The sequence below is a fragment of the Streptomyces sp. NPDC001933 genome (assembly GCF_042890955.1).
Classification (GTDB): domain Bacteria; phylum Actinomycetota; class Actinomycetes; order Streptomycetales; family Streptomycetaceae; genus Streptomyces.
The window spans coordinates 522,926-637,064 of record NZ_JBIASS010000003.1; the positions used below are offsets into that span (position 1 = coordinate 522,926).

Here is a 114,139-nt window from a genome sequence, read left to right on the forward strand (position 1 = left end):
TGGTGGTCGGGGGGGGGGGGGGTGCCCAGGGGGCCCCCAACCCCCCCCCCCCCCCCCCGCCCCCCCCGGGGGGGGGCCCCCGGGGGGGGGGGGGGCCCCCCCCCCCCCCCCCCCGCCCCCGGTCCCGGTCATTCACCCGCTCACTGCCCCTCGGCGACGGCGCCCCACCCGGAAAGTCACGACTTCATGCTTCGATTTCTTCTCCGCCGTGTGACCGGCGCTCTCGTCATTCTGTTGATCATCAGCGCCATCACCTTCTACCTCTTCTACGCGATACCCCGTGACCCCGCCCGCCTGGCCTGCGGCAAGGTCTGCACGCCCGAGCTGATCACGCAGATCAAGCAGAACCTGGGTATCGCCGACCCGATGCCCGTCCAGTACTGGAACTGGCTGTCCGGCATCTTCGTCGGGCGCGACTACGGCAACTACGGCCACTGCCCGGCGCCCTGCCTCGGCTACTCCTTCACCAACCGCCAGCCGGTGTTCGGCACGATCATGGACCGGCTGCCGCTGACCCTCTCGCTCGCGCTCGGCGCGGCCTTCTTCTTCGTCGTCTTCGGTGTCGGCACGGGCATGCTCGCCGCGGTCAAGCAGGGCAAGGCGCTCGACAAGATCGCCAGCTCCGTCTCGCTGCTCGGCTCCTCGCTGCAGATCTACTTCGTCGGCTACATCGCGATGTTCCTCCTGGTGCAGCAGATGGGCCTGCTCGAACAGCCCTCGTACACACCGTTCACCGAGAACCCCGGCAAGTGGGCCGGCGGCCTGCTGCTGCCCTGGCTGGTGCTGTCGATCATCTTCACCGCCAACTACACCCGTATGACCCGCTCCCAGCTGGTGGAACAGCTCAGTGAGGACTACGTCCGCACCGCGCGTGCCAAGGGGCTGTCCCGCCGCTCGGTCTTCTTCCGCTTCGCCTGGCGCGGGGCCATGGGACCGATCGTCACGATCTTCGGCATCGACCTGGGCACCCTGATCGGCGGCGCCATCATCACCGAGGTGACCTTCAGCCTCCAGGGCCTCGGCCGGCTCTCCCTCCACTCCGTCGACACCAGCGACCTGCCCATGCTGCTCGGCGTCACCATCGTCGCGGCGGGCGCGATCGTCTTCGCCAATATCGTCGTGGACGCCGTGTACGGCCTCATCGACCCACGGATCCGGCTCGCCTGACCCCACCCCCGTTCCGGCCCACCTCTTCTCCCGCAACATCCTCCTGGAGCGTCCCCGTGACGAGCACCGATCAGCAGCCACTCCTCTCCGTCAGGGATCTGCACGTCCACTTCTCGACCGAGGACGGCGTCGTCAAGGCCGTCGACGGCCTCTCCTTCGACGTGGAGAAGGGCAAGACCCTGGGCATCGTCGGTGAATCCGGCTCCGGGAAGTCCGTCACCAACCTGACGATCCTGGGCCTGCACAACCCCGACCACACCGAGATCGACGGCGAGATCCTGCTCGACGGACAGGATCTGCTCGCCGCCTCGGAGCGGCAGCTGGAACGGCTGCGCGGCAACAAGATGGCCATGATCTTCCAGGACGCCCTGGCCTCGCTCTCGCCGTACCACACCGTCGGCAAGCAGATCGGCGAGGCGTACCGCAAGCACACCGGGGCCTCCAAGCGCGAAGCCAGGGCGCGGGCCGTGGAGATGCTCACCAAGGTGGGCATCCCGCAGCCCGACATGCGGGTGGACGACTACCCGCACCAGTTCTCCGGCGGCATGCGCCAGCGCGCCATGATCGCCATGGCGCTGGTCTGCGACCCGGAACTGCTGATCGCGGACGAGCCGACCACCGCGCTGGACGTCACCGTGCAGGCCCAGATCATGGACCTGCTGAAGGACCTCCAGCAGGAGACCGGCACCTCGATCGTCTTCATCACCCACGACCTCGGTGTCATCGCCGACATCGCGGACGACGTGCTGGTGATGTACGGCGGGCGCTGCGTGGAGCGCGGCACGAAGAAGGAGGTGCTGCGGGCGCCCCAGCACCCGTACACCTGGGGCCTGCTGGGTTCCATGCCGAGCCTCCAAGGACCGGTCGACGTACCGCTGTCGCCGATCCCCGGCTCCCCGCCGAGCCTCCTCAACCCGCCGACCGGCTGCCGTTTCCACCCCCGGTGCACGTTCACCGAGCAGGTCGGCGGCAAGCGCTGCGCGACCGACCAGCCGCCGCTGGAGCTCACCGCCGGGCGCGGCGCCGCCTGCCACCTCACCGCGGAGCAGCGTGCTGAGTTCTTCGCGGACTTCGCCGGCACCCGGCCCAACTGACGTACGAGAGACGGGACTTTCCCACCAATGAGTAGCAAGAATCCTCTCCTGGACGTCTCCGGACTCACCAAGCACTTCCCGATCAAGGGCGGTTTCCCGATCCGGCGGACGGTGGGTGCGGTCCAGGCCGTCGACGGGCTGGACTTCAGCGTCGCCGAGGGCGAGAGCCTGGGCCTGGTCGGCGAGTCCGGCTGCGGCAAGTCGACCACGGGCCGGCTGATCACCCGGCTGCTTGAGCCGACGGCCGGCCGGATCTCCTACCGCGGGCAGGACATCACCCATGCCTCGCGCAAGCAGCTGGCCCCGGTCCGCTCCGAGATCCAGATGATCTTCCAGGACCCGTACGCCTCGCTGAACCCGCGGCAGACCGTCGGCAAGATCATCACCGCGCCGATGGAGATCAACGGCATCGACCCGGCGGGCGGCCGCGAGGCGCGCGCCCGGGAGCTGCTGGAGATCGTCGGGCTCAACCCGGAGCACTACAACCGCTTCCCGCACGAGTTCTCCGGCGGTCAGCGCCAGCGCATCGGGGTGGCCCGCGCGCTCGCCCTGGAGCCGAAGCTGATCGTGGCCGACGAGCCGGTCTCGGCGCTGGACGTGTCGATCCAGGCCCAGGTGGTGAACCTGCTGCAGGAGCTGCAGAAGGAACTCGGCATCGCGTTCCTGTTCATCGCCCACGACCTGGCCATCGTGCGCCACTTCTCGCAGCGCGTGGCGGTCATGTACCTCGGCCGGATCGTGGAGATCGCCGACCGCGCGGACCTGTACGGCAACCCGCGCCACCCGTACACCAGGGCGCTGCTCTCGGCCGTGCCCGAGGCGACCGCCGACGACGCCCCGTCCCGCGAGCGCATCCTGCTCACCGGCGACGTGCCCTCCCCGGTCAACCCGCCGTCGGGCTGCCGCTTCCGCACGCGCTGCTGGAAGGCGACGGACAAGTGCGCGAGCGAGGCCCCGCCGCTGGTGCGGGTGGAGGGCAGTCGGGAAGGCCATCTGACGGCCTGCCACTACCCCGAGGACACCCAGACCCTCTCGGTCGTCCCGAAGGCCCGTGGCGCCGCGTCCGGGCCGAAGCTCACCAAGGACAAGGCCACCGAAGACCCGAAGGCCGGGGGCTGACACCCCGCCCCGGCCCCGGGGCGCCTCGCCGACAGGGATCCGACCGGTCCCCGGACGCGGGGCTCCCGGCCCCACGGAGCCGAGCACGTGAGCCCATCGACCCGAGCCACCTGCGAGCCCGGTTCCCGGGTACCCGGGAAAGGGCGCCCGGAACCGATCGGTGCCGGGCGCCTTCGTGCTCCCACCGCCGGGCGGGAATCACGCGAACGCGCGGAATCCGCACTTCCTCATAAAGAACCTCAATAGTCCCTCAAGTCACTTATCCCGCACAGAAGTTGACCCATAACGTATGACGCGTACCGCACAACAAGGCCCCAAATCAGGAGGACCTGCGTGAAGCGTGTCATCAGCACCGTCGTCACCGGCGCTCTGCTCGGCGCCGGCGTCGTGGCCGGAACGGCGGCACCCGCCTCGGCGGGCACGAAGTGCGACGACACCCCGATCTACTCCATCGGGGACAAGAAGACCGTCTGGCGCGCCACCCAGGTGCACAGCGACTGGGCGAAGCCCGGCGTGACCATCAGCTACGCCAAGAACAAGACGGGGTCCTGGACCGCCACCGGCACGGCGACCGTCGGCGCCGAGGCGGGTGTCATCTTCGCGAAGGCGTCCACCTCGTTCAGCGTCGCCATCGGCAAGACCTGGTCCAAGTCGGACACCTGGACCTACTCGGCGAAGGTCGAGAAGAAGAAGGGCAAGACCCGCGGCCGCCTGATGATGTACCACGAGGCCAAGGGCTTCAGCGTCACGAAGTCCCACCTGGAGCCGAAGCCCGGCGGTGGCTGCAAGAAGGTCAGGAACTGGAAGAAGCCCAACAACGTCGCCCCGGTCAAGAAGAGCAGCAACCTGTGGGGCATCCAGTACAAGTAGTCGGGGCCGTCGGGCACGTACCGTCATGAACAGCGGAGGATGACGGTGCGCCTGCCGGGCACGACGCGAAAGCGCCCGGAACCGGCGGGTTCCGGGCGCTTTCGCGTCATTTCGGCCGTGCTGCGAAGCAGCTTCGGGCCGTACTACGAAGCCGCGCCGACGATGTCCTTCTCCTCGGCGAAGTGGCAGGCCGACTCGTGTGCCGCGGGGCTGTCCGAGCCCTTGAAGCGCTCGGGAACGGCCAGCAGGGGCAGCTCCGTGGAGCACTTGTCCTGGGCCTTCCAGCACCGGGTACGGAAGCGGCAGCCCGACGGCGGGTTCGCCGGCGACGGGACGTCACCGGTGAGGATGATCCGCTCGCCGCGCTCACGGGCCTCGGGGTCCGGGACCGGGACCGCCGACAGCAGCGCCTGGGTGTAGGGGTGCGTCGGGTGGTCGTAGATCTCGGTGTCCGTGCCGATCTCGGCCATCTTGCCGAGGTACATCACGCCGACCCGGTCGGAGATGTGCCGGACGATCGACAGGTCGTGCGCGATGAAGACATAGGACAGGTTGAACTCGTCCTGGAGCTTCTCCATCAGGTTGATGACCTGTGCCTGCACCGACACGTCGAGCGCGGAGACCGGCTCGTCGCAGATGATGATCTCCGGGTTGAGCGCGAGGCCGCGGGCGATGCCGATGCGCTGGCGCTGGCCGCCGGAGAACTGGTGCGGGTAGCGGTTGATGTACTCCGGGTTGAGGCCGACGACGTCCAGCAGCTCCTGGACCTTGGCCCGCCGGCTGCCCTTCGGGGCCACCTCGGGGTGGATGTCGAAGGGCTCGCCGATGATGTCGCCGACCGTCATGCGCGGGTTCAGCGAGGTGTACGGGTCCTGGAACACCATCTGGATGTTCCGGCGCACGGCCTTCAGCGCGCGGCCGGACAGCCGGGTGATGTCCTGGCCCTTGTAGAAGACCTCGCCGGACGTGGCCGTCTCCAGCGCCATCAGCAGCCGGGCGACCGTGGACTTGCCACAGCCCGACTCGCCGACGATGCCGAGCGTCTCGCCCTGGTAGAGGTCGAAGGAGACCCCGTCCACGGCCTTGACCGCGCCGACCTGGCGCTTGAACAGGATGCCCTGGCTCAGCGGGAAGTGCTTGACCAGATTGCGCACCTGGAGGATCGGCTCACCGCGCTCCACCGGGGCTTCGATGGCCGCGACCGCCGCCGACTCGTCGACGGCGTCGACCGCCTTGACCTCGGTGACGTTCGGGGTGGCGTCCATGGAACCGTCCGTCTTGTCGAGCTCAGCCATGGATCGTCTCCTTCCAGAAGTGGCAGGCGCTGCCGCGTCCGGGCAGTTCGCTGCCGTCCTGCTCGGAGACCGGCACCAGGGCCGGGATCTCCGTGCGGCAGATGTCCTCCGCCTTGGGGCAGCGGGGGTTGAAGGCGCAGCCGGACGGGATCTTGAGCAGGTTGGGCGGCAGGCCCTTGATCGCGTAGAGCTCCTGGCCCTTCTGGTCGAGCCGCGGGATCGAGTCGAGCAGGCCGCGGGTGTACGGGTGCGCGGGCCGCTTGTACAGCTCGTGCACCGGTGCCGTCTCGACGATCCGGCCCGCGTACATGACCGCGATCTTGTCCGCGACGTCGGCGACCACGCCGAGGTCGTGGGTGATCAGGATCAGGCCCATGTTGAACTCCGTCTGGAGCTCCTTGAGCAGGTCCATGACCTGGGCCTGGACCGTCACGTCGAGCGCGGTGGTCGGCTCGTCCGCGATGATCAGGTCCGGCTCCAGCGCCAGTGCCATGGCGATCATGATGCGCTGGCGCATACCGCCGGAGAACTGGTGCGGGTAGTCGTTGACGCGCTGCTTGGCGGCGGGGATCTTGACCCGCTCCATCAGCTCGATGGCCTTGAGCTTGGCCTGCTTCTTGGAGAGTCCCTGGTGGACCCGGAACATCTCGCCGAGCTGGTAGCCGACCGAGAGCACGGGGTTGAGCGAGGAGAGCGCGTCCTGGAAGATCATCGCGATCTTCTGGCCACGGATCTTCCGCCGCTCCTCGTAGCTCATGGTGAGCATGTCCTGGCCGCGGTACAGGATCTGGCCCTGCGGGATCTTGCCGGGCGGCATGTCGAGAATGCCCATGATCGCCTGAGCGGTCACGGACTTGCCGGAACCGGACTCACCGAGCACGGCCAGGGTCTCGCCCGAGTCGACGCTGTAGTTCACACCGTTGACGGCCTTGGCGACACCGTCACGCGTGTGGAACTCCACGTGCAGGTCGCGCACTTCGAGGAGTCGGGCGTCGTCCGGCCCGCCGGAGCGGGGCGCCGGGATGTCTGCTGTCTTGTCCATGATGGTCACGTCGTACGCCCTCCTCAGCGCAGCTTCGGGTCGAGGGCGTCGCGGACCGCGTCGCCGAGCATGATGAACGCGAAGACCGTGAGGCTGAGCATTCCTGCCGGGAACAGCAGCGCATGCGGGTTGTCGCGGATGGCCTGGCTGCCCTCCGCGATGTCGATGCCCCACGAGATCGTCGGGTCCGCGAGCCCGAGCCCGAGGAACGAGAGCGTCGCCTCGGCCGAGATGTACCCGCCGAGCGCGATGGTGGCCACGACGATCGTCGGGGCGAGCGCGTTGGGAAGGACGTGCCGGAAGAGGATCCGCGTGGTGCCGGCGCCGAGTGCGCGCGCCGCCGTCACGTAGTCCGCCTGCTTCGCGGTGATCACCGAGGCACGCATGACACGGCAGATCGAGGTCCAGCCCAGGAAGGCCAGGGCCAGGATCACCACGTACACCTTGCGGTCGGTGAAGGCGTTCAGGACGACCATCGCACCGAGCAGGAACGGGATGCCGAAGAAGATGTCGGTGACGCGGGAGATGATCGAGTCGAGCCAGCCGCCGAAGTAACCGGCGAGCATGCCCAGCAGGCCGCCGACCACGGTGACCGCGGCGGTGACGCCGACGCCGACCATGATCGAGGCGCGGGTGCCGTAGATGACACGCGCGTAGATCGAGCGTCCCTGACCGTCGTAACCGAACCAGTCGGGCTGGAAGAAGTGCCCCAGCTCCGGCTTGGTCAGGAAGTGGTTGGTCAGGTCGCCGTCACGCGGGTCCGCACCGGTGAACAGCCCGGGGAACGCTGCGATGATCAGCAGGAGCAGCAGGAGGATCGAGGAGATCCAGAACATCGGGCGGTGGCGCAGGTCGAACCAGGCGTCGCCCCAGAGGCTGCGCGGCTTGTCCTGGGTCTTGCCCTTGCCGTCCGCGGCCGCGGGAGCGGCAGCCGCGTCCACCGCCGCTTCGGTCTTGGTCTCGGTGACGTCAGGCATACCGGATCCTCGGGTCCAGGACCGCGTACAGCAGGTCGACGAGCAGGTTGATCACAAGGATGACGAGGACGAAGACCGTGACAACGCCGACGATCGTCGAACCCTCGCGCTGCTGCAGCGCCTTGAAGAGCAGGTTTCCGACACCCTGGACGTTGAAGATGCCCTCGGTCACGACCGCGCCGCCGATGAAGCCGCCGACGTCCGTGCCGAGGAAGGTGACGACCGGGATCAGCGAGTTGCGCAGCAGGTGGACACCGACGATGCGACGTCGCGGCAGGCCCTTGGCCATGGCGGTACGCATGTAGTCGGCGCGCAGGTTCTCCGCGAAGGTGGTGCGGGTCAGCCGTGCCACGTACGCCATGGAGAGCATGGCGAGCACGAAGCCCGGCAGGAACAACTGCGCGTAGTCCGTGGAGTCCTGGACGTTCGGTGCCACCCAGCCGAGCTGGTCCGCGAGGACGAAGCGGGCGAGGAAGCCGAGCACGAACACCGGGATCGAGATGACGATCAGGGTGAAGATCAGCACGCCGGTGTCGGCGGCCTTGCCGGCCCGCAGACCCGCCCAGGCGCCGAGCCCGATGCCGACGACGATCTCGATGAGCATCGCCACGGCGGTCAGCCGCAGCGTCACCGGGAACGACTCGGACATCTCGTCGATGACTTCGCGACCACCGAAGGTCTTGCCGAAGTCGCCCTGGAAGAGATTGCCCATGTAGTCGACGTACTGCTTCCACAGGGGCTGGTCGAGTCCGAACTCATGGCGCAGCGACGCGACCTGTGCGGGGTCTGCCGCCTTGTCTCCCCACATCGCCCGGATTGGGTCACCGGGAAGGATGTGGACCATGAGGAAAATAATCAGAGTGGTCCCGATGAATACCGGGATCATCTGGAGCAGTCGCCTTGCGACGTAACGCCCCATCATGCCTCCATGCCGTGAGGGGTCGGCGATGGCCTACTCAGAGTGGTCTCCGCCGCGGGGGTGTGGGGGGGAGAGCCCCGGGGCCTACGCCTACGGGCCGGTTCCGCCGCCCCAGAAGAGGGACGGCGAAACCGGCCTTCGGATCCCGATGGTTACTTCTTGGCCTTCACCTGGACGTCGGTGAAGATCGGGTCACCGTCCTGGCCGTAAGGAATCTTGCCGAAGACGTTGACCGACTGGCCCGAGTTGTTCTTGTAGAACCACAGCGGGATGGCCGGCATGTCGTTCTTCAGGAGCTGCTCGGCGTCCTGGTACATCTTGACGGTCTCGTCGAGCGTCTTCGCCTTGTCGGCCTTCGCCGCGAGCTCGTCGAACTCCTTGTTGGAGTAGCCCGAGGTGTTACCGGCGGCGGTGGTGCCGTACAGGTCGCGCATGAAGTTCGAGTTGACCGGGTAGTCGAGCACCCAGCCACCGCGGTACATGGACTTGACCTGCTTGTTGTCGCGGGCGTTCAGGTCCGCCTGGAAGTCCGGCTTGGAGTCACCGACGCACTCGACGTCGACGGCCTTGCGGATGCTGTTGCAGACCGCGTCGACCCACGGCTTGTGGGACTGGTCGGCGTTGAACTGGATCGAGATCTTGTTGCCCGGGACGCCGCCACCCTCCTTGATGAGCTTCTTCGCCTGGGCCGGGTCGTACTTCGTGACGTCACCGAGGGCGCCGGCCTTGTAGCCGAGCACACCGCGGGCGACGAACGAGTCGGCCGGGGTACGGGTGCCGTGCAGCACGGTCTTGGTGATCGTGTCACGGTCGATGGCCATGGACAGACCCTGGATGACCTTGGGGTTGATGTCCTTGAACTGCTTGGTGTAGAACGCCGGGACGATCGACTGCACCGCGGAGTACTCGGCGTCGATGGCGCGGTCGCCGAGGTCCTGCTTGTAGCTGGTCAGCGAGGTGACCGGGATGGCCTCGATCCAGTCGAGGTTGTTCGACCGCAGGTCCGAGTAGGCGGCGTCGGCGGTGGTGTAGTTCTTGAAGTCGATGCCACCGTTCTTGGCCTTGTTCGGGCCCTGGTAGTCGTCGAACTTCCGGACCTTGATCAGCTTCTTGTGGTCCCACGAGACGAACTTGTAGGGGCCGTTGCCGATCGGCTTCTGGCCGGCGGCGACCGGGTCCTTGAAGAAGGACTCGGGCAGCGGCGCCCAGACGTCGTAGCCGAGCTTGTACGCGAAGTACGAGACCGAGCCGGTCAGGCTGATCGTGAAGGTGTTCTCGTCGACGATCTTCAGACCGGACATCTTGTCGGCCTTCGGAGCACCCTTCGCGGGGTGGACGTCCTCGTAGCCCTTGATGTCCTGGAACCAGCTGGAGTTGGTCTGGTTGTTCTTGACGTTGGCCGACCAGTTCCAGGAGTCCACGTAGGACTTGGAGGTGACCGTGGTGCCGTCGTGGAACTTCCAGCCCGGCTTGAGCTTGACGGTCCACACGGACGAGTCCGCGTTGGGCGTCACGGACTCGGCGTTGATGTACTCGAGCTTGCCGGTGCCGGGCTCGTAGTCGACCAGGCCGGAGAAGATCGTGCGCAGGACACGGCTGCCCTGGCTCTCCTTGGCGTTCGCCGGCTGGAGCGGGTTCTGCGGCTCGCTCAGCTGGGCGGTCAGGATCCCGTTCGGGTCCGCCTTGCCCGAGCTCATGTTGTCGTCGCTACCGCTGTCGCTACCACCACAGGCGGTCGCGGCCAGGGCGATGATGGCCGCTCCCGCGACCCACTTGGCGCTCTTGGCACCACGCATGGGTTTCCTCCTCATGAGTCCACTTTTGACTACAAGAAGGGCACTGGAGTTGATACACCGACACCCCTGACGGTGATCGTTTCAGTGCCCCTAGTGTGCTCGTGAGTCGGCACTCCCCACAGTGCGTGACCCATTGACCCGAGCTCAATGGAGCCAACTATTAAGTACGTCCGGGCTGTAAACCACACTTAAGGGGTCTCGTTTTGACAACATCAAGGAATCGCGAATGACCGAAATCCGGACAAAGGGATCCCAGACAGACACGCTCGAAACGGACCGTTAACGCAGCTTTCGGAGAGCGACGATCGATATGCGGACGGATGGCCGAAGAAAACCACTGGACAACGGCGTGATGGGCCTACCCGGAAGTACCTTTCCGATTCCGGTTGGTTGCTGATGCACACGGATACGCCCGGGAGCCCTGTCGGGCCATCGCACAACGAGGCCCGGCCCCCCGTCAACTGACGGAAGGCCGGGCCCCGTTGTGCCTGCCGGCGCGCCCGGCGCCGGTGTCGGATCAGCGCTTGGCGCGCGACGCGGCGCGGCCGCGCTCCTTCTGGTCGAGGACGACCTTGCGGATACGGACCGTCTCCGGGGTCACCTCGATGCACTCGTCCTCGCGGCAGAACTCCAGGGACTGCTCCAGCGAGAGCTTGCGGGCCGGCACCACGTTCTCCGTGGTGTCGGCGGAAGCCGCACGCATGTTGGTGAGCTTCTTCTCCTTGGTGATGTTCACGTCCATGTCGTCGGCGCGCGAGTTCTCGCCGACGATCATGCCCTCGTAGACCTCGGTGCCGGCCTCGGTGAAGATGACGCCGCGCTCCTGGAGGTTGACCATGGCGAACGGCGTCACGGAGCCCGCGCGGTCGGCGACCAGCGAGCCGTTGTGACGGGTGCGCAGCTCGCCGAACCACGGCTCGTGGCCCTCGAAGATGGAGTGCGCGATGCCCGTGCCGCGGGTCTGCGTCAGGAACTCCGTACGGAAGCCGATGAGGCCGCGGGACGGAACGATCCACTCCATGCGGACCCAGCCCGAACCGTGGTTCGTCATCGTCTCCATGCGGCCCTTGCGGGTCGCCATCAGCTGGGTGATCGCGCCGAGGTGCTCCTCGGGGGAGTCGATCGTCATGCGCTCGATCGGCTCGTGGGTCTTGCCGTCGACCTGCTTGGTGACGACCTCCGGCTTGCCGACCGTGAGCTCGAAGCCCTCACGGCGCATCTGCTCGACGAGGATGGCCAGCGCGAGCTCACCGCGGCCCTGGACCTCCCAGGCGTCGGGGCGCTCGGTGTCCAGGACGCGGAGCGAGACGTTACCGATCAGCTCGCGGTCCAGGCGGTCCTTCACCTGGCGGGCGGTGACCTTGTGGCCCTTGCCGCCCTTGCCGACCAGCGGCGAGGTGTTGGTGCCGATGGTCATCGAGATGGCCGGCTCGTCGACCGTGATCAGCGGCAGCGCGATCGGGTTCTCGGGGTCGGCCAGGGTCTCGCCGATCATGATGTCCGGGATGCCGGCGATGGCGCAGATGTCACCGGGGCCCGCCACCTCGGCCGCCTTGCGGGTGAGCGCCTCGGTCATCAGGAGCTCGGTGATGCGGACGTTGGACATCGTGCCGTCGCGCTTGATCCAGGTGACGGTCTGGCCCTTGCGCAGCTCGCCCTGCTCGACGCGGCAGAGCGCGATACGGCCGAGGAAGTTGTCGGCGTCCAGGTTGGTGACGTGGGCCTGGAGGGGGGCGTCCTCGTCGTACTCCGGGGCCGGGACGTGCGCCAGGATCGTGGAGAAGAACGGCTCCAGGTTGTCGCTGTCCGCCGGGACGGTGCCGTCCTCCGGCTTGGTCAGCGAGGCGACGCCGTCACGGGCGCAGGCGTAGACGATCGGGAACTCGATCTGGTCCTCGTCCGCGTCCAGGTCCAGGAAGAGGTCGTACGTCTCGTCGACGACCTCGGCGATCCGGGAGTCCGGGCGGTCGGTCTTGTTGATGCAGAGGATGACCGGCATCTTCGCGGAGAGCGCCTTGCGCAGCACGAAGCGGGTCTGCGGGAGCGGGCCCTCGGAGGCGTCGACCAGCAGCACCACCGCGTCCACCATCGACAGACCACGCTCGACCTCGCCACCGAAGTCGGCGTGGCCGGGGGTGTCGATGATGTTGATCGTGATCGGGTCCCCGCCGTCCTTGGGGTGATACTTCACCGCCGTGTTCTTGGCGAGGATCGTGATGCCCTTCTCACGCTCCAGGTCGTTCGAGTCCATCATGCGTTCGTCGAGGTTCTCGGCGGCGTGCGCGGCGAAGGCGCCGGCCTGCCTGAGCATGGCGTCGACCAGCGTGGTCTTGCCGTGGTCGACGTGGGCGACGATGGCTACGTTACGGATGTCGTGGCGCGTGGGCATGGGTGGCTTGCGCTTCTCTCGGATCGTGGGATCAGGCGTCTAAGTCGGTCTCAAGTCCTCGTACGCCCGCCGGGCGGACACGCCACGGCTCGTCCAATGGTACGGGGCTGGCGCCGCCGCGGCTTCCCGGGCGAGTTTTACCGGCCCCGGGACGGGCCCGCGCCCGGTCCGCCGGGCAGGTGTGAACGGCGGACGCACCGAGTGGGAACGCGTATGTCCACGAGGGCGAAAGCCCGCGTCCGCCTCGCGTTCGCGCCCGCGCGGCCGGTTCTTCCGGAGGATTTCACCGGGTGTCATGACCACGGCCCTGCGGGCGGAGACGGCGGAGGCGGACGCGGGACTTGCGCGGCTTCGGAGGTGGGGCTCCGAAGCGGAATCTCCGAGAGGCCGGAGTAGGGGCTCCGGGGTGGGGGGTCTCAGAGGTGGGGGGATCGAGCGGCCACCCGGGTCAACGGGTAGCGACGACCTTGCCCGCAGGGCAAGCCCGCGGGCAAGGGATTTGAGCCAGTTCTGAGCTTAGGGTCCTCTTCTGACCTGCTACTTCTTCTTGTTCGCCGGGGCTCCGGCGGCCTGCGGCTTCTTGAAACCGATGTCCTGGTAGCGGGGCGCCCCGAAGCCGAAGGCGCCGACGTTCGCCAGCTTCCTGTCCGTCGCCACCAGCTGCGGACGCTGATAGAGCGGAATCGATCCGGCGGCGGCCCAGATCCGGGCGTCGGCCTGCTTCATCAGGTCCTGGGCGGTGTCTTCGTCCAGCTCCGAGAGCGCCTGGTCGAAGAGCTGGTCGATGTGGTCGGTGCCGACACGGGTGTAGTTCTGCTCGACCAGCAGCGAGCCGTCGGTGGCGGGCACCGGCTTGGCGAAGATCGGGCGGTCGTCGGTGGCCGGGTAGGCGGTCGCGGGCCAGGAGTACAGGGCCAGGTCGTAGGCGCCGGAGGCGACGTGGTCCTTGAAGTAGCTCTCGTCGGGGACCTTGGTGATCTCCGTACGGATGCCGACCGCTTCGAGCATCGCCGAGATCTTGTCCCCGACACTGCGCAGCGGCTCCGACCCGGGACCGGACGGCAGGACGAAGCGCAGGGTCAGCGGCTTGCCGTCCTTGCCGAGCGAACCGCGGCGCTCGTCGGGCATCCGGGCGGGGGCCGCGGTGCCCGCGGGGGCGTACGCGCCGACGGCGCCGCCCGGCCGCTTGTCCTGGGCGGCGACCTTGGAGGGGACGTCCTCGGACGTGCCGGACCCGGAGAGGTGGCCGGCCTGGCGCAGCAGCGCGGAGCTGTGGAACGCGGCGGCGGGGGCGGGCGCGAGTACGTGGGTGGCGCCGCCCGCCGGTTCGCCGTCGCCGGGCTTGTTGTCGTCGCCGCCGATGTGGAGGCCGTCGTCGGCATCGGGCTCGCGCCTGCCTGCGCCGTCGCCCGCCTTGCCGTCCGCGGCGCCCGCCTTCGTCCCCTGCTTTTCCGCGTCCTTCTTCTCCGCGTCCTTCTTCCCGGCCTCCTTCTTCCCCGCCTCGCTGCCCGCCTTGGTGCCGTCCGACTTCTTGACCGCGCCCTCCTGCGTCCAGCCCGCGTCGGCCAGCAGCGCCTGTGCCTCCTCGGTGTCCTGGCCGCCGAGTGCGTCGCTGCTGTCCTTGTACGCGGGCTGCCCGGCCAGCGCCAGGTGGCTGCCGAGCGGCTGCGCGGGCAGGCCGAGCGGCCCCAGCACGGTGTCGACGAGCTCCTGACGGTTCAGCGCGCGGGCCACCGCCCGCCGCACCCGGTCGTCGGCGAGCGGTCCGGACTCGCCGTTCAGCGCGAGCTGGGTGTAGGCGGGCTCCAGCGACTTGCGCACCGCGTAGGCGCGCAGCCCGGCCTGCTCGGTGGCGTGCGCCGCGGCGGCGGCCCGGTTCTTCTCCCTGGCGGCCAAGGCGGCGGCCGCCGCCTTGGCGTCCGAGCCGTGCACGACGGCCCAGGAACGCAGGGCCGCGGCCGGGCCCTCCTGAGCGCCTGGGCCCTGCGCGACAGGCCCCTGTACACCGGGTCCCTGGGCGAGCGGCTTCCCGTCGGCGCCCTTGCCATCGGCCGCCTGCGCGATCCGGTGGGCGGCCGCCGCGTCGATGTCGGCCACGTCGACCTTGCCCGCGACCAGGGCCTCGGTCCGGTTCTGCGGGGCCACGGCCCGGAAGACCAGCGAGTCGAGCCTGGCCGGACTCCCCCACCAGCGCGGGTTGCGGACCAGCGTCACCTCGCCGGTCTTCTTGTCCACACCGCGCAGCCGGAACGGTCCCGCGGTGGCCTTGAGGGTGGTCCGGGCCCCGTCGTTGAAGGCGTCCGGGGAGCCGGTCACGTCCTTCGGGTAGAGCGGGGAGAACAGCGAGCGCCAGTCCGCGTACGGCTTGGCGAAGGTGACCCGTACCTCCAGGTCGTCGGCGCCCCGCTCGATTTTCTCGATGCGTTCGTACCCGGCGTTGCGGGCGGTCCAGAACGCCGTGTCCTTGCCGCTCAGCGCCCGCCACTGGGCGACGAAGTCGGAGGCCCCGATCTCCCGGCCGTCGCTCCACACCGCCTGCTGGTTGAGCCGGTAGAGCACCACCTGCCTGGGCTCGGTCTCGACCACCTTCGCGGAGTCCAGATAGTCCGGGTTCAGCTGCGGCCTGCCCTTGGCGTCGAGCGGGAAGAGCGTCGGCAGCAGCGCGCCGGTGATCCGGGTGGTGGTGCTGTCGGCATCCGCCTGGAAGGCGTTGAGCGTGGTGGGCAGGGCGTCGACGGCCCAGTTGACCGTCCCGCCCTCGGCGACCAGGTTCCGGGCGGCGGCCGCGATGTCCTGGGGGGCCGTCGCACCGCTCGCGCCGCTGTCGCCGGAACTGCAGCCGGCCAGCACGGGGAGCGTCAGCACACCTGTCGTGAGGAGCGCGAGGGAGCGGCGCTTTCGGGCCGCCCCCCTCGGGACGCCGACGTGGGACATGGCTGATACCTCCGGGGCCGGCCCGACCCACCCGTCCGCGGGTGTGCCAGATTGTGCGTTTCTGGTGGCATATGCAGTTGATCACACTGATTACGTCCACCCACTGAAGGCGCCCTCGCGCGGGAGGCGGCGCAGACACGGCGCGAAGGCCCGAAATCTCACCCGTGCGGCGGAGCCCCCGGCCGCCGCTCCGCACGGGGGCCGGCCTGACCCCGGGAGACGAGAAACCGGCCGGCCCCCTGGAAATAGGGGGACCGGCCGGCCGCGGTGATCAGCCGAGCAGCTCGATGATCGCCTCCGTCGTGTCCGTCTCGCCCAGGCGCGGGAAGATCCTCCCGACGCTGTTGCGGTGGGCGTCGGCGTCCATGTCGGTGACCGCGTCCGTGGCGATCGTGACGTTGCAGCCGTGCTCGTGGGCCGCGCGGGCGGTGGATTCGACGCCGATGCCGGTCGCGATGCCGGTGAGGACGGCCTACGACCTGGGTGACGCCGGCCCGGCGAAGCCGGAGGTCGAGGTCGGCGCCGGCCGTCAGTGCCCGGTCAGCCGGTCGATCAGCTCGACGGCCTCGGCCACGGTGCGGCGCTCGGCGCCGTCGAGCTCGGCCGCCACGGCCCTGGCGAGCCAGTCGTGCTTGGCGGCCCGGGCCTCGGCGAGCGTCGCGGCCCCGGACTCCGTGAGCGACATCACCGACTTGCGGCCGTCCGCCGGATCGGGTGCCCGCTCGACGAGCCCCTGACTCTCCAGCGCGCCGAGAGTCAGCCGCATGGACTGCGGACGCACGTACTCCGCGCGGGCCAGCGCGGCCGTGGTGGCCGGCCCGTCGAGGTCCAGCCTGGCGAGCACCGAGCGCTGCGTCGGCGTGAGACGGCCCCCCGAGGACGTACTGCGCAGCCGCCGCAGCAACCGGCCGACCACGGCGGTGAGCTCTGTCGCCAGCTGCTCGGCGTCCGGTTCGGCGGACGGAGCGGCGCGACGCCCGGCAGGGGTGGTTCCAGTCGGTTCCGGCATGCCCTCAACCTAAAAAATGCGCAGGCAACCTTGCAAGGTTACCTGTCATTCTTCTGGACGGTCTTGCCCGCCGCGCAGCCCGCGATCTAGGGTGAATGCGCTTTCAGAAGAGGGTCGGTACATGCAACAGCAGGTGCTTCGGTACGGAACAAGAAGCGGACGGTCGGTCGAGTGAGCGCCCCCACGGTGTACGACGTCGCCGAGCGGTCGGGCGTCTCCATTGCCACGGTCTCGCGGGTCTACCGCACCCCCGATTCGGTACGCGCCCAGACCCGTGAGCGGGTCCTCGAAGCCGCCCGCCAGCTCGGTTACGTACCCAGCGGGAACGCCCGCGGCCTGGCCAGCCGGACCACCGGGGTGCTGGGCCTCTGCTTCCCCGACTACGCCGACCCGGACGCCGAGGCCGACGCGGAGGCGGACAGCGACGCCGACGACGCGGTGATGCTCTACTCCGACCAGATCATCCGCGGCATGGAGCGGGCGGCGCGGCGGCACGGTTACGCGCTGCTGATCGCCGCCTCGCTGGAGGGCGGGCCGGAGAGCCTCGTCGCGAAGGTCGCGGGACGGGTCGACGGTTTCGCCGTGCTGGCGCAGACCGTGCCGACCGAGGACCTCGAAGTGATATCGCGCCGGCTTCCGGTGGTGATGATCGCCGGCCCCCGCGAGATCGACCATCTCGACCACATCGTCGTCGCGAACGCCGACGGCGAGCGCGAACTGGCCCGCCACCTGATCGAGGACCACGGGCTGCGCAGGCTCGCCTTCGTCGGCGGCGAGGTCGGGTCGCCGGACGCCGAGGCGCGGTTCCTCGGTTTCCAGCAGGCGTGCCGCGACGCCGGGCTGCCGGTGCCGGACGCGCCCGATCTGCGGGCCGAGATGATGACGCAGGCCGAGGGCGCGCGGGCCGCGGAGGCGCTGCTGGACCGGGGCGGCGAACGGCCGCAGGGGGTGCTCTTCGCCAACGACCAGATGGCGGTGGGCGCGCTGCGGGCGCTGGAGCGGCGCGGGGTGCGGGTGCCCGAGGACATCGCGGTGACCGGCTTCGACGGGATTCCGCTGAGCCGGATCGTCCGGCCGTCGCTGACGACCGTACGCCAGCCGATCCGTCAACTCGGCGAGCAGGCGGTCGAGTTGCTGGTCCAGCGGCTGGGCGACAGCGGCAGCGAGCCGGTGTCGCTGATGCTCCCGGTGTCACTGATCCACCGCGCCAGCTGCGGCTGCGGCTGACGGGGACCGGCCCGCCCGGGCCGGCCCCCGTACCGGCTATCGGGCCCGGCCCAGCCGCTCCCCGAAGAACCGCTGCCGGGCCGCCCGGAGCTCCGCCACCTCGGCCGCCGTGCCCTCGTACTCGAAGTGCCCCGCGTCCAGCACATGCAGCTCGTGCTCGCCGGCCAGCGCGTTGTGCACGGCGAACTGCCCCGGCGGCGGCACCGAGGGGTCGAAGAGCGCCGCGGCCACCAGGGTGGGCATCTCCAGCCGCGTCGCGGCCGTGGCGGCGTCGAAGTACGGCAGCACCTCGGTGACCTCGGGGTGCTCACGGTGGTGGGCCCGCACCGACTCGCCGCTGCCGATGCACTGCAGGGTGAGCCGCAAGGGGTGGTTGCCGAAGGTCGGCACCGTCAGCTGCGCGGCCCCGAAGCGGTCGTCCCAGGGCAGCGCGAGTGCGCCCAGCCCGCCGCCGAAGCTCTCCCCGAGGTAGCCGAGGCCGGGGCCGCCCTCCTCCGGCGCCAGCTCCGGCACCAGTTCGTGCAGCGCCGACGCCGCGCACCACAGGTCCGCCACGCACTCGCCGATGACATACGTGTCGCGCGAGGCGACGCCGTGCAGCACGTGCGCGCTGGACACGCCCGGGATGCCCGGGTGCACGCCACGCGTCGCCATGCCCCGTACGCACGGCAGGATCGCCGCGGCCCGGGGCAGCGGCAGCGGCACGTCGGGGCCCGACTGGTCCCGGCCGCCGTAGCCGTGCCCGATGACGAATCCGTACTCCGCGGCCCCCTCGGCCGGCAGCGCCACCCAGCCGCCGATCCGCGCCCCGCCCACCGAGGTGAACGTCACACCGTGGATCCGCACCCCGTCCCGCTCCTCCTCCACCGGGCCGAGCTCCGGCTCCGTGCCGACCTTGCGGGCCTCCTGGTAGCGGTCGCGCCAGAAGGCGTCGAAATCGTCCGGAGCGGCGGGAGCGGGGACGCGCAGCAGGTCCTGGAGCGTGTAGCCGTATGCCGGATCGAAGGGGAAGTCATGTTCGAACGAAGCCATGAACACGACCGTAACGGGCCCGGCCCCGGCGGCACAGCCCTTGATCATCATCCGGGCAGCCAAGGGCTGCCCGTAGCGAAATCGGTCACACCACCCCCAATTTCGCAATTGGCATACTTACCGTGCAAGTTGAACATTCAGATGTCCAGCACGTTGCACGAGTGTGACCTAGCACCCTCTTGCGGATTCCGGAACGTCTGCCGCAGAGTGATGTATGCGCTTACAGGCAGCGCATACATCAGGATTGCTCAAGGAGGAGCCCTCCATGCCCCGCACCGCCAGAAACGCCTCGATCGGTATCGCTGTCGCCGGCGCGCTCACGTTCGGCCTGACCGCTTGCGGCAGCTCCGGCGACGACGTCGCCGCGGACAAGAAGCAGACGCTCACCGTCTGGGCCATGGGGGCCGAGGGCGAGAAGCTCGCGGATGTGGCCAAGGTCTACGAGAAGGCCAACCCGAACATCACCGTCAAAGTGACCCCGGTCGGCTGGGACGTCGCCCACCAGAAGCTGGTCTCCGCGGCCGCCGCCGGCACCCTGCCGGACGTGGCGCAGATGGGCGGCAGCTACATGGGCGAGTTCGCCGAGCTCGGTGTGCTGGAGCCGGTCGACACCAAGACCTTCGACGAGAAGGACTTCTTCCCGTCCGGCTGGAAGCAGGGCGAGGTGGACGGCCAGGCGTACGGCGTGCCGTGGTACGTCGACACCCGCGTCCTCTACTACCGCACCGACCTGGCCGAGAAGGCCGGCGTCACCAAGGCTCCGAGCAACTGGAAGGAGATGCAGGACCTCGCCTCGGCCTACCAGGAGAAGGCCGGGACCAAGTGGGGCCTGTCCATCCAGCCCAGCGGCCTGGACACGGTGCAGAACTTCTACTCCTTCCTGTACTCGGCCGGCGGCGAGATCGTCAACGACAAGGGCGAGGCCGTCATCGACAGCCCCGAGGCCGTCAAGGCGCTCAAGGAGTACGGCTCGTACTTCGACAAGGGGCTCTCCAACAAGTCCGTGCAGCCCGGCTACGACGTCGTGAAGGACTTCGGCAACGGTCGCGTCCCGATGTTCTTCGGCGGCCCCTGGCACGTCACCCTGCTGAACGAGGGCCAGCCGCAGATCAAGGGCAAGTGGGCGGTGGCCAACGTGCCCGCCGACAAGACCTCCGCCTCCATGGCCGGCGGCTCCTCCCTGGTGATCTCCAAGGACAGCGAGCACAAGGCCGCCGCCACCGAGTTCATCAAGTACCTGACGGACACCAAGGGCCAGGCCGACTGGTACAAGCGCACCAAGGACCTGCCGGCCAACACCTCCGCGTGGACCTCCGGCGACCTCGCCGACGACGCCGACCTCCAGGTGTTCAAGAAGCAGATGGACACCGCCAAGTCGTCCCCGTCGCTGTCCAACTGGACGGAGATCACCGACAAGGTCGACCAGGCCATCGCCAAGGTCACCCAGGGCAAGGCGTCCGCCGAGGACGCGCTCAAGACGGCCCAGTCCCAAATCGAAGGCCTTCTGAAGTAATCGAAGGCCGGACGAAGTAGGAGTCATGCGCACCATGACCGCAAAGGCCGCGGAGTCGGCCAAGGCGCAGGCCGGGCCGGGGGCCTCCAAGTCCCCGGCCACCGGGCCCGCGGGTCGCCGGGGCCGAGGCAAGTCGATGGGCGTGCAGAACCTGGCCGGCTGGCTGTTCTCCACCCCCTTCCTCATCCTCTTCCTCGTCTTCATGGCGTTCCCGATCCTCGCCACGCTGGCGATGAGCTTCACCGACTTCGGGCTGCGCAATGTCACGCACCCGCTGGACGCGAACTTCATCGGCTTCGAGAACTACGTCAACCTGTTCAGCGACGAGAAGTTCCTCAAGTCGCTGTTCAACACGGCGTACTTCGTGGTGGTCGGCGTCCCGCTGACGATCGGACTCGGACTGGTCGTCGCCGTACTGCTGAACAACGGCATCGACCGGGCGCGGACCTTCTTCCGCGTCGGCTTCTACGCCCCGGTGGTCACCACCATCGTCGCGGTCGCCGTGGTCTGGCGGTTCGTGCTCGACCCGAGCGACGGGCTCGTCGCGGGGCTCTTCTCCGAAGTGGGCCTCACCTCGCCCGACTTCCTGGGCTCCGAGACGCTCGCCATGCCGTCGATGATCGCGATGGCGGTCTGGCGCAACCTCGGCACGGTCATGGTGCTCTTCATCGCCGGTCTGCAGGCCATCCCCACCGAGGTGCGGGAGGCGGCGCGGCTGGACGGCGCCGGTGCCTGGCAGGAGTTCAGGGGCATCACCGTGCCGCTGCTGCGGCCCACGCTGCTCTACGCCACGGTGATCACGACCATCGGTTACCTCAACGTCTTCGAGGAGCCGTTCGTGATGACCCAGGGCGGTCCCTCGGACTCCACGCTCACCGTCTCGCTGAACATGTACCGCGAGGGCTTCAACTTCTTCCACATGGGCTATGCGAGCGCCATGGCGTATGTCCTCTTCGTGGTGATCATGGGCATCACGGTGCTCCAGCTCCGACTGCTGAAGGACAACACGAAATGAGCGCCACCAGTGCACCGGGCGCCGTCTCGACGGCGCCGTCCAAGCAGCCCGGCGACACACCGCCGTCCAGGGTGAAGAAGGCCCGCAACCCGAAGCGCGTCCTCATCTACGTCCTGCTGTCGGTCGGCCTGCTGATCATGTCGGCGCCGTTCCTGTGGATGGCCCTCTCGGCCTTCAAGACGCCGCAGGAACTGACGGCCAGCCCGCCCGTGTGGATCCCGACCGAGTGGACCCTGGAGAACTTCCGGGAGCTGCTCGACAAGCTGGATCTGCCGCTGTACTTCATGAACTCGGTGATCGTGGCGGTGCTGGTCACCGTCTCGAACCTGGTGTTCTGCTCGATGCTCGGGTACGCCCTGGCCAAGCTGAACTTCGCCGGCCGCAACAAGATCTTCGGTCTGGTTCTCGGCGCCCTGATGGTGCCCGGCAACCTGATGCTGCTGCCGCTGTTCGTGCTGATGAGCAAGTTGCATCTGATCGACTCGTACGCCGGTCTGGTGCTGCCGTTCGCCGCCGGGGCCTTCGGGGTCTTCCTGATGCGGCAGTTCATGCAGTCGATCCCGGACGAGCTGCTGGAAGCGGCCCGGATGGACGGCGCCGGTGAGTGGTACATCTTCTGGCGCATCGTGATGCCGCTGGTGAAGCCCGCACTGGCGACGCTCTCGATCTTCACGTTCCTGGGCTCCTGGAACAACTTCGTCTGGCCGCTCATCGCGACCAACGACCCCGACAAGTACACCCTGCCGGTCGCCCTGGCCACCTTCGCCACCGACCCCAACAAGGCGGGCGGCTCCAACGGCATGCTGATGGCCGGCTCCCTGCTGGTCGTCCTGCCCGTCTTGATCCTGTTCATCGCGCTCCAGCGGCACTTCACCCAGGGCATCGCCACCGCCGGCATGAAGTAGGGCCGGTCCCGGCAGCCCCACCGAAACGTACGAGGCCACGGCCCCACACTCCGTCGGCCACACCCCTTCATCACCAGAGAGACAGTTTGCGATGACGCACACCCAGGTCCCGTTCCCCGAAAACTTCCTGTGGGGCGCCTCCACGGCCGCCCACCAGATCGAGGGCAACAACACCAACAGCGACTGGTGGGTCAAGGAGCACGCCGCGGGCACCCACATCCAGGAGCCCAGCCTGGACGCCTGCGACAGCTACCACCGCTGGCACGAGGACATGGACGTGCTGGCCGGTCTGGGCTTCACCGACTACCGGTTCTCCATCGAGTGGGCGCGCATCGAGCCGGCCGAGGGCCGGTTCTCCCGGGCCGAACTCGCCCACTACCGCCGCATGGTCGAGGGCGCCATCGAGCGCGGCCTGCGCCCCATGATCACCCTGCACCACTTCACCGTGCCGCAGTGGTTCGAGGCGCGCGGCGGCTGGACCGCCGAGGGTGCGACCGAGCTCTTCGCGCGTTACGTCGCGGCCTGCGCGCCGGTGATCGCCGAGGGCGTCAGCCACGTCTGCACCATCAACGAGCCGAACATGATCGCCGTCATGGCCGGCCAGGCCAAGCGGGGCGACAACAGCTTTCCGCCGGCCGGGCTGCCGACCCCCGACGACGAGACCACCGAGGCCGTCATCGCCGCGCACCACGCGGCCGTCAAAGAGGTCCGGGCGATCAACCCGGACATCCAGGTCGGCTGGACCATCGCCAACCAGGTCTACCAGGCCCTGCCCGGCGCCGAGGAGGTCACCGCGGCCTACCGTCACCCCCGCGAGGACGTCTTCATCGAGGCCGCCCGCGGCGACGACTGGATCGGTGTGCAGTCCTACACCCGGACCAAGATCGGCACCGACGGCCCGATACCCACCGCCGAGGGCGTCGAGCGCACCCTCACGCAGTGGGAGTACTACCCCTCTGCCGTCGGCTACGCGCTGCGCCACACCGCCGAGGTCCTGGGCAACGGCATCCCGCTGATCGTCACCGAGAACGGCATCGCCACCGACGACGACAGCCGCCGCGTCGACTACTACACCGGCGCCCTGAACGAGGTCGCCTCCGCGATCCAGGACGGCCTGAACATCCAGGGCTACCTGGCCTGGAGCGCGCTCGACAACTACGAGTGGGGCTCCTACAAGCCCACCTTCGGCCTGATCGGCTGGGACCCGGAGACCTTCGAGCGGCTGCCCAAGCCGTCCGCCGTCTGGCTGGGCGAGATGGGCCGCACCCGCGCCCTGCCGCGCATCGCCGACTGACGTCGGCCACCCGAGCCGACCGGCCTCGGCTCTCCCGAGCCGACCGATGTCGGCTCCCCCCGACCGGGAGCCACCTGACGGCTCCCGCCCGTACGGGAACCGGCGGCACCTGACGGACGCCGGTTCCCGTACAGCAGGGCCTTTCGGGCCCTGTGCCCGCGTACGGCGCCGCTCGTGTCCTGCCCTGCTCACGAGCGGCGGCGCACGCCGGTGCCGTACGAGGCACGGCGCCCCGCGCCTGCAATCACGACCGACGAACGAAATCCGTCCACCGCCCACAGTCGGTGGCTCTTCTTCGAAGGATTCTGATGAATCGTCGTACGTTTCTCACCGCAGCGGGAACAGGGGCCGCCGCCCTGTCGCTGGGAACCGTGGCCGCGCCCCCGGCGGGCGCCGCCGACCGGCCCGTGCGCGGCTCGCACGCACCGCTGCTGCTGCGCTGGTTCCGCGACACGTACCGGTCGATCGAGGCCATGACGACCGACTTCGGTCTCGCCGTCGACAAGATCGATGTCAGCAAGCCCGGCGCCCCCGTCCAGTCGCGTCAGACCTCCCCCACCAACATCGGCTGCGGCCTCTGGTCGACGGTGGCCGCCGCCGGGCTCGGGGTGATCGACGACGACACGATGCGCCGACGGCTGGAGCACACCGTGCGGGCCGTCGAGAAGCTGGAGCGCCACCACGGCTTCTGGCTCAACTGGTACGACGCGCACGACGGTTCGGTCCTCACCGAGTGGCCCGGCACCGGTGACCCGGTCCGCCCGTTCCTCTCCTCCGTCGACAACGCCTGGCTGGTCACCGGACTGCGCATCGCCGCCGACGCCGCGCCCGCGCTGCGCCCCCGTATCGCCCGCATCCTGGCGACCGCCGACTGGTCGTACTACTACACGCCGTACGACCCGGCCGACCCGGTAGCCGGCCCCGGCCAGCTGCGCGGCGGGTTCTGGACCGACACCGAGGAGCCCACCGGACACCACTACGGCGCGCTCAACACCGAGCCCCGGATGGCAAGTTACCTGGGCATCGCGGACGGCTCGCTGCCCGCCGACCACTACTGGCACCTGCTGCGCACGATGCTGCCCGAGCACGGGCAGGAGCAGTACCCGCAGGGCAGTTACGTCGCCATGGACGGAGTACGGGTCTGGCAGGGGCACTACACACATCGCGGCCGGAAGATCGTGCCCACCTGGGGCGGGTCGATGTTCGAGGCACTGATGGTGCCGCTGTTCGTGCCGGAGGCGGAGTGGTCGCCGAGGTCCTGGGGCCTCAACCACCGCCGCTACGTCCGCAGCCAGATCGAGCACGGGACGGAGGAGGCGGGGTACGGGTACTGGGGCTTCTCCCCCGCCAACATCCCCGAGGGCGGCTACCAGGAGTACGGCGTCGACGCGATCGGCATGCAGATCGACGGCTACGCCTCCAACACCGACCGTACGTACACCAAGGACGGCGAACCGCTGCCGCCCGCCTCGGCGTTCACCAACGGTGTGGTCACCCCGCACGCCTCCTTCCTCGCGCTGCCGTACGCGCCGGACGAGGCGATCGCCAACCTGCGCGCACTCGACCGCGACTTCGGCGCGTACCACGCCGGGTACGGCTTCCGGGACTCCGTCAACGTCGGCACCGGCCGGGTCAGCGACTACCTCCTCGCGCTCGACCAAGGCATGATCGCCGCGGCGCTGGCCCAGGCGATCCGCCCCGGCCTGCTGCAACGGCCGTTCCGCACCGGCGGGTTCCAGTCCAAGGTGCGGCCGCTGCTCGCCAAGGAGCGGTTCTCCATCTGAGCCGTCCTGGCCGTCCTGGCCATCCGAAACGTGGCGGCGTACCGGTCCGGGGCGGAGAGCTCGGGGCCCGGCCCCGGCCCGGTATGCCGTCGCTCAGCTCGGATCCGCTCGGTTCCTGACCGCTCGGTTCCTGACCGCGCGGCTCCGGTCCGTGCCGTTCGCGGTCCGCTCAGTTCCAGCCCGCACGGTACGCCGACCAGTCGCCCTCCCGCGCGGCGAAGTCGACGTAGAGCGCGACCCCGAACCGTTCGCGGCCGCGGTCGGTGCGCCCCAGGCCCAGCCTGGTGCCCCGGACCGCGGCCGCGACCGTCTCGGCCGACTCGTGGTGTCCGAGGTCGTCCTCGTGGAAGAACGGCAGTCCCATCAGCAGATCGGTGTCCTTCGGCGTCACTTCGAGGGCGAGCGCCGTCTGCTGGGCGACATAGCCGCCGAACAGCCCCTCCAGGGGCATCCAGGTGTCGTACGACATGACGGCGATCTGGTCGACCCGGCGCGCGACCTGGCCGAAGAACTTCTGCGACCACCACTTCTGGCTGCCGCCGCTGACCACGCCGATCACCCGGTGCGCCGAGGGCAGCGGGTCGATCTGGTGGGCGGCGACCGACAGCTGTGCCTTGCGCGGCCTCGTGAGCGCGCGCAGGTCGTCCAGGAGCGAGAGGTAGTGGCGGTCGCCGGAGTGCAGCGGCTCCAGGTCGAAGTGGACGCCGTCGAACCCGGCGTCCAGGATCTGCCGGGCCGAGGCGACCACGGCGGTACGGGACTCGGCCCGCTCCAGGCGCAGCCCGTCGGGCCCCTCGGTGGCCAGCACGTCGCCGAGCCATGCCTGGACCCGGATGCCGGGCAGGGTGCGGTGCACGGTGTCGATCAGCCACCGGGCCCGGGGGTAGCGGTCGGCGGGCAGGGTGCCGTCGTGCTCCAGCGGCCCGGCGTGGACGTACAGGTCCTTGATCCCCGTCCCCTCGATCCGGTCGGCGAACGCGGCGAGGTCGGCGTCGTCCTTGCGCCCGTCGACCCAGGCGTGGCCGAGCCAGATGGCGTCGCGGCCCCGGGTGCGGGTGTCGTCGCCCGGGTCGCCGGAGTAGTTGAGCCGCAGGGCGATGCCCGCGGTGAGGACCGGCACCACGATCGCCAGGACCACCCCCAGCGCGATCCTTCTGGGCCAGGTCCAGCGGAACCGGGCCGCCCGTTCGCGTATCCGCCCGGCCCCGCGTCTGATCCCCGTGAGCACGTCCGTATCCCCCTGTGTGTCGGTGTGCCGTCGCTGTAGTAGGGCATCATGACGCACCGCCCGGACACCGATGGCGGGCCCGGTCGCCGGGTCGCGGGTGACAGAGAGTGGACATAGCCTCACAAATGTGACGCCGCCCGTGAGCCGTACCCGGACCTCCATACCGGGCCGGGCCCTGCTCACCGCGCTGATGGCGGTGTGCTGGCCGGCCCTTCCCGCAGTACCGGCTTTTTCCGCAGTACCGGCCCTTCCCTCAGCTCCGACAGCCCGCGCCGACGATCCCGTCACGCTGTCCCAGGACGGTCAGATCACCGACAAGGTGGGGGCGCTCGGGGACCGCAGGGACCAGGTGCGGGCCGCACTCGACCGGCTGTACGCGGACCGCCGCGTACAGCTCTTCGTCGTGTACGTACGGGACTTCTCCGGGCGGTCCCCGCAGAGCTGGGCCGATGCCACGGCCGACCGCAACGGCCTCGGCCGCGAGGACGTCCTGCTCGCCGTCGCCACCCACGACCGGCAGTACGCGTACACCGTCGAACAGGGCTCCCGCCTCACCGACGCCCAGCTCCAGGACGTGGCGAGCACCGCGATCGAGCCCGCGCTCAGGGAGCACGACTGGGCCGGCGCGGCGATCGGCGCGGCAAACGGGTACTCCGCCGTACTGGCCGGAAAGCCCGTGCCCACCCCGGCCATCACCCCCGGCGCCGCCGACCCCGGAACCGGTGAATCCGGCGGGACCAGCACCGCTGACCTGATCCTCCCGGTGGTCGTCGTCGGCGGGGCGGCGGCGCTGGCCGCCTACGCGTACACCCGGCGCAGGCGGCGCACCACGACCCGCACCACGCCCGGCGCGAAGGGCTGGGGCCCCGCCTCCGCCGGACCGGACGGGTCGCCGCAGCCGCCGGAGCCGCTGCCTGAGCTGGACGCTCGCGCGAAGGAGGCGCTGGTGGACACCGACGACGCGGTCCGCACCAGCGAGGAGGAACTGGGGTTCGCCACCGCCCAGTTCGGCGAGGAGGCGGCGGCCCCGTTCACGGAGGCCGTCGGCCACGCGAAGGGCGAGCTGATGGCGGCGTTCCGGCTGCGTCAGCGCCTGGACGACGCCATTCCCGAGGACGAGGCGACCAGGCGCCGGATGCTGGACGAGATCATCGGCCGCTGCGCGGACGCGGGCGCCCGGCTGGACGCCGTGTCCGAGGACTTCGACCGGCTGCGCGCCCTGGAACGCGACGCCCCGCAGGCCCTGGCCACGGCCGAGACCGCGTTCCGGGCGCTCGCCGGACGGGTCGCCGCGGCCGAGGCCACCCTGAACACGATGCGCGAGGAGTACGCGGAGTCGGCCTTCGCCGCCGTCGCCGGCGACATCGAGCAGGCCAAGGACCGGCTCGTCTTCGCCACGTCGAGCCTCAACCGGGGCCGGCAGTCGGTGGACAGCACCAACAACTCCGCGGCGGCGGTGTACATCCGGGCCACCGAGGGCGCCGTCGACCAGGCGACCACCCTCGTCGACGCGGTGGAGCGGCGGAGCCGGGAACTCGCGGAGGCGGCGGGGCGGCTGCCCGCCGCCCTCACCGAGACGGAGACCGATCTGGCCGATGCGGGCGGGCTGCTCGAAGGTGCCGGGGACGGTGCGCCGACCGCCGATCTGCGGGGCCGGATCGCCCGCGCGAAGTCGGTGCTCGGCGATGTGCGGGCCCGGATGCTGGCCGGGCCGTACGACCCGATCGACGCGCTGCGCAGGGTGGAGGAGGCGGACGCGGCGCTCGACGCGGCGCTGGCCGGTGTCCGCGAACGGGATCAGGGCGACCGGCGGGCCCTCTCGCTGCTGGACGGGGCGGTGCTCACGGCGCGTTCGGCGATCGCGGCGGCGGCCGACTTCATCACCACGAACCGGGGAGCTGTGGGCAGCCAGGCCCGGACCCGGCTGGCGGAGGCCCAGCGGCGTCTCGACCGGTCGCGCGAGCTGGCCGGATCGAAGGATCCGCAGGGGGCGCTGGCCGAGGCGCAGCAGGCGGATTCGCTGGCCGGGCAGGCCCGGAGCCTGGCCGAACAGGATGTGCGCGCGTACGGGAGCCGGAACGGTCCGGGCGGTGCGCGCGGGACGGGCGGCGGGGTCGGCGGCGCGGTGCTCGGCGGCATCATCCTCGGCGGCCTCCTGGGCGGCGGGGGCGGGCGCGGCGGCGGCGTCCACGGCGGGGGGTTCGGCGGCGGGGGGCACGGCGGGGCCGCCGGTCCGGGCAGCTTCGGCGGCGGGGGCACCCGGGGCCGGCGCGGTGGCGGCGGCCGTTTCTGACCCGGCCGCGGGCCTGCCCCGAGGCTTCATCCGCAGTTTCGCTTCATCCACAGGGATCGATCCCCCGGAGAGACCCACCGCGGGCCCCGGAGAGACCCACGCGCACAAGGAGAGAGTTCCATGACCAAGCAGACCATTCTCGGCCGCGTCACCCAGCTGGCGAAGGCCAACATCAACGCGCTGCTCGATCAGGCGGAGGACCCGCAGAAGATGCTGGACCAGCTGATCCGCGAGTACACGGCCAACATCTCGGAGGCCGAGCAGGCGGTCGCCACGACCATCGGCAATCTGCGGCTGATGGAACAGGACCACCAGGAGGACGTGGACGCGGCGAAGGAGTGGGGCGGCAAGGCGCTCGCCGCGAGCCGCAAGGCCGACGAGCTGCGGGCGGCCGGGTCCGGGGCGGAGGCGGACAGGTTCGACAACCTGGCCAAGGTGGCGCTCGGCCGTCAGCTCCGGTCGGAGAAGGAGGCGGGGACGGCGGAGCCGGTCATCGCCGCGCAGACCGAGGTGGTGGACAGGCTGAAGTCCGGCCTGGACCAGATGAAGACCAAGCTGTCGGAGCTGAAGGCCAAGCGGGACGAGCTGGTGGCCCGTGCCAAGTCCGCCGAGGCGCAGAACCGGATGATGGACTCCGTCAAGAGCATCGACGTCCTCGACCCGACCAGTGAGCTCAGCCGGTTCGAGGACAAGGTGCGGCGCGAGGAGGCGAAGGCGCTGGGCAAGCAGGAGCTGGCCGCCTCGTCGCTGGACGCCCAGTTCGAGCAGCTGGACGGCCTGGGCGACAGCGCCGAGATCGATGCCCGGCTGGCCGCGCTGAAGTCGGCCTGAGACCTGTCGGCCCGGGGCCCGCCCGGCGGCCGGTCAGTACATGCTCAGCAGCTGCTCCACGGAGAGTTCGGCGGCCGGCGCCCCGTCGGGCAGGGCCAGCTCGAACCAGACGGTCTTGCCGCGCGGGGTCCGCCTGGACCCCCAGGCCACGCTCAGCAGCCCGACCAGCTGGAGCCCGCGCCCGCCCTCGTCGGTGTCGCGGGCCCGCCGCCGCCGTGGCTGGACGAGTCCGGCGTCCCACACCTCGCAGACGAGGGTGCGATCGCGCAGCAGCCTGAGCCTTATCTCGCCCTCCCCGTACCGCAGGGCGTTGGTGACCAGCTCGCTGACCAGCAGTTCGGTGGTGTCCACCAGGTCGTCCAGGCCCCAGTCGAGCAGCCGGCCGCGGGCCAGTGCGCGGGCCCGGCCCACGGAGCGGGGTTCGCGGGGCAGCCGCCAGTCGCCGACCGCGTCGGCCGGCAGTCCCTGGATACGGGCCACCAGCAGGGCGATGTCGTCCTCGCCGTGCCCGGTTTCCAGGGTGCTCAGCACGTGGTCGCAGACGTCCTCGATCGGCCGTTCCGGCTCGACGAGCGCGGCGCGCAGGGCTTCGAGGCCTTCGTCGAGCGGGTGGTCGCGGGACTCGACGAGCCCGTCCGTGTAGAGGGCGAGCAGCGAGCCCTCCTTCAGTTCGACCTCGACCTCCTCGAAGGGTTCGCCGCCGACGCCGAGCGGCATGCCGGGCGGCACGTCGAGCAGCAGGGCGGCCTCGCCCGGTTCGACCACGGCGGGCGGGAGGTGGCCCGCGTTGGCGAAGGTGCAGCGCCGGGTGACCGGGTCGTAGACCGCGTACACGCAGGTCGCCAGGTAGACCTCGGAGAGGTCCGCCTCCCGGGACTTGTGGGCGGCCCGCGAGGGCCACTGAGAACCGCCGGACGTGCCGGGGGTGCCGAGTCCGCGGGCGACCTCGTCGAGCGCGGAGAGCACCTCGGCGGGTTCCAGGTCCAGCAGGGCCAGGGTCCGTACGGCGGTGCGCAGTTCGCCCATGGCTACGGCGGCGCGCAGTCCGCGGCCCATGACGTCGCCGACGACGAGGGCGGTGCGGTGGCCGGGGAGCTCGATCACGTCGAACCAGTCGCCGCCGACCTCGGTGGCCGTGTTGCCGGGCAGGTAGCGGCAGGCGATGTCGAGGCCGGCGGCCACCGGGTCGCCGGGCGGCAGGAGGCTGCGCTGGAGTATCAGGGCGCGTTCGTGCTCGCGCCGGTAGAGGCGGGCGTTGTCGATGCAGACCGCGGCGCGGGCGGCGAGTTCGGTGGCCAGGGCCCGGTCCCGCTCGCCGAAGGGTTCGCTGCCCTTGGTGCGGGAGAACTGCACGAGACCGACCACCGTGTCGTGGGCGACCATCGGCACGGCGAGCGTGGACTGGACGAAGCCCCGGTCGTCGCCGGGCACGTCCTCGACCTGGCCGGTGCGCAGGGCGATGGCGCACGGCGAGTTGAACGAGAAGCGGTGTACGGAGCCCAGCTCGGGCGAGCCGGTCTCCGCGGCGGTGTCGGGCAGGACGTCCGCCACCGCGCTGGCCAGGGCGACGCGGCGCAGTTCGGCGGAGCCGCCGACGGATTCCTGACGGAGCGAATCCCAACTGCCGGGCGGTGCGTCGTCGCCGGTGAGCAGCCCCTGGTAGAGGTCGACGGAGGCGAGGTCGCAGAAGCCGGGGACGGCGACGTCGAGGAGTTCGCGGGCGGTGGTCTCCAGGTCGAGGGAGTTGCCGATCCGGGCGCTGGCCTCGTTGAGCAGGGCGAGGTTACGGCGGGCGCTGGCGGCCTCGCGGGCGGCGATGTGCCTGCGGGTGACATCGGTGGCCAGTCCGGCGACGCCGATGGGGCGGCCGGATCCGCTGTGCACACGGTAGAGGTTCATCGACCAGTGGCGGCTGCCGGCGCCGGGGGCGGTGCCGACGATCTGGAGATCGGTGACGGACGTTCCGGTCTCCAGTACGCGCTGGATGGTGACGGTGAGCCGGTCGGCCTCGGTGCCGGAGAGATAGTCGTCGACCGTGCGGCCGCGGTGGTCCTCGGCCCGGCCGCCGAAGACGGTGGCGAAGCGCTGGTTGGCGCGGATCACCGAGAGGTCCGTACCGAACAGCACGAAGCCGAAGGGTGATTGGCCGAATATCGCCTGGGACGCGGCAAGGTCCGTCTCGATGTGGCGCAGTGCCCGGACGTCCACGACGATGCAGAGCGCGGCCCGTTCCCCGCTCTCCGTCTCGCTCGGCATCACATAGATCTCGGCGAGCCCCTGCACGGCATCCTCGCCCGGTATGCGGAAGGGGACGAGGCCCGTCCACTCCCGGCCGTCGAGGATCTCGCCGACCCTGCGGCGGCCGTCCGTGCGCAGTTCGGCGGGCATGAATGCCTCGACCGGGTCCATGCCGACCGCCCTGTCCGCGGCAATGCCGAAGAGGCCGGCGGCCCGGCGGCTCCACTGCTCGATCAGGCCATCGGGGCCGATCGAGAAGGAGGCGACCCTGATGTAGTCGTAGATCGAGCCAGGCGGGCTGCTCTGCCACACGATGTCGCCCGCTGTCCCAGGTATTTCGCTCACGCGACCGTCCCCTCCAGCTCACACACCGGACCGGTCATGCCCGCAGTATTCAGTACTCCGGCCCCAACCGACACGGCGTTCACGATCACAGCACGGTCTCAGTCCCTTTCAGCCAGGTTCTGGCCGACCTCTGGTGATCGCTGTCCGTCCCACCCCACTCCTAACCAGGCAGGGCCAGCTCGAACCACACGGTCTTGCCGGTCTTTCCCCGCCGGGTCCCCCAGCGGCGGGCGGAACACGCCACCAGCTGCAGCCCCCTGCCCCCTTCGTCCTCCGGTCCCGCCATACGTTCGGTGGGCGGATCCGGAAGCGGATCGGAGACTTCCACGAGCAGTCCCGGATGGGCGGAGGGGGCGTCCCCGTTGGGATGAGGGCGCACCAGGCGTACGCCGATGGGCCCCGATGTATAGCGCATCGAGTTGGTGACCAACTCGCTGACCAGCAGAACTGTCAAATCCCCGACGGCGGCATCGAGCCCCCAGGCGGTCAACGCCCCATGGACCGCATGCCGTGCGGATCGCACGGCGCCCGGCTCAGCCGGAAAGGTCCACTCGGCGCAGTCGCCTTCACTGTCGATCACGCCGATCACTTCCCAAGACCAGCAGCGGAGAACGCCCTGTTTACAAGGGCTATTCAGCACATACCCGATATTTGGGGTGAACTATCGCCGGGGCCGACACGTGGGGCGTACGGGTGTACGGCCGTGCGCACGAACGGATGCACCCGGGGAGAGGGGGCGCACAAGGCGACGGGCGCGCGCTGCCGCCTTGGCGCCTGCCCCCGCCTGCCGACGCCGGGAGCCCGGCCGTACGGGCCAACTCCGCTGCTGCCTCCGCCCTGTTCAGGCCAGCGCGCCCGAGGCCTTGAGGTCGTCGAAGAGTAGCTGGTCGACCGGCGGGACGAGCGGCCGGTCGGCGTAGGAGAACCACTCCATCTCCTCGATCTCGCTGCTGACGGTCAGCGTTCCCTGATACTCGCCGGCGTAACAGCTCATGCGCACGACCACCCCGTCCGGATGACCGTGCGCCTGCGCCTCGTACGTACCCATGTGGGACACGGTCGCGGGCAGGATGGCCACGGCCAGCTCCTCCTCGACCTCGCGCAGCAGGGTCTGCAGGTCGGTCTCCTGACCCTCCCGCTTGCCACCGGGGATGTAGAAGACGTCCTTCCCCCGTGGCCGCGCGCAGAGAATCCTGCCGTTCTCCACCCGCACCCATGCCACCGTGTCGATCAGGACCGACATCACTCCGCCTTCGCTCTCGCGCAACCCCGTCGGACAGGACCCTAGAACCTCCGGATACGGGCGGGTGAACGCGGGCACGGTCATGCGCCGGAGCGCGATCGCCCGCCCCGCCGCACTCCTCGCGCCCTAGGGCCGCGCGCTCTGCTCCGCGCGCTCCACCCAGTAGAGCTGCTTGTGGCCGTGCTCATCGAGCTTGTCGGCGATCTTCTGGGCCTCGCCCTGCGTGGCATATCTGCCGACGCGATAGCGATTGCCGTTGTCGTCCTGCCTTATCACCAGCCACGGGAGCACGGCACCGCTGTCGCTCATCGTGTCCCTCCCGAGCATTGCGCCCCTCCCTCGAACGGCGTGCACGTCAGTAAAGATCCCCAGGAAACCGCGGTACGCATATGCCCGAGCGTACGCCTGACCTTCACTCAACGGATACGTATTTACACAAAGAGGTACCGATCCGGTCAGCAAGAGGGGGCGCACCCGGCCGGATGCGCCCCCTGCGCCGGTGGCCTCCCCCGCCGCCGTCCCGTGCTATCCCGCCTCCGGCGCCGCCGCGCGCACCGTCGGCACCGGCATCAGGACGGGGCCGGCCGACGGCTGCTTGCGGCAGACGTCCCCGCACTCCGCGTCCAGCGAGCAGCACAGCGAGCAGATCGGCCCGGACCGCACGGGGCAGTCGGCGATGTCCGGCAGCTCGTAGGCGGTCTCGCAGACCGCGCAGGTGTGGGTGGCGGTGATGTCCGCGACCTCGGCGCCCGGACCGTTCACCGGGTTGGGCCGCGCCAGGTAGTACTTCCCCTTCGTCGCCCAGGCGATCAACGGGCAGAGCGTCGACGCCAGTCCGGCCGCGATGAAGGTCGAGAAGGCTTCGGCGTAACGGCCGAAGAGCCCGAAGAACGCCAGGATCGAGACGGTCGAGGCGATCACCATCGCGCCGAATCCGGCCGGGTTCACCGCGTACAGATAGGCCCGTTTGAACTCGATGTACCGCGGGCTCAGCCCGATCCGCTTGTTGACGACCAGGTCGGTGGCGACGGCGGCGATCCAGGCGATGCCCACGTTCGAGTAGAAGCCCAGCAGCTTGTTGAGGGCGGCGAACATGTTCATCTCCATCAGCGTGAGCGCGATGGAGAGATTGAGGAAGATGTACCAGACCCGGCCCGGATGCCGATGGGTGATCCGGGAGAAGAAGTTCGACCAGGACAGCGAACCGCTGTAGGCGTTGGTCACATTGATCTTGATCTGCGAGACGATCACGAAGACCGCCGCCGCGGGCAGCGCGAACGAGCCGAGCCAGGGTCGCAGCGCCTCGATCTGCGGTGCGATCGGCTCCAGCGCGTGCGTCCTGCCGACGGCCTCCAGCGCGACGAAGGCGAGCAGCGCGCCGCCGATCTGCTTCGCGGCCCCGATGACGACCCAGCCCGGCCCCGCGGCGAGCACCGCGAGGTTCCAGCGCCGCTTGTTGGCCTCCGTCCGCGCCGGCATGAAGCGCAGGTAGTCGGCCTGCTCACCGATCTGCGCGATGAGCGAGAGCGCGACGCCCGTGCCCAGCCCGAAGCCGATCCAGGAGAACCCGGACCCCGCGCCCTCGGTGCCGCCGAAGGAGCCGAACGCGCCCCAGGCGTCGGGGGCTTCGAAGGCGAGCACGACGAACGGCAGCACCATGCCGATGATCCAGACCGGCTGGGTCCACGCCTGCACCTTGGCGAGCGCCCCCATGCCCCGGAAGACGATCGGGATGACGATGAGTGTGGTCAGCAGGTATCCGGCCTCGACCGGGAGCCCGACGGCCTGGTGCATGGCCTGCGCCATGATCGAGCCTTCGAGGGCGAAGAAGATGAAGGTGAAGGACGCGTAGATCAGCGAGGTGAGCGTCGAGCCGAAGTATCCGAAGCCCGCGCCACGGGTGACCAGGTCCATGTCCAGGCCGTACTTCGCGCAGGCCCGCGCGATCGGTACGCCGGTGAGGAAGATGATCGTCGCGGCGGTGAGGATCGAGGCGAGTCCGCTGGTGAAGCCGTAGGTGAAGACGATCGAGGCGCCGATCGCGAAGTCGGCGAGGTAGGCGATCCCGCCGAGTGCGGTGCCCGCCACCGTGGCCGGCGACCAGCGCCGGAAGGAGTGCGGCGCGTAGCGGAGGGAGTAGTCCTCGCGGCTCTCGTCGGCGGCGAGCTTCGCGTAACTGCGGGCCGGGGCCGGGGCGCCGGGGCCGGCCGGGGTGTCGGCCCCGGCCGGGATGGCCCCGGCCGCTTTCGGTGTGGCTGTGTCCGTCATCGGTGACTTCCCGTCCGTCGTCCGGTGTGCGGGTACGGACCGGACGGTAGGAGCGGTACATGACAACCTCATGCAGTCGGTGATTGCCCGTCGGTTACGGGAACCGCCCGGGCGTTAACGTGTCGTCACCGACGCCGGACGGCGATCTCCGCCCACCGGTCACCTGACCGGAAGGTGGTACGCGACCCGGTAGCGATCGGCGGGCACCACCACGTCCGCCGTCTCGACCGGGCGGCCCGACGCGTAGTACGTCCGCTCGATCACCATCACCACATGTCCGGGCACACCGCCGAGCGCCAAGAGCTCCTCCGCCAGCCCCGGACGCGCTCCGACCTGCTCGGCCACGTTGTCCACGACGACATCGATCGCGGCCATCCGCTCGACCACCCCGCAGCCGCCCAACGGGCCCTCCTCCGGCAGCATCACCGGCGTACGCCCCGTAACGGCGAGCGGCTCCCAGGAGGTGGAGAGCATCATCGGCTCCCCGGCCTCGCGGAAGGTGTACCTCGTCCGCATCACCCGGTCACCCGGCTCGATGCCCAGACGCTCGGCGATCTCGGCGCTCGCCCCCTCCTGTTCGCTGCGGGACTCCCACGTCCCGTGCACCCCCTCCGCCGTCTGCTCCTGGCGGAACGGACTGGCGCCGGCCGCGGACCGGTAGCCGGAGCGGGCGATCCGCCGCGGGACCGGGCGCTCGCGCACATAGGTGCCGGAACCGGAACGCCCCTCCACCAGGCCCTCGGCCATCAGCACCTTTCGCGCCTCCAGCGCGACGGTGTCCGAGACTCCGTACTCCTCGCGGATACGGGCCTGCGAAGGCAGGCGCGTATGCGGCGGCAGCGAACCGTTGACGATCTTCTCTCGCAGATCGCTTGCAACGCGCAGATACGCGGGCTGCTCACCGAAAGTCACAGGCCACTCCCAACAGGTTGACAGTCTGCAACAGCGTGACAACCGTCGGTTGTGAACCGCAAGTACAGGCCAAAGATTCACTCGATGTGATGATTCGCCAGGTCCTTGCGCATATCCGGCCGTCGACCACCAGAGGGTTCTCAGCTCTTCTCACGCCTCCTCCCCTCCCCCGGTTCACCGCAACCGCGTTCCTTCGCGCACGGAAGTGGGGCGGCTGCCGAAGCAGCCGCCCCACATGTCCGACGCGTCAGGACGTCAGAGCCGAATGGCCGTCAGAACTGCAGACCCCAGGAGTTGATCTTCCCGGTGTCCGCCGCCGCGTTGTCGGCGACCCGCAGCTTCCAGGTGCCGTTGGCCACCTCCGACGAGGCGTTCACGGAGTAGGTGGTGATCACGTTGTCCGCGCTGCCACCGGTCCCGAAGCCCTTCAGGTTGTAGACCGAACCGTCGGGCGCGACGAGGTCGATCTTCAGGTCGCCGCTGTAGGTGTGCGTGATGTTCACGGGCACGCTCAGCGTGGCCGGCGCGTTGCCGGTGACACCGGTGACGGTGATCGGCGACTCGACGGTGGAGTTGTCGGCGATGGTGTAGCTCGTCGTGCTCTCGAACTTCTTGCCCGGCGGCGTGGTGGTGCCGCTGCCGACGTTCAGCAGCCGGTTCGGCGAGCCCGTACCCGGGCTGGTCACCACTCCGGTGCTGGCCGCGGCGACCAGTCCGGCGGAGACCTGTGCCGGGCTGTCGCTCGGGTGGTCGGCCAGGTAGAGGGCCGCGGCACCCGCGACGTGCGGCGTCGCCATCGACGTACCGGAGATCGTGTTGGTGGCGGTGTCTCCGGTGTTCCAGGCCGAGGTGATCGACGAGCCGGGGCCGAAGATGTCCAGCACGCTGCCGTAGTTGGAGAAGCTGGAGCGGGCGTCGGTGCTGGTGGTGGAGCCGACCGTGATGGCCTCGGTGACCCGCGCCGGGGACTTCGTGGAGGCATCGGTCGACTCGTTGCCCGCGGCGACGGCGTACGTGACGCCGGACGCGATGGACTTGCGTACGGCGGCGTCGAGCACCGAATCCACCCCGCCGCCCAGGCTCATGTTGGCGACCGCGGGCTTGACGGCGTTCGCCGTCACCCAGTCGATGCCCGCGACGACCTGCTCGGTCGTGCCGGAGCCGCTGTCGTCGAGGACCCGGACGGAGACGATCTTCGCCTTCTTGGCGACGCCGTACGCCGACCCGGCGACGGTGCCCGCCACGTGGGTGCCGTGACCGTAGCCGTCGTCCGCCGTGTTGTCGTCGTCGATGGCGTCGTAGCCGTACGAGGCCCGGCCGCCGAAGTCGGTGTGGGTGATCCGCACACCGGTGTCGATGATGTACGCGGTGACACCCTGGCCCCCGTTGTCGGGGTAGGTGTAACTCTGGTTCAGCGGAAGGGACTTCTGGTCGATCCGGTCGAGACCCCAGGAGGGCGGCGAGGGCTGGGTGCCGGTGACATGGAAGGTCCGGTTCTGCACGACGGACTCGACGGCCGGGTCCGCGGCGAACTTCTTCGCCTGGTTCTCCGAGAGCTCCACCGCGTAGCCGTTGACGGCGGTGCGGTAGGTCCTCTTGATCTCGGCGCCGTACTCCTTGGCGAGCGCCCTGCCCTTCGCGGAACCCGCGTCGGCCGCCGATTCGTCGAGCGTGACGATGTAGCTGCCGCTGATGGTGCCCGGGGCACCCGCGTTCTGGATCCGGCCTTCGGGCGCCGGCTCGGACGCCGAGGCGGGGAACACCGCGGCGCCGGAGAGTACGAGGGCCGCACCGGCCATGACACTCGCCGCGGCGAGTCTTCGGCGCGCGTGGGGGGTGTGACGCGTCACTGACATGTGGGGGGTCCTCCTCGATCGAGGTGCACTGGTGGGGGGTTCGCGTGCTGCCGGACGGGACGAAAGCACTGAAAGGCATGGGCATGACAAATACCTCTTGCTGGTGCCGCGCTGCCCAAGTCCCTGCCGACAGCGAAAGATTGACCGATTCTTGGGAATCGCACAAGGGTGCGCAGGGCTCTGCAATACCTTCGCCATCGCGCTGCCACGCGCCTGACATGCTGACCGGCATGCCCGCATACATCTGCCCGCAGGACGGCACCCGCGCCGACACCACCGCTCTCACCTGGTGCTGCCCGGTCTGCCGTGGCCCCTGGGACCTCGAATTCGAAGCCGCCGGCACGTTCTCGGTCAACTCCCTGACCGGACGGGTCAATTCACTTTGGCGTTACGAAGAGGTGCTGCCGCTCTCCTCACCCACGGCCACGCTCGGCGAGGGCCGCACCCCGCTCGTGCCGGTCACCGGCACGGTCTCGGCCAAGCTCGACTTCCTGATGCCGACGCTCTCCTTCAAGGACCGCGGCGCGGTGATGCTCGCCGAGCTGGCCCGCCGGCTGTCGCCCGAACGCGTCGTCGCGGACAGCAGCGGCAATGCCGGGACGGCGGTCGCCGCGTACTGCGCCCGCGCCGCGCTCCCCTGCACGGTGTACGTCCCCGAGGGCACGTCCCCGAAGAAGACCGAGCAGATCCGGGCCCACGGCGCCCGCCTGGAGATCGTCCCCGGCGACCGCGAGGCCACCGCGGCCGCCGCCCGTACCGCCGCCGACGTCCCCGGCACGTTCTACGCCTCGCACGTCTTCAACCCGTACTTCCTGCACGGCACGAAGACGTACGTGTACGAGCTGTGGGAGGACCTCGGCGGCCGTCTCCCGGACGCCATCGCCGTACCCGTCGGCAACGGCACCCTTCTCCTCGGCGCGGCCCTGGCCACCGCCGAGCTCCACGCCCGGGGGCTGATCGACCGGCGACCGGCGCTGATCGCCGTACAGGCCGAAGCCGTCTCGCCGCTGGCCGCCGCCTTCCGCGCGGGCGCCGACGACCTGCTTCCCGACGGCCTGCCCGGCGCCCCCGCCGCCACCCTCGCCGAGGGCATCGCCATCCCGCGCCCGCCGCGCGCACGGGCCATCCTGGCCGCGGTCAGGGAATCGGGCGGCACCTTCCTCACGGTGACCGAGGATCAGATCCGTACCGCGCAGCTGGACCTGGCGGCGCGCGGCTTCTACGTGGAGACGACGGGCGTCGCCTGCTGGGCCGCGGTCGGTGACTGGACGGACCGGAGCGTCGTCGTCCCGCTGTGCGGCGCGGGCCTCAAGACCGGCCTCGCGGGCTGACGAAGCGGCCCGGCGGGGCGGGACGGCCGGGCGGGCCGGGCAGCCGGGCGGGGCGGGCACGGACCGGCCCGTCGCGGCACCGGCGCCCGCCGCCCCGTCAGCCGTTCACCCCGCGTGCCGCGCACCGCCGCACGGCGAGCGCTTCCCTACCTTCGTACGGTGAGCCTCTCGCGCCTCGTTCTCCTCACGTCCCTCACGGCCCTGGTCGCGGGCGCACTGATCGCGCCTGGGGCCCCCGTCCCGCACGCGGCGTCTCCCGCCACAGCGGCGCCTCCTTCCGCGGCGGCCACCGCCTGCGGCCGGGACACCGATCCCGCCTGGGCGCCGACGTCCACCCGGTTCGGCGAGGCGGACGGCTACGACCCCTACACCGGCAACGGATACCTGGGTCACCGGGTGCCCGCGGCGGGCGCCGGCTACGCGGCGTCGGGCGAGAAGACCGGCTGGCCGCTGTTCACCCCGCGCTACGACGGCGCATTCGTCTCCGGTCTGTTCGGGCGCGACAAGGATCTCGCCGTCGGCCGCGAGGTGGTCGCCGCACTGCCGAGCTGGACCGACCTCGACGTGCGCGTCGGCGACGAGACCTACGGATCCGGCACGCCTCCCGGCCGGATCTCGCACTACCGCCAGACGCTCTTCCTGCGCTGCGGACTGGTGCGTACATCGCTGCGGTGGACCACGGCCGACGGCCGCGCGACCGACCTGACGTACGAGGTGCTCGCCGACCGGTCCGATGTGCACACGGGCGCCGTACGACTGCGCATGAAGCCGCGCTGGAACGGCACCGCGACCGTCACCGGCCGGCTCGACCCGAGGGGCGCGCGCCGGATCGCCCTCGCCGCCGACGGTACGTTCCGCACCCTCGGCACCGGGACCGCCGGCGCGATCGTCCAGATGCTGCGCACCGGCGGACCGGGGGCCGGAGCGCCGGTCGCGGCGCGGAGCACGCACCGGGTGCGCGCGGGGCGTACGTACACCTTCGAGAAGTACGTCGGCGTCGACACCTCGCTCACCTCCGCCGCCCCGCGCACCGCCGCCCGCGAGGCCGCCCGGCGCGCGGCGCGGCGCGGCTGGTCCGGGGTGCTCACCGCGAACGCGGCGGCCTGGCGGCGGGCCTGGGCGGCCGACATCTCCGTACCGGGCAGTCCCGACCTCCAGAAATGGCTGCGGGCGGCACAGTTCGGACTGCTGGCCTCCACCCGGGCCGGGTCCCGCGACAGCGTCGCGCCTACCGGCCTGACCAGTGACAACTACGCCGGCATGGTGTTCTGGGACGCCGAGACCTGGATGTACCCGGGGCTGCTGGCCACCCGCCCCGAGCTGGCCCGCCCGGTCGTCGAGTACCGCTACCGCACCCGCGGCGCGGCCCGCGCCAACGCCCGGAAGCTGGGGTTCCAGGGCCTGTTCTACCCGTGGACGAGCGCGAGCAGGGGCGAGCTGTGGTCCGAGTGCCAGAGCTGGAACCCCCCGCACTGCATCACCCAGAACCATCTGCAGGGCGATGTGTCACTGGCCGTCTGGCAGTACTACCTGGCGACCGGGGACCGCGACTGGCTGGCCGGGCACGGCTGGCCGCTGCTCGCCGGGATCGCCGACTTCTGGGCCTCGCGGGCCACCGCCGACGACGACGGCAGCTACTCGGTGAAGGAGGTCGCGGGCCCCGACGAGTACAGCAACGGCGTCACCGACGGGGTCTTCACCAACGCGGTCGCCGCCACCGCCCTGCGCAACGCCACCCGCGCGGCGCAACTGCTCGGTCGCACCGCACCGGTCCGGTGGAAGCAGGTGGCGGACGGCCTGCGCATCCCGTACGACCCGGCGCGCAAGCTCTTCCTCCAGTACGCGGGGTACAACGGGTCGACGATCAAGCAGGCCGACACGGTGCTGCTGATCCACCCGCTGGAGTGGCCGATGGAGCCGGGCGCCGCCGCCGCCACGCTCGACTACTACGCGGCGCGCACCGACCCGGACGGCCCGGCCATGACCGACTCGGTCCACGCCATCGACGCGGCCACGATCGGGGAGCCCGGCTGTGCGACGTACACCTATCTCCAGCGCGCCGTACGCCCGTTCACGCGCGGTCCGTACGCCCTGTTCAGCGAGGCCCGGGGCGCGAAGGCGGGCGCCCAGGACCCGCTGTCGGGCTCCCCCGCCCAGGACTTCCTCACCGGGAAGGGCGGGTTCCTCCAGGTCTTCACGCACGGTCTGACGGGGTTGCGGCTGCGGGAGGACGGGGTGCGTCTGGATCCGATGCTGCCGCCGCAGCTGGGCAGTGGTGTCACGCTGACGGGCCTGCGCTACCGGGGCCGTACGTACGACCTCGCGATCGGCCCCCGGACGACGATGGTCCGGCTGACCTCCGGCGCCCCCTTCACCGTCGACTCCCCCGCCGGCCCCCGCACACTGAGCGGCACGCTCACTCTCCCCACCCGCCGCCCGGACCTCGCCGCGACCACCGACGCGGCCCGCTGCCGCCCGGTGACGGCGACATCGGAATCCCCCGGCCTGTACGCGGCGGCCGCGGTTGACGGCAGTCCGGCCACCGCCTGGTCCCCGGACGGCGCCGAGGGCGCGCTGACGGTGGACCTGGGACGTGCGGGCGCGGTGACATCGGCCGTACCGGAGTGGGCGGACGTACGACCGTTCTCGTACCGCTTGGAGACGTCGTCCGACGGCACGCACTGGCAGCCGTACCGGGCGGGCGGGGTGGCCCGGTCGGTACGGCTGACGGTGGAGTCCGAGGACCCGCAGAAGCCTGCGGGTGTACGGGAGTTGAGGGTGACCCAGCCATGACCGCGAGGCTGTACGGGGTCAGCCTCGGGCGCGGAGCCTGCTGCCGAAGCCGTAGTAGAGACCGAGCAGCACACCGCCCACCGCCGCGACGATCCCCGTCGCCCGGCCCGAGCCGAGGGCCCCGGTGAGGACGACGGCCGCCGCGTACACGCTGGGCAGCCACCAGTTGAAGCCGGATCTCGCGGCCGGACGGTGTTCCATGTTTCCCCCTGATCGACATCGGCAGGCCGCCCACGGTGCGGCGGAGCGCTGCCGATCATGCCATCCGGCCCCGCCCGGCGGAACGGCCTGCGGGAGGAGGAATGGCCCGCGGGAAACGGACCGGCGGGGTCCGGTGCGGCGTGCGCGTCGGCGGCAACGGCGACCTACTCAGCGGGCGACGTCGTGGCGAGGGCCGCTCAGGCTCGCGGCGAAGCGGATGCCGGAGGGCGGGAGCGGCGACGACCTGCCCTGGAGGCTCGCGGCAAGGGTGCGGATGGCGGGGAGCCGCGCGACCAGCGCCTGGCCGGGGCAGTCGGTGGCGAAGCCGTCGCGGTGACCGGAGATGGCATCGAACTCGGCCGAGGTGCCCTTGGCGTAACGGCTGTTGCCGTTGGTGGAGGTGAGCCGCACCTTGCCTGCGGCGTCGACGCCGCCCAGTCCGAGCTTCCAGGCCGCGAGGGCCACGATCGCGTGCTCCATGGCCGCCGGTACCTGCGTCCCCGGCCCGAAGGTGCCGATGGCCGCGATCCCCGTGGTGCCCTGGTTGAACCCGAGGGTGTGGGAGCCGACGACGGGGCGGTCCGCGCCGCCGGCGCGGCCTTCGTAGATGGTGCCGCACTTGTCGACGAGGAAGTTGTAGCCGAGGTCGCCCCAACTCCGGTCACGGGTCTGGCCCGTGTACAGATTGCGCAGGGTACGGGGGACATCGGCGCAGTCGTAGCCGTTGGGGGTGTCGGTGTGATGGATGAAGACCGCCCTGACCCCTGCCGCGTAGTGCGCATGGCGGTCGCGCCTGGTCTCGTCGGCCCGCCACTGCGCACGCGAGACGATGGCCGGCCGGGGCACCAGGCGGGGCGGCGCCATCGAAGCCGCCCCGAGGGCCGGGAACGGGCGCCCGATGCCGGCGACCGGCCCAGCGGTCGTTCCGGGCCGCCGCACGGACGGGGCCCCTTCCGGCGCCGGGTCGCGGACGGTTCGGGCCTTCGTCACTCCGGCGGGTGCCACGAGGAGGGGAAGCGCCATCGGAACGGTGACCCACAGCGCGATTCGGTACAGACGCATTCGGTACGGACGCACGGGAGAAAACCTTCTTCGTCTTTCGCCGGCATGCCGACGGGAGCGCGTATGCCCACAGCCTCGCGGCGCCCGGTCCGCCGCGCGCGCCGGGTTAGTGCAGTCAGGCGAGCACGGCGACACGCCGCGAAGTGGGCCCCCGGCATGCGGGTTTCATCCATTTTCATACATGATCGGCCGATATCGGGGATGGTCGAGGTGAACGCGCGGAGGCACGGTCGTGGGCACGGACGGACAGTGCGACGGGGACGCGGAACGGCTGCACTGCCTGGTCACCGGGGCGTCCGGGTACATCGGCGGGCGCCTGGTCCCGGAACTGCTGCGAGCGGGCCACCGGGTGCGGTGCCTGGCCCGCACCCCCCGCAAGCTCCGTGACCATCCCTGGGCGGGGGACGCCGAGACGGTGCGGGGCGACGTGACGGACGCGGGCTCGGTGGCCGCGGCCATGCAGGGGATCGACGTGGCGTACTACCTGGTGCACGCCCTCGGCACCGGTTCCGCCTTCGAGGACACCGACCGCCGGGCGGCCCGTGTCTTCGCCGAGCAGGCACACTCGGCCGGCGTACGGCGGATCGTCTATCTGGGCGGACTCACGCCACCGGGCGTACCGACCGGGTCGCTCTCCCCGCATCTGCGCTCCCGGGCCGAGGTCGGCCGGATCTTCCTCGACGCACCGGTGCCCGCCACCGTGCTGCGGGCGGCGGTCGTCATCGGTTCGGGATCGGCGTCCTTCGAGATGCTGCGGTATCTGACCGAGCGGCTGCCGGTCATGGTCACCCCCAGCTGGGTGCACACCCGTACCCAGCCCATCGGGGTACGCGATGTGCTGCGCTATCTCGTCGGCTCGGCCACCATGCCGGACGACGTCGACCGGGCGTTCGACATCGGCGGGCCCGACGTCCTCACGTACCGGGAGATGATGTGCCGTTACGCCGCCGTCGCCGGCCTGCCCCGGCGGCTCATCGTTCCGGTTCCGGTGCTCACGCCGCGGCTGTCCAGCCACTGGGTCGGTCTCGTCACCCCGGTGCCCGCCTCCCTGGCCCGGCCGCTGACGGAGTCACTGCGTCATGAGGTCGTCTGCCAGGAGCACGACATCGCCCGCTACGTCCCCGACCCGCCGGGCCTGCCGCTGCCGTTCGACGAGGCACTGGAGCTGGCGCTGCGCCGGGTGCGTGAGGCCCAGGTCGCCACCCGCTGGTCCTCCGCGGCCCTGCCGGGAGCGCCCAGCGATCCGCTGCCCACGGACCCGGACTGGGCCGGGGGCAGCCTCTACCAGGACGAACGGCAGCTGCCGGTCGACGCGGACCGGAAAGCCCTGTGGCGGGTGATCGAGGGAATCGGCGGCGACAACGGCTGGTACTCCTTTCCGCTCGCCTGGGCGGTCAGGGGGTGGCTGGACCGGTTCGTCGGCGGGGTGGGGCTGCGCCGTGGACGACGCGACGCCGAGCACCTGCGCGTCGGGGACTCGCTGGACTTCTGGCGGGTCGAGGAGATCGAGCCCGGACGGCTGCTGCGGCTGCGCGCGGAGATGCGGCTGCCGGGCCTCGCCTGGCTGGAGATGTACGCCGAGACCGGCTCCGACGGCCGTACCCGCTACCGGCAGCGGGCGCTGTTCCACCCGCACGGCCTGCTGGGCCACGTCTACTGGTGGTCCGTCTCCCCCTTCCACGCCGTGGTCTTCGGCGGCATGGCCCGCAACATCACCCAGGCCGCCGCCAAGGGGCTGAGCGCACACCGGCGTTCACCGCACGCCGACCGCGCCCGGGGGCCCCGCCCCGGGCCATGAGCCCTCACCCGCCCGACGAAGGCAGCGAAGAAGGCGCACCGGGAGCCGCGGCGGCCCGCAGGCGGAGTAGAACCGCCCCGACGACCTTGTCCTCGGGGCAGTAGCCGCACTGCTTGGAGTCCCGTGAGCCCGGCTTCTCCCCCAGGAGGACGAGCATGCCCGGCGGTACGTGCGTACCGGGGCACCGGACGGCCCAGTGCGGTACGGGCTCTCCGGCGACGGCGACGACGCGTTTGACGTACCACGAGTCGGGCGTGGTGTCCGCGGGGCCGTGCCAGCCGTGCTCGGGGTGGGGTGCGACGACGACGGCCACCCGGCCCGTGGCGACGCGGCGGGTGCCGCGCAGCACCAGGAGCCGGTCGCCGGGCATGAGCGTCGGCGACATGCTGTACCCGCGGACGGTCACGGCCAGCAGCCGGCGACGCGCCAGCGACAGGGCCGCGGCGAGGACGAGGAGTGCCCCGAGGACGAGGAGCACCGGGACCGCGGCGCTCATCGGACGGTCTCCTCGTAGCCCTCGGCCTGCGTGGTGAAGAGCTCGGCGTACATGCCGCGGGCGGTCATGAGCTGCTCGTGGGTGCCTTTCTCGCGCACGGTTCCGTCGGCGATGACGACGATGGTGTCCGCGGCGCGGACGGTGTTGAGGCGGTGGGAGACGAGGATGCTCGTCGCGCCCTCGCGCAGTGCGGCGAGCCGGTCGTGGACGTGGCGTTCGGCGACGGCGTCGAGGCCGGTGCTGGGTTCGTCGAGGATCATGAGGTCCCGTTCGGAACGCATCAGGGCCCGTGCGAGCGCGAGGCGTTGCCACTGGCCGCCCGACAACTGGACGCCGGAGTTGGTCTCTTCGGTGTCGTCGGGGAAGAACATCCGGCTGAGCATGGTGTCGTACCCCTGCGGCAGGCCGGCGAGGGCGGTGTGGATGTCCGCGTCGGCGGCGGCGGCGTGGATGCGTCCGTGGTCGTGGAGGGAGCCGAGGTCGCCGAGGCCGATGTTCTCCCCGGCGGTGAGGTCGTACTCCATCGGGTCCTGGAAGACCACACTGACGCGCCTGCGCAGCTGGTCCGCGGGGAGGTCCTTGAGGTCGATGCCGTCCCAGTGGATGCTGCCGCGCTGCGGGTCGTAGAGGCGGCACAGCAGTTTGACGAGGGTGCTCTTGCCGGCCCCGTTGAGTCCGACGACGGCCAGGCTGGTGCCGTGCGCGATGGTCAGGCTGACTCCGCGCAGGATCCAGGGTCCGTCGTCGGTGTAGCGGAACCACACGTCCCGGAGTTCGATGCCGCGGCTCAGTGGCGGTGGGGCGATCGGGGCGGCCGGGGCGGGGAGGTCGTCGCGGACCTGGGTGACATGCAGGTAGTGGCCGAACAGCAGGGCCGTCTGGTGGCTCTGGGCGATGGACCCGACCAGGCCGACGAGGGCCGTCTGCAGCCCGGCGAGGGCGGCGACCAGGAGGGACACGTCACCGGCGGTGAGGGCGTGCGTGGCGGCCTGGTGCACGCCCCAGACGAGTGCGCCGGTGGAGACGAGCGCGCCGAGGGCGGCGAGGGCCGTCTCGTAGGCGGCGAGGCGGCGGTCGAGGTGTTCCTCCTGCTGGTTGATGCTGTCGAGATCGGTACGCAGGCGCTGCGCGAAGTAGTCGCCGAGGCCGTAGAGGCGGATCTCCTTCGCCGCCTGGGTGTCGGTGAGGAGCCCCCGGTAGAAGATCTGGCGGCGGGCGAGGCTGCTGGTGCGCCAGAACATGTCGGCGCGGTGGCGGCTGTTGGCCAGGTGGGCGAAGAGGGCCGGCACGGCCGCGGCGAGGAGTATCGCGGCCAGGGTGGGGCTGATGAGCAGGACGCTTCCCAGGAAGCCCACCAGGGTGAGGGCCCCCTGGGCGCCCTGGAGCACCGCGCCGACGAGCCGTTCGGCGCCCTGGGCGCTCTGGATGGCGAGTTGGACCCGGTCGTGGAAGGCGGGCTGTTCGAGCCTGGACAGCCCGCTGAGCCGGTTGACGGCCGTGAGCAGGTCGCTCTGGGCCCGGGTGGAGGTGGCGCGGCGGATGCGGCCGTCGGCGTAGGAGGAGACGGCCGAGGCGGCGGCGAGCAGGACGGTGAGCAGGCCGATGCCGACCGCGGCCCGGTTGAGGTCCGCGGCGCGGAACCCGTCCGCGGCGAGGCTGTCGACCACGTACTTGAGCAGCCAGGAGGCGGCCACGGGGGCCGTACCCGCGACGACGACGGCGGCGACCCGGACGGCGAGGGCCCCGGGGCAGGACCGCAGCGTGAGGGCGAGTACGGCGGTGAGACCCCGCAGGAACTCGGCCGGGCGGGAGGCGGGCTGCCCGCTCATGCGTCGAGGAGGTCGAGCGCGGTCAGGGACCCCTGGCCGATGCCGGTCTCGGTGACGGTCCCGTCGGCGTCGAGGAGGACGAAGCTCGGGTGGTGGCGTACGCCGAAGGCGCGGGCGACGAGGCCGTTCGGCGGTTCGGTGGCGGTGAGATCGGTGAGCGGTCCGACTGCTTCGAGCAGGGGGCCCGCGTCGGTGGGCCGTCCATTGATGACGGCGACGAGACGCGCACCCGACGGGGTGTTCGCCTCGGCCCACCGTCGGATCCCGGGGAGGCTCTCCCGGGTGGGCCCGCAGTCGGGGCGCAGGAAGCAGATGAGGGCGGGGTGGCCTGCCAGGGCGGATTCGTCGACTTCGCCCTGGGCGGTGTGCAGGGTGAAGGCGGGGGCGCGATCGCCTTCGCTCACGGCGAGGGCCGGAGGGCCCTGGGTCGTGGCGGCCGGGGCGGGGGCGGCCATCGTGGCCCGCCAGCGCTTGGTGACGGCGACGGTGAGCAGGGCGTTGACGAGGGTGACCGCGGCGAGAAGGGCGAGGCCGGTGATGGCGTAGCTCACTGCGTGATCGTCCTTTCGGCGTCGGCCGGGCGGGCGGCGAAGAAGGCGGCGAGGTCGTCGGTGAAGACGGCGAACAAGGTGAGGTGAATGGCGACCGCCCCTGCGAGCACCAGTGCGGGGGCGGTCAACGGGCCGGCCGTGCCCTGGGTGAGGGCGATGGTGCCGCCGAGGAGGGCGAGCACGGTGAGTGTGACGTTGCGGGCGACGTGCCAGGGGCCCATGGGCACCGTGGTCCTGCTGCCGAAGCAGGGGCAGCCGGCGGAGCTGCCGCGCCGCATGGTGGTGACGGCGACGGTGGTGAATCCCGCGCACAGGGCGGCGGCGACGGCCAGGCCCGCGGTGAGCGTCCGGGGCAGGGCGAGGAGCACGGCGGCGAGGAGCTCGGCCGCGGGCACCAGGACGGCGAGGGCCGGCCGGGCGGCGGCCGGCAGGTAGGGGAGGTCGCCCAGTGCCGTGGCGAATCGGCGGCGGTCGCGCAGCTTGGCGAAGCCGGCCACGGCCAGCACGCAGATCAGGGTCAGGCGGCAGACGAGCAGCAGGTCGGACAAGGGTGACTCCGGGGGAATGGGTCCTGGGCCGGCGGACACGGGGCGGGCCGTGCGCGGCCCGCCCCGTGGTGGTTCAGCAGTAGTCCCAGCTACCGCAGCTGACCGTGCAGTTGGGGCCCTTGTAGCAGCAGCGGCGGCACCGCTGGGCGCTGGTGCTCCACTCGGTGTAGCAGTCCGGCGGGCAGGCCGCCTCGGCCTCGGCCTTGGGCAGGATCCGCTCGATCAGGCGGCCGGCACCGGCCTTGAGTGTGCGCATGGTTCTCCTCTTCCTGTGTGGATGGGATGTGCGTGCTCCACGGTGCGGCGGCGGTCCGCGGACCGCCGCCGCACCGGGGTTCAGGAGGCCGCCGGTACCGGTTCGCGGCCGGCGGCCGAGGGAGCGGCGACAACGCCGTCCTGGTAACTGAGGACCGTGGGGAAGGCGGGGACGCGCAGCGCGCGGAAGAGGGGTGAGGCCTCGGGCCCCGGTACCACCTCGTCGGCCGTCCCGGCGAGTTGGGCGGTCAGGCTGCTCCCGCCGGCCTCGTCCCCGATCACCAGGGCCAGGACCCGCCCGCCCGCCGCCCGGACCCGGTCGGCCCGGTCGGCGAAGTCGGGGAGGCTGTCGGTGCAGGACGGGCAGTCGTGGGAGAAGACCCCCAGCAGCAGCTCGCCGGAACGGAATCCGTCCTGGGTCACGGTCCGGCCGCTGAGCGCGGTGGCGGTGAAGTCCGGTAGCCCGTCCCCGGGTTGTGGCCCCTGGGATGCGAAGTCGTGGCGTCGGCGCACGGCTTCGAGCTCCTGCCAGCGGCGCAGGATGACCATGAGCAGGACGAGGTTGAGCAGGGCGACGGCTCCGACGAGCACCAGACCGGCAATGACGTAAGGCAAGTTCGACCCCCTGGCGCGGTTGCACGGGTGAGCAGTGTGATACGTGGGGCCTGTCGGGAGGATGCCAAGACCTTGCCAGGACCATGACGGGCTGAGCATGATTGCCGCCATGCTTGCCACGGGGTCGCATTTTCGAGTGCTGGGCAGAGTTGAATGGACCGTCGACGGATGTCCCAAGGCCATCGGTCGCCGACGTGAGCGTCTGCTGCTGGGCTTACTTCTGCTGGAGATGGGCCGGCCGCTCCCGATGGACCGGCTGATCGACCTCCTGTCGGACGAGGAGGGGCGGCCACGGTCCCGGACCGATCTCTACGTGGACGTCTGCCGACTGCGGGCAAGCCTTCGCCGGGGCGGGTGCGACGGGTCGGTGGGGCTGGTACGGAGCGGCTCGACGTACACCCTCACCGGCGATCCGCAAATGGTGGACCTGCACCGCTTCACCCAGCTGGTCAACCGGGCCCAGCGGAGCACCGAGCCGCAGGAGATCTCACGACTCGCCTCGGCCGCCCTGGCCGAATGGCGGGGCGCGTTACTGGAGGACGTCGCATCCGAGCGGACCCGCCAAGGCATCGGCACCGCTTTCGACGAACTGCTGATCTCGGCACAACTGCTGCGTGTGGCAGCGGAGTTCAAACTGCGCAACTACTGGTCCCTGGCCGCGGAGCTCGCGCGCCTCACCCAGGAGTACCCGGAGCACGAGATGCTCCTGGCCTTCCGCGCGGCCACACTCTACGAATGCGGCCGCCGCGCGGACGCGCTGCGCATACTGTCCTCGGCGCGAGCGGAGATGACCGCCCGGCTGGGCCTGGACCTGAGCCGCGAACTCCAGGATCTGCGCCAGGCGATCCTGCGGGACGGCCCGGTGGACCTCCGCATATTCCGAGGCGGCGCCCTGGACGCCGTGTGACGCGGCGGCGTCGGGCCCGGCGGCCTGGAGAGCCCGGCCAAGGGCTGTCCCGCGCGGTTCAGTCGGCGATGCCGTAACGCGCGTGCAGCCGGCGCAACGGTGCCGGGGGCCACCGGTTGCCACGTCCCGCAAGCCGCATCAGGACGGGAACGAGGACGGCACGGATCAGGGTGGCGTAGACGAGGATCGCGACGACCATGCCGAGGCCGGGCATCTTGAGGTAGACGATGCCGGAGGAGGCGTACGTGGCGAACGAGGCGGCGTCCAGAAGTACGTCTCCGGTCTGCGCGGCGCCCTCGCCGCCGGGGGCCTGCCGAGGGCGAGCCCCCGCAGTTCGCGTGGACGGCGGGCGGAACGGTTCTGCCGAGCGGTCATGAGTGCTCTCGCCGCATGTGGCCGTTGACCGTGTCGACGATCTCCTGAAGCCTGTCCCGGGTGGCCCACGAGAGATGCTTCCTGAGCCCGTCCGCCCCGGGAAAGAGGACGAGGGCGCGCTGCGCTTCGGTGCTGTAGGAGACCGCCCGCCCGGTGCAGTACGGATGCTCATCGGTCACGGCCGAGCGGATGACGTCCGCGAAGGGGCGGTCCCCCTCGTCGGCGAGCATGGCATCGAGGCCGAACAGACAGGGAAAGGTCTGCAGGAATTCCCTTCCGCCCATGGCAAGCTCCTCGTACTCGGGAACCCCTTGCCGATCGGCCATACGCACCAGCTCCGCCAGGATCCTCAGATATTCAGCCGGATCCATTCCATCGGCCGCGCGCACGACCTTCTTCCCGAATTCCGACGGATACGCATCAACCGTTCCCGCCCGTTCGACGAAATCAGCAGCGGCATCCAGCATCCCGGACGAGGAATAGACCGAGCAATTCCAGTCGGCCACCCAGTCACTGCGGACCAAGCGAACGTAGCGCCGAATCTCGTCGTCGAAAGACAGCTCGCCGCCGGACTCCTGGACCGCGACGGCAATATCGAGGATCCTCCGCACCGGGCCGTCGGAGAACAGCGACGCGGGGAAGGACTGCAAGAAACGCTCCTCTCAGGTCTCAGACCGGACGCCGCGCGGGATCAGGGCTCAGAGCGAGAGGCCGGCCGCTCCCATCGCGCGACGAGGTCGGCACCAACCACGAGAAGGGCCCCCTCCGTGAACGCTATCTCGTGCGAGAAGCCGTGCGGATGCGGGAGCAATTCGTCCAGCTGGAGATCGCCCAACCGAGGCACCCCATCGCCGCACTCGACGAATCCACCCCCTCCCCCGAGCCCGGACCCTCCAGCGCCCCCGGCATCATCATCGGTTTTCACCCGGAAATCCCGAACGCCCGAGTACCGGATACGCAGACCGCCCTCGTGCTTCCATTCGTTCGGCCCCAGCGACAACTCGAGCGACACGCGTCCGTGATCGTCGACGAGGTCGACCCGGTCCAACGTCAAATCCTTCACGCAGCGCGAGCTGCCGAAGTCGTAGTGGTCAGGATCCGAGGCGAACTCCGCCGCACCGGCGGGAAGGTCGGGCAGGAGCCCCGGCAGGACTCGGAGGTATTCCTGCGGGTCCAAGTGAAATCCGTACAGATCCTGCAGTGGCCGCACGTGGACGTACTTCATCAGCAGCCGCCGGTGATCCGGGCGCGCTTCCAGCTGTCGCCCTTGATTTTCTCCGTGCCCTTGGGCCCGATGCGGCCTTCGCGCCTCATCTCACCCACCGCCAGCCCCTTCAGGAGGTTGTAGGTTTCGCGCGGCACCTTCACATCCGCACTCTTTCCGTGCTTGGCGAACCATCCGTCGCTGCCGAAGATCCCGATTTCCTTGCCGTTCTTGTAGACATGGATCTCGAAATCCGACGTACCGCCGATCTCGAACCGGTCGAGCCGTCCAGTGTAATTGCTCCCGAAGTTCAGCGGGTCCTTCTTGCCCGCCGCCGTACGGTCGGCGTGCGGCACCACGTCCGTACGCAACTGCTGCACTTCACCACGCGGGGAGGCATCCGGCGCGAGGAGACCGGAGCGGAAGTCACGCGTGGCGGAGCACGGCCCGGCGCCCTTGCGCTCCTTGCCGACCTTCTCCACGAGCCGCTTGACCTCGACCGTGGCCAGCGCTCGCGCCGTGATCAGGGAGTTGGCCCGCAACGGGATCGTGTACTGCACGGGCCGACCGCCGTTGGCGCGCGAACGGGCGCGGGCCTCCGCCTTCTTCTGCCCCTCCACCGAGGCGAAGGTGCCGCCCGCCCCCGGGTTGGAGCAGGTGAGACTGCCGGACACACCGCTGCCGGAGACCGGGAACGTCGCCGCCGGGCTGGTGCAACTCCCGCCGGAGCGCCCGTCGATGGTGAAACTGGAAGTCATGACCGCCGTGACCTGCCCGCCCGTCAGGCGGGACCTGGCGTCCGCGGTGATCTGCCCCGAGAAGTTCCCCGTGGCGGTGCAGCCGCCGGAACTGCAACTCACCGACCCGTCGCCCCGCAGGGACAGCGAAATGCCGCTGTCCCCTGCCTGGCTCAGGGCCTTGGTCTGCTTCTCCAGGGTGTCGTACATCGCGGGGGCCTTTTCGGGGGTGACCGGCTCAAGGTCCAGCGCCATGGTGTCCTTGCCGTCGAACGGCCCGCCCCCCTCAGCCCTTGCCCCGGCCCCGGCCGTGACGACCTGGGCCACGGCCCGCACGGCACTGGCCCGCGCTCCCCCCGACGCCGAATCGGCGGGCGGCTCCAGCCGCAGCAGCCGGTAGGGCTCGTGGGCAGTGATGACCAGGCGCCCGGCAGCAGTTTCGAGCGCCTGGGCGGGGACACCGCCGATGTCGCGCCGCTGGGAGGCGTATCCGTCGCTGCCGGGGTCGGTCTCGAGATCGGCCAGGGCCTGCAGCAGCGACGCGGCGAGTTCCGGCGGCGCCGGCCGGTGCTCGGCCAGTTCGTCGGTGATCCCCTCGTCCCGGCCCGCTCCGGCGTCCCACCTGCTCGGCTTCTTCTCACCGTCCTTCGCCGCTGGGTCCAGCCGCCATCGGACGAACGTCTTCCCTCCGACGCTCAGGAACTCACGGTCGAGCTCCTCGCGGCCGAACCCGGTACTGCCGAAGCGGCTTCCGGCGGAGGTGACGGTGACCTCGCGTTCCATCAGACCGCCCGGCGAGTCGTCCTTGTAGCGCAGTCCCGGGACGGTGACGAGGTCGGCCAGCGCGAGACGGTAGGGCGCGAGCAGCCGGGGGTCGGCCTTCGCCTCTCGCTTGCCGTCGGCCGCCGAACGGCGGGGATCGCTGCCACCGAGAAGGGCGACCCCCGCAACGAGCGCGAGCACGAGAACACCCACAACCGCGGTAAGAATCAACACCGCACGCCTGCCCACCGGACGCCGCGGCCCCTGGCCCCCACCGGGCGGGCCGGGCGGATACGGCGGCAACGGCGGCACCCCGCCGGGGGGACCGAACGCCCCGGGCGGCGGAACGGGCACGCCCTGGCCCGCCCCCCACGGCCCGCTCAGCGGCGGACCGAACACACCCTGACCCTCGCGGCCCTCGTTCTGCTCCGGCGCTGCCATCCGCTCCCCCGACCTCGCTGCCGGCCCCAGCGGTGCAGCCACTGGCGAACACTGCGGGCCCAGCCCTGCCGCCTCGAACGGTCGTATTGTCCAGGAAGCCGACGCGACCGGCGACCCCCTTTCGCGCCATACGGGTGCGGCACCCCCTGCTCCGAACTCGACGTCGGCGAGGTCGAGCCCGTTGCCCGGCTCCGGGCGCCCGGAGCCGGTGACTTCCCGTCAGAGCAGGGCCGTCAGACGCTTGACGCTGCGGCTGCCCTCACGACGTACGCCCAGGGGGATCAGGGCGGCCTGGGTCGGCAGGCGCACGCCACCGGTGAACGCCACCCGAGTGCCCGGGCCTTCTGGCGCCGCCGCCACGCCGAGCAGCAGGAACCGACTCTGCAACCAGCACCAGCCGGGCCGCTGCACACCACGCAGCCGTGCCCGCATCCCGTACCTGCTGTGCGCCAGCGCCTCCACACGCTCGCCCTGCCGACAGACGACGCGCAGCCGCTCCATGTCGGGCACGACCTGCCCGAAGGCACCCTCCAGGTCTCCCAGCAGGGCCCAGACCCGTTCGAAGGGGGCGTCCATGTACGCCTCGGTCACGTGGGCGCCGCGAATACCGCCGGCCAGGACGTGCAGGCGGCGCACGGGGTCGAGGTCAGCGATGGGCCAGGGATCGTTCATGATGTCCACGCCTTCCGGAAGGTGTCGCGGGCCCGGTGCAGCCGCGACTTGACGGTGCCCGTGCGCACGCCGAGCAGGGCGGCGGCGGTGCGCTCGTCCAGGCCCTCGACGTCACGCAGCATCAGCACCGCGCGGTGCTCGGGTGAGAGCCGGTCCAGTACGTCCCTGATGTCGGCGGAGAGTTGGGGGTCGCCGCGGGCCGGGAGCGCGCTGAGGTCTGCCGGCACAGTGCGGGCGGCGCGGTGCGCGGTACGGATCGCCTCCCGCACCGCGATGGCACGGACCCAGCCGTGCAGGGCGGCAGGGTCCTTCAGCGTGCGCAGCGACTTGAAGACCGCCACCAGGGCCTCCTGCGCGGCGTCCGCGCCCTGGCCCAGGGCTATGGGCGCGCAGACGCGACCGACGTACGGGGCGAGCAGGTCCAGAAGTTCGGCCATGGCGAGGGTGTCGCCACGCTGGGCGGCTCGCACGAGCCGGACCGTCCGGTCATCGGATCGTTCATCGGGCACGGGCCGCATCCTTCCACCGCGCCACCCGCAGAGCGGCGACGGCCAGGACGGCACACAGCGGGGTGTAGAGAACGAGGTTGAGCCAGTAGAAGGCAGTGCCGGTCTCCTTGGCGAACAGCCAGAAGACCCCCGCCACAGCGCGCAGCGCGAGCCCCGCGGTCACGGCCAGGGTGCCGACGCGGAACAGCAGAGGGCGGGGCCGGCGAGTGCGGGCGAGAACGAAGGCGGCAGCGGTGAGGAGCAGGGCGACAAGAGGAAGCAGGATCGGTGGTGTGAACGGCACATCCGTACCGAGAACCGCGTAGGACAGACTCCTGTCGTCGGCCGCGGGCCATGTGGCGCCCGTCGTCCAGTACAGGTGGAGCGCAGCGTCCACGGTGAGCACCGAGGCGACGAGCACGGCGGCACGGGTCGGGGCGGGGATGGCAGGCCGGTTCGGCATGGGTCCTCCTACATCGGCAAGGAATTCCGTCGCCCTGTTGAGGACCTGTCCGCGCGAAACGTTCCCTCGGAGTACGCGAATTCTGACCCACGGGTCTCATCCGATCCGCTCCGTGCAGGCAGGCGGCATGTGGAGGACTGGCTTCGTCGAGACGGGACACGTCCCGAACGGCCGACGTCCAGCGGCTTCCGATCGGAAAGACACCGACAACACGAGTTCAACTCACCTGCCATCCGCCACTCACAGCGGCCAGGCGGTCAGCAAATCGCCGGGGCCGTAGGTGGCGTCGAGCCCCGGACAGTCGACTCCACTACGCGAAACCGCCACGACGGGAACAGGTTCGTCGGTGAGGGCAGCCCGGTGCCGATGCAGAGCGGCCAAGTCATGCCGGTCGAAGGGCGACTGCTCCAGCCACTTGATGGAGCCGACGAAGAGCAACTCCTTGGCGATGGGGGCGCGGTCGGCCCCGACGATATCGATCTCGATGTCGTCGGTGCGGATCCAGTAGCCGCCCACCGCGTGGGCCGGGGGGCAGCCGGTCGTCGGGCAGTATCCGCGCCAGGGCCTCACGGACCGAACTAACAACAACGTTAGTTACATAGAGGTTAGTGATTGCCTTCGTGGCCCTCGGCAGACGCGTCGACTGAGCTCTGAGCCGTGGCAACAGTCTGTGCACAGGCAGGCACTCAGGAACGTCGTTTGGGGCAGGCCACGCGTGCGGATCGGGTACTGGCGGGTGACACCGGAGGCGCTGCACAGACAGAACCGGTACCCCGCAAGGAATGATCACGGCCGTAACCTGGATCAGGAACGTTCACTATTCCTCAAGCCCTCCCCACCCATCGGAATGACAGCCACATGAAGAGCATCGATCACCCTTACTTCGGGCACCTTGAGGTTCCACCGGTGGACGGGACGGAAGTCATCTGGGAAGGCACAGCCGCGCTGGGCAGCAGCGAGGTCGAAGTCCGGCTGTGGGCCGACCCCGGCTCCGGGCTGGATGCGGGAGAACTTGATGCGTTCGCGACGCACCTGGACCGTCTGCCGGCCCTGGACACCGCGGCTCGCGCGGAGATCCGTAAGAACCTGCAGCAGGATCGCTACTTCATCGACCACCACGCCGACGAACTCGACGACATCGAAGTGATCAAGCGCCTCTCCCGGGAAGCGAACGGCGAAGCGATCAGCGTCGACGCGTTCACTGCAGCCATGCACCCCGTTCGGATCGGGCTGTGGCACCTGATCGGCGAGAACGAGGCCCGGATCGTCATGGACTACACGATCGACGCTGCGACCAGTGACGAACTCCTCGCCGTCAAGGTGGCCCGCGACGGGGCCGTGGTATCCGTCGACTGGGAAAGCTGACGGCGCCGACCCCCGCCTCGGTGGTGGAAGATCGACGCGTATGGCGACGCCAACACGATCACGACCGCGACCTCACGAACGGCAAGAGGTACAAGAGGTAATAGAAGGCACTGCTCCCGGAGCTCTGTCCCGGAATCAGCCACCCAATCGGCAGCGCGCCGTCTACACCATCGGCAGCGGGGAACTAGTGGTGTGGGTCGTACACGTCGGACACCGCTCCACGGTCTACGACGCGTAGCCGCTTCAGGTTCTGCGGACGACTGCGGGCAGCACAACGGCCTGGCCTGCCTTCTCGCAGGTCAGGCCGTTGTTCACGCCCAATCAGACGTTGAAGCGGAACTCCACCACGTCCCCGTCCTGCATCACGTAGTCCTTGCCCTCCATGCGGGCCTTGCCCTTGGCGCGGGCCTCGGCGACGGAGCCGGTTTCGACCAGGTCCTCGAAGGAGACGATCTCCGCCTTGATGAAGCCCTTCTGGAAGTCGGTGTGGATCACACCGGCTGCCTCGGGGGCCGTGGCGCCCTTCTTGATCGTCCAGGCCCGGGCTTCCTTCGGGCCCGCCGTGAGGTAGGTCTGGAGGCCCAGGGTGTCGAAGCCGACGCGGCCGAGGGTGGCCAGGCCGGGCTCTTCCTGGCCCATGGACTGGAGGAGCTCCAGGGCCTCGTCGTCGTCGAGCTCGATCAGCTCGGACTCGATCTTGGCGTTGAGGAAGATCGCCTCGGCGGGGGCGACCAGGGCGCGCTGTTCGTTCTTGAAGTCCTCGTCGACCAGCTCGTCCTCGTCGACGTTGAAGACGTAGAGGAAGGGCTTGGCGGTAAGGAGGTGCAGCTCGTGGAGGAGCTTGCCCTTCTCGGTGCCGGCGGTGATGCCCGCGGCGAAGAGGGTCTGGCCCGACTCCAGGATCTTCTGGGCCTCCTCGACCGCGGCGAGGACCGCGACCTTCTCCTTCTGGAGGCGGGACTCCTTGGTGAGGCGCGGGACGGCCTTCTCGACGGACTGGAGGTCGGCGAGGATCAGCTCGGTGTTGATCGTCTCGATGTCGTCCTTGGGCGAGACCTTGCCGTCGACGTGGACGACATTCTCGTCCTTGAAGGCGCGGATGACCTGGCAGATCGCGTCGGACTCGCGGATGTTCGCGAGGAACTTGTTGCCCAGGCCCTCGCCCTCCGAGGCGCCGCGGACGATGCCGGCGATGTCGACGAAGTCGACCGTCGCGGGGAGCAGCCGCTGGGAGCCGAAGATCTCCGCCAGCTTGTTCAGCCGGGCGTCCGGGACGCCGACGACGCCGACGTTCGGCTCGATCGTGGCGAACGGGTAGTTGGCCGCCAGCACGTCGTTCTTGGTCAGGGCGTTGAACAGGGTCGACTTGCCGACATTCGGCAGGCCGACGATTCCGATCGTGAGCGACACGTTGGCGACTTCCTGAGGAGTGAGGTGGGTGGAGGGGGACCGCGGACCGGGTGGGCCGATTCTCCAGTTTACGGGCGGGGGCAACCGGGTCCCCACGGGTCCGGTCGGGTGCCGATTCGGTTCCCGTTCGGCCGTGTGGCATCGAACTCATCCCCTAGGTCGCGCAAAGGGCGTGTCCCGTACCTGATTCCTGCCGCCCGGCGACCTACGTTGTCCCGGTGGAGCAGCACAGGACACGTCCCCCGCAGCGCAGGCAGTCTCGCCAGGCCCCGCTGTCCCCGCAGGGCACCATCGAGGAGACCGCGACCGTCTACCGGGTGGTGAGCGCGCCGGAGGGCCGTACGCGTCCGGTGCCGCCCGTCGTTCTCGCGCTGCGCAGGCTGCCGAACCCCCGGCTGACCGGGATCGGGGCCGGGCTCTTCGCCGCTGCCACCATGTTCGTACTGGCCTGTCTCGACCTGCTGGTCCTCGACGGTTCGTCGGTGGTGTTCGGTGTGCTGTTCCTGCCGGTCTGCGCGCTGACCGCGCTGTGGGTGCGGCCCGCGGACCTGGTGACCGCGCCGATCATCGTGCCGATCGCGTTCGCCGTCGGCGTCGTCCCGATCGCCGGTGGCACGGGCGGCTTCGGCGGCCAGACCATGGCGGTCGTCACCGCGCTCGCCGTGCACGCCGGGTGGCTGTACGGCGGAACGCTCATCGCCGGGCTCATCGCGACCGTACGGAAGGTACGGCTGATGCGTCAGCGGCAGCGCCGCATGCTGCTCGCCGCCCAGACGGCCCGGCCCTCCTCGCAGGGACCGCGCCGCCCGCGCCGGTGAGCGGCGAGCAGCGCTCTAGTTGCCCCTGGCCGCCATCGCCGCGCCGACGATGCCCGCGTTGTTCTGGAGCTCCGCGGGCACCATCTCGGCCCGTACGTGCTCGATCAGGGGCAGGAACTTGTCGGCCTTGCGGCTGACCCCGCCGCCGATGATGAAGAGCTCGGGCGAGAACAGCATCTCCACATGGGCCAGGTACTTCTGCACCCGGTGCGCCCAGTGGTGCCAGCTCAGGTCCTCGTCCTCCTTGGCCTTGGTGGAGGCGTGCTTCTCCGCGTCGTGGCCGTTCAGCTCCAGGTGGCCCAGCTCGGTGTTGGGTACGAGCCGGCCGTCGATGAAGAGGGCGCTGCCGATCCCCGTACCGAGCGTCAGGACGATCACGGTTCCCTTGCGGCCCCGGCCTGCGCCGAACGTCATCTCCGCGACACCGGCCGCGTCCGCGTCGTTCAGCACGGTGACGGGGAGGCCGAGCCGGTCGCCGAGCAGTCCGCGGGCGTCCGCGTCGATCCAGCCCTTGTCGACATTGGCCGCGGTACGGGTGACCCCGCCGGTGACCACGCCCGGGAAGGTGACGCCCACCGGGCCCGACCAGTCGAAATGGCCGACGACCTCGGCCACGCACTCGACCACGTCCTTGGGCGTGGCCGGGTGCGGTGTGAGTACTTTGTGGCGCTCCTGCGCCAGGTCTCCGCGGTCCAGGTCCACGGGAGCGCCCTTGATCCCGGATCCGCCGATGTCCACGCCGAAGATCTGCATGCAGTCCACGGTACGGGCAGGCTGCCCGGCCCACTTCCCGAAAGCCGGACGGCGTAAGCCGGGTGTCACTTCTCCGAGAGGGCGGCGGCCTCGGCGCGCAGGTCGCGGCGGAGTTCCTTGGGCAGCGAGAAGGTGATGGACTCCTCGGCCGCCTTCACGATCTCCACGTCCTCGAAACCGCGCTCGGACAGCCAGGCCAGGACGCCGTCGACCAGCACCTCGGGGACCGACGCCCCGGAGGTGACTCCGACCGTGGAGACACCCTCCAGCCAGGCCTCGTCGATCTCCTCGGCGAAGTCGACCAGATGGGCGTCGTTCGCACCGGCGCCGAGGGCGACCTCGACCAGGCGGACCGAGTTGGAGGAGTTCTTCGAGCCGACGACGATCACGAGGTCGGCGTCCGCGCCCATCTGCTTCACCGCGATCTGGCGGTTCTGCGTGGCGTAGCAGATGTCGTCGCTGGGCGGCGAGATCAGGAGCGGGAACTTCTCCTTGAGCGCGCCGACCGTCTCCATCGTCTCGTCGACGGAGAGCGTGGTCTGGGAGAGCCAGACGACCTTCGACGGGTCGCGCACCTCGACACCGGCGACGTCCTCGGGGCCGTCGACCAGCGTGATGTGGTCGGGGGCCTCGCCGGAGGTGCCGATGACCTCCTCGTGGCCCTCGTGGCCGATCAGGAGGATGTCGAAGTCGTCCTGCGCGAAGCGGACGGCTTCCTTGTGGACCTTGGTGACCAGGGGGCAGGTCGCGTCGATCGTGGCGAGCTTCCGCTCGGCCGCCTCCTCGTGCACGGTCGGTGCGACGCCGTGCGCGGAGAACATCACGATCGAGCCCTCGGGGACCTCCGCCGTCTCCTCGACGAAGATCGCGCCCTTCTTCTCCAGGGTCTGTACGACGTACTTGTTGTGAACGATCTCGTGGCGCACGTACACCGGGGAGCCGTACTGCTCCAGAGCCTTCTCCACGGCGATCACGGCACGGTCCACCCCCGCGCAGTAGCCACGGGGAGCGGCGAGCAGGACGCGGCGAGGTGTCGTAGCAGTCATGCGAACCATCGTAAGGCCGAGTCGAACGCGCGGAAGATCAGCCCGGTGGTGAGACTGGCGGGACTGGGAGGACTGGCAGGGCTGGCAGGGCTGGCAGGACCTGACGGGGCTGAACCGTACGCGACTCTGGGAGGGCTCATGCCGGACACCGGCAGCGGCGGGACTACTGGGGTGGCGGGGGCGCATCAGGAAAGCGGGAGGCTGCGGCGGACGCTCGGGTTCCGGGACCTGGTGGTCTACGGGCTCCTGTTCATCGCGCCGATGGCTCCCGTCGGGGTGTTCGGCACGCTGGACGCGAAGTCCGGCGGTGCCGTCGCGCTGGTCTACGTCGCGGCGACGGTGGTGATGGCGTTCACGGCGTTCAGTTACGCCCAGATGGTGCGGGTCGCCCCGCTGGCCGGTTCGGTCTTCGCGTACGCGCGCAAGGGGCTCGGGGAAGGGCCGGGGTTCATCGCCGGGTGGATGGCGATGCTCGACTATCTGCTGATCCCGGCGGTCGCCTATCTCTTCTCCGGGATCGCGCTGAACGCGCTGGTGCCGTCGGTGTCGCGGTGGGTGTGGACGGCGCTCGCCGTCGTCGTCACCACACTGCTCAACCTCTGGGGTGTGCGGGCCGCCGCCCGGGTCGGCTTCGCGGTGCTGGCGATGGAGATCGTGGTGCTGCTGGTGTTCCTGGTGTCGGCGGTGGTGGTGCTCGTACGGGACGGGGCGCAGCGCGGCTGGCTGACTCCGCTCACTGGTGATTCGGGCTTCTCCGCCTCGGCGGTGCTGGGGGCGGTGTCGGTGGCGGTGCTGTCGTATCTGGGCTTCGACGCGATCGCCACGTTCGCGGAGGAGGTGACCGGGGGCTCGGCGAAGGTGGCGCGGGCGCTGCTGTTCTGCCTGGTGCTGGCAGGTGTGCTGTTCGTGGCGCAGGCGTATCTGGCGGCGCTGCTCGAACCGATGACCTCGGCGGAGCTGGCCGCAGATCCGGCCGCGCAGGGGTCGGCCTTCTACGACACGGTGGACTCGGCGGTCGGCGGCTGGCTGCACGATCTGGTGGCCGTCAGCAAGGCGATCGGGGCGGCGTTCGCGGCCCTGGCGGGGCAGGCGGCCGCGGGACGGCTGCTCTTCGCGATGGCCAGGGAGCGGCGGCTGCCCTCGGTGCTCGCCAAGGTCGACCCGGGGTCCGGGGTGCCGCGGGTCGCGATCCTGCTGGCCGCGACGGTGACGCTGATCGCTGCGGTGTGGGCGGCCCGGCGCGCCGACGGGCTGGACCATCTGGTGTCGGTCGTCGACATCGGTGCGCTGACGGCCTTCGTGCTGCTGCACGCGTCGGTGGTCGGCTGGTTCGCCGTACGCCGGATGGCGGGGCCGCCGAGCTGGTGGCGGCATGTGCTGGTGCCGGTGGTGGGCGCGGGGGTGCTGATCGCGGTGATCGTGGAGGCGACCCCGAGCGCTCAGGTGGTGGGGGTGTGCTGGTTCGCGGTGGGGCTGGTGGTGCTGGCGTTGCAGTGGGGGCGCGGGGTACGGCCCGGGGCGGCGGGCTGACGGGTGAAGTGGTGACGGGGCGACGGGGTGACGGGGTGACGGGGTGGCGGGGTGACGGAATGAACCGACGCTCCTGAGCCTGGCGGTCCTGACACTCCCTGGGACCCGGCGGTCCTGTCGTGGGCGCCCGATTGTCGGTGGGGGCCGATACGCTCGCTCGCATGGCTCTCCAGACGTCCGCGGAAGCTCCGCTGCCCGTAGGTGATGTGTCGCGGCTCATCGGCGGCTGGATCGACCGGCTCGGGGCGGTCTGGGTCGAGGGGCAGATCACCCAGCTGTCCCGGCGGCCGGGCGCCGGGGTGGTGTTCCTGACGCTGCGCGACCCGTCGCAGGACATCTCGGTGAGCGTGACGTGCTTCCGGCAGGTCTTCGACCGGATCGCGGATGTGGTGACGGAGGGGGCGCGGGTCGTCGTCCTGGCCAAGCCGGAGTGGTACGCGCCGCGCGGCCAGCTGTCCCTGCGGGCCACGGAGATACGGCCGGTCGGCATCGGTGAGCTGCTGGTCCGCCTGGAACAGCTGAAGAAGTCGCTGGCCTCGGAGGGGCTCTTCGCGCTCGACCGGAAGAAGCCGCTGCCGTTCCTGCCGCAGCTGATCGGCCTGGTCTGCGGACGGGCTTCGGCGGCCGAGCGCGATGTGCTGGAGAACGCCCGGCGGCGGTGGCCCGCGGTCCGCTTCGAGGTGCGCAACGCGGCGGTGCAGGGTGTGCACGCGGTGAATCAGGTGGTCCAGGCGGTGAAGGAGCTGGACGATCTGCCGGACGTGGACGTGATCGTCGTGGCTCGGGGCGGCGGCAGCGTGGAGGACCTGCTGCCGTTCTCGGACGAGCAGCTGATCCGGACGGTGGCCGCGTGCCGTACGCCGGTGGTGTCGGCGATCGGTCATGAGCCGGACTCCCCGCTGCTCGACCTGGTCGCGGACCTGCGCGCCTCCACGCCGACCGACGCGGCGAAGAAGATCGTGCCGGACGTGGGCGAGGAGCTGGACCGGGTGCGGCAGCTGCGTGACCGCGCGCTGCGGACGGTACGGGGGCTGCTGGACCGGGAGGAGCGCGGACTGGCGCACGCCCTGGGCCGGCCGTCGATGGAGCGCCCCCAGCGGATGGTGGACGAGCGCGCGGCGGAGATCGACGCGCTGGTCGGGCGGAGCCGGCGGGTGCTGGGGCATCTGCTGGACCGGGCGGACTCGGAGCTCGCCCACACCCGGGCGCGGGTGGTCGCGCTGTCGCCCGCGGCGACGCTGGAGCGCGGTTACGCGGTGCTGCAGCGGGCCGACGGCCACGTCGTGCGGGATCCGGCGGAGGCGGGGGCGCCGGGCGAGGTGCTCCGGGCGCGGGTTTCGGGGGGCGAGTTCGCGGTGCGGGTGAGCGAGTGAGCTGGTGAACGGGGTCGAGATCACGGACGCGGTCGAGATCGTGGACCGGGCCGAGGTCGTGGACCGGGTCGAAATCATGGACGTACGAGGTCACGGGCCCCTGGCGGGCCGGAACGTAGGGTGGGGCGCATGACGGACGACGCGACTACGGCGGCGGGTGCCACGGGCACGCTCGGCTACGAGCAGGCCCGCGACGAGCTGATCGAGGTGGTGCGCCGCCTGGAGGCCGGCGGTACGACGCTGGAGGAGTCCCTCGCGCTCTGGGAGCGGGGCGAGGAGCTGGCGAAGGTGTGCCGACATTGGCTGGAGGGCGCGCGCGCCCGGCTGGACGCGGCCCTCGCGGGTCCGGCCGACGCCCAGGAGAACGGCGGCGCGGCCACGGCTGACAACGGCTGAGGCCGTCCAGGGCTGCGCGGCGGGGCCGGGCGGGAGCGCTGCGGCTGTCCTGAGGGCTGTCCCGTAATCCCTGGCGGGCGTGCGACGACAGCCACGGGGCCGGTGGAGCGCTGTGGAACGGATCACCTGACCCAGGTTTAGTTGAAAGTTAACCTACTTTCCGGCTACCGTGGTCCTAGTCAGTCGATCCATCTGAACGTCCGGAAGGCAATACGCACGATGTCCCTCGCTCTTGACCCCGCCGCCCAGGATCTCCTCTTCCGTGAGGCCCGCACCGCCAACACCTTCACCGACGAGCCGGTGACCGAGGAGCAGGTCCAGGCGATCTACGACCTGGTCAAGTACGGGCCGACCGCGTTCAACCAGTCGCCGCTGCGCGTCGTCCTGGTCCGCTCCGACGACGCCCGCGCGCGTCTCGTGAAGCACATGGCCGAGGGCAACCAGCCGAAGACCTCGACCGCCCCGCTGGTCGCGATCCTGGCCACCGACAACGAGTTCCACGAGGAGCTCCCCGCCCTGCTGCCGCACTTCCCGCAGGCCAAGGACGCGTTCTTCTCCGAGCGCCCGGTCCGCGAGTCGGCCGCCGCCCTGAACGGCGCGCTGCAGGCCGCGTACTTCATCATCGGCGTCCGCGCCGCCGGCCTGGCCGCGGGCCCGATGACCGGCTACGACGCCGCGGGCATCGAGAAGGAGTTCCTGGACGGCGACCACAGCCTGCTGATGGTCGTCAACATCGGCAAGCCGGGCGAGGACGCCTGGTTCCCGCGTCTGCCGCGCCTTGCCTACGACGAGGTCGTCAAGACCGTCTGAGTCCGGGCCCCGCGCCGGACCGTCACCCCGGTCACCCCGGCGTCTCAGCCGTACGGAGAAAGGCCCTGGAGCACTCGGTGCTCCAGGGCCTTCTTCCGTACGCCGTACGCGCGGCGGCGTCAGGACGTCTTGAGTGCGGCGGCCATCTCCGCCAGCCGCTCCGGCGAGGCGGAGCCCGTCACCACGGTGGTCGAACCCTTGTCGTGGCGCACCAGGGCGTCGTACTTCGAGCCCTCCCAGTGCTGCCAGGTCTCGCCCGCGACCTGCTGCGTACGCCCGGTGTTCCTGGCGTCCCGGCTGACCTCGGTGACGTACTTCTTCGCCGGGGACGTGGACTGCTCCACGGCGACGTACTTGCCCTCCGGGTCGAGGAAGCCCAGGTGCCAGCTGTTGCCCGCCTTGCGGTCGTAGCTGACCGAGGTCGGCTTCCACTTCTCGGTCAGTCCGTCCGGGGCGACCACGGGGTACGGCGCCGCGCGGCGGGCCGTCAGGAGCTCCACCCGGTAGTCGACCGCCTTGACCGGGTTGGCGTTCTCGTCGTGCGGAACGAAGATGTAAACAACCCCTGCCGCGGCGGAGACGACCGCCATCGACAGGAACATGTCCCGCACCGTCTGCTTGCCTCGCTTGCTAGCCACGGGTCCATGGTCGCATTAGCCCCGACGGGCCCGACCCGGGGGCAGCTGCTCATAAGTGACCCGGTCTGCTCATTTTGTCGACCTGACGATAGAGTCGCAGCACCCTCTTCCGGTCGTCGCCGTACAGAAAGGTGCGCTCCGATGTCCGAGCATCATCTGCCGTCTCAGCTCGAGGTCTCCCCCGAGGCCCCCGACCGCAACCTCGCCCTGGAGCTGGTCCGGGTCACCGAGGCCGCCGCCATGGCGGCGGGGCGCTGGGTGGGCCGCGGCGACAAGATCGGCGCCGACGGCGCCGCCGTGAAGGCCATGCGGACCCTCGTCTCCACCGTCTCGATGAACGGCGTCGTCGTCATCGGCGAGGGCGAGAAGGACGAGGCCCCCATGCTGTTCAACGGCGAACGCGTCGGCGACGGCACCGGCCCCGAGGTCGATATCGCCGTGGACCCGATCGACGGCACGACCCTGAACGCCAAGGGCATGCCGAACGCGATCGCCGTACTGGCCGCCGCGGACCGCGGCACCATGTTCGACCCGTCGGCCGTCTTCTACATGGACAAGTTGGTCACCGGCCCCGAGGCCGCCGACTTCGTCGACATCAACGCCCCCGTCTCGGTGAACATCCGCCGGGTCGCGAAGGCGAAGAACTCCGCCCCCGAGGACGTCACCGTCGTCGTGCTCGACCGCCCGCGTCACGAAGGCATCGTGAAGGAGATCCGCGAGACCGGCGCGCGGATCAAGTTCATCTCCGACGGCGATGTCGCCGGCTCCATCATGGCCGCCCGCGAGGGGACCGGCGTCGACCTGCTGATGGGCATCGGCGGCACCCCCGAGGGCATCATCTCGGCCTGCGCCATAAAGTGCCTCGGCGGCGTCATCCAGGGCAAGCTCTGGCCCAAGGACGAGGCCGAGCGCCAGCGCGCGCTGGACGCCGGGCACGACCTGGACCGGGTGCTGTCCACCGACGACCTGGTCAGCGGCGACAACGTGTTCTTCGTCGCGACCGGCATCACGGACGGCGAGCTGATGCGCGGCGTGCGGTACCGCGCGGAGACGGCGACCACCGAGTCGATCGTCATGCGGTCCAAGTCCGGCACCATCCGGAAGATCGACTCCACGCACCGGCTCTCGAAGCTGCGCGCCTACAGCGCGATCGACTTCGACCGCGCGAAGTAGACCCGGTCCCGGAGATCTCCGGGAGACAGTGCGAGGTCTCCGGAGACACCACGCGAAGAGGCGCCCCCCATGTGCGGTGGGGGCGCCTCTTCGCGTGGTGCGTGCGGACACGGAACCGTACGGACACGGGCGCGCGGACGCGGGCGCGCGGGCGCGAAACCGCACGGACGCGGACACGGGACCGTACAAACGACCGGACCGGCCGGGTCCGGGCCGGTCAGCCCGCCGCCGCGATCCGGCCCGTCGCGCCGGAGGACACGGCCGAGGCCTTGCGCTCCATCTCGCGACGTCTGCGACGGGCGAGCACCACACGGCGCTCGGCGGCTGTGAGGCCGCCCCACACCCCGTACGGCTCCGGCTGTATGAGCGCGTGTTCCTGGCATTCGATCATCACCGGGCAGCGCGCGCAGACCCGCTTCGCGGACTCCTCGCGCGCGAGTCTGGCAGCAGTCGGCTCCTTCGACGGGGCGAAGAACAGCCCGGCTTCGTCCCGGCGGCACACCGCCTCCGAATGCCAGGGGCCGGCCTGGTCCTCCCGCGCGGGGGCGCGCTGGGGAGGGACGGCGGCGACCTGCAGGGGCTGATGCGGCAGTTGCAGCACGGTCTACTCCTGACGACGGCTTCGCGAGCGAGAGACGATGCAGCATTCCCTACCCGCTGTGCGCACGCCTATGCACTGAGTGGCACTCGGTTCCGGGCTGCGAAATAGCGGCCGGCCAGGAATCTGGCTTGTTTTCGAAGGAGAATCGAGGGAGTTCCCGGCGAGTTCCGGCAAGAGCTATCCGAGGTATTTGCGCAGCCGGTCCTGGAGATCCGCGATGAACTTCCCGCGCTTGGGCTTCGCCTCCACGCTGCCGAACACGGAATAGCCGTTCACGACGACCACCGGTGCTTCGGGGTCCGCGGATTCCAGTGTGGCGACTTCGAAATTGCCGAAGACGCCCGTGCCGCTGCCGCGCAGCGAGATGTTCTCGGGGACCTTGACGTCGACACTCCCGAAGATGGAAGTCGCGTTGATGACCGTGAGTCTCTGACCGAAAAGCGCCTCGGTCAGATCGACCTCCACGCTGCCGAAGAGCGCGAAGGCGTTCGTACGGCTGCCGACCCGCCAGCGGCCCTTGCGGGTCGAACTGCTGAAGATCGCCACCAGATTGTCGGCGGGACCTGTGGGGCTCTCGTGACCGTGGACGCCGGGAGCGGCGGCAGTGCGGGCGGCGCCCGCCGGGGAGGGCAGGTCCCGCACCAGCGGTTCCAGCTCGCCAACGGTCTTGGCGCGGTAGACCGCGTCGACCCGCTCGGCGTGCTCGTCGGCGGTGAGCCGGCCCTCGGCCATGGCTTCCCGCAGGATGTCCGCGATCCGGTCCCGGTCCGCGTCGGAGGCGCGGATACCGGCCGGCTCCACCGGGGCCACTGGCTGCTGGGGCTGCTTTTCGAGGTCCACCGGCCCAGCGTACCCAAACGCGATAGATCGCGACTAGCCCTTGCCCGGCCCCCGCCGTGTCGCACCCCGCCCGGGAACGGCCGTCCCGGAGTGGCCGAACTGAGCCTTACCTCACAGCTTCGGCACTCCTGTGGCGTTCTACCCTGGTGGGTGCGCTGCCCAAGGGAGGTCAGCCGCCGTCTGCCGAGTGAGGAATGGCCGTAATGCCAGAGTTTGCGTACTCCGATCTGCTCCCCCTGGGAGAGGACACCACGCCGTACCGTCTGGTGACCTCCGAGGGCGTCTCCACCTTCGAGGCCGACGGTCGTACGTTCCTCAAGGTCGCTCCGGAGGCGCTGCGCACCCTGGCCGCCGAGGCCATGCACGACATCTCGCACTATCTGCGCCCCGCCCACCTGGCGCAGCTGCGGCGGATCGTGGACGACCCCGAGGCATCGTCCAACGACAAGTTCGTCGCGCTCGACCTGCTGAAGAACGCGAACATCGCGGCGGCGGGCGTGCTGCCGATGTGCCAGGACACCGGCACCGCGATCGTCATGGGCAAGCGCGGGCAGAACGTGCTCACCGAAGGCGGTGACGAGGAGGCGCTGTCGCACGGCATCTTCGACGCCTACACCAAGCTCAACCTGCGCTATTCGCAGATGGCTCCGCTCACCATGTGGGAGGAGAAGAACACCGGCTCGAACCTCCCCGCCCAGATCGAGCTGTACGCCACCGACGGCGGCGCGTACAAGTTCCTCTTCATGGCGAAGGGCGGCGGCTCGGCCAACAAGTCGTTCCTCTTCCAGGAGACGAAGGCCGTGCTGAACGAGGCCTCCATGATGAAGTTCCTGGAGGAGAAGATCCGTTCGCTGGGCACGGCCGCCTGCCCGCCGTACCACCTGGCGATCGTCGTCGGCGGTACGTCGGCCGAGTTCGCGCTCAAGACCGCGAAGTACGCCTCCGCGCACTACCTGGACGAGCTGCCCGCCGAGGGCTCCCCCACCGGCCACGGCTTCCGGGACAAGGAGCTGGAGGAGAAGGTCTTCGAGCTGACGCAGAAGATCGGCATCGGCGCGCAGTTCGGCGGCAAGTACTTCTGCCACGACGTGCGCGTCGTCCGCCTCCCCCGGCACGGCGCCTCGCTGCCCGTGGCGATCGCCGTGTCCTGCTCGGCGGACCGCCAGGCCACCGCGAAGATCACCGCCGAGGGCGTCTTCCTGGAGCAGCTGGAGAAGGACCCGGCCCGCTTCCTCCCGGACACCACCGACGAGCACCTCGACGAGGCGGGTGCCCGCGGCGAAGCCGCTCAGCGACAGAGTGTGAAGATCGACCTCAACCGCCCGATGGACGACGTCCTCGCCGAGCTGACCAAGTACCCGGTCAAGACCCGGCTCTCGCTGACCGGCCCGCTGGTCGTGGCCCGCGACATCGCGCACGCCAAGATCAAGGAGCGGCTGGACGCGGGCGAGGAGATGCCGCAGTACCTGAAGGACCACCCGGTCTACTACGCGGGCCCGGCGAAGACGCCCGAGGGGTACGCATCCGGCTCCTTCGGCCCGACGACGGCCGGCCGCATGGACAGCTATGTCGCGCAGTTCCAGGCGGCGGGCGGCTCGAAGGTGATGCTCGCCAAGGGCAACCGGTCCAAGCAGGTCACCGACGCGTGCGACGCGCACGGCGGTTTCTACCTCGGCTCGATCGGTGGTCCGGCGGCCCGCCTCGCGCAGGACTGCATCAAGAAGGTCGAGGTCGTCGAGTACGAGGAGCTCGGCATGGAAGCGGTCTGGCGGATCGAGGTCGAGGACTTCCCCGCGTTCATCGTCGTCGACGACAAGGGCAACGACTTCTTCACCGAGCCCGCCCCGGCACCGACGTTCACCAGCATTCCGGTGCGGGGCCCCGGTCTCGCCTGACCCGTCGGTACGAAGCATCACGGCCCCGCGGAGCGTTCCGCGGGGCCGTGCTCATGCCTCCAGCAGGCCCGATGTCGCGACCAGATAGCCGAGTTGGGCCCGGCTGTTGCTGCCCAGCTGCTCGGAGACCTTCCGCACGTGCTCCGCGACGCTGCGGCGGCTCATGCCGAGCCGGCGGGCGATCGACTCGTCCGTCTCGCCGCCCACGACCGCCTGCAGGATGGTCCGTTGCAGGTCGGAGGTGACGACGGGCGTGCGCAGCGGCACCCGTTCGGGGCGGACCGGGACCGAGCGGGCCCAGGCCTCGTCGAAGTGCCGGGCGAGGAAGCGGACCAGGGACGGGTGCTGGATGCGCAGGGCGCTGTGCGGTTCGTCGGAGAACGGGATGAACGCGAGGTTCCGGTCGAAGACGATGATCCGGTCGGCGACCTCGGCGAGCGTTCTGACCTCGGCGCCCTCGGTCGTCACCTGCTCGATGTAGGCGAGCGTCGTGCGGTCCGAGCGGACCGTGTGCTGGTAGATGGTCCGCTGCCGGATGCCCCGCCGCAGGTTGCGGATGTCCCTGGGCAGCGACTCCTCCAGCACGTGCACGGGGCGGCCGCCGCCCGGGTGGGCGGTGCGGACCTCCTCGCGGCAGCCCGCGACGCCCGCTTCGAGCGCCCTGCCGATGACGGCCTCGCCGGAGAGCCGGGTGAGCGCGGACGGTTCGAGCCGGTGCGCGTCGGCGTACAGGCCCTCGAAAACGGTCAGCGCGGCGCGGGCCGAGCGCAGGGTGCGGCGCTGCCGGGCGATCGCCGCCTCGATGGGTCCGAGCACGTCGAACGAGGCGGTCTCGGGCGGTACGGGGACGAGCCGTCCCGGCGCGTGGCGGTCCGCCACCATCAGATGCAGGACGCTCAGGCAGCCGGGCACGTCGCCCGCCGGAAGGCTTCCGTCCGTGAGCGCTCGCCGATAGGCCGCGAGGGCCGAGTCGCAGACGCGGTCCGGCGACGATTCGCGGCAATCACACACCCGTGGGCCGGAATGATCGTCCTTCACAAGCATGCAGATTACATTCATGCAATCGCGCGGTCGGGGGTGAACGCGAACGCTCGGTGAGTATGGGCCGGGTGACGCGCGACATCGAACAGGTGGACCGGCCGGACCCCGCACCGGACGGCGAGGGGGGCGGCCCCGCGCGCGGGGAGCGCCGCTACCGGCTCCTCGTCGCCGGGTACTCGCTGTCCTCCTACGGCACCTTCCTGAACATGGTGGCGCTCAATCTGTTCGTCTACGAGACGGCGGGGCGGGCGCTCGCGCTGGGCCTGTTCATGGCCGTACGCCTGGCGTCCGGCTTTGTCGCCGGGCTGATCGCCGGTGGTCTGCTCGACCGGTTCGCCGCCAAGCGCGTCATGCTGTGGACGAATGTGGCGCAGGCGGCGGTGATGCTGCTGCTGGTTCTCGCGCCCGAAGGGATGCGGACGGCCGCCCTGACGGCGGTTTCCGTGGTGGTCGGCGGCTGCGGAACGCTTTTCATGGTGTCGCTGCGCAGTTCCATTCCCGAGATGGTCGGCGAAGACCGGCGGTCCTGGGCGAACTCCCTTTCCATTACCGGGCGTTCGCTGGCGATGGTGGCCGGTTTCGCCTCCGCGGGCGTGGTGGTCTCGCTGGTCGGTTACACCGCCGCTTTCGTGGTGGACATGGCCACCTTCGTGATCTGCGCCCTCACGGTGGCGCTGCTGCCGATCCCGGGCGGGGGCCGGGGAAAGGCCGCCCGGCCGGAATCGGAGGGGGATTCCGGCGGGGACGGGGAGAAGGAGCGGACCGGTGGCCGGGGGAGGCCGGGGAGGTGGCGGCGGCCGGGCGCGTTGCTCGCGTCGGCGGCCGCGCCGGGTCTCGGTCTGATGGTGGTGCTGCGGAGTGTCGACGCCTTCGGCTCGTCCTCCCACAACGCCGCGCTGCCGGTCCACTCCGCCGCGCTCGACGCCGGCCACCCGGCCGTGTTCGTCAGCGCGTTCTGGTGTCTGTGGGCGGTGGGGAACGTCGTCGCGCAGCAGGTGATCCAGCGGTACGTCAGACGCACCGGGCGCACGGTGGGGGCGCCGGGCTTCGGGTACGGCACCTGTCTGATGTCCGGGGCGTTCATCCTGGCGTTCGCCGGGTTCCCATGGGCCGCGACCGTCGTGATCGCGCTGACGGCGGGGGCGGCCGACGGGCTGACGGAGGTCTCGTACACCTCCCATCTGCAGACGCTCCCCGCCGATCTGCGCGCTCACGCCTTCGGGCTCTCCGCGACCCTGGAGAACCTCGGGTTCGGCGTCGGCATGATCCTGGTCGCCGCGGCCCTCGACAGGTTCAGCCCGCTGGCCGTCGTCGGCTGGTCGCACGGGGCGGCCGTCGTCGTCGCCGTGGTGTTCCTGATCAGGGTGTCCGGGGCGCGCGGGCGGGCCGCCGTCCCCGCACCCCGTTCCGGCGCCGACCGCGCCGGTCCGGAACGATGAGGATTCCCGTACGACGTTATTCAGCCATTCTCGGAGGGCTCAGCGAGGGGCCGGGCGCCCGCCGTGGTGTCCCGCACGCTCCCGGTGCCTGCCCCGGCACGCCCCCGCCCGCGCCGGGGACCGCCGCCGCCGCGGACGGTCGGGCACCGCCGCTTTCACGCAGCGGGCCGCACTGCGGACTTGCGCCGTACCGGCCCGCTTTGGTGGGTTGTCGGACGTTCCCGCACCACTCGGCCGGCCCAGCCCCGGGAAACCCGCCCCCGAGGACCGGCGCCCCCGCCGGATCGCCCGGGTGCCCGGGGGCCGGCCACTCCTCGCACACCGCCCGCACCGCGCCGCACCCAACGGCCCGGCACGGGTTCCTCCACCCTCACCGTCGAACTCCGGAAAGGCGGACGCCCGATGACGCCGCTTACCCACCGCAGCCACACCGACGACCTGCTTTCCTTCATCAGTGCCAGCCCTTCCCCGTACCACGCGGTGACCAGTGCTGCCGAGCGCCTGGAGAAGGCGGGCTTCCGTGAACTGCGGGGCACCGACGACTGGACGGGCACGACCGGCGGCAGCTACGTCGCCCGCGCCGGTGCGCTGATCGCCTGGTACGTCCCCGAGGGGGCCCCGGCGCACACCCCCTTCCGGATCGTCGGCGCCCACACCGACTCCCCGAACCTGCGGGTCAAGCCCGCCCCCGACACCTCGTCGGCGGGCTGGCGGCAGATCGGCGTGGAGATCTACGGCGGCGTTCCGCTGAACACCTGGCTCGACCGCGACCTCGGCATCTCCGGGCGGCTCGCGGTGCGCACCCCGGGGGGCGGGGTCGCCTCCCGGCTCGTACGGATCGACGAACCCCTGTTGCGGGTACCCCAGTTGGCCATCCACCTGGACCGTACGGTCAATGAGGCGCTCGCGCTCGACCCGCAGCGCCACGTCGCTCCGGTCTGGGCGCTCGGACCACGGGCGGAGGGTGCGCTGCTGCGCCGGGTCGCGGCGGCCGCCGAGGCGGACCCTGACGAGGTGCTCGGCTGGGACCTGATGCTCCATGACGTCCAGCCGCCCGGATACCTGGGCGCCGACCGGGAGTTCGTGGTGTCGGCGCGGCTGGACAACCTGGTCTCGGTGCACGCGGGCGTCACGGCCCTGGCGGCCGCGGCGACCGCTGCCGACGAGCCGGCGTACATCCCCGTCCTGGCCGCCTTCGACCACGAGGAGGTCGGCAGCGGTTCGGCGACGGGTGCGCAGGGTCCGCTGCTGGAGCGGGTCCTGAGCCGCTCGGTCACCGCCCGCGGCGGCAGCCCGGAGGACTGGTCGCGGGCCCTGTCCGGGGCGTTCTGCGTCTCCGCCGACATGGCCCACGCGGTGCACCCCAACTACGCGGAGCGGCACGACCCGGACCACCGTCCGCTGCCCAACGGCGGCCCCGCGCTCAAGGTCAACGTCAACCAGCGGTACGCCACCGACAGCACCGGCACGGCGGTGTTCGCGGCGGCGTGCGAGCGGGCGGGCGTGCCGTGGCAGCCGTTCGTCTCCAACAACGCGATGCCGTGCGGTACGTCGATCGGCCCGCTCACCGCGGCCCGGCTGGGCGTGGAGACGGTCGACGTGGGGGTGCCGGGGCTGTCCATGCACTCGGCGCGCGAGCTGTGCGGGGTCGAGGACCCCGGCCATCTGGCCGCCGCGCTCGGCGCGTTCATGACGTCCGGCTGATCCGCTCCGGACGTCACGAAGCGGCACGGGACAGCCTGAAGGGGCGGAGCGGCACCGGCCGCCCCGCCCCCTCTTCACGCACTCGTGGAACGGTGACCGCTACACGAACCGCTGCTGCGCGCTGCCGTCGCAGGCCTGGAGCTTCAGCGGGTCCTTCGCCGCCGCCAGCGTCAGGCACAGTCCGGTCGAGGCCGCCGGGCGCAAGGTGCCCGACTGCTTCACGAACTGCTGGTTGGCCGCGCCCGAGCAGTTGTACAGGATGGCCGTGGCGCCCGCCTTGTAGTCGGCGCCCGGGATGTCCAGGCACCGGTCGTGGCTCAGCTCCGTGTGGAGGTTCTTCGTGCTGGAGTCGTACCACCAGCCCTGGTTGCGGCCGCCGTGGCAGTCCCAGCCGCCGATCTTCGTGTTGTTACGGGTCACCGAGCCGGGGGCGTCCACGCAGGTGCCCGTCGCCTCGTTCTTCAGCGGCTTGAAGGCGTCGTCCCACACTCCGGCCTGCAGGACCGGCTTTCCGGTGCTCGCCGGGTCGGCGCAGCTCGCCTGGCGCAGGTTGGAGTTGTAGATCTGGGTCAGGCAGGACGCGAAGGCGCCGTGGCCGCTCGCGTTCGGGTGGTAGGACTGCCGCGTCGAGTTGGAGTCCGGCGGGAAGTGCCCGAGGTCGATGTAGAGACCGCGGGCCCAGGTGGACTCGCTGCACACCTCGTGGCCGTGGAAGAGCCGGGAGTTGTCGAGGTAGACGGCACCTGTGTCGTCGGCGACCTTGCGCATGCCTCGCTCGAAGGCGGGGACGGCCACGTTGCGGCCCCAGGCCGCGTCGGAGTCGTACCCGGCGCAGCCGCCGGGAAGCTTCCCGGGGAAGCTCGGGTTGTCGTAGAAGTCCGGGCCGATGGGGCTCGGGTAGCCCATGACCACGAGCTTGTAGTCGTTGTCGGCGTAGCCGGCCCCGGACATGACGGTCTTCAGGTCGCGCACCGTCTTCTCGACCTTGGGGACGAGTCCGTCGACGCGCGCCTGCCAGCCGCCCTCGTACTTGGGCTGGCAGGTGCCCTGGGAGAACACCCAGCGCTCGACGCAGTCCGTCATGACCGGGCCGAACTGGAGGTCGTCGTTGGCACCCGCCACCAGCAGGATCATCTTGATGCGGGTGTTGCGGGCCTTGATGGCGAGGTTGTCGCTCTGCACCAGCTCGTCGGCGTACTGCTTCGAACCGCCGATCACGATGTTGCCGGTGTACGCGCCGGAGCAGGCGACGTTGTACGTGACGTCCGCCGGGATGCCGGTGCGGTGGATGGCGGAGTCGGGCGAGCGGTGGCACCAGTTGTCGGGGCCGTTGGTGCCGGCCTCGTACGTGCCGACGCCCTCGCCCGAGATCTCGCTGTCGCCGAGCGAGATCAGCCCGGTCTTGCGGTCCGCGAGCGGGCGCTCGGCCGAGTCGCCGTACAGCTTGGTGGCCTCCGCCGCGCGGATGGCCTCCAGCTCGGGCGACAGGGGGGTGGATGCGGTGGTGCTGGAACCGGACCGGTCCGTCGCGCCGGCCGGTCCGGCGGCTACGGTCATGCCGCCGACCGCCGCCGCCATGGCCGCGGCGGCCGCGACCGTACAGCGGAATCTGTGCCTCATGCGCCTCATTGCGCCTCCCCGGGTTGTTGTTACCCCCGGTATTTACTGGTCGGTAGGCGTCTTGGGAATAGAAAGAACAAGACAAGTGCTCAACTTTTTCAGGAGGTTGAACGAGATGGACGAGTCACAGGCAGGCGAGCGGTCCCCCGCGAGCGGTGGAAATTTCCGCATCGAGCACGATTCGATGGGCGAGGTGAGAGTGCCCGCCGAGGCCAAGTGGCGGGCCCAGACGCAGCGCGCGGTGGAGAACTTCCCGGTCTCCGGCCAACGCCTGGAGCGGACCCACATCGAGGCCCTGGCCAGGATCAAGGCGGCCGCGGCCAAGGTGAACGCCGAGCTGAAGGTGCTCGACCCGGACATCGCCGCGGCCATCCAGGAGGCCGCCGCCGAGGTCGCCGAGGGGCGCTGGGACGACCAGTTCCCGGTCGACGTCTTCCAGACCGGGTCGGGCACCTCGTCCAACATGAACACCAATGAGGTGCTGGCCACCCTCGCCACCGAACGGCTGGGCCGCGAGGTCCATCCGAACGACCATGTAAACGCCTCGCAGTCGTCCAACGACGTCTTCCCGTCCTCCATCCACATCGCGGCGACGGCGGCCGTCACCGGCGACCTGATCCCCGCCCTGGACCGGCTGGCGACCTCCCTGGAGCGCAAGGCCGCCGAGTTCGCTGCGGTCGTGAAGTCGGGGCGTACGCATCTGATGGACGCCACCCCCGTCACCCTCGGCCAGGAGTTCGGCGGCTACGCGGCACAGGTCAGGTACGGCATCGAACGGCTGCGCGCCTCGCTCCCCCGCCTCGCCGAACTGCCGCTGGGCGGCACGGCCGTGGGCACCGGCATCAACACGCCGCCCGGCTTCTCCGCCGCCGTCATCGCCGAGGTCGCCTCCGCCACCGGACTGCCGCTCGCGGAGGCCCGGGACCACTTCGAGGCGCAGGGCGCGCGGGACGGGCTCGTGGAAACCTCGGGCCAGCTCCGTACCATCGCCGTCTCGCTCACCAAGATCTCCAACGATCTGCGCTGGATGGCGTCCGGACCGCGCACCGGCCTTGCCGAGATCAACCTCCCCGACCTCCAGCCGGGCTCGTCGATCATGCCCGGAAAGGTGAATCCGGTCATCCCCGAGGCCGTACTGATGGTGGCCGCCCAGGTGACGGGGAACGACACGACGGTCGCCGTGGCGGGTGCGGCGGGCAACTTCGAGCTGAACGTGATGCTCCCGGTCATCGCGAAGAACCTGCTGGAGTCGGTACGGCTGCTGGCCAACGCCTCCCGGCTGCTCGCCGACCGCACGGTCGACGGGATCACGGCCAACGTCGAGCGGGCCAGGGAGTACGCCGAGTCCTCGCCGTCCGTCGTCACCCCGCTGAACAAGTACATCGGCTACGAAGAGGCGGCGAAGGTCGCCAAGAAATCCCTCGCGCAGCGCCGGACCATTCGCGAGGTCGTACTGGAGTCGGGCTACGTCGAGCGGGGCGACCTCACCGTGGAACAGCTCGACGAGGCGCTCGACGTGCTGCGTATGACCCACCCGTGACCTGCGTCGCAGCTGCGGGGTTTCTGGTCCCTCTAAGATCCGTCCATGGCAGGTACCGGAGACATCGAGCACTGGGCGCCGGGTGATCAGATCCTGTGGCGCTACCGCCGCAACGGCGCGCCGGCGGGGTCCGGGGCGCCGGAGCGGGGCCCGGACCCGTTCCACATCTGCCGCCCCGTCACCGTCGTCCAGGACACCGACGAACTGCTCGCGGTGTGGGTGGCGCCGGGCACCGAGTGCGTGAAGCCGGTGCTGGCGAACGGCCGGGACGTGCACGCCGAGCCGCTCGCCACCCGCTACACCGCCCCGCGCACCACCGCCCGCTCCCCCTGGCTGGGGAACGGTGTGCTGAAGCTGGCCCGGCCCGGTGAGCCGTGGTCGGTCTGGCTGTTCTGGGAGCCGGTCTGGCAGTTCCGCAGCTGGTACGTGAATCTGGAGGAACCGCACACCCGCTGGCAGGGCGGCGTCGACTCCGAGGATCACTTTCTCGACATCTCCGTGTACCCGGACCGCAGCTGGGTCTGGCGCGACGAGGACGAGTTCGCCATGGCGCAGCAGGCCGGCCTGATGGCCCCGCAGACCGCGCGACGGGTGCGGGAGGCGGGCCGGGCCGCCGTCGGGCTGATCGAGGAGTGGGGCGCTCCGTTCCGGGACGGCTGGGAGAACTGGCGGCCCGATCCACAATGGCGGGTTCCCGCGCTTCCGGATGACTGGGACCGCACCCCCTCGTATACGCCGTCGTGAGACCCTTGATGCACCCCAGGGGGACAAACGTAGGATCGTCCTCCGGAGTGCCGCTCCGCCCCAACCGGGAGGCGCGGCACCGGACCTGACCGCAAGTCATCGCACGAGCACCGCGTACTGCATGAGCTGTATGAGCCACATCAGTCGTATGAATCGTATGAACCACTACGAGGGGGTGGAGACGTGCTCGCTGTTGCCCGCCCCGTCGCCGGAAACGTTGTCGCCGGCCGGCCCCGCAAGCATCCGGTTTCAGCCCCTCGTTCCGGGGCATCCGGTGACAGCCGTTGTTATCGCCGCTCTTGCCGAGGCACAGTAACGCCCCACGAGGTGATTGCCTCATACAACCGGCCCGGACGGACGGAACCCCACGCGTGACGGAGCACCCCACCTCCCACGAAGGCCGGCAGCCTCTCGCCGCCCGGTCGCAGGAACGCACCCGGCCGCGGCAGCAGGACGCCGCGCCGGCCGCCTCCCCTGCCACCGCCGCGATCCCCGGCCCGGCCGCGGCTCCGGGGCCGGCAGCCGGCCCCGCGGCCGGCCCCGCAGGACTCGATCCACAGGCCGCGGCCCGTCGCGAGGGCGACCGGCTGCGTTTCGTCGGGGCCGCCACCCGGCGGATCGCCCGCGGCATAGACCTGGACGAGATCGTGCTGGGCCTGTGCCGGGCCAGTGTGCCGACGTTCTCCGACGCCATACTGGTCTACCTCCGCGACCCGCTCCCGGTCGGTGACGAGCGGCCGGTCTCCCCCTTCGTGCTGCGGCTGCGCCGGTCCGACCGGCTGCGGCTGAGCGAGGAGGAGACGGACAGCTCGTCGGAGACCGAGCGGCTGCGGCTGCCCGTCATCGATCCGCACGGCGATCTGACGCCCGCGGCCGAGCTGTGCGAGGTCCGCTCCGGCGGCGCGCTGGCCGAGGTGCTGCGCGGGGTGCGGCCGGTCTTCGGGGACTCGGCGGCGGCCCGTGCCGCGCTGCCCGAGCTGCTGGGCGTCGGCCGGACCGTACCCACCGGACACCGCGCGATCCTCGCCCCGCTGCGCGGCCGGCGGCGGGTGATCGGCGCCGCCGTCTTCCTGCGCGGTACGGAGCGGCCGCCCTTCGAGTCCAACGACCTGCTGGTCGCGGCCCAGCTGGCGACGCACACCGCGCTCGGCATCGACAAGGCCGTGCTGTACGGGCGCGAGGCGTACATCGCCGACGAGCTCCAGCGCACCATGCTGCCCGACTCGCTGCCGCAGCCGACCGGCGTCCGGCTCGCCTCCCGCTATCTCCCGGCCGCCGAGACGGCCCGGGTCGGCGGCGACTGGTACGACGCGATCCCGCTGCCCGGCAGCCGGGTCGCCCTGGTCGTCGGCGACGTCATGGGCCACTCCATGACGTCCGCGGCGATCATGGGCCAGCTGCGCACCACCGCGCAGACCCTGGCCCAGCTCGACCTGCCGCCGCAGGAGGTGCTGCACCACCTCGACGAGCAGGCCCAGCGGCTCGGCAGCGACCGCATGGCGACCTGCCTGTACGCGGTGTACGACCCGGTCGCCCACCGGATCACGATCGCCAACGCCGGGCATCCGCCGCCCGTCCTGCTCCATCTGGGCGGCCGTGCGGAGGTGCTGCGGGTGCCTCCGGGCGCCCCGATCGGGGTCGGCGGGGTGGACTTCGAGGCCGTCGAGCTGGACGCGCCCGCGGGGGGCACGCTGCTGCTGTACACCGACGGTCTGGTGGAGTCCCGGCTGCGGGACGTCTGGACCGGGATCGAGCAGCTGCGCGAACGGCTCGCCGCCACCGCCCGGCTGACCGGCCCGGACCACTCGCCGCCGCTGGAGGCGCTCTGCGACGACGTGCTGGACATGCTCGGTCCGGGCGACCGGGACGACGACATCGCGCTGCTCGCCGCCCGGTTCGACGGGATCGCGCCGAGCGATGTCGCGTACTGGCACCTCGAACCGGAGGAGACCGCGCCGGGCCGGGCCCGCAGGCTGGCCCGCCGCGCGCTCAGCCGCTGGGGCCTCGACGATCTGTCCGACTCGGTGGAGCTGCTGATCAGCGAGGTGGTGACCAATGCGGTGCGTTACGCGGAGCGGCCGGTGACGCTGCGGCTGCTCCGTACCGACGTGCTGCGCTGCGAGGTCGGCGACGACTCCCCGCAGCTGCCCCGGCAGCGCCGGGCGCGTGACATGGACGAGGGCGGGCGCGGCCTGTTCCTGGTGAACCGGCTGGCCAGGCGGTGGGGGGCGACACGCCTCTCGACCGGCAAGGTGGTCTGGTTCGAGATGCCGTCCCGGGGCCAGTAGCCGGGCCGGCGAAGGAGCGGCACAAGGGCATGGAACGGGCGCGGGGCAGAGCCCTGTACGCACGGTAGCGAAATGTTGCCGACCTCCTGTCGGCGGGTTTGACTTCAGTCGTGAACGAGACGGCCTGACCGAAACCCCCACCGACGGGAGGACGCTCGTGTCCGAGGAATCGAAGACCAAAAACACCCCGTACACCACGAACAATGCCGGAATCCCGGTGGAGAGCGATGAACACTCGCTCACTGTCGGATCCGACGGACCGATCCTGCTCCAGGACCACTACCTCATCGAGAAGATGGCCCAGTTCAACCGCGAACGGGTCCCCGAACGAGTGGTTCACGCCAAGGGATCCGGCGCGTACGGCACCTTCAAGGTGACCAACGACGTCAGCCAGTTCACCAAGGCCGACCTGTTCCAGCCGGGCAAGCAGACCGCCATGCTCGCCCGCTTCTCCACGGTCGCCGGGGAGCAGGGTTCCCCCGACACCTGGCGGGACCCTCGTGGATTTGCCCTGAAGTTCTACACCGAGCAGGGCAACTACGACATGGTCGGCAACAACACGCCGATCTTCTTCGTACGTGACCCCATGAAGTTCCAGGACTTCATCCGCTCGCAGAAGCGCCGCCCGGACAGCGCGGTGCGCGACCACGACATGCAGTGGGACTTCTGGACCCTGTCCCCCGAGTCCGCGCACATGGTGACGTGGCTGATGGGCGACCGGGGCATCCCGAAGACGTACCGCAATATGAACGGCTACAGCTCGCACACCTACATGTGGGTCAACGCGGGCGGCGAGCGGTTCTGGGTGAAGTACCGCTTCAAGACCGACCAGGGCATCGACTTCTACACGCAGGACGAGGCCGACCGGATGGCCGGTGTGGACGGCGACGTCCACCGCCGCGACCTGTACGAGGCGATCAAGCGCGGTGACCACCCGAGCTGGACGCTGTACATCCAGGTCATGCCGTTCGACGACGCACCCGACTACCGGTTCAACCCGTTCGACCTCACGAAGGTGTGGCCGCACGGCGACTACCCGGAGATCGAAGTCGGCCGGATGACGCTGAACGAGAACCCGGAGGACTTCTTCGTCCACATCGAGCAGGCGTCCTTCGAGCCGTCGAACCTGGTGCCCGGCATCGGTCCGTCGCCCGACAAGATGCTGCTCGGCCGGCTCTTCTCGTACCCGGACACCCACCGGTACCGGATCGGCCCGAACTACGCGCAGCTGCCCCCGAACCGTCCGCGGTTCGGCCGGAACTCGTACGCGAAGGACGGCCCGATGCGGTACGAGCCGAGCCGTACGGGAGCGGTCTACGCGCCGAACTCCTACGGCGGCCCGGCGGCGGACACCGCGCGCTACGGCGACCCGGCGGGCTGGGCGACGGCGGGCGAGATGGTCCACGAGGCGTACAAGCTGCACAGCGAGGACGACGACTGGGGCCAGGCGGGCACGATGGTGCGCAAGGTGCTCGACGACGCGGCCCGCGAACGGCTGGTAGGGAACATTTCCGGCCATCTGCTGGACGGTGTGAGCGCCCCGGTCCTGGAGCGCGCGCTGCAGTACTGGCGCAACGTGGACAAGGACCTCGGCGACCGGATCGCCAAGAAGGTCAACGGCGGCTGATCCACGGGAAGACCCGCGGGAAAGGGGTCAGGGGCGGTGCCGGCCGGCACCGCCCCTGACTCATGTGTTCATCGTCGGCTCAGGCTCGGGCGCTCATCGCGCGGGAGGAGCGTTGTTGACGATGTTGTTCTCGTTGCCGTCGGCCGGTCTGCCGGGGACCCCGCCGCCGCCCGGCGGCTCCGGGGACTGGCTCGGCGGCGGCACGTCCGGCGACTTGGTCGGCGGCGGCACGTCCGGGGACTGGCTCGGCGGCACGTCGGGCGACTGGCTCGGGCTCTGCGAGGGCTCGTCCGGCGACTGCGAGGGGGTCGTGTCGGTGCTCGCCGACTGCGAGGGGGTCGTCGACGGCGAGGACGGGACGGTGGACTGTCCGCGCTCGACGTCCTCCAGGTCGAACTGGGCACTGGAGCCGCCGCCCAGCGCGCCGAGCGTGTAGTCCGCCCAGATCTGCGCCGGGAAGCCACCGCCGTTGGCCCGGCCGGAGTTGGCCGTGCCGGTCAGGCTGACCTGGCCGCCGCCCTCCTTGGGCGATTCGCCGAAGAGCGCGACGACGGTGGTGAGCTCGGGGGTGTAGCCGGCGAACCAGGCCGACTTGTTGTTCTCCGACGTACCCGTCTTGCCCGCCGCCTCGTACGCCGAGGTGTTGGCCGCCCGGCCGGAGCCGCTGTCCACCACGCCGGTCAGCACGGAGGTCACGGTGTCGGCGGACTTGCGGCTGATCACCTGGCTGCCGACGCCCTCGACCGGCTCGACCGTCCGCTCGCGGTGCTCGGCCGACTTCACGATGAACGGGGTGACCTTCTTGCCGTGGTTGTCGAGCGTGGCGTACGCGCCCGCCATGTCCCACGTCGAGGCGTTCATGGTGCCGAGCGTGATGGCGGGGCGCTCGGGGAAGTTCTTGTCCGGTACGCCGAGTGCCAGCGCGGTCTTCTTCACCGCGGGCGGGCCGACGTCGACGACCATCTGCGCGAAGACCGAGTTGATCGACGCGTTCATCGCCTTCTGCACGGTGACGCTGCCGTAGCTCTGGTCGTCCTCGTTCTCCGGGGCGAACGGGGTGTCGCTGCCGACCACGGGCCGCTTGCTGGTGCCGTCGTAGCGGGTGTTGACGCCGATCAGGTCGCCGTCCTGGGTCTTCGACCCGTTCTCCAGCGCGGAGGCGAACACCAGCGGCTTGAAGGTGGAGGCCGGCTGGTAGTCCCGGCGGGTGGCGTTGGAGAAGTAGTGCTGGGTGTAGCCCGCCCCGCCGTACATCGCGACGACGGCACCGGTCTTCGGGTCGACGGAGGTGGCGCCCGCCTGGACGGTCGCGTCGACCTTGTTGCCCTTGCGGTCCAGCTTGGACTCCAGCTGGCGGTCGACGGACTGCTCCAGCTGCTTCTGCCGCTTCTTGTCGATGTTGAGCGTGAAGGTCCAGCCGCCGGCCTCCCGCATCTCCGCGGTGATGCCCTGCTTCTCCAGCTCGTTGTTGGCCGCCTCGACGAGGTAACCGGTCTGGCCCTCCATGCCCTTGGCGGGCTTGGCCTTGCCCGGGGCCGGGAATTCGAGCTTGTCGCGCTCGGCCTTGTCGAGCCAGTGCATCTCGACCATGTTGTCGAGGGTGTAGCCCCAGCGTTCCTTGACCAGCTTCCTGCCGGTGTCGCTGGCGGTCTGCCAGTCGTACTGGCTGGGCGCCTGGAGCACCGAGGCCAGGTAGGCGCCCTGGGAGACGGTGAGGTCCTTGGCGTCGACCCCGTAGTAGGCCTGCGCGGCGGCCTGGATGCCGCTCGCGCCGCGCCCGTAGTACGCGGTGTTGATGTACCCGGCGAGGATGTATTCCTTGCTCTTCTTGCTGTCGACCTTGAGCGAGATCACCAGTTCCTTGAGCTTCCGGCTGATCGTCGGGTCCTGCGTCAGGTAGTAGTTCTTCACGTACTGCTGGGTGATGGTCGAGCCACCCTGCTTGCCCTTGCCGCTGAGGGTGTTGAGGAGCCCGCGCGTGGTGCCCTTCAGGTCGACGCCCTGGTCGTCGTAGAAGGACTTGTTCTCGGCGGCGACGAAGGTGTGCTGCACCTTCAGGGGCACCTCGGCCAGATCCACGATCTGACGGTTGACCCCGTCCGAGCCGGTCCGGGTCAGCAGTGACCCGTCGCTGTACTGGTAGACGTTGCTCTGCCGCTCGGCCAGAGCGTTGGCCTTCGGGATGTCCACGTACATGTAGAGGGCGACGAAGGCGCCCATGATCAGCAGGCAGAACCCGAGGAAGGTGCCCAGCATCTTCTTCCAGGTGAAGAGTCTGCGTATGCCGCCGCTCTTCGCGGCCCGCCGCGCTCCGCGCCGCTGGGCTCGTCGCGCATCCGCTCGACCCATCGCTGTGTTGCTCCCGTTTCTCTGCTCGACCAGATCCGCTCAGCCGAACCAGCTAACACCGTCGGCAAGGACAAAAAGCGAGCGATGCGGTCTTTTACGGACGTGACAATCAGCACCCGTTCTTAAGGGAACCGACTCATGAAGGGTGCCCAAGGTTGCGAGCACAGGTAATGTGTAATCACATTGCTAGCACTGAGCCGGCCTTCGAAACGGGGGATCCCATGACCGATCACGACAATCCGCACACCACGACCGCCCTTGCCACCGACCTCACTCCCGACGCGCCCCAGATGCCCGAACCGCAGGTGAGAGAGGTGACGGCGCACAGCATTCCCGGCGGTCTCGGCCTGCTGCTGACCGTGGTCGGCGTGATCGCCGGTATCGGTCTCGCCATCGTCGGCGGCGTCGTCGGCTCGAACGGCAACAACGGCCTGGGCGTCCCGGTCTGCATCTTCGGGGTGCTGCTCGTCATCGTCTCGTTCTTCTGCATGACGGGTGTGAAGATGGTCGCACCGGGCGAGGCCCGGGTGATCCAGCTCTTCGGCCGGTACGTCGGCACGATCCGCGCCGACGGGCTCCGCTGGATCAACCCGCTCACCAGCAGCCGGAAGATCTCCACCCGGGTCCGTAACCACGAGACCGCGGTCCTGAAGGTCAACGACGCCTACGGCAACCCGATCGAGCTCGCCGCGATCGTCGTATGGAAGGTCGAGGACACCGCGCAGGCGCTCTTCGAGGTCGACGACTTCCTGGAGTTCGTCGCCACCCAGACCGAGGCGGCCGTCCGGCACATCGCGATCGAGTACCCGTACGACGCCCACGAGGAGGAGGCCCTCTCGCTGCGCGGCAACGCGGAGGAGATCACCGAGAAGCTGGCCGTGGAGCTCACCGCCCGGGTGCAGGCCGCCGGCGTACGGATCATCGAGTCACGCTTCAGCCACCTCGCGTACGCCCCCGAGATCGCCTCCGCGATGCTCCAGCGCCAGCAGGCCGGCGCGGTGGTCGCGGCCCGGCAGCAGATCGTCGAGGGTGCGGTAGGCATGGTCGAGATGGCGCTCACCCGGATCGCCGAGCAGGACATCGTCGAGCTCGACTCGGAGCGCAAGGCGTCCATGGTCAGCAATCTGATGGTGGTGCTGTGCGGTGACCGCGCGGCCCAGCCGGTCCTGAACACGGGCACTCTTTACCAGTGACCGAACAGACCCCGCCGGCCCGCAGGACCCCGCCGCAGCGCAAGCAGATGCTGCTGCGGCTGGATCCCGCGGTGCATGACGCGCTGGCCCGCTGGGCCTCGGACGAACTGCGCAGCGCGAACGCCCAGATCGAGTTCCTGCTGCGCAGGGCGCTGGCGGAGGCGGGCCGCCTGCCGGGCACGGCACGGCCGATCCCCCGCCGGGGGCGACCCCCGAAGGATGCTCCGAGCCCGCCCGGCACCTGAGCTCCAGGGTTCCGGAAGCCGGGGTTCCGGGAGCGGGGCCCCGGTATACACCAGGGGTATACACGCCATGTACAGTGCTCGGCATGTCAATCGGTCACACCCTGCTCGGACTCCTGGAGTCCGGCCCCCGCCACGGCTACGACCTCAAGCGGACGTTCGACGAGAAGTTCGGTCAAGACCGCCCCCTGCACTACGGCCAGGTCTACTCGACCATGTCCCGGCTGCTCAAGAACGGCCTCGTCGAGGTCGACGGCGTCGAGAGCGGCGGCGGCCCGGAACGCAAGCGGTACGCCATCACCGAAGCCGGGATCACCGATGTCAGCTCCTGGCTCGCGCAGCCGGAGAAGCCCGAGCCGTACCTCCAGTCGACGCTCTACACCAAGGTCGTCCTGGCCCTGCTCACCGGCCGCAGCGCCGAGGCCCTGCTGGACACCCAGCGCACCGAGCACCTGCGCCTGATGCGCATACTCACCGACCGCAAGCGCAAGGGCGACCTCGCCGATCAGCTGATCTGCGACCACGCCCTCTTCCACCTCGAAGCCGATCTGCGCTGGCTGGAACTGACCGCCGCCCGGCTCGACCGGCTCGCCGCGGAGGTGGCCGGGTGATCCCCGCCGGCTCCCTGCTCAGCGCCGACGGCCTGCACAAGGCGTACGGCCACACGCCCGCGCTCGACGGCGCATCGTTCTCCATCCACCCCGGCGAGGTCGTCGCCGTGATGGGCCCCTCCGGCTCCGGCAAGTCGACCCTGCTGCACTGCCTCGCCGGCATCGTCGCCCCCGACCGGGGCACGATCACCTACGCGGGCCGCGAGCTCTCCGCGATGTCGGACGCCCAACGCAGCGCCCTGCGCCGCACCGAGTTCGGCTTCGTCTTCCAGTTCGGCCAGCTCGTCCCGGAGCTGACCTGCGTGGAGAACGTCGCCCTGCCGATCCGGCTCAACGGCGCCAGGCGCAAGGACGCCGAGCGCACCGCCCGCCACTGGCTGGAGCGCCTGGAGGTCGAGGGCGTCGGCGCCAAGCGTCCCGGCGAGATCTCCGGCGGACAGGGACAGCGCGTCGCCGTGGCCCGCGCGCTGGCCGCATCGCCCAAGGTGATTTTCGCGGACGAGCCGACCGGCGCCCTGGACTCCCTCAACGGCGAACGGGTCATGGAGCTGCTCACCGAGGCGGCCCGGTCGGCCAACGTCGCCGTGGTCCTGGTGACCCACGAGGCCCGGGTCGCCGCGTACTCCGACCGCGACGTCACCGTGCGCGACGGCCGGACCCGCGACCTGGAGCACGCCGTATGACGCTGCTCGACCGGAAGGACGCACCGGCCGCGGCACCGCCGGCGCCCACCCCGCCCACCGGCGTCGCCGCCTGGTTCCGCGACCTCGGCCTCGGCATCCGCTTCGCCTCCGGCGGCGGGCGCGAGGGCTGGACCCGCACGCTGCTGACCGCCGTGGGCGTCGGCCTCGGGGTGGCACTGCTGCTGACCGCCGCCTCCGCACCGCATCTGCTCCAGGAGCGTTCCGCGCGCAGCGAGGCCCGCGCCGAGAGCACCGTTCCCGGCGGGCCCGACGCGCAGGCCGAAAAGACCGACGCCTCGGTGCTGCGGATCAACTCGGAGACCGAGTACCGCAGCCGCACCGTCGAGGGCTGGCTGATGCGCGCGGACGGTACGCACCCGGTCGTCCCGCCGGGCGTCGCACGCTTCCCCGGCGCCGACGAGATGGTGGTCTCCCCCGCGCTGAAGGAACTGCTGGGCTCCTCGGAGGGCAGCCTCCTCAAGGAGCGGCTGCCCTACCGGATCACCGGCACGATCGCCGACTCCGGCCTGGTCTCGCCGGGCGACCTGGTCTACTACGCGGGCAGCGACACCCTGACCCCCGCCGACGGCGGCCACCGGATCGCCGGTTACGGCGATCCTGGGCAGGGCGAGGAGATGCCGCCCGTCCTCGTCGTGCTGATCATCATGATCTGCGTGGTGCTGCTGGTGCCGGTCGCGATCTTCATCGCGACGGCGGTGCGGTTCGGCGGCGACCGCCGCGACCGCAGGCTCGCCGCGCTGCGGCTGGTCGGTACGGACATCCGGATGACCCGTCGGATCGCGGCCGGCGAGGCCCTGTTCGGGGCGCTCCTCGGCGTGCTGACCGGGGCGGTGCTCTTCCTGGTGGGGCGCCGGTTCGTCGGTCACATCGATGTGTGGAACGTCAGCGTCTTCCCGTCCGACCTGGTGCCCGACCCCGCGCTGACGGCGCTGGTCGTCGTCTCCGTCCCGGTGGCGGCGGTGCTGGTCACGCTGGTCGCGATGCGCTCGGTGGTGATCGAACCGCTCGGCGTCGTACGGGGCGGCGGCAACCGCGGACGCCGGCTCTGGTGGCGGCTGCCGATGCCGGTCGCGGGCCTGGCGGTGCTCGGGCTGACCGGCAAGGTCGACGAGTTCACCCCGGTCGACCCGTACCCGATCGCGGGCGGTGCCGTGCTGGTCCTGGTCGGGCTCGCGCTGCTGCTGCCCTGGCTGGTCGAGGCGTGCGTGAACCGGCTGCACGGCGGCCCGGTGCCCTGGCAGCTCGCCACCCGCAGGCTCCAGCTGAGCAGCGGGGCCGCCTCCCGCGCGGTCAGCGGCATCACGGTCGCGGTCGCGGGAGCGGTGGCGCTGCAGATGCTGTTCGCCGCGGTGGGCGACGAGTTCAGCAGGGTGACCGGGCAGGACCCGTCGCGGGCCCAGTTCTACACGTACTCCGAGAAGGTCGAACCCGGGGCGGCCACCCGGACCATCGAGGAGTTCAAGGCCACCAAGGGCGTGGACGCCGTCATCGGGAAGGTCGAGACGTACGCCACCCGGCCCGGCAAGTACACGAAGTCCGACGTCCAGCCGACCACCAGTCTCATCGTCGGCGACTGCGCGACCCTGCGCGAACTCGCCCGGATCGGCTCCTGCACGGACGGCGACACCTTCGTGGCCCACCCCAGGAACGACAAGGAGATGTCCGACTGGGTCGATGTGACGGCCCGCAAGGGCAAGGAGGTCCTGATCGGCTCGGGCTACGGCCAGAAGCCGATGCGGTGGACCCTGCCCGCCGGCTCCCGGACGGTCCAGGCCCGCCACGATCCGATGGGCGAGGACTCCTGGGGCATCATGGCCACCATCGGCGCACTCGACCCGAGCAAGCTGCCGGGCGCGACGACCCAGACGCAGATCCGGGTCGACGAGAGCGTCGAGGACGCCGCGGAGTACGTACGGAACACGGCGGCCCGGATCGACCCCGCGATGCGGGTCGCGTCCCTCACGTCGAAGACCCGTGACGAGAAGTACGCCAGTGTGCAGCGCGGCCTCCAGGTCGGCGCGACCGCGACGCTGCTGCTGATCGCCGCCGCGATGCTGGTCTCCCAGCTGGAGCAGCTGCGCGAACGCAAGCGCCTGCTGTCGGTCCTGGTCGCCTTCGGCACCCGGCGCTCCACCCTCGCCTGGTCGGTGCTCTGGCAGACCGCCGTACCCGTGGTCATCGGGCTGACGGTCGCCGTGGCGGGCGGACTCGGCCTGGGCGCGGCGCTGATCACCATGCTCGACAAGAAGATCACCGACTGGTGGCTGTTCGTTCCGATGACCGGCGCGGGTGCGGCACTGATCCTGCTGGTCACGCTGGTGTCCCTGCCCTCGCTGTGGCGCATGATGCGGCCGGAGGGCCTGCGCACGGAGTGACGGCGCGGTGGTGAACGACGAGGGGGTGCGGTCCTGCTGGACCGCACCCCCTTCAGTCGTTTCAGTCGTTTCAGTCGTTTCAGTCGTTTCAGTCGTTTCAGTCGCTTCGGTCGTTCCGCGGGCCGCCCGCCACCCGTACCGGCAGCACCCGCATCGCCTCCCGCAGCGCCGCCGCGAACTCCTCGAACTCCTCGTGCCGCGCCGCCCCGGTCCGCATCCCCAGCGCCACCCGCCTCGACGGTGCCGGATCCGCGAAGTACCCGGTGATCAGCGCCTCGTTGCGGCCGGTCTCGACCGTCACCGCGGTCCGCGGCAGCAGCGTCACCCCGAGCCCGCCGGCCACCAGCTGGACCAGCGTGGAGAGCCCGGCCGCGGTCGTGGTGACCGGCGCCCCCTCCGTGCGGCCCGCCTCCCGGCAGATGTCCAGGGCCTGGTCGCGCAGGCAGTGCCCCTCGTCGAGCAGCAGCAGCGGCAGCTCGCGCAGCGCCTCGCGCGGAATGTCGGCGCGCCCGCCCAGCCAGTGGTCCTGCTCCATCACCAGGACGAAGTCCTCGTCGAAGAGCGGGAGTTCGGTGACGCCCGGCACCCCTAGCGGAACGGCGAGCAGCAGCAGATCGAGCCTTCCCGCGGCCAGCCCCTCCAGCAGCGAGGAGGTCTGCTCCTCGTGCACCTGGAGGTCGAGCTCCGGGTAGTGCTCATGGACCAGCCGCAGCACCGTCGGCAGCAGGTACGGGGCGACGGTCGGGATCACTCCGAGCCTGAGCACGCCGGTGAACGGCGCCCGGACCGCCTCGGCCTCCTCCATCAGCTCGCCGACGGCCTCCAGCACCGCGCGGGCCCGCACCGCGAGCCGCTCCCCGGCCGGCGAGAGCAGGACCTTGCGCGTCGTACGCTCGATGAGCTGGACACCCAGTGCCTCCTCCAGCGCCGACACGGCCCCGGACAGCGCGGGCTGACTCATCCCGATTGCTGCCGCCGCGTCCCTGAAGTGCAGATATTCCGCGACGGCCACGAAGGCGCGCAGCTGCGACAGGCTGGGTTGTTTGGGCCTACTGCCCTGATTTCCCTGAGCCACTGATAGGCACCTCCGATCATCACGGCCGAGTGTAGCTATTTCCGCGATCAATGCACTCTGTGCCAAGGTGGACCACGTCCAACCCTCAGGAAGTCCCCCAAAAGGGAATTCCAACGCTACAAGGAGAGCGCGTGCTCACTGTCGGTGACAAGTTCCCCGAGTTCGACCTGACTGCTTGTGTCTCGCTGGAGAGCGGCAAGGAGTTCGAGCAGATCAACCACAAGACCTACGAGGGCAAGTGGAAGATCGTCTTCGCGTGGCCGAAGGACTTCACCTTCGTGTGCCCCACCGAGATCGCCGCGTTCGGCAAGCTGAACGACGAGTTCGCCGACCGTGACGCCCAGATCCTCGGCTTCTCCGGTGACTCCGAGTTCGTGCACCACGCCTGGCGCAAGGACCACCCGGACCTGACCGACCTGCCGTTCCCGATGATGGCCGACTCGAAGCACGAGCTCATGCGTGACCTCGGCATCGAGGGCGAGGACGGCTTCGCCCAGCGCGCCGTCTTCATCGTCGACCAGAACAACGAGATCCAGTTCACGATGGTGACCGCCGGTTCCGTGGGCCGTAACCCCAAGGAGGTCCTGCGGGTCCTGGACGCCCTGCAGACCGACGAGCTGTGCCCGTGCAACTGGACCAAGGGCGAGAACACCCTCGACCCGGTCGCCCTCCTCTCGGGCGAGTGAGCTGACAGCGACATGGCACTCGACGAACTGAAGGCCGCCGTTCCGGACTTCGCCAAGGACCTGAAGCTGAACCTCGGCTCGGTCATCGGCAACAGCGAACTCCCGCAGCAGCAGCTGTGGGGCACCGTCCTCGCCTGCGCGATCGCCTCGCGCTCGCCGAAGGTGCTGCGCGAGCTGGAGCCGGAGGCGAAGGCCAACCTCTCCGCGGAGGCGTACACCGCCGCGAAGTCGGCCGCCGCCATCATGGCGATGAACAACGTCTTCTACCGGACCCGGCACCTGCTGTCGGACCCCGAGTACGGGACGCTCCGTGCGGGTCTGCGGATGAACGTCATCGGCAAGCCCGGCGTGGAGAAGATCGACTTCGAGCTGTGGTCGCTCGCCGTCTCCGCGATCAACGGCTGCGGCCAGTGCCTGGACTCCCACGAGCAGGTGCTGCGCAAGGCCGGCGTGGACCGTGAGACCATTCAGGAAGCCGTCAAGATCGCCTCGGTGATCCAGGCGGTCGGCGTGACCCTCGATGCCGAGGCCGTGCTCGCCGAGTAGGACCAGCAGTACCCCCTGTACGAGAAGGGCCCCGTGGACGACCGACCGTCCCGGGGCCCTTCTCTCTTGTACTCGTGCGTCCCGCGTCCGCGGCTGGCCCTACTTGCCGGGCTTGTTCTTCGTACCGTCGCCGTCCTCGTCGTCGGCGTGGCCGGTACCCTCGGGCCGCGAGCCCGGCGCGGGGGTCGGAGCGACGTCGACCGCGGTCGCCCCGCGCGGGGACGGCGCGTATCTCAGCGCCTGTTCCTGCCCGTACGTCCGCAGATAGCCGACCACCGTGTTGGTGACCGCGACCAGCGGCACCGCGACGACCGCACCGCCGATGCCCGCGATCATGCCGCCCGCGGCGACCGAGAGGACGACGGCGAGCGGATGCACCCGCACCGCGCGTCCCAGGATGAACGGCTGGAGCACATGGCCCTCGATCTGCTGCACGGCGAGGACCACCGCCAGCACCATCAGGGCGGTGAACACGCCCTGAGTGACCAGCGCGACGACCACCGCCAGCGCCCCGGAGACCACGGCACCGACCAGCGGGATGAAGGCGAAGAGGAAGATGAAGACGGCCAGCGGCACCGCCATCGGCACATCGAGGAAGAAGATCCCGAGCCCGATGAAGATCGCGTCGATCAGCGCCACTATGACGGTGCCCCGCACATAGGCGGTCAGCGTCCGCCAGGCGCGCGGACCGGCGCCCGCGACCCCCGGCCGGGCCTGGGCCGGCACCAGCTTCAGCACCCAGTGCCAGATGCGCCTTCCGTCGTACAGCAGGAAGAGCGTCGAGAACATCGCCAGCAGTATCCCGGTGAGGACCTCCACCATCACGGTGACGCCCTCCAGTCCGGCGGAGGTGATCTGCTCGGTGTTGGTGCCGATGGTGTCGCTGAGGTTCTTCGCGATGTCGTTGATCTGCTGCTCGGTGACGTGGAAGGGGCTGTCGAGCAGCCAGCGCTTCAACTCCTCGATACCGTCCCGCACCTTGTCGGAGAGGGTGTCGATGTTGTCCATGACCTGCCAGACCACGAACCAGCCGACCAGGCCCATGACGACGAAGCCCAGGATCGCCGTGACGGCGGTGGCCAGACCGCGCGGCAGCCCGTGGCGGCGCAGCCGGGCGACGGTCGGCTGGAGCATCGCAGTGACGAGCAGTGCGGCGACGAACGCCAGAACCACCAGCTGCACGGCGCTGATGACCTTCATCAGCACCCAGAGGGTGCCCGCCAGGACGAGCAGCCGCCAGCCCGCCTCGGCCGCGACGCGCATCCCCCAGGGGATCGCCGCGACCGGATCGGGCCGGGCGGCGACGGAAGGGGCGTACGAGGGCGGTGGCGGGACGCGGTCGTCCGTGTCCCGTGCCGCTTCGGCCGGAACGTCCGCGGCGGGCACGGCGGAGGCGGTCACGTCCCCGGCGGGCCCCGGCTGCTCGGCCCGCCCGGACCCCTGGCCCACGGCCTCGTCCCGGCGCTGCTCCAGCCGGTCGCCCAGCTCGGTCAGTTCGGCGCCCAGTCGGCCGAGCCAGCCCGGAAGTTTCGACATGATCGTTCCTCTTCCCCCGTTTACTCTCCCCACCGCTCCCCCACTGGACGGTTCGGACCGACCGTACACGCGCGAAGCCCCCCACCGTAGGACGGTGAGGGGCTTCGCACGAGAGGTACGCGAACCTCGGAAGGTTCAGGGTCCTAGTACCAGTGGTTGGCCTGCCAGAACGACCAGGCACCGCACGGGCTGCCGTAGCGGCTGTCCATGTAGTTGAGGCCCCACTTGATCTGGGTGGCCGGGTTGGTCTGCCAGTCGGCACCGGCGGACGCCATCTTGGAGCCGGGCAGCGCCTGGACGAGGCCGTAGGCACCGGAAGACGGGTTGCTCGCCCGGTAGTTCCAGGTCGACTCGTGGTTCACGATGTTGCTGAAGCACTGGAACTGGTCGCCAGGAACCATCTGACGGGCCATCGCCTGGACCTCGGCGACGGTGTACGAGCTCTGCGTGGCGAAGGCGGAGGCGCTGCGGACCGAGGAGCGGCTGGCGCGCTCGGCGCGGTCCTTCTTCTCCTGGCGCTCCTTCTCCAGCCTGTCCTCGGCCGCCGCCTTCTTCGACTTGGCGTCCTTGGCGGCCTGGATGCGGGCCGCTTCCTCCACGGACTTCTTCGCGGCCGCATCGGCCGCGGAGGCCTGGGCATCGGCCTGCTGCGTCAGCGAGGCGGTCTGCACCTGGGCCTGCTGGCCCGCGGGGATGTCTGCGAGCAGCGTGGTGTCGGCTGCGGTCGCCTCGAAGTTGTTGTCGTCGACAGCAGGGGTGCTGCCCGATGCAACGCCTACGACGGCGCCAACGGTGGTCACGGCAGTGGCAGATGCCACGGCGAACCCCCGGACCGAGATCCGGCTCACACGGTGTCCTTCCAGCATCGCCCGCTTAGGTGACCTCGCGGACGCAATCGTGCCCCTGGCGCTGGCCTCCCTACTGCTTGGGTCACGGGAGGCACGGGCCCGGTGGGCGACTCCCCGGAGGAAGCGCCGCGTGGTGCTCGCGGGCGGCATACGGACGGCGTTTGTTGAGTTGTGTGGTGCGTGGCACCTCTGGAGGTGCGGGTGTGCCGTATGCGGGGCCTGACGGAAGCAAGACTCTGCCGGAACGGCGCACCGGGAAGCAATTCTCCGTTGCGTGTGAAAGCTCACACCTCGTTTGGAGCAAGTGATTTACGGAAATGGTGCCGCAGCACGGTGCCGCCCGGCTAAGCTGCTTCGCCCGCCGGGCGGCACCAACTGTCGCATCCCGTATCAGATCTGGCCTTCCTCCAGCATTTCGGTCACCAGCGCGGCGATCTGCGAGCGCTCGGAGCGGCTGAGGGTGACGTGCGCGAAGAGCGGATGGCCCTTCAGCTTCTCGACCACGGCGACGACTCCGTCGTACCGGCCGACCCTGAGGTTGTCCCGCTGGGCCACGTCATGAGTGAGCACCACCCGGGAATTCGCCCCGATCCGGGACAGCACGGTCAGCAGTACGTTCCGTTCGAGCGACTGCGCCTCGTCGACGATCACGAAGGCGTCGTGGAGCGAACGGCCCCGGATGTGGGTGAGCGGCAGGATCTCCAGCATCCCGCGCCCCAGCACCTCTTCTATGACCTCGCGCCCGGCCACCGCCGAGAGCGTGTCGAAGACGGCCTGCGCCCAGGGGCTCATCTTCTCGGCCTCGGTGCCGGGGAGATAGCCCAGTTCCTGCCCGCCGACCGCGTACAGCGGGCGGAAGACCATCACCTTCTGGTGCTGCCTGCGCTCCAGGACGGCTTCGAGACCGGCGCAGAGCGCCAGCGCCGACTTTCCGGTGCCGGCCCGGCCGCCCAGCGACACGATGCCGACGTCCTGGTCGAGGAGCAGATCGAGGGCGATGCGCTGTTCGGCGCTGCGGCCGTGGATGCCGAAGGCCTCCCGGTCGCCGCGGACCAGGCGCACATTGCCCTCGGCGGTGACCCGGCCGAGCGCCTTGCCGCGCTCGGACTGGAGGACCAGTCCGGTGTGCACGGGAAGTTCGGCGACCTCGGGGACGTACAGCGTCTCCTCCCCGTAGAGCAGGTCGACCTGCTCGCCGGAGAGCGGGACCTCCGACATGCCGGTCCAGCCGGAGTCGGTGATGGCGAGTTCGGCGCGGTACTCCTCGGCGAGGAGGCCGACCGAGGACGCCTTGATGCGCAGGGGCAGGTCCTTGGAGACGACGGTGACGTCGTACCCCTCGGCCTGGAGGTTGCGCGCGACCGCGAGGATCCGTGAGTCGTTGTCCCCCAACCGGTAGCCGGCTGGCAGTACGCCGGGGTCGGAATGGTTGAGTTCGACGCGCAGCGTCCCGCCCAGATCCCCGAGCGGGATCGGGGCGTCCAGCCGTCCGTAGCGGACCCGGAAGTCGTCCAGCAGGCGCAGGGCCTGCCGGGCGAAGTAGCCGAGTTCCGGATGGTGCCGTTTGGCCTCCAGTTCCGTGACCACGACGATCGGGAGCACCACTTCGTGCTCGTCGAACCGGGCCATGGCGTTGGGATCGGCCAGCAGGACGCTGGTGTCGAGAACATAGGTGCGCCTGTCGGGCATGCGGCGCTTTGTGCTGGTCACCACGGAAGGACGTACCCCCTCGGACGAGGTTGGGGTGCGACGGCGTCGCGGAGCATCCCAATGGGAGAGGACGGACCGGGTTCGGGCCCCGAAGCACGGGCCGGAAACCGGCCATCCGCGTCGGCCGCGTTGGTCGTACGGTCCTTCGTGTGCAAAGGGCCTCCCGGGCGAGCGGACTACATGCCGCTCACTTGGACACGACGTCCGCCTGGTTTCTGACCGGACGTCGACCTGTCAGGGGTATTCCCTCGAACACGCGAAGCCATGCCGCCCGGGGCAGGCGGGTGAGCTGGGATTTGTGCCCCGGGGCACGTGGGTCCGGGCGCACCGCCCGCGCGGCTGCGTCCTCGGACGCCGGACGGGCCGGGAGCGGTCGCCGGGACGGGCCGGGAATGATCGCCGGACCCGTCGGGAACCTTCGGGAGTCAGCCGCCGAAGCGGCGGCCGCGGGCCGCGTAGTCGCGCAGTGCGCGGAGGAAGTCGACCTTGCGGAAGGCCGGCCAGAAGACCTCGCAGAAGTAGTACTCGGAGTGCGCGGTCTGCCAGAGCATGAAGCCGGACAGCCGCTGCTCGCCGCTGGTGCGGATCACGAGGTCCGGGTCGGGCTGGCCCCGGGTGTAGAGGTGCTCGGAGATCATGTCGGTGGAGACGATCTCCGCGAGGTCCTCGAACGAGGTCCCCTTGGCGGAGTGGTCCAGCAGCAGCGAGCGGACCGCGTCGGCGATCTCCTGGCGCCCGCCGTAGCCGACGGCGACATTGACCAGTATTCCGTCGACACCGACCGTGGCCTGCTCGGCCTCCTTGAGCACCGTCTGGGTGTGGGCGGGCAGCAGGTCGAGCGTGCCGACGTGGTGGACCCGCCAGCGGCCGTCGGCCGCGAGGTCACGCACGGTGTTCTCGATGATTCCGAGGAGCGGCTTCAGCTCGGAATCGGGCCGGTCGAAGTTGTCCGTGGAGAGCAGCCAGAGCGTGACGACTTCCACATCCGTCTCGCTGCACCAGCCGAGAAGTTCCTTGATCTTGTCAGCGCCGGCCTGGTGCCCCTGCGCGGCCGTGCCGCCGGACGCCTTCGCCCAGCGCCGGTTGCCGTCGAGGATGACACCGATGTGCTTGGGCACCTGGGTGTGGTCGAGGCGGGCCTCCACCCGGCGCGCGTAGAGCCCGTACACCAGGTCGCGCAAGTTCACTGAGTCCACCTCTCGGTTCCGTGCGGGCCCGCCCGCCCCCTCTGCCCGGGGTCCGGGGTCGTCCCCCTGGGGATCGCCGCACAGGTCCACAGAGTCCGTCGCCCCGCCGTGCCGTGGCAGTCCCCGAAGCCGCCACATTACTGCGCAGGCGGCGTACCGGCCCAACCCGGCCTGTCACAAGTCCGTGATAAGGAGAGAAACGTGACTGATTCTCCTCTCCACTACCAAGCCGCCGCTTCGCGATACGACTCCATGGAGTACCGCCGCACCGGCCGCAGCGGTCTCAAGCTTCCCGCCGTCTCCCTCGGCCTCTGGCACAACTTCGGCGACGACCGCACGCTGGACTCCCAGCGGGCGATCCTGCGCCGCGCCTTCGATCTCGGTGTGACCCACTTCGACCTGGCCAACAACTACGGACCGCCGCCCGGCTCCGCCGAGCTCAACTTCGGCAAGCTGTTCCAGCAGGACTTCGCCCCGTACCGGGACGAGCTGATCATCTCCACCAAGGCCGGTTACGAGATGCACCCCGGCCCCTACGGCGAATGGGGCTCCCGCAAGTACCTGCTGTCGTCGCTCGACGCCTCGCTGAAGCGGATGGGGCTGGACTACGTCGACATCTTCTACTCCCACCGCTTCGACCCGGAGACCCCGCTGGAGGAGACGATGGGGGCCCTGGCCTCCGCCGTCCAGCAGGGCAAGGCGCTGTACGTGGGGGTGTCCTCCTACAACGCGGAGCAGACCACCGAGGCCGCCGGGCTGCTCAAGGAGATGGGCGTACCGGCGCTTATCCACCAGCCGTCCTACTCGATGATCAACCGCTGGATCGAGGACGACGACCTGCTCGACACCCTGGAGACGGCCGGCATGGGCTGCATCTCCTTCGTGCCGCTCGCGCAGGGTCTGCTCACCGGGAAGTACCTGGCGGGCATCCCGGCGGGCTCCCGCGCCACCCAGGGCAAGTCCCTGGACCCCGGTCTGCTCTCGGACGAGGTGGTGCGCCGGCTGAACGGGCTGAACGACATCGCCCGGCGGCGCGGTCAGTCGCTCGCCCAGCTGGCGCTGTGCTGGGTGCTGCGCGACAGCCGGATGACGTCCGCGCTGATCGGCGCGTCGAGCGTGAAGCAGCTGGAGGAGAACGTCGCGGCGCTCGCCGGGCAGCCGCTGACCGCCGAGGAGTTGAAGGAGATCGACGCCTTCGCCGTGGACACCGAGGGCACCAACATCTGGGCCGGACGGGGCTGACGAGGCTCACGGGGCGGGCGGTACCGCGGGGCGGTACGAGCCCGGCGCCGCGTGGCCCGACAAAAAAACGGGCCGGTCCGTGGGGGGGGATACGGACCGGCCCGAGGGGGGGTTTCCACCATAACCCTTCGTAAGTGATGGTGGGCGCCACGCCACTCCACAATCACTCTCCGGATTCACCGGACTCCGTTGCGCGCATCACCGGGTTGACGTCTCAGTGCCCGCCGACCGGCTTCACACAGCCGGTTCCTTCGAGGTATCTGCCGTGCGCCTCGGCCGTGACCAGGCCATTGACCATGCCGTCCAGCGCGCCCTCGACGCAGATGGTGCCGAGGTCGAGCAGGAAGGTGGTGCGGTGCGGGCCGAAGGTGCCGGTGGTGATGGCTCCGGAGCTGTAGCCCAGACCGGTGAGGGCCGCCCTGATCCGGGGCTCGGTGGTCTTGCGGCCCTCCGCGATCCCGGCCAGGCCGGCCTTGACCTTCTCCACCTCGGCATCGCCCCGGGTCCGGTCGGCCTGGGACAGCTCGGCGGTGGACTGGAAGGCGTGGTTCTCCCGGTATTTCGAGGCGTCGCTGCCGTCGACGGGACCGTCGCTGCCGTCGAGCGGGGCCGCGCGGGGCGGGGTCCCCTCGGCCGCACCGGCCCCGGCCCGCTCGGTGCCGCAGCCGGCGAGGGCGGGGAGGAGGGCGAGCGCCGCCGCTGCGGCGAGTATCCGGGCCGTACGTCTCGCAGAGGTCATGGGCCGAGTATGGGACAGGACCTGACCTGATGGGCCGATAGTTTCACCGTCATGACGAGCCGAACCGCAAACGTGACCTGGGCCGCCGCGAATGCCCGCCGGATGGCACGCCAGGGGCTCGCGTCCCCCGGCCGCCTAGCCCCCGCCGAAGTGGTCGCCACGCTGCCTGCCGCGCATGCCCAGGTGCTCTCGGCCGCCGAGCTCTCCGTCGGGATGCGGACCACGGACGTGACCCGTACCGATGTGCGCGCCGCGCTGTGGAAGGACCGCACGCTGGTCAAGACGTTCGGGCCGCGGGGCACCGTCCATCTGCTGCCGATGGACGAACTCCCGCTGTGGACCGGAGCGTTGTCCGCGCTGCCGACCGGGCGCAATCCGTTCGCCAAGGATGCCCGGATGACCCCGGAGCAGGTCGGGACGGTGCTCGCCGCGATCGAGGGCGCGCTGACCGGGGCCGAGCTGACCGTCGACGAGCTGTCCGACGCGGTGGTGGAGCGGGCCGGGGCGTGGGCGGGGGATCCCGTGATGCCCGCGTTCCAGGGCATGTGGCCGCGCTGGCGGCAGGTGATGCATCTGGCGGGCCACCGCGGGGTGCTGTGCTTCGCGCCGGATCGCGGCCGCAAGGTCACCTACACCCGCCCCGGCGTCGTACCGCTCGACGGGCCCGGGGCGCTCGCCGGTCTCGTACGCCGCTATCTGCACGCGTACGGGCCCGCGACGCCCGCGCACTTCGCGAAGTGGCTCTCGGCGCCTTCCGGTTGGGCCGGGGAGCTGTTCGCGGGGACGGCCGCGCGCGGGGAGATCGAGCAGGTGACGTACGAGGGCGGCCCGGCCTGGGTGGTGGCGGGCGACACCGGCTTCTCGGCGGAGCCGGTCCGCGGGGTGCGGCTGCTCCCCTACTTCGACGCCTTCCTCATCGCGTCCCAGCCGCGCGAGCAGCTCTTCCCGGGCGCGGCGTACACGCGTGCGCTGGCGGGCGGCCAGGCGGGGAACTTCCCGGTGCTGCTGGTCGACGGCACGGCCGCCGGGGTGTGGCACCAGCGGCGTTCGGGCCGCCGGATCGCGGTGACCGTGGAACCGCTGGCGCCCCTGACGGCCGGGCAGCTGCGGGAGCTGGAGGCGGAGGTGGCGCGGGTGGGCGCGGTACTGGAGGGGAACGCGGAGCTGACGGTGGGCAAGGTGACGGTGGGGGCGCACGCGTAGGACGGGCGTGCGGGGGCGCTCAGGGGCGGCGGGAGCGCAACGCGTAGGGCGGGTGCACGGGGGACGCTCAGGGGCGGCGGGAGCGCAACGCGTGCGGCGGATGCGGGGCGTGCTCAGGTGGCGGCCGGTGCGCCCCGGTGGCCACGGGTGAAGCGGATCGCCACGGTGTCGCCGCCGATGACCACGAAGCTTCCGCCCTCGCAGCGGATGACGACCTCGCGCACCTGCCCGTTCTCGTCCCCGCGTTCCTCGGTGCGGGTGACCGTCCAGCCGCCGTCGGGCGGCTCCGGCAGGTTCGACATGGTGGCGAACTCCCACTGCCCCGACGGCACGCACCAGTCGGGCAGCCGCGGCCAGGCGCCGGGACCGACGCGCAGCGTCCAGTCGGACGCACAGGTCAGTAGCACCGACTGGCCGTCGGCCAGCAGGAATTCGACGGCCTCCGGCTCCCCCAGCCGTCCTTCCGGCCGGTAGAACACCCCGGCCACCGCGATGATCCGCTCGCCCCTGAGCCAGTCGGCCCGCCCCTGCCGCGGGACCCGCGGCGCTTCTCCTTCGTTCCCCACCCTCATGTGCCAGATCCTTCCCCGGGAGTTCACCGCCCAGGGTCGCATCATCCGGCCGCGCGTGGCGGGTACTGCCCGGGTCGGGGCCGGTCCGGTTTGCGGGCCTCGATCAGGAATCGGGTGGTATGGGCCACGAACGGCCCCTCGTTCTCGATCAGTCGGTGCAGTTCGGCCAGGCGCGGCCGGTACTCCTCGACGGTGAAGCCCGGCACCATCCAGATCACCTTGCGCAGGAAGTAGACGACGGCGCCGACGTCGAGGAATTCGGTGCGCAGTCGCTCCGCCCGCAGATCGACGACCTCCAGCCCGGCCGCCTCGGCGGCCGCGCGCGCCTGCTCCGGATCGCGGGCGCCGCGCACCTCGGGCGGCTGCGGGCCGAGGAAGTACTCGACGAGCTCGAAGACGCTGGCCGGGCCGACCTGTTGGGAGAAGTACGTGCCGCCGGGGGCGAGCACCCGCGCAATCTCCGCCCACCAGGTGGTCACCGGGTGCCGGCTGACCACCAGGTCGAAGGCGTTGTCGCCGAACGGGAGCGGCGGCTCGTCCGCGTCGGCGACCACGGCCGCGCCGAGCGGGTGCAGGAGCGCGGTGGCGCGGGCGATGTTCGGCGGCCAGGACTCGGTGGCGACGGTGAGCGGCGGCAGCTTCGGTACGGAGGCGAGGACCTCGCCGCCGCCGGTCTGGATGTCGAGCGCGGCCCCGGCCCGCCCCATCCGGTCCGCCATGGCACGGGCGTAGCCCCAGGAGGGGCGCTCCTCGGTGGCCCGGCCGTCGAGCCAGGAGAAGTCCCAGCCGTCCACGGAGACGGTGGCCGCCTCCGAGACGAGGGCTTCGAATCGTGCGCGCTCTGCTTCGGACGGCGTCTCTTCGGGTGCTCCGGACATACGGGAATGGTGTCAGCGGGGTGCCGGGCGGCGCGACCGGATTGTGGCGGGGCCGGACGACGGGGCAGGGGGCGGCGGGGTCAGGCGGCCAGGGCGCCGAGCAGTATGCCCAGCAGCGCGCCCGTGATCATGAAGGGGCCGAACGGGATGCCGGTCTTGCGCCCGGCCTTCTTCATGACCATCAGCCCGAACCCGTAGACCGCTCCGAGCAGGAACCCGGCGAAGCCTCCGGCGAACACCACGGCCCAGCCGTACCAGCCGAGGGCCATGCCCAGCGAGAGGGCGAGCTTGACGTCCCCGAAGCCCATTCCGTTCGGGTTGATGAGGAAGAGCAGGAAGTAGAAGCCGCCGAGCGCGGCGCCGCCGAGCAGGGCGGACAGCCAGGATCCGGCGTGCTCGGGGAGAAGTGCGGCGGCGCCGAGGAGCACGGCGACGGCCCCGGCGGCGGGCAGTGTCAGCCGGTCGGGCAGCCGGTGGACACGGCGGTCGATGGTCGCCAGGAGTACGGCGACGGGTGCCATCAGCAGCCAGACGGCCAGTTCGGGGCGGAGCCCGGTGGCCGCCGCGAGGACGGCGCAGGAGAGCGCGGTGACGACGGGGACGAGGACGCCGGGGGCGTAACGCGTGGCGGGCGGCGGGCGGTCCGGCCCATCGGCCCGCTCTCCCGGCTCGGCGCCCGCGGCGGCGGGTACCGGCACCGCCGCGCACCGGGCGCACCGGGTGGAGCCGAGCCAGCCGCGGGCGGCCCCCGTCAGGGCGTGACCTTCGGGGCAGGTGTCGCGCCAGGGGTCCTCCGGTTCGACGGAGAACCGGTAGGCGGCGCGCGGGACCAGCAGTCCGGCCGCTGCGCCCCAGAGTGCGGCGAGCACTGTCAGCATGGCGTCCACGGAGCGACCCTAAGCGGGCGCCGGGCACCGGTCATGGGTCCTGGGGCCCACTGCGTACCGTTCCGGACCCAGCGGCGGTCACCTGGCGCTACCTTCATGGCCATGGCTCAATGGCGCAATGGCAACGGCACGTTGACGGTCACCGACGCACAGGGGGGACAGGGCGAGGAGATCCCGCTGCGGATCGCGGCCTCGTACCGGGCCCGGAGCCGCGGGCTGCTCGGGCAGGACGGGATCGACGGCGCTCTCCTGATCACCCCGTGCGGGAGTGTGCACAGCTTCCGGATGCGGTTCACCATCGATGTGGCGTACCTGGACCGGAAGTTCAAGGTCGTGGCGGTCCACACGATGAAGCCGGGCCGGCTGGGCCTGCCCCGGCTGCGGGCCCGGCATGTGGTCGAGGCGGAGGCGGGGGCGATGGAGAAGTGGGGGATCCGGCCGGGGGTCCGGGTGGCGATCGTCCAGAGCGGGACCGACCGGAAGTGAACTGCGGCCGGAAGCAGGAAGCAGGAACTAGGAACTAGGAACTAGGAACTAGGAAGCAGGCGGCCGGGCGCGTTACGGCCGGAGCTTCGTGCGGGACAGCGGCAGGGCCGGGGCGATCGACCAGAGGACCTCGGCCTCCTCCTCGCCGGGGTTGTCCCAGGCGTGCGCGGCCCGCGCCGAGAACGTCGTCGAGTCACCGGCCTCCAGGAACCTGGGCTCACCGTCCACGCTCAGCCGCAGCGTGCCGCGGACCATGTACGCGAAGACCGTCTCGGCCTCCAGGCTGTACGCACCGCCGGAGCCGCCGCCGGGCCGCAGGATCGTCCGCATGACCTGGACGTGCCGTTCCTCGGCGGGCGTCAGGAGGAACTCCTCGATGTCGTGGCCGCCCATCTCCAGCTTGGCGCCCTCGCCGCCCTTGACGACGTCCTGGTCCGGATAGTCGAAGAGGGTGGCGATGCCGGTGCCCAGGGCCTCGCAGATACGGATCAGGGTCGGGACGGAGACCGAGGTCTTGCCTCGCTCGGCGAGGCTCACGAACCCCTTGGTCACACCGGCCGCCTCCGCGACCTGGGCGAGTGTCAGGCCCTGCGCCAGGCGGAGCTCACGCAGCCTCGGGCCGATCGTGGACATGTGACTGTCAGGGGCTTCGGACATGGCGGACACGCTACCTGCCGGGGACGTCACGTTCGGTGGCCGGGGGAACGCGCAGGTCACAAGGGTTACCAGAAGGGTCTTTACCCATCGAGTTTAGTGCTGTAAAACTTGACGAAAGTTTAATGGCGCTAAACAAGGCGTCCCGGTGGGCCGCTGTGCCGCCCGCCTCCGAGCGCCGGCCGTGCCGCGCTCCCCCCGCCCCTTCCGCACCACCCGAGGAGTAAGCCGATGAGCTCCCCGTCCTTCCAAGAGAGCACCGCGCGCACCGTGCGCGGCGTCGTCCTGCGCTCCCCGGGCCGGCAGGTGGCCGTCGCCGACATCACCCTGGATCCGCCCGGCCCCGGTGAGGTCGAGGTCGCCGTGACCGCGGCCGGCGTCTGCCACTCCGACCTCCATGTCCTGCGCGGCGAGTGGGACCACCCGACCCCGGTCGTGATGGGGCACGAGGGCTCCGGCGTGGTCACCGCGCTCGGCGCGGGCGTCACCGGGCTGGAGGTCGGCGACCACGTCGTGCTCTCCTGGGTCCCCTCCTGCGGCACCTGCCGCTTCTGCCTCGCCGGACGGCCCGCCGCGTGCAGCCTGGTCGCCGAGGTCGTGGCGCCCGGCGGGGTGTTGTACGACGGCACCAGCCGGCTCTCGGTCGACGGCGAGCCGGCCCACCACTACCTGGGTGTCTCCTCGTTCGCCGAGCGCGTCGTGGTCCCCGCCTCCGGCGCGATCAAGGTCCGCGAGGACGCGCCCCTCGATGTCATCGCCCTGGTCGGCTGCGCCATCGCCACCGGTGTCGGCGCGGTCCGCAACACGGCGGGCGTCGAGGCCGGGGCCACCGTCGCCGTCATCGGCTGCGGCGGCGTGGGCCTGTCCTGCGTACAGGGCGCCAGGCTGGCGGAGGCCGGCCGCATCGTCGCCGTCGACGTCGTCCCGGAGAAGCTGGAGCTGGCCCGCAGGCTCGGCGCCACGGACACGGTCGACGCCCGCCAGCGCGACGTCGTCGAGGCACTGCGCGCCCTGGTCCCGGAGGGCCTGGACTACGTGTTCGACGCCATCGGCAAGATCGAGACCACCGAGCAGTCCATCGCGGCGCTCGGCCAGGGCGGCGCCGCCGTCATCGTCGGCCTCCCGCCGACCGGCCGCACCGCGCGCTTCGACCCGCTGGCGCTCGCCGAGGCCGACCAGCGCATCCTCGGCTCCAACTACGGCTCCGTCGACGCCGCCCGGGACATCCCGGCGCTGGTGGACCTCGTGGTGTCGGGCGACCTCGACGTGGAATCGATGATCTCGGCACGGCGTCCGCTGGACGAGGCGGGCGACGCGCTGGCCGACCTCGCCGCCGGCCACGCCCTGCGCCAGCTGCTGATGATGGAGGACCGGACATGAGCACCGCCGGAAAGCAGTCCACCGCCGCGAAGCCGGCCGACGGTCTGGCCCACCGCTCCGTCTCCACCTTCGAGGTCGGCGCGCAGAGCGTCGCCAACGTCGCGCCCAGCGCCGTCATCGCCTTCGCCCCCGCCAGCATGGCGGCGTCCGCGGGCAACGGCGCCTGGTTCTCCTTCTTCCTGGCCATGGCGGCCGTGCTCGCCATCGCGTACTGCATCTGCGTCTTCGCCCGCAGGCGCGCCGGGGTCGGTTCGCTGTACGCCTTCTCCCGGCTCTCGCTCGGGGCGCCCGGCTCCTTCGTGACCGGGTGGGCGCTGCTCATCGGGGCGGTGTGCATCGGCTCGGGTTCGCTGGCCGGGGCCGGTTACTACACGGCGCGCGCCCTCGACCAGATCGGCATCGGGCTCTTCACCGGGATCACCGGTCAGATCCTGCTGGACGTGCTGCTGGCCGCCGTGGCGATGCGGCTGACGATCGCCAGTGTGCGGACGGCGGCCCGGGTCGCCTCGGTGCTGGAGGTCGTGTCGATCGTCCTGATCGTGGTCGTCCTGCTCCCCGCCTTCTTCAAGAGCGGGAACATCATCGACACCGAGCAGTTGAGCCTCAGCGGCTCCACCCTCGACGGCATCGTCTTCGCCGTGGTGCTGGGTGTGCTCGGCTTCGTCGGCTTCGAGGGGGCCGCTTCGCTGGGCGCCGAGGCCACCGACCCGTACAAGGCGATCCCCCGCTCGGTGATGGGCAGTGCGGTGCTGGCCGGTGTGCTGTACATGTTCGCCACGTACGCGCAGGTCGCCGGGTTCGGCGGGGCGGACGCGCTGGGCAGGAGCTCCGACCCGATGGACGAGCTGGCGGAGATGTCCGGTCTCGGCTTCCTGAAGTTCTTCCTCCATGCGGGCTTCGCGGCGTCGTTCGTGGCCGTGGTGATGGCCTGCATCACCGTCGCCGCCCGGCTGCTGTTCGGCATGGCGAAGGAAGGTGTGATGCCGGCCCGGCTCGGTGTCGCCCACCCCCGCCACCGCACCCCGTCCGCCGCGATCTGGACCATCACCCCGTTCGTCGTCGTCCCCGCGGTGCTCGTGGTCGGCGCCGGTACCGCGCCGCTGAACGCGACGTCGTACATCGACACCATCGGCGTCTTCGGCTACATGCTCAGTTACACCCTGGTGTGTCTGGCCGCGCCGCTGTTCGTGCGCCGGATCGGGACCCGCGGCCTGATCGTCACCTGGGGCCTGGGGCTGATCGGCGCCGCCGCGATGATCTACGTCTTCTACCGCAACCTGTGGCCGGTTCCGGCCTGGCCGCTGAACGTGCTGCCGTACGTGTTCGTCGGCGCGCTGGTCGTGGGCATCGTCGGCTTCGCCGTGCTGCGGGTCCGCAGCCCCGAGGTCGCCGAGCGCGCGGGAACGTTCGCGGACGACCTGGACTGACCCGGCCGCAGCTCTCCCCTCTCGCCCCTCTCTCCCCTCTCTCCCCTCCCCCGATGCCCCGTCCCTCCGCTCCTCGCGGCGGGGCGGGGCATCGGCCGTTGGGCCCGACTTTGGGGCCAAGGGCCCAGGTCACCCGGCTCGTACACCCGTACGCTCACGTCGACCCGAATGCGAACTGCGGGCACAGGCATGGCAAGTGGGCGTCGGAGAGGAAGAACCGTGACTGGTGGCGGGGGCTGGGGAAGCGGAGGCGCGGGCCACATACCGCCGGGGAGCGGGGGTGGCGGATCCGGTGCGAGCGGAGGCGTGTTCTTCGCGCTGACCCGTAGCTGGGCCGCCGGCGCGCTGGTCTACATCGCCGCCGGGTATCTGGTCTCGCGCGGGCTCGTCGAACTGCTGGCAAGCGACGAGCGGCTGGCCGGATTCGGCTGGCGTCTGGCCCTGATCCACGTACCCGCCGTCATCACGACCGTCCTCACGGTCCTGGCCTCCGCGCGCGTCCTGCCCGACGAGTACCGCGAGTCCCGTCTGCTGACGTTCCTCGCCTCCCTCACCGTCCCGCTGGCCGCGCTCGTCTACGGGCTGGCCGTGTCCTGGCATCTCGTGGACGTCGAGGGCACGTTGATGCCGCTCGTCTCGCTGGCGACCGGCGCGGCGGCGGGGCTGGCCGTCGACCGGCTCCTGGACGACCGCGCGGACCGGCCGGAGCCCGCCCCGTACCAGCCGTACTCCTGGCGGGACGGCGGTGCCACCGCCATGGAGTACCTCGGGGTGGTCGTCCTCGTCGTGACGCTGATCGGCGCTATGGCCATGGCCGGCGTCGGCGGGCAGATCGGTGAGCGCATCCGCTGCGCGATCAGCTCCATGGGCGGCGGCGGTGGCGGCTGTTCCACCGGCGGCGGGGACACCACCGCCAAGCCGAAGACGGACGCCGACTACGAGCCCAAGATGTGCCAGGTCTCCAGCATCTCCGACACCGTCGGCGACAAGGTCAAGATCGGCTGGTTCGAGTGGGGCAACGAGTACGGCTTCCAGCAGAAGGTCAGCCAGGCCAAGACCGATGTGAACGAGGACGGCAAGGTCGACGAGAACGACAAGCTCGTCTACATGACGTTCACGGACGCCGCCTCGGCCGGAGCCACCGCCAGCACCCCCGGCGTCAAGCTCGGCAAGCTGGGCAAGGCCGATGTCGACGTCGGCGGCGGCATCAAGATCACCAACGGTGACACCTGGGTCTTCAAGAGCGAGGAGGAGGCCCAGAAGATGAGGGACGACATCGAAGAGATGAAGATGTGGGAGACCTCCACCAAGTACAGCGGCGGCTACGGCGGCGGCTGGTACTCCGGGATGAAGTGGGCCGACAAGAAGAAGGACGTCGAGAGCAAGATCGGCGACAAGAAGATCTCGTACTCGACCATCGGCCTCAACGCGTACGCGGACGGCGGCCTCTCCATCAGCGCGGGCGACGAGTCCAAGCTCGGCGCGAAGCTCGGCGGCAAGGCGAAGTTCTCCCCCGAGGTGACCATCACCAAGGACGACGTCAACGGCAACGAGTCGTACACGTACACCGCCAAGCTCGAACTGGAGGGCAAGGTCAGCGGTTCGGCCGGCCCGCTGGGCGGCGCGGCCTCCGCGAAGGACAGCCGGACCGGGGCGGTCACCGTCACCCGTGACCAGAAGACCGGCAAGATCGTCCGGATCGACATGACCCAGACCATCGAGAACGGCTCGACGTCCAACAAGGGCGACATCAGCGGCGACAACGGCGAGAAGGGCAAGGACAAGCGCGGCGGCAAGGTCAGCGGCTCGGACTCTTCCGGCGACACCGGCATCGAGGTCCAGACGAACTCGATCGTCTTCGGCAAGGACACCGACAAGGCCACCGAGGACAAGCGCGCCATCGCCGAGCAGTGGCTGGACGGCTCCGGCAACAACACCGCCCCGTTCGAGTACATGTTCGGCGATCATTCGCTGGAGCAGAAGCCCACCGGAACCGACCCCTTCGACCAGCTGATGTACGAGGACGGCCTGTCCAGCAAGATGAAGTACAACGGTCAGACGGACGCCCAGGAGTTCGGCTTCGAGGTCTCGCTCGGCATGAGTCTGGGATTCTCCATCTCCGACGAGCACAAGAAGGAGACACTGACGGACGCGGAGTTCCTCGGCGCTCCGCAGGGCGACAAGCGCTCGTACCTTCCGTACAGCTACTGCGCGAAGTAGCGGTACGGGAAGCACCGGTACGGCAAGCACCAACCGGCACGACGAAGAGGCGATAGGCGATGACGACGACCAAGAAGACGTACCGGACCATCGGCGCGACCGCGGCCGCCGCCATCGGCCTCGCCCTGCTCACCGGCTGCGGCGGGGAGAGTGCCGCGCTCCCGCAGGGCTGGGACAAGCTCGACACCAAGAGCCTCTCTGTCGGCTACCCCGGGGACAAGGGCTACAAGGAGCAGCCCGCGGCCGACCGGGCGAAGACCAACGCGGCCGTCGCGCTCAAGGAGGAGGGCGGGCTGCGCACCGGCATGGTCTCGGTGCAGCTCGACTTCGCCACGGGCGTGGACAGCGCCGCCGAGGCGGCGTCCGCGGCGGGCGCCGGCATCGGTCTCGGGGCGACCCGCAAGGGGACCGAGGAGGTGCGGCTCGCGGGTGCGGAGAGCGCCCGTGAGGCGCACCGGATCGACTACGAGTTCACGTCGAGCGGCGAGGACCGGACGCCGGCGCAGGGCACCCGGATGACGGGGGTCGTGGTGGCGGGCGTCGATTCGAAGGACGTGCCGTTCGCGGTCCGGATCAACGCGGTCAAGGGTTCGCTGAGCTCGAAGGACCTCGACGCCTTCGTCGACTCGATCACGGTCAAGTAGCGGACCGGGAGCGCCCGTTCATGCAGATCCTGCCCGGTGGCACGGCCACGTTCCTGCTGCTGTTCGGCCTGCTCCTGGGCGCGTTCGCACTCCGTTCCGCGCTGCGGCTGAACCGGGTGCTGCGGCTGGTGCGGCACGGCGAGCGCGCCGAGGGCCGGTGCTCGGACCGCCGGACGGTCGACCGGGGGCCTGGCTCGGAGCGTGCTTACGCCACCGAGTACGTCTTCGCGTTCCGCACCCGCGAGGGCCGCGACATCGAGTTCACCGACCATGCCCCGGGCCCGTTCGGCTTCGAGGTCGGGGCGCCGGTCCGGGTCAGCTACGACCCGGCCGACCCGGCGGGGAGCGCCACGGTGGCCGGGCCGGGGGCGTGGGGTCCGGTGCTGATGCCCGCGCTGTTCACGCTCGTGCCCGGGGCGTTCGCGGTGGGGCTGCTGCTGGGGTTCGCGGCGATGCGGGGCTGGCTCTGAGGGCTGCCCGCGTGCGGCGGCGAGCAGCGGGGTGGCAGGGTCAGAATCTGTCGCGGTCGAAGGGCTCCGGGAGCGGCGTCAGCGCCCCGGCCGCCCGCAGTCGTGTGTTCGCCTCGATGACCGTCTCGATGGACGGGGACTCCGTACCGCCACGGGTGAGGTCGATGACCAGTCCGCCGTGCGCGGTGCGGACGTACGTTCCGGGCAGGTCGTCGGGGGCGAGGGCGGCGCGGCCGGCGGAGAGGAAGACCGCACGGCCGCAGCGCGGGTCGCTGTTGGCCAGGCCGAACCGCTCGGCCACCGCCCGGTACTGGGGCTTTCCGTACACCTGCCCGGCGTCGATCTCCCAGTGCTCCGCCAGGACGCGCAGGATCTCCGGGGCGCGCCGGATCACTTCGGCGGATTCGTCGACCTCGCGCGACCGGAAGGTGAGGGAGACGGAATGCGGCGCGTGGAGCGACGTGCCGCCCGCGTGGACCGCCGACGACACGTGCGCCGCTCCGGGATTCCGCGCCCACAACGACGACGTGTAGCCCACCACGTCGAGGTCGGGGCCCGTGTTCGTCCGTTCGATGTACTCCGCCAACGCGGGAACCGAGGGCTCCAGCAAGGGGTCGGAGGCGAGACCGTCCCCGGACTCGTGCCATACGTCGAAAGTCGGGCCGTCGATGTCCCTGAGCGCGGTGAGCGTGCCGGACCAGCGCTCGGCGATGTCCGGCACGGTTTCCCCGCGCGGGCCCCAGAGACCATTGACGACGACGTACAGCACGACACGCTCTCCTTGGGTTCCGGTCCTGCGTTCCGCTGCCCGCCCGGCGTTCAGCCCTCCAGGTCGTCAGGGGTGTTGATGACCTTAACGTTGATGCCCCGCTCCTCGAACATCTCGCGCGCCGCTTCGGCGACGTTCGGGTCGGAGAGGTGCCACTCGACCGGTTTGCCGCGCGCCGCGTCGACCTGCCGGGACGCCTGGGTGGCCCACCGGTCGGCGAGATCCGGGGCGAGCGTTCCGGTCTCGGCGTTGTAGAACTTCGGGTTCGTGTACCCGTACTTCGCCTCCAGGTAGGTACCCCGCGAGGCGTCCCAGCCGTCGAAGTCGACCGGCTTGCCCGTGAGCTTGTCCAGCGGCACCTGGTACTCCTTGCCGCGGCCCACCTTGGAGATCTGTTCCTGGTAGCGGGCGCCCATCTCCGTCGGATAGCTGAAGACCCCCGGCTTGACCTCCGCCCAGTTCCCGTCGCCGCCGTCCTTGGCCCCGGCCGGCGGGTCCTTCAGGTCCTTGTACCAGGCCGGCTTGGGCTTGTTCTGGGCCGCTTGCAGCCCCTGCCTCCGCTTGGCCGCGGCGGCGGCCTTCTTCGCCTCGTCGGCCAGTCGCTGGGCCTCGTCGGCGGCGGCCTTGTCCTCCGGGTCGACGTCGTCGCAGTCCTTCGCGAGGAACCCGACGGGTACGGAGACGGGCGGCGCGGCGATGGTGCCGGTGCCCGAGCCGGACAGTCCGACGCCCGCACCGCTGCCGTACGGGACCCGGACACGACCGCCCATCCCGATGGTGCAGCCCTTGAGACCAGCCTTCTCGGCGGCGTCGTCGGCGTGCCGCTGCGCTTCCTGCGCGGCCCTCTCCGCGCCGTCGACGTCGCCCGCCTTGGCGGCCTTCTTCGCCTTGTTCGCGGCATCGGAGGCCTTCTCGGCGACCTCGCCCAGCTTGCCGAGCTTCCCGAGCTTGCCCAGCTTGCCGAACTTGCCGATGAGCTTGGCCTCGCCGTAGCCCGGGATGAACAGCGAGCCGATGTTCCAGAGGCCGGTGCCGATCGCCTGGCCCTCGTCGCCGTTCTTCCACATGTCACGGACTTCGTCGCCGATGAACATGTCGTCGAGGACCTTGAGGCCGGTGCCGCCGGACGCCTTGGTCCAGTCCCAGATCGCGCCGAGGTAGTCGCCGTCGTCCCACTTGCCCCCGGCGTCCTTGGAGTCCTGGCTCCACTTGTCGCCGAGGCCCTTGCCGTAGTCCATCAGGCCGTTCCACGCATCGACCGGGTGGAGGATCGTGCCGATCGTGCCGGTGATGTCGCCCCACAGGCCGTCGCCGATCAGACCCTCGAAGAAGCCGCCGGTCTGGTGCGCGGCGCAGGAGAAGAACGCGCCGACGCCCGAGGTGCAGCTCTCGTCGGACTTCCCGTCGTCGCCGTCGCCGGAGTCGTCCTGGTCGTCGTCGCCGCCGTTCGGCTCCCCGGTGGTGTCCACGTCGTCGCCGCCGTCGTCGACCTGGACGGCGGGGTCGCCCCCGTTGGAGCCCGCGGAGCTTCCGGATGCGCCGGAGCCACCCGAGTCGGATCCCGAGCCACCCGATGCGCCCGAGCTGTCCGTTCCACCGGCCGTGTCGGTTCCACCGGCCGTATTGGTTCCACCGGCCGTATTGGTTCCACCGGCCGTATTGGTTCCACCGGCCGTGTCGGAGCCCCCGGCCACGTCCGATCCGCCCGAGTCCGTGCCGCCGGAGTCCGTGCCGCCGGAAGCGGCCGTACCGCCGGAGTCCTTGCCGGGCCCCGCCTCCACATTGCTGCCGGGCGCGGGGCAGGCGCTCCCGGTGAGCCGGCAGATCGCGTCCTGCATCCCACCGGTCAGCTGGGCGGCGATGCCCGTGACGACGAGCCCGCCGATGAGGGCCACGACCACCAGGATCATGCCCAGGTATTCCATCGCGGTCTGACCGGCGTCGTCCCGGCGCCACTTGATCATGCGCGCGATGCTGAACCGCCGGTGCGGCAAGCGCTGTTCGAGGGGCAGGTCGAACCATTCGCGCGAACTCGGCCGGAACAGCAGGACGATGACGGCGACCGGCATCACCAGCTGGGTGACAGCGCGCCCACCGCCGTCCCCACCGAGGTTCGCCAGCGCGCCGAAGGTGAGCCAGACGTGTACGGCCAGCAGTCCGCGCCAGATCCAGACGCCGCCGGTGCGCGCGTACAGCGAGAGCACGAAGGCGATCACGCTCGGCAGCGCCGCGTACAGCAGCAGCCCCAAGAGCTGGCCGTCGACCTCGTCGACCGCCGACGCCACCGTCAGCACACCGATGCCGCCCAGAGCCGCGGCGGCGAAGAGGAACCGTACGAGGATCAGCACCGCCTGCAACGGGCGCGGCAGGGACTGCCTGCCCTGCCTGCCCACGGCGACGCCCCCGCCCCCGCCCCCGCCACCCGAAACCGCAAATCCGCCTATGCCAGACACGACGAGTCCCCCACCTTGCCGGTGTACGGCCACAGTTCAGCCACTCCACGCATCCGACCACACCGGCACCCATCGGGGCATGGGCCTCAGGACCCAATGCAAGGCTCAAAGTCGGCGCTACTGGACGGGGAACCGCTACCGGACGGGGAACCGTCACCGGGCGGGGAGCCGTTAGCGGACGGGGACCTCGCTCCCGAAGAGCATCCACGGCGACTGGTCGAAGGAGGCCACCCCGGCGAGCTGCGGCTGCATCGCAGCTATCTCGTGCCGAACGGCCAG

The 114,139-nt window shown here is 70.5% G+C and carries 102 protein-coding genes and 2 pseudogenes (1 of these 104 only partly in view); 48 read left to right on the forward strand and 56 right to left on the reverse strand.

What is annotated here, in order from left to right; genetic code table 11:
• Positions 1-186 precede the first annotated feature (186 nt).
• From ACFYY7_RS10150 to ACFYY7_RS10165, 4 genes are all read left to right on the forward strand, one after another.
• Entirely contained in the window at positions 187-1,167 is a 981-nt protein-coding gene (locus tag ACFYY7_RS10150) for an ABC transporter permease (RefSeq protein WP_388659348.1), read from the forward strand.
• A gap of 56 nt (positions 1,168-1,223) precedes the next feature.
• Positions 1,224-2,261 carry an ABC transporter ATP-binding protein gene (locus ACFYY7_RS10155; protein ID WP_388659351.1) on the forward strand — a complete coding sequence of 346 codons (1,038 nt, stop codon included), beginning with the start codon at positions 1,224-1,226 and terminating at the stop codon, positions 2,259-2,261.
• Between the two features lie 27 nt (positions 2,262-2,288).
• Positions 2,289-3,380: an ABC transporter ATP-binding protein gene (locus ACFYY7_RS10160; RefSeq protein WP_388659354.1), complete on the forward strand. Its 1,092-nt coding sequence runs from the start codon at positions 2,289-2,291 to the stop codon at positions 3,378-3,380.
• Positions 3,381-3,713: 333 nt separating this feature from the next.
• On the forward strand, positions 3,714-4,250 hold the full coding sequence (locus ACFYY7_RS10165) for a hypothetical protein (protein WP_388659357.1): 537 nt from the start codon (positions 3,714-3,716) through the stop codon (positions 4,248-4,250).
• Between the two features lie 143 nt (positions 4,251-4,393).
• Here the strand turns inward: ACFYY7_RS10165 and ACFYY7_RS10170 are convergent, their stop codons facing one another.
• The 9 genes and pseudogenes from ACFYY7_RS10170 to ACFYY7_RS10210 all read right to left on the reverse strand — a co-directional run bounded on the left by ACFYY7_RS10170 (position 4,394) and on the right by ACFYY7_RS10210 (position 16,611).
• Positions 4,394-5,545 (reverse strand): ABC transporter ATP-binding protein, encoded by a 1,152-nt coding sequence (locus tag ACFYY7_RS10170; RefSeq protein WP_388659360.1) that lies wholly within the window; start codon positions 5,543-5,545, stop codon positions 4,394-4,396.
• Complete coding sequence (locus ACFYY7_RS10175; protein ID WP_266729918.1) at positions 5,538-6,596, reverse strand: ABC transporter ATP-binding protein; 1,059 nt, start codon at positions 6,594-6,596, stop codon at positions 5,538-5,540. Before ACFYY7_RS10175 ends, ACFYY7_RS10170 begins: the two co-directional genes overlap by 8 nt.
• 14 nt (positions 6,597-6,610) lie before the next feature.
• Positions 6,611-7,564 (reverse strand): ABC transporter permease, encoded by a 954-nt coding sequence (locus ACFYY7_RS10180; RefSeq protein ID WP_388659363.1) that lies wholly within the window; start codon positions 7,562-7,564, stop codon positions 6,611-6,613.
• Positions 7,557-8,483, reverse strand: coding sequence for an ABC transporter permease (locus tag ACFYY7_RS10185; RefSeq protein WP_388659365.1), 927 nt, complete (start codon positions 8,481-8,483; stop codon positions 7,557-7,559). The genes ACFYY7_RS10180 and ACFYY7_RS10185 overlap by 8 nt, the downstream gene beginning before the upstream one ends.
• A 152-nt stretch (positions 8,484-8,635) precedes the next feature.
• Positions 8,636-10,279: an ABC transporter substrate-binding protein gene (locus ACFYY7_RS10190; RefSeq protein WP_388659368.1), complete on the reverse strand. Its 1,644-nt coding sequence runs from the start codon at positions 10,277-10,279 to the stop codon at positions 8,636-8,638.
• A gap of 517 nt (positions 10,280-10,796) precedes the next feature.
• On the reverse strand, positions 10,797-12,668 hold the full coding sequence (gene typA / locus ACFYY7_RS10195; RefSeq protein ID WP_388659371.1) for a translational GTPase TypA: 1,872 nt from the start codon (positions 12,666-12,668) through the stop codon (positions 10,797-10,799).
• A 537-nt stretch (positions 12,669-13,205) separates the two neighbouring features.
• Entirely contained in the window at positions 13,206-15,602 is a 2,397-nt protein-coding gene (locus ACFYY7_RS10200) for an ABC transporter family substrate-binding protein (protein ID WP_388659374.1), read from the reverse strand.
• Between the two features lie 271 nt (positions 15,603-15,873).
• A pseudogene (locus tag ACFYY7_RS10205) lies at positions 15,874-16,126 on the reverse strand (isochorismatase family protein); the annotation flags it as partial.
• Between the two features lie 5 nt (positions 16,127-16,131).
• Positions 16,132-16,611: a MarR family winged helix-turn-helix transcriptional regulator gene (locus ACFYY7_RS10210; RefSeq protein WP_388659377.1), complete on the reverse strand. Its 480-nt coding sequence runs from the start codon at positions 16,609-16,611 to the stop codon at positions 16,132-16,134.
• A 171-nt stretch (positions 16,612-16,782) separates the two neighbouring features.
• On the opposite strand from ACFYY7_RS10210, the gene ACFYY7_RS10215 reads away from it, so the two are divergent.
• Positions 16,783-17,838 carry a LacI family DNA-binding transcriptional regulator gene (locus ACFYY7_RS10215; protein WP_388659380.1) on the forward strand — a complete coding sequence of 352 codons (1,056 nt, stop codon included), beginning with the start codon at positions 16,783-16,785 and terminating at the stop codon, positions 17,836-17,838.
• A 36-nt stretch (positions 17,839-17,874) separates the two neighbouring features.
• On the opposite strand, the gene ACFYY7_RS10220 is transcribed toward ACFYY7_RS10215, so the two are convergent.
• Positions 17,875-18,870: an acetylxylan esterase gene (locus ACFYY7_RS10220; RefSeq protein WP_388659383.1), complete on the reverse strand. Its 996-nt coding sequence runs from the start codon at positions 18,868-18,870 to the stop codon at positions 17,875-17,877.
• A 265-nt stretch (positions 18,871-19,135) separates the two neighbouring features.
• Between ACFYY7_RS10220 and ACFYY7_RS10225 the strand changes: the two genes are divergently transcribed.
• The 5 genes from ACFYY7_RS10225 (at position 19,136) to ACFYY7_RS10245 (ending at position 25,381) form a co-directional block, all read left to right on the forward strand.
• On the forward strand, positions 19,136-20,383 hold the full coding sequence (locus ACFYY7_RS10225; RefSeq protein WP_388659386.1) for a sugar ABC transporter substrate-binding protein: 1,248 nt from the start codon (positions 19,136-19,138) through the stop codon (positions 20,381-20,383).
• Positions 20,384-20,408: 25 nt separating this feature from the next.
• The gene (locus tag ACFYY7_RS10230) at positions 20,409-21,398 is read left to right on the forward strand and encodes a carbohydrate ABC transporter permease (RefSeq protein ID WP_388659389.1); all 990 of its coding nucleotides are present in this window, start codon (positions 20,409-20,411) and stop codon (positions 21,396-21,398) included.
• The gene (locus ACFYY7_RS10235; protein WP_388659392.1) at positions 21,395-22,303 is read left to right on the forward strand and encodes a carbohydrate ABC transporter permease; all 909 of its coding nucleotides are present in this window, start codon (positions 21,395-21,397) and stop codon (positions 22,301-22,303) included. The genes ACFYY7_RS10230 and ACFYY7_RS10235 overlap by 4 nt, the downstream gene beginning before the upstream one ends.
• A 91-nt stretch (positions 22,304-22,394) precedes the next feature.
• Positions 22,395-23,597, forward strand: coding sequence for a glycoside hydrolase family 1 protein (locus ACFYY7_RS10240; protein WP_376318760.1), 1,203 nt, complete (start codon positions 22,395-22,397; stop codon positions 23,595-23,597).
• A gap of 308 nt (positions 23,598-23,905) precedes the next feature.
• Positions 23,906-25,381, forward strand: coding sequence for a glucoamylase family protein (locus tag ACFYY7_RS10245; RefSeq protein ID WP_388659395.1), 1,476 nt, complete (start codon positions 23,906-23,908; stop codon positions 25,379-25,381).
• Positions 25,382-25,550: 169 nt separating this feature from the next.
• Here ACFYY7_RS10245 and ACFYY7_RS10250 read toward each other — a convergent pair whose 3' ends face one another.
• On the reverse strand, positions 25,551-26,576 hold the full coding sequence (locus tag ACFYY7_RS10250) for a hypothetical protein (RefSeq protein ID WP_388659784.1): 1,026 nt from the start codon (positions 26,574-26,576) through the stop codon (positions 25,551-25,553).
• Positions 26,577-26,748: 172 nt separating this feature from the next.
• Here ACFYY7_RS10250 and ACFYY7_RS10255 point away from each other — a divergent pair, with 172 nt between their 5' ends.
• Both ACFYY7_RS10255 and ACFYY7_RS10260 read left to right on the forward strand, forming a co-directional pair.
• Positions 26,749-28,902, forward strand: coding sequence for a TPM domain-containing protein (locus tag ACFYY7_RS10255; RefSeq protein ID WP_388659786.1), 2,154 nt, complete (start codon positions 26,749-26,751; stop codon positions 28,900-28,902).
• Positions 28,903-29,022: 120 nt separating this feature from the next.
• Positions 29,023-29,733: a PspA/IM30 family protein gene (locus tag ACFYY7_RS10260; RefSeq protein ID WP_388659397.1), complete on the forward strand. Its 711-nt coding sequence runs from the start codon at positions 29,023-29,025 to the stop codon at positions 29,731-29,733.
• A gap of 33 nt (positions 29,734-29,766) precedes the next feature.
• Here ACFYY7_RS10260 and ACFYY7_RS10265 read toward each other — a convergent pair whose 3' ends face one another.
• From ACFYY7_RS10265 to ACFYY7_RS10275, 3 genes are all read right to left on the reverse strand, one after another.
• Positions 29,767-32,283 carry a SpoIIE family protein phosphatase gene (locus ACFYY7_RS10265; RefSeq protein WP_388659789.1) on the reverse strand — a complete coding sequence of 839 codons (2,517 nt, stop codon included), beginning with the start codon at positions 32,281-32,283 and terminating at the stop codon, positions 29,767-29,769.
• 193 nt (positions 32,284-32,476) lie between these two features.
• On the reverse strand, positions 32,477-32,905 hold the full coding sequence (locus tag ACFYY7_RS10270) for an ATP-binding protein (RefSeq protein ID WP_351260943.1): 429 nt from the start codon (positions 32,903-32,905) through the stop codon (positions 32,477-32,479).
• 252 nt (positions 32,906-33,157) lie between these two features.
• Positions 33,158-33,559 (reverse strand): NUDIX domain-containing protein, encoded by a 402-nt coding sequence (locus ACFYY7_RS10275; protein ID WP_388659400.1) that lies wholly within the window; start codon positions 33,557-33,559, stop codon positions 33,158-33,160.
• On the opposite strand from ACFYY7_RS10275, the gene ACFYY7_RS10280 reads away from it, so the two are divergent.
• The gene (locus tag ACFYY7_RS10280) at positions 33,540-33,689 is read left to right on the forward strand and encodes a hypothetical protein (RefSeq protein WP_388659402.1); all 150 of its coding nucleotides are present in this window, start codon (positions 33,540-33,542) and stop codon (positions 33,687-33,689) included. The genes ACFYY7_RS10275 and ACFYY7_RS10280 overlap by 20 nt on opposite strands.
• Here the strand turns inward: ACFYY7_RS10280 and ACFYY7_RS10285 are convergent.
• The 4 genes from ACFYY7_RS10285 to ACFYY7_RS10300 all read right to left on the reverse strand — a co-directional run bounded on the left by ACFYY7_RS10285 (position 33,686) and on the right by ACFYY7_RS10300 (position 38,595).
• Positions 33,686-33,886 carry an SPOR domain-containing protein gene (locus ACFYY7_RS10285; protein WP_266729935.1) on the reverse strand — a complete coding sequence of 67 codons (201 nt, stop codon included), beginning with the start codon at positions 33,884-33,886 and terminating at the stop codon, positions 33,686-33,688. The genes ACFYY7_RS10280 and ACFYY7_RS10285 overlap by 4 nt on opposite strands.
• 198 nt (positions 33,887-34,084) lie before the next feature.
• Positions 34,085-35,827, reverse strand: a complete 1,743-nt coding sequence (locus ACFYY7_RS10290) for a purine-cytosine permease family protein (protein WP_388659406.1) — start codon at positions 35,825-35,827, stop codon at positions 34,085-34,087.
• A gap of 159 nt (positions 35,828-35,986) precedes the next feature.
• Complete coding sequence (locus ACFYY7_RS10295) at positions 35,987-36,739, reverse strand: GntR family transcriptional regulator (protein ID WP_266729937.1); 753 nt, start codon at positions 36,737-36,739, stop codon at positions 35,987-35,989.
• 272 nt (positions 36,740-37,011) lie between these two features.
• Entirely contained in the window at positions 37,012-38,595 is a 1,584-nt protein-coding gene (locus ACFYY7_RS10300) for a S8 family serine peptidase (protein WP_388659409.1), read from the reverse strand.
• A 230-nt stretch (positions 38,596-38,825) separates the two neighbouring features.
• Here ACFYY7_RS10300 and ACFYY7_RS10305 point away from each other — a divergent pair, with 230 nt between their 5' ends.
• Positions 38,826-39,926: a pyridoxal-phosphate dependent enzyme gene (locus tag ACFYY7_RS10305; RefSeq protein WP_388659412.1), complete on the forward strand. Its 1,101-nt coding sequence runs from the start codon at positions 38,826-38,828 to the stop codon at positions 39,924-39,926.
• Between the two features lie 159 nt (positions 39,927-40,085).
• Complete coding sequence (locus ACFYY7_RS10310; RefSeq protein ID WP_388659414.1) at positions 40,086-42,719, forward strand: discoidin domain-containing protein; 2,634 nt, start codon at positions 40,086-40,088, stop codon at positions 42,717-42,719.
• A gap of 18 nt (positions 42,720-42,737) precedes the next feature.
• On the opposite strand, the gene ACFYY7_RS10315 is transcribed toward ACFYY7_RS10310, so the two are convergent.
• Both ACFYY7_RS10315 and ACFYY7_RS10320 read right to left on the reverse strand, forming a co-directional pair.
• Positions 42,738-42,920 (reverse strand): hypothetical protein, encoded by a 183-nt coding sequence (locus tag ACFYY7_RS10315; RefSeq protein ID WP_388659417.1) that lies wholly within the window; start codon positions 42,918-42,920, stop codon positions 42,738-42,740.
• Positions 42,921-43,088: 168 nt separating this feature from the next.
• Positions 43,089-43,997, reverse strand: a complete 909-nt coding sequence (locus ACFYY7_RS10320) for a peptidoglycan recognition protein (RefSeq protein WP_388659419.1) — start codon at positions 43,995-43,997, stop codon at positions 43,089-43,091.
• A gap of 217 nt (positions 43,998-44,214) precedes the next feature.
• On the opposite strand from ACFYY7_RS10320, the gene ACFYY7_RS10325 reads away from it, so the two are divergent.
• Positions 44,215-45,780 carry an SDR family oxidoreductase gene (locus tag ACFYY7_RS10325; protein WP_388659421.1) on the forward strand — a complete coding sequence of 522 codons (1,566 nt, stop codon included), beginning with the start codon at positions 44,215-44,217 and terminating at the stop codon, positions 45,778-45,780.
• 4 nt (positions 45,781-45,784) lie between these two features.
• On the opposite strand, the gene ACFYY7_RS10330 is transcribed toward ACFYY7_RS10325, so the two are convergent.
• From ACFYY7_RS10330 to ACFYY7_RS10355, 6 genes are all read right to left on the reverse strand, one after another.
• Complete coding sequence (locus ACFYY7_RS10330) at positions 45,785-46,276, reverse strand: S26 family signal peptidase (protein ID WP_388659424.1); 492 nt, start codon at positions 46,274-46,276, stop codon at positions 45,785-45,787.
• Positions 46,273-48,105: an ABC transporter ATP-binding protein gene (locus ACFYY7_RS10335; protein ID WP_388659427.1), complete on the reverse strand. Its 1,833-nt coding sequence runs from the start codon at positions 48,103-48,105 to the stop codon at positions 46,273-46,275. The genes ACFYY7_RS10330 and ACFYY7_RS10335 overlap by 4 nt, the downstream gene beginning before the upstream one ends.
• Positions 48,102-48,656: a TlpA family protein disulfide reductase gene (locus ACFYY7_RS10340; protein ID WP_388659429.1), complete on the reverse strand. Its 555-nt coding sequence runs from the start codon at positions 48,654-48,656 to the stop codon at positions 48,102-48,104. The genes ACFYY7_RS10335 and ACFYY7_RS10340 overlap by 4 nt, the downstream gene beginning before the upstream one ends.
• Positions 48,653-49,204, reverse strand: a complete 552-nt coding sequence (locus ACFYY7_RS10345; RefSeq protein WP_388659432.1) for a MauE/DoxX family redox-associated membrane protein — start codon at positions 49,202-49,204, stop codon at positions 48,653-48,655. Before ACFYY7_RS10345 ends, ACFYY7_RS10340 begins: the two co-directional genes overlap by 4 nt.
• A gap of 73 nt (positions 49,205-49,277) precedes the next feature.
• The gene (locus ACFYY7_RS10350; RefSeq protein ID WP_388659434.1) at positions 49,278-49,460 is read right to left on the reverse strand and encodes a hypothetical protein; all 183 of its coding nucleotides are present in this window, start codon (positions 49,458-49,460) and stop codon (positions 49,278-49,280) included.
• Between the two features lie 80 nt (positions 49,461-49,540).
• Positions 49,541-50,074, reverse strand: coding sequence for a peroxiredoxin family protein (locus ACFYY7_RS10355; RefSeq protein WP_388659436.1), 534 nt, complete (start codon positions 50,072-50,074; stop codon positions 49,541-49,543).
• Between the two features lie 136 nt (positions 50,075-50,210).
• On the opposite strand from ACFYY7_RS10355, the gene ACFYY7_RS10360 reads away from it, so the two are divergent.
• Positions 50,211-50,981, forward strand: coding sequence for a BTAD domain-containing putative transcriptional regulator (locus tag ACFYY7_RS10360; protein WP_388659439.1), 771 nt, complete (start codon positions 50,211-50,213; stop codon positions 50,979-50,981).
• Between the two features lie 58 nt (positions 50,982-51,039).
• Here the strand turns inward: ACFYY7_RS10360 and ACFYY7_RS10365 are convergent, their stop codons facing one another.
• The 8 genes and pseudogenes from ACFYY7_RS10365 to ACFYY7_RS10400 all read right to left on the reverse strand — a co-directional run.
• The gene (locus ACFYY7_RS10365; RefSeq protein WP_388659442.1) at positions 51,040-51,195 is read right to left on the reverse strand and encodes a hypothetical protein; all 156 of its coding nucleotides are present in this window, start codon (positions 51,193-51,195) and stop codon (positions 51,040-51,042) included.
• A gap of 157 nt (positions 51,196-51,352) precedes the next feature.
• Positions 51,353-52,006 carry a hypothetical protein gene (locus ACFYY7_RS10370; protein ID WP_388659445.1) on the reverse strand — a complete coding sequence of 218 codons (654 nt, stop codon included), beginning with the start codon at positions 52,004-52,006 and terminating at the stop codon, positions 51,353-51,355.
• 41 nt (positions 52,007-52,047) lie between these two features.
• Positions 52,048-52,581 (reverse strand): hypothetical protein, encoded by a 534-nt coding sequence (locus ACFYY7_RS10375; RefSeq protein WP_388659448.1) that lies wholly within the window; start codon positions 52,579-52,581, stop codon positions 52,048-52,050.
• Entirely contained in the window at positions 52,581-54,260 is a 1,680-nt protein-coding gene (locus ACFYY7_RS10380) for a hypothetical protein (protein ID WP_388659451.1), read from the reverse strand. Before ACFYY7_RS10380 ends, ACFYY7_RS10375 begins: the two co-directional genes overlap by 1 nt.
• A 459-nt stretch (positions 54,261-54,719) precedes the next feature.
• A complete protein-coding gene (locus ACFYY7_RS10385) occupies positions 54,720-55,172 on the reverse strand; it encodes a hypothetical protein (protein ID WP_388659454.1) in 453 nt (150 codons plus the stop codon).
• Entirely contained in the window at positions 55,169-55,690 is a 522-nt protein-coding gene (locus ACFYY7_RS10390) for an RNA polymerase sigma factor (RefSeq protein ID WP_388659456.1), read from the reverse strand. Before ACFYY7_RS10390 ends, ACFYY7_RS10385 begins: the two co-directional genes overlap by 4 nt.
• Positions 55,671-56,123: a DUF3995 domain-containing protein gene (locus tag ACFYY7_RS10395; protein ID WP_388659458.1), complete on the reverse strand. Its 453-nt coding sequence runs from the start codon at positions 56,121-56,123 to the stop codon at positions 55,671-55,673. The genes ACFYY7_RS10390 and ACFYY7_RS10395 overlap by 20 nt, the downstream gene beginning before the upstream one ends.
• Positions 56,124-56,363: 240 nt before the next feature.
• Positions 56,364-56,697 (reverse strand): annotated as a pseudogene (locus tag ACFYY7_RS10400) (ATP-binding protein); the annotation flags it as partial.
• 284 nt (positions 56,698-56,981) lie between these two features.
• On the opposite strand from ACFYY7_RS10400, the gene ACFYY7_RS10405 reads away from it, so the two are divergent.
• Positions 56,982-57,488: a DUF2004 domain-containing protein gene (locus ACFYY7_RS10405; RefSeq protein WP_388659460.1), complete on the forward strand. Its 507-nt coding sequence runs from the start codon at positions 56,982-56,984 to the stop codon at positions 57,486-57,488.
• Positions 57,489-57,528: 40 nt separating this feature from the next.
• Positions 57,529-57,726 carry a type II toxin-antitoxin system RelE/ParE family toxin gene (locus ACFYY7_RS10410; protein ID WP_388659464.1) on the forward strand — a complete coding sequence of 66 codons (198 nt, stop codon included), beginning with the start codon at positions 57,529-57,531 and terminating at the stop codon, positions 57,724-57,726.
• 83 nt (positions 57,727-57,809) lie between these two features.
• Here ACFYY7_RS10410 and ychF read toward each other — a convergent pair whose 3' ends face one another.
• Positions 57,810-58,898 (reverse strand): redox-regulated ATPase YchF, encoded by a 1,089-nt coding sequence (gene ychF / locus ACFYY7_RS10415; RefSeq protein WP_388659467.1) that lies wholly within the window; start codon positions 58,896-58,898, stop codon positions 57,810-57,812.
• Positions 58,899-59,218: 320 nt separating this feature from the next.
• Between ychF and ACFYY7_RS10420 the strand changes: the two genes are divergently transcribed.
• Positions 59,219-59,716 (forward strand): DUF6542 domain-containing protein, encoded by a 498-nt coding sequence (locus tag ACFYY7_RS10420; RefSeq protein WP_356082668.1) that lies wholly within the window; start codon positions 59,219-59,221, stop codon positions 59,714-59,716.
• A 15-nt stretch (positions 59,717-59,731) separates the two neighbouring features.
• Here ACFYY7_RS10420 and ppgK read toward each other — a convergent pair whose 3' ends face one another.
• On the reverse strand, positions 59,732-60,469 hold the full coding sequence (gene ppgK / locus ACFYY7_RS10425) for a polyphosphate--glucose phosphotransferase (RefSeq protein WP_376314555.1): 738 nt from the start codon (positions 60,467-60,469) through the stop codon (positions 59,732-59,734).
• A 65-nt stretch (positions 60,470-60,534) separates the two neighbouring features.
• A complete protein-coding gene (locus ACFYY7_RS10430) occupies positions 60,535-61,524 on the reverse strand; it encodes a 4-hydroxy-3-methylbut-2-enyl diphosphate reductase (RefSeq protein WP_266729968.1) in 990 nt (329 codons plus the stop codon).
• A 129-nt stretch (positions 61,525-61,653) separates the two neighbouring features.
• Between ACFYY7_RS10430 and ACFYY7_RS10435 the strand changes: the two genes are divergently transcribed.
• The 5 genes from ACFYY7_RS10435 (at position 61,654) to ACFYY7_RS10455 (ending at position 65,624) form a co-directional block, all read left to right on the forward strand.
• The gene (locus ACFYY7_RS10435; protein WP_388659472.1) at positions 61,654-63,045 is read left to right on the forward strand and encodes an APC family permease; all 1,392 of its coding nucleotides are present in this window, start codon (positions 61,654-61,656) and stop codon (positions 63,043-63,045) included.
• 161 nt (positions 63,046-63,206) lie between these two features.
• A complete protein-coding gene (gene xseA / locus ACFYY7_RS10440; protein ID WP_351261462.1) occupies positions 63,207-64,418 on the forward strand; it encodes an exodeoxyribonuclease VII large subunit in 1,212 nt (403 codons plus the stop codon).
• A 4-nt stretch (positions 64,419-64,422) separates the two neighbouring features.
• Positions 64,423-64,551 (forward strand): hypothetical protein, encoded by a 129-nt coding sequence (locus tag ACFYY7_RS10445; protein ID WP_388659475.1) that lies wholly within the window; start codon positions 64,423-64,425, stop codon positions 64,549-64,551.
• Positions 64,548-64,814: an exodeoxyribonuclease VII small subunit gene (locus ACFYY7_RS10450; protein ID WP_388659478.1), complete on the forward strand. Its 267-nt coding sequence runs from the start codon at positions 64,548-64,550 to the stop codon at positions 64,812-64,814. Before ACFYY7_RS10445 ends, ACFYY7_RS10450 begins: the two co-directional genes overlap by 4 nt.
• A 219-nt stretch (positions 64,815-65,033) precedes the next feature.
• A complete protein-coding gene (locus ACFYY7_RS10455; protein WP_388659481.1) occupies positions 65,034-65,624 on the forward strand; it encodes a malonic semialdehyde reductase in 591 nt (196 codons plus the stop codon).
• A 119-nt stretch (positions 65,625-65,743) separates the two neighbouring features.
• On the opposite strand, the gene ACFYY7_RS10460 is transcribed toward ACFYY7_RS10455, so the two are convergent.
• Positions 65,744-66,262 (reverse strand): DUF4245 domain-containing protein, encoded by a 519-nt coding sequence (locus ACFYY7_RS10460; protein ID WP_388659483.1) that lies wholly within the window; start codon positions 66,260-66,262, stop codon positions 65,744-65,746.
• A gap of 141 nt (positions 66,263-66,403) precedes the next feature.
• Here ACFYY7_RS10460 and glpX point away from each other — a divergent pair, with 141 nt between their 5' ends.
• Positions 66,404-67,435, forward strand: coding sequence for a class II fructose-bisphosphatase (gene glpX, locus ACFYY7_RS10465; RefSeq protein ID WP_384316974.1), 1,032 nt, complete (start codon positions 66,404-66,406; stop codon positions 67,433-67,435).
• Positions 67,436-67,652: 217 nt separating this feature from the next.
• On the opposite strand, the gene ACFYY7_RS10470 is transcribed toward glpX, so the two are convergent.
• Together ACFYY7_RS10470 and ACFYY7_RS10475 are read right to left on the reverse strand one after the other, a co-directional pair.
• The gene (locus ACFYY7_RS10470; protein ID WP_266729975.1) at positions 67,653-68,036 is read right to left on the reverse strand and encodes a WhiB family transcriptional regulator; all 384 of its coding nucleotides are present in this window, start codon (positions 68,034-68,036) and stop codon (positions 67,653-67,655) included.
• 177 nt (positions 68,037-68,213) lie between these two features.
• Positions 68,214-68,876: a DUF1707 domain-containing protein gene (locus ACFYY7_RS10475; RefSeq protein ID WP_388659487.1), complete on the reverse strand. Its 663-nt coding sequence runs from the start codon at positions 68,874-68,876 to the stop codon at positions 68,214-68,216.
• A 203-nt stretch (positions 68,877-69,079) separates the two neighbouring features.
• Here ACFYY7_RS10475 and ACFYY7_RS10480 point away from each other — a divergent pair, with 203 nt between their 5' ends.
• Entirely contained in the window at positions 69,080-70,771 is a 1,692-nt protein-coding gene (locus ACFYY7_RS10480) for a fumarate hydratase (RefSeq protein ID WP_388659489.1), read from the forward strand.
• 51 nt (positions 70,772-70,822) lie between these two features.
• Here ACFYY7_RS10480 and ACFYY7_RS10485 read toward each other — a convergent pair whose 3' ends face one another.
• Complete coding sequence (locus tag ACFYY7_RS10485) at positions 70,823-71,809, reverse strand: LuxR C-terminal-related transcriptional regulator (protein ID WP_388659792.1); 987 nt, start codon at positions 71,807-71,809, stop codon at positions 70,823-70,825.
• A gap of 71 nt (positions 71,810-71,880) precedes the next feature.
• Here ACFYY7_RS10485 and ACFYY7_RS10490 point away from each other — a divergent pair, with 71 nt between their 5' ends.
• Both ACFYY7_RS10490 and ACFYY7_RS10495 read left to right on the forward strand, forming a co-directional pair.
• Complete coding sequence (locus ACFYY7_RS10490) at positions 71,881-73,251, forward strand: MFS transporter (RefSeq protein WP_388659491.1); 1,371 nt, start codon at positions 71,881-71,883, stop codon at positions 73,249-73,251.
• Positions 73,252-73,653: 402 nt separating this feature from the next.
• On the forward strand, positions 73,654-74,955 hold the full coding sequence (locus ACFYY7_RS10495) for a M18 family aminopeptidase (protein ID WP_388659494.1): 1,302 nt from the start codon (positions 73,654-73,656) through the stop codon (positions 74,953-74,955).
• A 99-nt stretch (positions 74,956-75,054) separates the two neighbouring features.
• Here the strand turns inward: ACFYY7_RS10495 and ACFYY7_RS10500 are convergent, their stop codons facing one another.
• The gene (locus ACFYY7_RS10500) at positions 75,055-76,584 is read right to left on the reverse strand and encodes a ricin-type beta-trefoil lectin domain protein (protein ID WP_388659497.1); all 1,530 of its coding nucleotides are present in this window, start codon (positions 76,582-76,584) and stop codon (positions 75,055-75,057) included.
• Between the two features lie 106 nt (positions 76,585-76,690).
• On the opposite strand from ACFYY7_RS10500, the gene ACFYY7_RS10505 reads away from it, so the two are divergent.
• From ACFYY7_RS10505 to ACFYY7_RS10520, 4 genes are all read left to right on the forward strand, one after another.
• Entirely contained in the window at positions 76,691-78,115 is a 1,425-nt protein-coding gene (locus ACFYY7_RS10505) for a class II fumarate hydratase (protein WP_388659500.1), read from the forward strand.
• Positions 78,116-78,160: 45 nt separating this feature from the next.
• Complete coding sequence (locus ACFYY7_RS10510) at positions 78,161-78,859, forward strand: DUF402 domain-containing protein (RefSeq protein WP_388659503.1); 699 nt, start codon at positions 78,161-78,163, stop codon at positions 78,857-78,859.
• A gap of 371 nt (positions 78,860-79,230) precedes the next feature.
• A complete protein-coding gene (locus ACFYY7_RS10515) occupies positions 79,231-81,147 on the forward strand; it encodes a SpoIIE family protein phosphatase (RefSeq protein WP_388659506.1) in 1,917 nt (638 codons plus the stop codon).
• A 157-nt stretch (positions 81,148-81,304) separates the two neighbouring features.
• Positions 81,305-82,774 (forward strand): catalase, encoded by a 1,470-nt coding sequence (locus ACFYY7_RS10520; RefSeq protein WP_388659509.1) that lies wholly within the window; start codon positions 81,305-81,307, stop codon positions 82,772-82,774.
• 93 nt (positions 82,775-82,867) lie between these two features.
• Here ACFYY7_RS10520 and ACFYY7_RS10525 read toward each other — a convergent pair whose 3' ends face one another.
• A complete protein-coding gene (locus ACFYY7_RS10525; protein WP_388659512.1) occupies positions 82,868-85,123 on the reverse strand; it encodes a transglycosylase domain-containing protein in 2,256 nt (751 codons plus the stop codon).
• Positions 85,124-85,344: 221 nt separating this feature from the next.
• Between ACFYY7_RS10525 and ACFYY7_RS10530 the strand changes: the two genes are divergently transcribed.
• The 5 genes from ACFYY7_RS10530 (at position 85,345) to ACFYY7_RS10550 (ending at position 90,248) form a co-directional block, all read left to right on the forward strand.
• A complete protein-coding gene (locus ACFYY7_RS10530) occupies positions 85,345-86,316 on the forward strand; it encodes an SPFH domain-containing protein (RefSeq protein ID WP_388659514.1) in 972 nt (323 codons plus the stop codon).
• The gene (locus tag ACFYY7_RS10535; RefSeq protein ID WP_388659517.1) at positions 86,313-86,561 is read left to right on the forward strand and encodes a hypothetical protein; all 249 of its coding nucleotides are present in this window, start codon (positions 86,313-86,315) and stop codon (positions 86,559-86,561) included. The genes ACFYY7_RS10530 and ACFYY7_RS10535 overlap by 4 nt, the downstream gene beginning before the upstream one ends.
• 83 nt (positions 86,562-86,644) lie before the next feature.
• The gene (locus tag ACFYY7_RS10540; protein WP_388659520.1) at positions 86,645-87,169 is read left to right on the forward strand and encodes a PadR family transcriptional regulator; all 525 of its coding nucleotides are present in this window, start codon (positions 86,645-86,647) and stop codon (positions 87,167-87,169) included.
• Positions 87,166-87,852, forward strand: coding sequence for an ABC transporter ATP-binding protein (locus ACFYY7_RS10545; RefSeq protein WP_388659523.1), 687 nt, complete (start codon positions 87,166-87,168; stop codon positions 87,850-87,852). The genes ACFYY7_RS10540 and ACFYY7_RS10545 overlap by 4 nt, the downstream gene beginning before the upstream one ends.
• A complete protein-coding gene (locus tag ACFYY7_RS10550) occupies positions 87,849-90,248 on the forward strand; it encodes an ABC transporter permease (protein ID WP_388659525.1) in 2,400 nt (799 codons plus the stop codon). Before ACFYY7_RS10545 ends, ACFYY7_RS10550 begins: the two co-directional genes overlap by 4 nt.
• 97 nt (positions 90,249-90,345) lie before the next feature.
• Here the strand turns inward: ACFYY7_RS10550 and ACFYY7_RS10555 are convergent, their stop codons facing one another.
• Positions 90,346-91,323 (reverse strand): hydrogen peroxide-inducible genes activator, encoded by a 978-nt coding sequence (locus ACFYY7_RS10555; RefSeq protein ID WP_388659528.1) that lies wholly within the window; start codon positions 91,321-91,323, stop codon positions 90,346-90,348.
• A 131-nt stretch (positions 91,324-91,454) separates the two neighbouring features.
• On the opposite strand from ACFYY7_RS10555, the gene ACFYY7_RS10560 reads away from it, so the two are divergent.
• Together ACFYY7_RS10560 and ACFYY7_RS10565 are read left to right on the forward strand one after the other, a co-directional pair.
• On the forward strand, positions 91,455-92,009 hold the full coding sequence (locus ACFYY7_RS10560; RefSeq protein ID WP_031083404.1) for a peroxiredoxin: 555 nt from the start codon (positions 91,455-91,457) through the stop codon (positions 92,007-92,009).
• A gap of 12 nt (positions 92,010-92,021) precedes the next feature.
• Positions 92,022-92,555: an alkyl hydroperoxide reductase gene (locus tag ACFYY7_RS10565; RefSeq protein WP_072483998.1), complete on the forward strand. Its 534-nt coding sequence runs from the start codon at positions 92,022-92,024 to the stop codon at positions 92,553-92,555.
• Between the two features lie 99 nt (positions 92,556-92,654).
• Here the strand turns inward: ACFYY7_RS10565 and ACFYY7_RS10570 are convergent, their stop codons facing one another.
• The 4 genes from ACFYY7_RS10570 to ACFYY7_RS10585 form a co-directional block, all read right to left on the reverse strand.
• Complete coding sequence (locus ACFYY7_RS10570; RefSeq protein ID WP_388659531.1) at positions 92,655-94,091, reverse strand: AI-2E family transporter; 1,437 nt, start codon at positions 94,089-94,091, stop codon at positions 92,655-92,657.
• A gap of 143 nt (positions 94,092-94,234) precedes the next feature.
• Entirely contained in the window at positions 94,235-94,939 is a 705-nt protein-coding gene (locus ACFYY7_RS10575; protein ID WP_376424645.1) for a transglycosylase SLT domain-containing protein, read from the reverse strand.
• 390 nt (positions 94,940-95,329) lie between these two features.
• Positions 95,330-96,652: a PhoH family protein gene (locus ACFYY7_RS10580; protein ID WP_360919198.1), complete on the reverse strand. Its 1,323-nt coding sequence runs from the start codon at positions 96,650-96,652 to the stop codon at positions 95,330-95,332.
• A gap of 422 nt (positions 96,653-97,074) precedes the next feature.
• Positions 97,075-97,836: an isoprenyl transferase gene (locus tag ACFYY7_RS10585; protein WP_266729996.1), complete on the reverse strand. Its 762-nt coding sequence runs from the start codon at positions 97,834-97,836 to the stop codon at positions 97,075-97,077.
• A gap of 201 nt (positions 97,837-98,037) precedes the next feature.
• On the opposite strand from ACFYY7_RS10585, the gene mgrA reads away from it, so the two are divergent.
• Complete coding sequence (gene mgrA / locus ACFYY7_RS10590; RefSeq protein ID WP_388659535.1) at positions 98,038-99,078, forward strand: L-glyceraldehyde 3-phosphate reductase; 1,041 nt, start codon at positions 98,038-98,040, stop codon at positions 99,076-99,078.
• A 214-nt stretch (positions 99,079-99,292) separates the two neighbouring features.
• Here the strand turns inward: mgrA and ACFYY7_RS10595 are convergent, their stop codons facing one another.
• The gene (locus tag ACFYY7_RS10595) at positions 99,293-99,817 is read right to left on the reverse strand and encodes a hypothetical protein (protein ID WP_388659538.1); all 525 of its coding nucleotides are present in this window, start codon (positions 99,815-99,817) and stop codon (positions 99,293-99,295) included.
• A 51-nt stretch (positions 99,818-99,868) separates the two neighbouring features.
• Here ACFYY7_RS10595 and ACFYY7_RS10600 point away from each other — a divergent pair, with 51 nt between their 5' ends.
• A complete protein-coding gene (locus ACFYY7_RS10600; RefSeq protein ID WP_388659540.1) occupies positions 99,869-101,020 on the forward strand; it encodes a winged helix DNA-binding domain-containing protein in 1,152 nt (383 codons plus the stop codon).
• Between the two features lie 113 nt (positions 101,021-101,133).
• On the opposite strand, the gene ACFYY7_RS10605 is transcribed toward ACFYY7_RS10600, so the two are convergent.
• From ACFYY7_RS10605 to ACFYY7_RS10615, 3 genes are all read right to left on the reverse strand, one after another.
• Positions 101,134-101,592 carry a hypothetical protein gene (locus ACFYY7_RS10605; RefSeq protein ID WP_388659543.1) on the reverse strand — a complete coding sequence of 153 codons (459 nt, stop codon included), beginning with the start codon at positions 101,590-101,592 and terminating at the stop codon, positions 101,134-101,136.
• 41 nt (positions 101,593-101,633) lie between these two features.
• The gene (locus tag ACFYY7_RS10610) at positions 101,634-102,470 is read right to left on the reverse strand and encodes a class I SAM-dependent methyltransferase (RefSeq protein WP_388659545.1); all 837 of its coding nucleotides are present in this window, start codon (positions 102,468-102,470) and stop codon (positions 101,634-101,636) included.
• An 80-nt stretch (positions 102,471-102,550) separates the two neighbouring features.
• Positions 102,551-103,357: a prepilin peptidase gene (locus ACFYY7_RS10615; protein WP_388659548.1), complete on the reverse strand. Its 807-nt coding sequence runs from the start codon at positions 103,355-103,357 to the stop codon at positions 102,551-102,553.
• A gap of 96 nt (positions 103,358-103,453) precedes the next feature.
• Between ACFYY7_RS10615 and ACFYY7_RS10620 the strand changes: the two genes are divergently transcribed.
• A complete protein-coding gene (locus tag ACFYY7_RS10620) occupies positions 103,454-103,843 on the forward strand; it encodes a DUF192 domain-containing protein (RefSeq protein ID WP_376309553.1) in 390 nt (129 codons plus the stop codon).
• Positions 103,844-103,915: 72 nt separating this feature from the next.
• Here ACFYY7_RS10620 and ACFYY7_RS10625 read toward each other — a convergent pair whose 3' ends face one another.
• A complete protein-coding gene (locus tag ACFYY7_RS10625) occupies positions 103,916-104,500 on the reverse strand; it encodes a helix-turn-helix domain-containing protein (protein WP_388659550.1) in 585 nt (194 codons plus the stop codon).
• Between the two features lie 228 nt (positions 104,501-104,728).
• On the opposite strand from ACFYY7_RS10625, the gene ACFYY7_RS10630 reads away from it, so the two are divergent.
• From ACFYY7_RS10630 to ACFYY7_RS10650, 5 genes are all read left to right on the forward strand, one after another.
• Entirely contained in the window at positions 104,729-105,877 is a 1,149-nt protein-coding gene (locus ACFYY7_RS10630; RefSeq protein WP_388659552.1) for a Zn-dependent alcohol dehydrogenase, read from the forward strand.
• Positions 105,874-107,304, forward strand: coding sequence for an APC family permease (locus ACFYY7_RS10635; RefSeq protein WP_388659555.1), 1,431 nt, complete (start codon positions 105,874-105,876; stop codon positions 107,302-107,304). Before ACFYY7_RS10630 ends, ACFYY7_RS10635 begins: the two co-directional genes overlap by 4 nt.
• A gap of 189 nt (positions 107,305-107,493) precedes the next feature.
• Positions 107,494-109,524, forward strand: coding sequence for a hypothetical protein (locus ACFYY7_RS10640; protein ID WP_388659558.1), 2,031 nt, complete (start codon positions 107,494-107,496; stop codon positions 109,522-109,524).
• A gap of 59 nt (positions 109,525-109,583) precedes the next feature.
• On the forward strand, positions 109,584-110,168 hold the full coding sequence (locus ACFYY7_RS10645) for a hypothetical protein (protein ID WP_388659561.1): 585 nt from the start codon (positions 109,584-109,586) through the stop codon (positions 110,166-110,168).
• Between the two features lie 20 nt (positions 110,169-110,188).
• Positions 110,189-110,638, forward strand: coding sequence for a DUF3592 domain-containing protein (locus tag ACFYY7_RS10650; protein WP_382934340.1), 450 nt, complete (start codon positions 110,189-110,191; stop codon positions 110,636-110,638).
• Positions 110,639-110,678: 40 nt separating this feature from the next.
• Here the strand turns inward: ACFYY7_RS10650 and ACFYY7_RS10655 are convergent, their stop codons facing one another.
• The 3 genes from ACFYY7_RS10655 to ACFYY7_RS10665 all read right to left on the reverse strand — a co-directional run.
• Positions 110,679-111,407: a hypothetical protein gene (locus ACFYY7_RS10655; protein WP_388659564.1), complete on the reverse strand. Its 729-nt coding sequence runs from the start codon at positions 111,405-111,407 to the stop codon at positions 110,679-110,681.
• A 50-nt stretch (positions 111,408-111,457) separates the two neighbouring features.
• A complete protein-coding gene (locus ACFYY7_RS10660; RefSeq protein WP_388659567.1) occupies positions 111,458-113,800 on the reverse strand; it encodes a Tox-REase-5 domain-containing protein in 2,343 nt (780 codons plus the stop codon).
• 231 nt (positions 113,801-114,031) lie between these two features.
• Positions 114,032-114,139: the 3' end of a hypothetical protein gene (locus tag ACFYY7_RS10665; RefSeq protein ID WP_266730013.1), read on the reverse strand. Its footprint extends 486 nt past the window's final position; 108 of the gene's 594 nt are visible here — the last part of the coding sequence; its start codon lies off the right edge, out of view; it ends in the stop codon at positions 114,032-114,034.

Excerpts from the sequence above, each read along its gene's own strand:
- ACFYY7_RS10150 (WP_388659348.1), top strand. The coding sequence starts at position 187 with ATGCTTCGATTTCTTCTCCGCCGTGTGACCGGCGCTCTCGTCATTCTG.
- ACFYY7_RS10160 (WP_388659354.1), top strand. The coding sequence starts at position 2,289 with ATGAGTAGCAAGAATCCTCTCCTGGACGTCTCCGGACTCACCAAGCAC.
- ACFYY7_RS10170 (WP_388659360.1), bottom strand. The coding sequence starts at position 5,545 with ATGGCTGAGCTCGACAAGACGGACGGTTCCATGGACGCCACCCCGAAC.
- ACFYY7_RS10180 (WP_388659363.1), bottom strand. The coding sequence starts at position 7,564 with ATGCCTGACGTCACCGAGACCAAGACCGAAGCGGCGGTGGACGCGGCT.
- ACFYY7_RS10185 (WP_388659365.1), bottom strand. The coding sequence starts at position 8,483 with ATGGGGCGTTACGTCGCAAGGCGACTGCTCCAGATGATCCCGGTATTC.
- ACFYY7_RS10190 (WP_388659368.1), bottom strand. The coding sequence starts at position 10,279 with ATGCGTGGTGCCAAGAGCGCCAAGTGGGTCGCGGGAGCGGCCATCATC.
- typA (WP_388659371.1), bottom strand. The coding sequence starts at position 12,668 with ATGCCCACGCGCCACGACATCCGTAACGTAGCCATCGTCGCCCACGTC.
- ACFYY7_RS10200 (WP_388659374.1), bottom strand. The coding sequence starts at position 15,602 with ATGTCCCACGTCGGCGTCCCGAGGGGGGCGGCCCGAAAGCGCCGCTCC.
- ACFYY7_RS10210 (WP_388659377.1), bottom strand. The coding sequence starts at position 16,611 with ATGCCGGAACCGACTGGAACCACCCCTGCCGGGCGTCGCGCCGCTCCG.
- ACFYY7_RS10220 (WP_388659383.1), bottom strand. The coding sequence starts at position 18,870 with ATGGCTTCGTTCGAACATGACTTCCCCTTCGATCCGGCATACGGCTAC.
- ACFYY7_RS10225 (WP_388659386.1), top strand. The coding sequence starts at position 19,136 with ATGCCCCGCACCGCCAGAAACGCCTCGATCGGTATCGCTGTCGCCGGC.
- ACFYY7_RS10230 (WP_388659389.1), top strand. The coding sequence starts at position 20,409 with ATGCGCACCATGACCGCAAAGGCCGCGGAGTCGGCCAAGGCGCAGGCC.
- ACFYY7_RS10235 (WP_388659392.1), top strand. The coding sequence starts at position 21,395 with ATGAGCGCCACCAGTGCACCGGGCGCCGTCTCGACGGCGCCGTCCAAG.
- ACFYY7_RS10240 (WP_376318760.1), top strand. The coding sequence starts at position 22,395 with ATGACGCACACCCAGGTCCCGTTCCCCGAAAACTTCCTGTGGGGCGCC.
- ACFYY7_RS10245 (WP_388659395.1), top strand. The coding sequence starts at position 23,906 with ATGAATCGTCGTACGTTTCTCACCGCAGCGGGAACAGGGGCCGCCGCC.
- ACFYY7_RS10260 (WP_388659397.1), top strand. The coding sequence starts at position 29,023 with ATGACCAAGCAGACCATTCTCGGCCGCGTCACCCAGCTGGCGAAGGCC.
- ACFYY7_RS10275 (WP_388659400.1), bottom strand. The coding sequence starts at position 33,559 with ATGTCGGTCCTGATCGACACGGTGGCATGGGTGCGGGTGGAGAACGGC.
- ACFYY7_RS10285 (WP_266729935.1), bottom strand. The coding sequence starts at position 33,886 with ATGCTCGGGAGGGACACGATGAGCGACAGCGGTGCCGTGCTCCCGTGG.
- ACFYY7_RS10290 (WP_388659406.1), bottom strand. The coding sequence starts at position 35,827 with ATGACGGACACAGCCACACCGAAAGCGGCCGGGGCCATCCCGGCCGGG.
- ACFYY7_RS10300 (WP_388659409.1), bottom strand. The coding sequence starts at position 38,595 with ATGTCAGTGACGCGTCACACCCCCCACGCGCGCCGAAGACTCGCCGCG.
- ACFYY7_RS10305 (WP_388659412.1), top strand. The coding sequence starts at position 38,826 with ATGCCCGCATACATCTGCCCGCAGGACGGCACCCGCGCCGACACCACC.
- ACFYY7_RS10315 (WP_388659417.1), bottom strand. The coding sequence starts at position 42,920 with ATGGAACACCGTCCGGCCGCGAGATCCGGCTTCAACTGGTGGCTGCCC.
- ACFYY7_RS10330 (WP_388659424.1), bottom strand. The coding sequence starts at position 46,276 with ATGAGCGCCGCGGTCCCGGTGCTCCTCGTCCTCGGGGCACTCCTCGTC.
- ACFYY7_RS10335 (WP_388659427.1), bottom strand. The coding sequence starts at position 48,105 with ATGAGCGGGCAGCCCGCCTCCCGCCCGGCCGAGTTCCTGCGGGGTCTC.
- ACFYY7_RS10350 (WP_388659434.1), bottom strand. The coding sequence starts at position 49,460 with ATGCGCACACTCAAGGCCGGTGCCGGCCGCCTGATCGAGCGGATCCTG.
- ACFYY7_RS10365 (WP_388659442.1), bottom strand. The coding sequence starts at position 51,195 with ATGCCCGGCCTCGGCATGGTCGTCGCGATCCTCGTCTACGCCACCCTG.
- ACFYY7_RS10375 (WP_388659448.1), bottom strand. The coding sequence starts at position 52,581 with ATGAAGTACGTCCACGTGCGGCCACTGCAGGATCTGTACGGATTTCAC.
- ACFYY7_RS10385 (WP_388659454.1), bottom strand. The coding sequence starts at position 55,172 with ATGAACGATCCCTGGCCCATCGCTGACCTCGACCCCGTGCGCCGCCTG.
- ACFYY7_RS10390 (WP_388659456.1), bottom strand. The coding sequence starts at position 55,690 with ATGCGGCCCGTGCCCGATGAACGATCCGATGACCGGACGGTCCGGCTC.
- ACFYY7_RS10395 (WP_388659458.1), bottom strand. The coding sequence starts at position 56,123 with ATGCCGAACCGGCCTGCCATCCCCGCCCCGACCCGTGCCGCCGTGCTC.
- ACFYY7_RS10405 (WP_388659460.1), top strand. The coding sequence starts at position 56,982 with ATGAAGAGCATCGATCACCCTTACTTCGGGCACCTTGAGGTTCCACCG.
- ACFYY7_RS10410 (WP_388659464.1), top strand. The coding sequence starts at position 57,529 with ATGGCGACGCCAACACGATCACGACCGCGACCTCACGAACGGCAAGAG.
- ppgK (WP_376314555.1), bottom strand. The coding sequence starts at position 60,469 with ATGCAGATCTTCGGCGTGGACATCGGCGGATCCGGGATCAAGGGCGCT.
- ACFYY7_RS10430 (WP_266729968.1), bottom strand. The coding sequence starts at position 61,524 with ATGGTTCGCATGACTGCTACGACACCTCGCCGCGTCCTGCTCGCCGCT.
- ACFYY7_RS10435 (WP_388659472.1), top strand. The coding sequence starts at position 61,654 with ATGCCGGACACCGGCAGCGGCGGGACTACTGGGGTGGCGGGGGCGCAT.
- xseA (WP_351261462.1), top strand. The coding sequence starts at position 63,207 with ATGGCTCTCCAGACGTCCGCGGAAGCTCCGCTGCCCGTAGGTGATGTG.
- ACFYY7_RS10450 (WP_388659478.1), top strand. The coding sequence starts at position 64,548 with ATGACGGACGACGCGACTACGGCGGCGGGTGCCACGGGCACGCTCGGC.
- ACFYY7_RS10455 (WP_388659481.1), top strand. The coding sequence starts at position 65,034 with ATGTCCCTCGCTCTTGACCCCGCCGCCCAGGATCTCCTCTTCCGTGAG.
- glpX (WP_384316974.1), top strand. The coding sequence starts at position 66,404 with ATGTCCGAGCATCATCTGCCGTCTCAGCTCGAGGTCTCCCCCGAGGCC.
- ACFYY7_RS10480 (WP_388659489.1), top strand. The coding sequence starts at position 69,080 with ATGCCAGAGTTTGCGTACTCCGATCTGCTCCCCCTGGGAGAGGACACC.
- ACFYY7_RS10495 (WP_388659494.1), top strand. The coding sequence starts at position 73,654 with ATGACGCCGCTTACCCACCGCAGCCACACCGACGACCTGCTTTCCTTC.
- ACFYY7_RS10500 (WP_388659497.1), bottom strand. The coding sequence starts at position 76,584 with ATGAGGCGCATGAGGCACAGATTCCGCTGTACGGTCGCGGCCGCCGCG.
- ACFYY7_RS10505 (WP_388659500.1), top strand. The coding sequence starts at position 76,691 with ATGGACGAGTCACAGGCAGGCGAGCGGTCCCCCGCGAGCGGTGGAAAT.
- ACFYY7_RS10510 (WP_388659503.1), top strand. The coding sequence starts at position 78,161 with ATGGCAGGTACCGGAGACATCGAGCACTGGGCGCCGGGTGATCAGATC.
- ACFYY7_RS10525 (WP_388659512.1), bottom strand. The coding sequence starts at position 85,123 with ATGGGTCGAGCGGATGCGCGACGAGCCCAGCGGCGCGGAGCGCGGCGG.
- ACFYY7_RS10530 (WP_388659514.1), top strand. The coding sequence starts at position 85,345 with ATGACCGATCACGACAATCCGCACACCACGACCGCCCTTGCCACCGAC.
- ACFYY7_RS10540 (WP_388659520.1), top strand. The coding sequence starts at position 86,645 with ATGTCAATCGGTCACACCCTGCTCGGACTCCTGGAGTCCGGCCCCCGC.
- ACFYY7_RS10550 (WP_388659525.1), top strand. The coding sequence starts at position 87,849 with ATGACGCTGCTCGACCGGAAGGACGCACCGGCCGCGGCACCGCCGGCG.
- ACFYY7_RS10565 (WP_072483998.1), top strand. The coding sequence starts at position 92,022 with ATGGCACTCGACGAACTGAAGGCCGCCGTTCCGGACTTCGCCAAGGAC.
- ACFYY7_RS10570 (WP_388659531.1), bottom strand. The coding sequence starts at position 94,091 with ATGTCGAAACTTCCGGGCTGGCTCGGCCGACTGGGCGCCGAACTGACC.
- ACFYY7_RS10595 (WP_388659538.1), bottom strand. The coding sequence starts at position 99,817 with ATGACCTCTGCGAGACGTACGGCCCGGATACTCGCCGCAGCGGCGGCG.
- ACFYY7_RS10600 (WP_388659540.1), top strand. The coding sequence starts at position 99,869 with ATGACGAGCCGAACCGCAAACGTGACCTGGGCCGCCGCGAATGCCCGC.
- ACFYY7_RS10605 (WP_388659543.1), bottom strand. The coding sequence starts at position 101,592 with ATGAGGGTGGGGAACGAAGGAGAAGCGCCGCGGGTCCCGCGGCAGGGG.
- ACFYY7_RS10610 (WP_388659545.1), bottom strand. The coding sequence starts at position 102,470 with ATGTCCGGAGCACCCGAAGAGACGCCGTCCGAAGCAGAGCGCGCACGA.
- ACFYY7_RS10620 (WP_376309553.1), top strand. The coding sequence starts at position 103,454 with ATGGCCATGGCTCAATGGCGCAATGGCAACGGCACGTTGACGGTCACC.
- ACFYY7_RS10625 (WP_388659550.1), bottom strand. The coding sequence starts at position 104,500 with ATGTCCGAAGCCCCTGACAGTCACATGTCCACGATCGGCCCGAGGCTG.
- ACFYY7_RS10630 (WP_388659552.1), top strand. The coding sequence starts at position 104,729 with ATGAGCTCCCCGTCCTTCCAAGAGAGCACCGCGCGCACCGTGCGCGGC.
- ACFYY7_RS10635 (WP_388659555.1), top strand. The coding sequence starts at position 105,874 with ATGAGCACCGCCGGAAAGCAGTCCACCGCCGCGAAGCCGGCCGACGGT.
- ACFYY7_RS10640 (WP_388659558.1), top strand. The coding sequence starts at position 107,494 with ATGGCAAGTGGGCGTCGGAGAGGAAGAACCGTGACTGGTGGCGGGGGC.
- ACFYY7_RS10645 (WP_388659561.1), top strand. The coding sequence starts at position 109,584 with ATGACGACGACCAAGAAGACGTACCGGACCATCGGCGCGACCGCGGCC.
- ACFYY7_RS10650 (WP_382934340.1), top strand. The coding sequence starts at position 110,189 with ATGCAGATCCTGCCCGGTGGCACGGCCACGTTCCTGCTGCTGTTCGGC.